Source organism: Janthinobacterium longum, from assembly GCF_051380735.1.
GTDB lineage: Bacteria > Pseudomonadota > Gammaproteobacteria > Burkholderiales > Burkholderiaceae_D > Janthinobacterium.
Genome location: NZ_JBNYXQ010000011.1, coordinates 1 through 114,133, shown reverse-complemented (window position 1 = coordinate 114,133; position 114,133 = coordinate 1). Strand labels below are relative to the sequence as shown.

Genomic DNA, 114,133 nt, shown 5'->3' with positions numbered 1-114,133 from the left:
GCGGCTGCGCCATCGTTATCAATCCCAACGATGGCGACGTGCGCTACAGCACGGATTCAGGCGGCAAAGCCGTTGAAGGCAACGGGCAGCTGAGCCGCGACGCACGCACGCTCGGCAGCGCGACGGTGCTCGATATCGGCAATCTGAACAATGCCGACGCCAGCATCGACATCCGCGTAGGCCCGGCGACCTCGCTGGTGATCGAAGCGGACAGCAATGTGCTGCCGCTGATCCAGAGCGAAGTGAGCGGCAGTACCCTGCGCATCTGGAGCGACGCCAATCTGCGCCGCAGCAGCGACATCCACATCATCTACACCACGCCGCACCTGACCAAGATCAGCACGGTCAGCGGCGGGCGCCTGGTGGCAAGCGGCTTCAACGGCGACGACCTCACTCTGGTGCAGCGAGGTTCGATGAAAATCGAATTGTCGGGCAAGGTGGCGCGCCTCGACATTGCCAACTACGGTTCGGGCAGCGTCAACGCGGCCGGGCTGTCAAGCGGCAACAGCGACGCCGTGCAGAACGGTTCGGGCCGCATCCACCTGGGCGCGCTGCGTGCCGAGCGTGTCAATCTGGCCGTCAACGGCTCGGGCAGCATCAGCGCCAGCGGCGCGGTGCAGCGCCTGGACGCCAATGTGAATGGCTCGGGCAAGCTCAACCTGGCGCCCCTGAGCAGCGACACTGCGTATTTGTCGACCAACGGCTCGGGCGATATCGATGCCACCGTCACCAGCGAAGTCAACGCCCGCTCCAGCGGCTCGGGCCGCATCACCGTGCATGGCGAACCAGCCAAACGCACCCTGTCAGGCTCGCGCGTGCGCGTGGTGCAATAAGTTTGCACGGCTGGTAGCGGCGGGGGCTTGCTATACTATCGGCCCCTGCCCGCTTTTCACCTCACCGCCATGCCGACTTCCATTCCCCTGGCATGCCGCCCTTCCTGCGGCGCCTGCTGCACCGCCCCGTCGATCACCAGTCCGATACCCGGCATGCCCAATGGCAAACCTGCCGGCGTGCGCTGCGTGCAGCTGGCCGACGATAACCTGTGCCGCATCTTTGGCCAGCCCGAGCGGCCGGCGTTTTGCGGCGGCTTGCAGCCCTCGGCAGAAATGTGCGGCGACAGCCGTGAATATGCGGTGCGGTGGCTGGGCGAGCTGGAGCGGCTGACGGCACCCTGAGATACCGTCTCGGCTGACAACTTCAGCTTTTAGGTGCTTCCTGCCCACCATTGACCATGCGGTTGTATTCAATCAACAGCGATACCAGCCCAAAAATACACAGCGCGATCACGCCGTCGCGCACGTCAGTCAGATCAAGCCCGCCATGGCGGAAATAGTGCATTACTTCAAGTACCGCCAGAAACGCCAGGCAACGCAGGCCATAGCGGCGTACGGTAATGCGCAGCAGCGTTGCCATGGAAAACTTTTCTGCCGTCATGATCTGTCTCCCTATTCAATATGACAACAGTATCAGGATTTATATCTCATTGGCAATCTCCTGAGCTTTGAGCGGCAGTCTTGAACAACACTTGACGAAAACTGCACGTTTACGTATATTCATGCACATTCCTGCACGATTAAGCACGTCATGACCGCCAACCTGCTACTCAAACAGCGCCACGCGCTGATCCAGCAACAATTGCAAGCCGATGGCCGGGTGCTGGCGCTGGACCTGGCGCGCCAGCTCGATGTGTCGGAAGACACGATACGGCGCGACCTGCGCGAGATGGCTGCTGCCGGCCTGTGCCAGCGCGTGTATGGCGGCGCTCTTCCGCTGCCACCCAATGGCGGCAGCCTCAGCCAGCGCCAGCACGAGTCGCCCGAAAGCAAGGCCCGCCTGGCGCAGGCGGCCGTGTCGCTGGTGCGCGCGGGTCAGGTGCTGTTTCTGGACGCCGGTTCGACCAACCTGGCAATTGCCACCGCGCTGCCGCCGTTGGCGTTGACCGTGATCACCAATGCACCGGCAATCGCCATGGCGCTGATGGAGCGGCCCGAGATCGAGCTGATCATGGCCGGCGGGCGGGTCGACCGGCGCGCCGGCGCCAGCCTGGGGCCGCAGGCGCTGCGCGCGGTCGAACGCATGCATCCCGATGTATGTTTCCTCGGCGCTTGCGGCGCCGACGCCGAGGCGGGCATCACCTCCTTCAACTATGACGAAGCCGAATTCAAGCGCAGCATCGCCGGCGCCAGCCGCGCGGTGGCGGTGGCCGTGACCAGCGACAAGCTGGGTACGGCCGCGCCGTTCGGCGTGCTGGCCACCGGCCTGCTGCAGCATCTGGTGCTCGAATCAAGCGCCGATGCGGCCCATGTCGCCGCCTTCGAACGCCAGGGCGTGCAGGTGCTGCGCGCCCGTGCCCGTTAATTTCATTTCACCACTTTTTTGAAAAGTTACGCCATGCACCTTACCGGTACCCTGCAACAACGCGCCACGCGCCTGGTCTTTTTCGCCGCCGGCCTCGGCATGGCGGCCTGGGCGCCGCTGGTGCCCTACGCCAAGGCCCGCCTTGGCCTCGATGAAGCCACTCTGGGGTTTTTATTGCTGTGCCTGGGCGCCGGTTCCCTGTGCGCGATGCCGTTTACGGGGGTGCTGGCTGGCCGCTTCGGCTGTCGCAGCGTGATCCTGTGGGCCGGCGCCGTGCTGATCGCCGTGCTGCCGGGGCTGGCGCTGGCCGCCACGCCGCTGCAGCTGGGCCTGGTGTTGCTGGCCTTCGGCGCCGCCGTGGGCACCATGGACGTGGCCATGAATATCCAGGCTGTGATCATTGAAAAAGCCAATGGCGGCGCGATGATGTCCGGCTTTCATGCGCTGTTCAGCGTGGGCGGCTTTGCCGGCGCCGGCTGCATGGCATGGCTGTTGTGGCTGGGCCTGACGCCGGCCTGGTCGTGCGTGGTGCTGATGGTAGTGCTGGGCGCGGTGCTCGGCGCCTCGCAAGGCCATTTGCTGCGCAGTGTCGCGCCCACGGGCGAAAAGACGCCGCTGTTCGTCATGCCGCACGGCGCCGTGATCCTGATCGGCCTGCTGTGCTTTATCGTGTTCCTGGCCGAAGGCGCCATCCTTGATTGGAGCGCCCTGTTCCTGACGACCACGCGCGGCGTGGAGGCCAGCCAGGGCGGGCTGGGCTACGCGGCGTTCGCCATCGCCATGACGCTTGGCCGCTTTACGGGTGACAAGGTGGTGGGCCGCTTCGGCGGCAAGCGGGTACTCGCTTTTGGCGGCCTGTGCGCGGCCGGCGGCTTCTTCCTGGCGGTGGCCGCGCCTGGCGCGCTGCTGGCGCTGCTGGGCTTCGTGCTGGTCGGCCTGGGCGCCGCCAATATCGTGCCCATCCTGTTTACGGCAGCCGGCAACCAAGCGGCAATGCCGGCCAGCCTGGCGGTGGCGGCGATTACCACCATCGGCTATGCCGGCATCCTGGCCGGGCCGGCGGTGATCGGCTTCGTGGCCCATGCCACCAGCCTCAATATCGCCTTTGCCATCCTCGGCGGCTCGCTGCTGCTGGTGGCGGCCAGTGCGCGCCTGGCTGCACCGGCAAAAGCGCCAGGCTGATTGCGTCCACACAAGTCGGGCGGTGGCAAAAAAACCACCGTCCGCGCCTGCCTCATTCAAGTCTGCACGCCGCTCTCGTGGTAAGCTTCGACCCCGCGCACCATCGCATAACAGCATGACGCCGCACGGCCTCCCTCCCCTTACTGCTTACCCACACTGACATTCACAATTCATGGATCTGATTCTTGCATTTAAAGCCATCATCATGGGGCTGGTTGAAGGTTTTACCGAATTCCTGCCTATTTCCTCCACCGGCCATCTGATTCTTGCAGGCAGCCTGCTCGATTTCACCAACGATGTGTCAAAAGACGTGATGGATGTGTTCGAGATCGCGATCCAGGCCGGCGCCATTTTGGCCGTGTGCTGGGAATACCGTGCGCGCATCGCGTCCGTGTTGTCTACCTTCGGCAGCAACGTCAAGTCGCGCAAGTTCGTGCTCAACGTGGCGATCGCCTTCTTGCCACTGGCTATTATCGGCCTGGCCATCGGCAAGATGATCAAGCATGCGCTGTTCAAGCCGGTGCCGGTGGCGCTGGCCTTTATTATCGGCGGCGTGATCATTTTGCTGGTCGAGCGCCGCGCGCGCCTGAACCCGGTCACCGTGCGCGTCAACTCGGTCGATGAAATGACGCCCTTGGACGCACTGAAAGTCGGCTGCGCGCAGGCCTTTGCACTGATTCCCGGCACCAGCCGCTCGGGCTCGACGATTATCGGCGGCATGCTGCTGGGCCTGTCACGCAAGACGGCCACCGAGTTCTCGTTCTTCCTGGCCATTCCCACCCTGCTGGCGGCCACTGCCTATTCGCTGTACAAGGCGCGCGACATTTTGTCGGCCACCGATTTGCCCCTGTTCACCCTGGGCACGCTGGCTGCGTTTGTCTCCGCCTTTTTGTGCGTGCGCTGGCTGCTGCGCTACATCAGTTCGCACGACTTCACATTCTTTGCCTGGTACCGTATCGTGTTTGGCCTGCTGGTGATCGCCAGTGCCCATTACGGCTGGGTTGTCTGGGCAGAATAAGGCACCATGAATCAAGACCTCAACGCGCAAGCCCTGCAGACGCTGCAAACTGTCTTTGGCTATCCGGCCTTCCGTGGCCAGCAGGCCGATATCGTCGACCATGTCAGCCACGGCGGCGATGCGCTGGTGCTGATGCCCACCGGCGGCGGCAAGTCGCTGTGCTACCAGATCCCGGCGCTGCTGCGCGATGGCGTGGGCGTGGTCATCTCGCCCCTGATCGCGCTGATGCAGGACCAGGTCGATGCGCTGGCCGAAGTCGGCGTACGCGCCGCCTTTTTGAATTCTACCCAGACCTACGAAGAAGCGAGCCGCATCGAGCGCCTGGTGCGCACCGGCCAGATCGACCTGGTCTACGTGGCGCCCGAGCGCCTGATGACGCAGCGCTGCCTGGACCTGTTCCAGGCATCGAAAATCGCCCTGTTCGCGATCGACGAAGCACATTGCGTGGCCCAGTGGGGTCATGATTTCCGCCCCGAATACATCAAGCTGTCGGTGCTGCACGAGCAGTTCCCGGACGTGCCTCGGATTGCGCTGACGGCCACCGCCGACCCGCAGACGCGCGCCGAAATCGCGCTGCGCCTGCAGCTCGACGATGCGCGCCAGTTCGTGTCCTCGTTCGACCGGCCGAACATCCGCTACCAGATCGTCGAAAAGGCCAATGGCCGCAAGCAGCTGCTCGACTTTATCAGCACTGAGCACGCGGGCGACTGCGGCATCGTGTATTGCCTGTCGCGTAAAAAAGTCGAAGAGACGGCCGAATTCCTGAACCAGAGCGGCATCCGCGCCCTGCCTTATCACGCCGGCATGGAGTACGCCAAACGCAGCGCCAACCAGGCGCGCTTCCTGCGCGAGGAAAATATCGTGATGGTGGCCACCATCGCCTTCGGCATGGGCATCGACAAGCCCGACGTGCGCTTCGTGGCCCACCTGGATCTGCCGAAAAGCATCGAGGGCTATTACCAGGAAACCGGGCGCGCAGGCCGCGATGGCATGGCCGCCAACGCCTGGATGGCGTATGGCTTGCAGGACGTGGTGCTGCAGCGGCGCATGATCGACGAATCGGAAGCCGACGAAACCTTCAAGCGCGTGCTGGGCGTGAAGCTCGACGCCATGCTGGGCCTGTGCGAAACCCTCAGTTGCCGCCGCATGCGCCTGCTCGAATACTTCGGCGAGCCGGCATCCCCATGCGGCAACTGCGACACCTGCCTGGTGCCGCCGATCTCATTCGACGGCACGGTGCCGGTGCAAAAACTGCTGTCGGCGATCTACCGGATGGACCAGCGCTTTGCCGGCGGCCACGTGATCGACGTGCTGCGCGGCATGGAGTCAGAACGCATCAAGACCTGGCACCACGATTCACTGTCTGTATTCGGCATCGGCGCGGACCTGGGCGAAGCGGAATGGAAATCGATTTTGCGCCAGGCCATCGCGCTGGGCTTAGTCGCCGTCGACCACGAACAATACAGCTCCTTGAAACTGACCGACGCCTCGCGGCCGGTGCTCAAGGGCGGCCAGAAAGTACAGCTGCGCCAGTACCAGAAACCGGTGAAAACCAGCAAGCGCAGTACCAGCGTGGCCAAGGGTTACGTGGAGATGGATCTCTCAAACAGCGAGCAGGCGATCTTCGACAAGCTGCGCTGGTGGCGCGTGGAAACGGCGCGCACCCACAATGTGCCGGCCTACGTGATCTTTGTCGACGCCACCCTGCGCGAAATCGCCAAGGCCAAGCCCACTTCGCTGGAACAGTTGCGTGGCGTGAGCGGCGTGGGCGAGAAAAAGCTGGCCTCGTATGGCGATGAAATCGTCGCCATGATCCTGGAAATGATCTGACGGCGCGGCGCGGCGATGGAAACCAAATGGCTGGAAGACTTTATCTCGCTCGCTGAAACGCATAATTTCAGCCGCTCCGCAGCCCTGCGCCACGTCACCCAGCCAGCCTTTTCGCGGCGCATCCAGTCGCTGGAAAACTGGCTCGGCATCGACCTGGTCGACCGCACTTCCTACCCCACGCGGCTGACGCCGGCCGGCGCCGTGTTCTACGAACAGGCGCTGGAAATGCTGGGCCAGATCAATGGCGTGCGGGCGCTGTTGCGCGGCAAGCGCGCCGCCACCCAGACCAGCGTCGACTTCGCCGTGCCGCACACGCTGTCGCTGACCTTTATGCCGAAATGGCTGACGGCGCTGGAACAAGGTTTTGCACCGATCAACAGCCGCCTGATGGCGCTCAACGTGCACGACGCGGTGCTGCAACTGGTCGACGGCGGCTGCGATTTGCTGCTGTGCTACCACCATCCGCGCCAGCCGGTGCAGCTCGACCCTGGCCGCTACGACATGCTGGTGATGGGCCGCGAAACCGTGCGCGCCTACGCCCGCTGCGGCACCGACAAAGTGCCCGATTTCGTGCTGCCGGGCAGCGCCGCCCACCCGGTGCCCTTTCTTTCCTACACCAGCAACGCCTACCTGGGGCGCATGGTCGAACTGCTGATGGCCGACGCGAAAACGCCCCTGTTCCTCGACACCTGCTACGAAACCGATATGGCCGAAGGCCTGAAAATGATGGCGCTGGAAGGGCGCGGCATTGCCTTTTTGCCGGAATCGGCAGTACTGCGCGACGTCAAGTACAAGCACCTGGCGCGCGCAGACGGCGGCGCCCCCGGCTGGGAAATCGAGCTGGAAATACGGCTGTACCGCGAACGCCCGAACGAGCAACGGCCAGGCAAACCGATGGTCGAAAGCCTGTGGCAGTACCTGGTGCAGCAACAGGAAAATACCTCGCGCAGCAGCCGCCGGCGCAAGCGTTCCATCCCTGAGTCCTGACGCGACAAACTATGCAATAAATGCATAAGCGGATGCATACAAAGCATTGGCCGGGGCTAAAGCCTATCGCCTACGATGCGGTTCCGCTGCGCGTAGCTGCTTTCCGGTTACGCCTCTCACGTATTCGTATTGTCCAGGAGCTTATCAAGCATGACCAGCAAGCACGCACTGCCTTCCTACCTCAACCCTGAAGACCTCGGCCCATGGGGCGTCTACCTCGAGCAGATCGATCGCGTTACTCCGTACCTGGGCAGCCTGTCGCGCTGGGTGGAAACGCTGAAGCGCCCGAAGCGCATCCTGACGGTCGACGTGCCGATCGAGCGCGATGACGGCAGCATCGCCCACTACGAAGGCTATCGCGTGCAGCACAATATGTCGCGCGGCCCCGGCAAGGGCGGCGTGCGCTTCCACCAGGACGTAACTTTATCGGAAGTGATGGCGCTGTCGGCCTGGATGACGGTCAAGAATGCGGCCGTCAACGTGCCCTACGGCGGTGCCAAGGGCGGCATCCGTGTCGACCCGAAGACGCTTTCGCGCAACGAACTGCAACGCCTGACGCGCCGCTACACCAGCGAAATCAGCATGATCATCGGCCCGAACAAGGATATCCCGGCGCCGGACGTCAATACCAATGAACAGGTAATGGCGTGGATGATGGATAGCTACTCCATGCTGAACGGCAATATGTCGACCGGCGTGGTGACCGGCAAGCCGATCTCGCTCGGTGGCAGCCTGGGCCGCCGCGATGCGACCGGCCGCGGCGTCTATGTCATCGGCTGCGACGCCGCCGCCCGCATCGGCGTGCCGATCGACGGCGCGAAGATCATCGTGCAAGGTTTCGGTAACGTCGGTGGCGTGGCCGCGCGCATGTTTGCCGAAGCCGGTTCGAAAATTGTCGCGGTACAGGACCACAAGACCACCGTGGTGCACAGCGGTGGCCTCGATATTCCACAACTGCTGGCGCACGTGGCCGAAACCGGCAGCGTCGAAGGCTATGCGGGCGCCGAAGCGTTCTTGCCGCGCGACGATTTCTGGGGCCTCGATTGCGACATCCTGATCCCGGCCGCGCTGGAACAGCAGATCACCGCCGAGCGCGCCCACGTCATCCGCGCAAAAATCATCCTGGAAGGCGCCAACGGCCCGACCATGCCGGCCGCCGACGACATCCTGAACGACAAGGGCGTGCTGATCGTGCCGGACGTACTGGCCAACGCCGGCGGCGTGACCGTCAGCTACTTCGAATGGTCGCAGAACTTCTCGAGCTTCTTCTGGACCGAAGAAGAAATCAACAGCCGCCTGACGCGCATCATGCGCGAAGCGTTCGACGCGGTCTGGCAAGTGTCGCAAGAGAAAAAAGTGTCGATGCGCACCGCGACCTTTATCCTGGCCTGCACGCGCGTGTTGCAGGCGCGCGAGGTACGTGGTTTGTATCCATAATCGCTGGCCGTTGTTTCATGCCTGAAAAAAATCCCGCTGCGCATTACTGTGCAGCGGGATTTTTCATGATGGAATGACCGCCAGATAGCAAGGCAAGACATGCAAAAACCGCCGCGTCCTGTTACTTTACCGTGCCACCTCAGGCATACTACTGGCACTAATATCTACAGGAATATTCATGAGCCGTATCTTAATCACAGGAAAAACTGGCCAGGTCGGCTACGAACTTGAACGCAGCTTGCAAGGACTGGGCGAAATCGTTGCGGTCGATCGTAGCCAGATGGATTTGAGCAATTTGCAGCAGGTGCGCGAGGTCATTCGCAGCGTCAAGCCTACGCTGATCGTCAATCCTGCCGCTTACACGGCCGTCGATCAGGCGGAGCGCGAGCCGGAACTGGCGCAACGGATCAACGGCGAAGCGCCTGGCGTGATGGCCGAAGAAGCCAAAAAGCTGGGTGCCACGCTGATTCACTACAGCACCGACTACGTGTTCGATGGCACGAAGGACGGTGCTTACCTGGAAACCGATCCCACCTGTCCGATCAATGTGTACGGCAGCAGCAAGCTGGCGGGCGAGCAGGCAATTCTTGCCTCCGGTGTAAAACACCTGATACTGCGTACCAGCTGGGTCTACAGCACGCACGGTAAAAATTTCCTGCTGACCATGCGCCGCCTGGCCCAGGAGCGCGACGCGCTCAATATTGTGTCAGATCAGTTCGGTGCACCGACCTGGAGCCGCACGATTGCCGACACTACGGCGCACATCATCGCGCAAAGCCTGGCCGCCGCCGATCAGCAGGCGTGGTGGGACCAGCATTCAGGGCTATACCATCTGACGGCGCAAGGAAAAACCACCTGGTTCGGTTTTGCCGAAGCGATCATGGCCCATGCATCAGTGGCGAAGAAGCCGAAACTGACACCGATACCGGCTTCGGCCTATCCCGTACCGGCACAACGCCCTGCCAATTCGGCGCTATCGTCACAGAAGCTGATCGATACCTTCTGCGGCTTGCCGAACTGGCGCGATGCATTGTTGCTGTGTCAGGACTGATCAGGCAGCATAGCCTTGCGGATTCTGATGCTGCCAGCGCCAGTGATCCGCGCACATATCGTCAATGTTTTTCTGCGCCGTCCAGCCCAGCAGTTCGCGCGCCTGGTCGGCCGACGCGTAGCAGCTGGCGATATCGCCAGGGCGGCGCGGCACGATCTGGTAAGGAACCGGGCGGCCGCTGGCCGCCTCAAACGCGCGCACGGTGTCGAGCACGCTGTAGCCATGACCCGTGCCCAGGTTGACGGTAAAGCCGCCTTCAAGCGAAAACAAACGGTTCAGGGCCGCCACATGGCCCGACGCCAGGTCGACCACATGGATGTAGTCGCGCACGCCGGTGCCATCCGGCGTCGGGTAGTCGTCGCCAAATACCGACAGCTTGTCGCGGCGGCCAACGGCCACTTGCGCAATGAACGGCATCAGGTTGTTCGGAATGCCAGCCGGATCTTCACCGATTAGTCCGCTGGCATGCGCGCCCACCGGATTGAAGTAGCGCAACACACCGACTTGCCACTGTGCATCGGCATGCACCAGGTCAGCCAGGATTTCTTCGACCATCAGCTTCGAGCGGCCATACGGATTGGTCACGGACAGGCGCGACGTTTCCAAAATCGGCAAGGCTTCCGGATCGCCATACACGGTAGCCGACGAGCTGAACACGAAGCGTTTCACATTGGCGGCAGCGAGCACTTCGAGCAGCGCTACCGTGCCGCTGACATTGTTATCCATGTACATCAATGGCTTGGCCACCGATTCGCCCACGGCTTTCAAGCCGGCGAAATGGATCACCGCATCGATGGCGTGTTCTTGCAGCACAGCGGCCATGGCGGCGCGGTCACGCACGTCGGCTTCATAAAACGGCACGCTCTTGCCGGCAATCTGTTCGACACGGCGTATCGCTTCGCGCGCGCTGTTGCACAGATTGTCCACGGCAACCACATCAAAACCTGCCACCAGCAATTCGACACAGGTATGCGAACCGATAAAACCGGATGCGCCGGTCACGAGAATCTTCTTGGCCATAATCTCATTCAATGCTAAAAAATCAAGCTTAGCGCAATTGGGCAGACTTGACCAGCAAGCCTGTTGCCGTGTGCAGTTTTATTTCTTGATGAAGACCAGGTCCCACACGCCATGGCCAAGCTTCAAACCGCGGTTTTCAAACTTGGTCAGCGGACGATAGGCCGGCTGCGGCGCATAGCCCTCGGCACTGTTTTGCAGTTGCGGCTCGGCGCTGAGCACTTCCAGCATCTGGACCGCGTAGTCTTCCCAGTCGGTGGCGCAATGCAGATAGCCGCCCGGCGCCAGGCGCTCGGTCAGTTGCCGCACGAATGGCGACTGGATCAGGCGGCGCTTGTTGTGGCGCGCCTTGTGCCATGGATCGGGGAAGAATACGTGAATACCGGCCAGCGAATTGGCGGGAATCATATGCGTCAGCACTTCCACGGCATCATGCTGCAGCAGGCGCAAATTGGTCAGCGACTCTTCACCGATCAGCTTGAGCAAGCTGCCCACGCCCGGCGTATGCACTTCAACGCCGATAAAGTCTTTGTCCGGCATCGCCTTGGCGATATGCGCGGTGGTAGCGCCCATGCCGAAGCCAATTTCCAGGATCACCGGCGCCTGGCGGCCGAATACCTGTGTGAAGTCCAGCGTCTGTTTGCCGAACGGCAGCAAAAACTGCGGCCCCAGCGTGTCGAGCGCGCGCGCCTGCGCCACCGAAAGGCGGCCTGCGCGAGTAACGAAACTGCGGATGCGGTGTTCGGTCGGATCGTACATCATTGGCCGCGCAGGGCCGTTTGCTGGGGTATCAGAAGACATGGGAATGAAAGAAAAGTGGCTGCGCCACGCGAACCCGCATGGCGGCGAAAAATGGAGCGGGTGAAGGGAATCGAACCCTCGTCGCAAGCTTGGGAAGCTCGACAAGGAACTCAACAACCATGAGGGCTTGCGGCCCGTTTCTGCTCCGCAAAGACAACATTATAGCAGCCATACAAACAGCCATCCATGCGGTCGATTTAGCGATTGTGGAGCGATCTTTCAGGGCACGATAGCATGAAAACCACGCAACAACATTCACTACGACGCGGCAAGATCGTCATGCCGACGTGATAAGCCGTGTTGCATGCCTGCTTACGCAGGGCCATTCAAGGATGCGGAGATGAAACCCTCGTTCGACAGCGCGTTGATGGCCCCACGTAGCAGGAAGTTATTCGTAAAGCACATCGTATACTGGCGTGCACCAGGCTTGATGGGCTGCAACATCTTTCCTTCCACCAGACGCTTGATCTGGTACGTGCGCTGAGCGGGTTTTAGCCCCGGCATCACTCTGGCAAGATCGCCAGATTTTGCAGTGCCGAGCTTTACCACCTCAAGCAAAATCGCCTGTTCCTCATGCGTTATCAATTGCCGCTGGACCGAATAGGCAAGCGCAGGGATCAGAATTTTCTCCTTCAAGAACGTGTAGTCGGTTAGCCGGTCTACTTTTTGCAGCTCATCCAGGATGCCTTGCAAAACATAGGTGCACCAGCGGTCCAGGCTTTCATCCGTGCCCTTGTCGGCGCAAGAAAGCATCGCATAGTAACGCTCGCGGTCGTTGCAGAAAACAGCGGTCGGGTTCAACACCCGTCCACCTGTCTTGACATTGAAGCCGTACTTGATCAAGAGGGCATAGGTCATCAAACGCACGACGCGCCCATTGCCATTGCTAAAAGGGTGTATCCAGCCAAAGCGATGATGTGCCAACGCAACCTTGATCAAGGCATATTTGGGAGCATCATCACGGTTGATGAACCCCATCAGCTCTTCCATATAACCCGGTACAAGAACAGGGTCTGGCGGCAAATGGTCTGACTTGGCAATGCGGACCGCTTCCGTTCGATAGGCTCCAGGCGTGCGATTGCCCTCCCTCTCCAGCTCAAGCACCGCCAGCGAGTGCAGTTCCCTGATGAAATGTTCCGAGACAGCAGAATTCGGCGTCACCACGTCCTCGATATACTGCATCGCCTTTTCGATGTTGGATATCTCGCGCACTTGGTCGCTATCGTTTGTGCCGCCTTCCACCGAAGTCTCGACGTAATCCGCAAGCGTCGTATGGTTGCCCTCGATTCGCGCAGACCCGAGACTTTCCAGCATGTGGAAAATATGCTTGAGCTGGAAGAAGGTTGACGCAGGGGTTGTGCCGCCAAGTTGCAAACGCCGCAAGTGTTCCAGTTCCGTTAGAACATCGACAAGTGGCGAATCGAACGAGGGATTTAAAAGCTTCAGGTCAAAGTGGTGGAAGTCTGGCATAGCAATGCCTGCTCTTCTTGAATGGCGTCGAGGACTAAGTGGAATTTTCAAGATAATATACTTAAAAATCATATGCTTACGAACGCTAACTGATTATCACATGTGTAATAACGCAAAATAACAAGTCAAGCCACCTCCGCTCCCACTGGCCACCGGGCTTGCAGTGCAGGTTTTTCATGTGCCGCCCGACGAAAACAACGCTGCACCTCTAAAAATTGCCAATAGAGCAATTGAAGTAATGGAGTTTACTACCTAAAGAGCAACAAATCGAGGCACTGAGTAACTCGTCTTAGCATCTTTTTGTGGCGCAATTTTTGCTCTGTGGAGCGGCGGAAGAAGGTTGGAACTATTTTTTATTGGAGCGGGTGAAGGGAATCGAACCCTCGTCGTAAGCTTGGGAAGCTTCTGCTCTACCATTGAGCTACACCCGCGAAGAGTGCATTTTACGCGCGATGGCAGACTCTTGGCAAACCGCTCTGGCGAGTACGTAACGAAGACAGCCGCAGCATATTTTGTTAACTTGCTACAACAAGCTACAGAAAACGGCGGAAAATGCTTTAGTATTGGGAAGGATTGCCTCTGAACTTGCCATCATCAAGCGTGCATGCAGACTAACACGCCGAATGTTGATACAATCGGGTACTTAGTTTCATAATTTATAGTGTTTTCCCCCTGTTAACTAAAAAAGGATATTTCCATGAAAAAATTTCTGATCGCTTCGGCAATCCTGGCTTTCGCTTCGGCACAAGCAATGGCTCAAACCACTGAGCCAGTTGGCGGCGCTCCAGTTCCAGCAGCAGCAGCTCCTGCAGCTGGCGCTACCGGCGCAGCAGCCGGCGGCACCGTTGCTGGCCTGAGCACCAGCGCCCTGATCGCTATCGGCGCAGCTGTTGCTGTTGTCGCTGGCGCAGCAAGCTCGGATTCGACCACCACCCACCACGGCACCACCACCCATCATTAATCCCTAGCTGCTCAGGCAGCGACAGGAAGGCCCCGCCAGAGGTTATCTCAAGCTGATGGCGATGGGTCCGATGTAGCGAGAGTCTGACATTTCACGATGACTTACTCTTAAAAGAGCCCCTTTCATCACGAAACGGGCTTTTTATTTTTCTGCTGGCAGTATCGGTACGAATAATCCGTACCGCATGCGTTTTGATACGCAACTGTAACAGCGCTGTACAGTGCAGGCACTGATCTCTTTGCAATAATAATTCGTAGTTATGTACGCCACACACCTAGCCCAAGCGCATTCTTCCTGATGAAGAATCAGTCATTTTACAAACGTATGGTTTTTGCCCTCCATGGCATTCGTGCAGCCCTCTCCCTGGAATCGAGTTTCCGCCTGCAGTGCCTTGCGGCACTGATTGTGTTAGCAGTGCTCGTCTACAGCAGACCGGCCTTTATCTGGTGGGCGCTGCTGCTGATGAACTGTGGCATGGTTCTGGCAGCTGAATTGTTCAATACTGCACTGGAACATCTGGTTGACCATCTGCATCCTGCGCTTCATCCCAGCATCAAAATTGCCAAGGATTGTGCGGCCGGTGCGGTACTGGTATTGAGCATTACAGCCTCGGCCGTGTTCGTTGCTTTTTTGATTGCACAAACTTCGATCTAAGCAAAAATAATCAGTGCTAAAATACCAAGCCATCTAATGTTGAAAGAAGTTTCTGCCATTCATCAAAACTGTAGAAAAGTGTAAGAAGAATAGCGCGACTACTACCGATTTTATTAAAATAATTGTACTTTAAAAATAATTCAGGAAAACTTTCAGCCAGATTTTTTGCTATGTGGCAACAGTTAGAAATTGCTGTTGTGAATCGCAAATAGTCTCGTCCGTCCGATAAAGTTGTTTTAAATTTTGAATTGATGCAAAAATGAATCATTCCCTCGTTCCTGTTGTTCTTTGTGGCGGTTCCGGCACACGGCTCTGGCCACTTTCACGCGACGCGTTTCCGAAACAATTTTTACGTTTGTCTGGTGATACCAGCATGTTGCAGCAAACCTTGCAGCGCCTTGAGGGTATTGATGCCTTGGCGCCAGCTTTGCTGGTCTGCAATGAATCGTCACGTTTTATCGTTGCCGAACAGTTGCGCGAAATAGGCATGGAAAACGCACGCATGGTGCTTGAGCCCATGCGCCGCAATACTGCCCCGGCGATTGCCACTGCGGCGTTGCAAGCCATGGAAAATGGCCAGGATCCGATTTTGCTCGTGCTTCCGTCAGATCATGTGATTCTCGACGCCCCGGCATTCCACCAGGCGATCAACCTGGCGCGCGAAGCGGCTGAACAAGGCAAGCTGCTCACTTTCGGCATTACACCTAGCGGCCCGGAAACAGGCTATGGCTATATCCGCGCCGAAGGCAAGGAAGCGGGCAAGGCACAGCGCATTGTTGAGTTCGTCGAAAAGCCAGCGTTGGCTTTGGCCGAGCAATATATTGCAAGTGGTGATTATTTCTGGAACAGCGGCATGTTCCTGTTTCGCGCCAGCAGATACCTGGAAGAACTTGAACGCTTCCAGCCTGCCGTCGTCGCTGCCTGCCGTGAGGCACTAGCCAAAGCAAAAACCGACCTCGATTTCATCCGCCTTGATCACGATGCCTACGCCGCCAGCCCTGATATTGCAGTCGACTATGCCGTGATGGAACGTACTGCCGATGCGGCAACCGTCGCCCTGGACGCCGGTTGGAATGATATCGGTTCATGGGCGGCCGTTTTCGATATCGCAAAAAAAGATGCCGATAACAACAGCGCCCAGGGCGATGTATTGCTGCAAGACTGCAACGATTGCCTGGTCCACAGCAATAGCCGCCTTGTTACTGCCATTGGCATGCGCAATACCGTCATCGTGGAAACCGCCGATGCAGTACTGGTGATGGATGCGTCGCAAGCACAACACACGAAGACACTGGTAGCACAGCTGGTCAAGCAGGATCGCCCTGAAGCTACCATGCACCGCGAAGTGTTCCGCCCATGGGGCTCGTATGACTCGATCGGCAACGGCGAGCGTTTCCAGGTCAAGCGCATTACCGTCAAGCCGGGCGCCAAGCTGTCGCTGCAAATGCACCATCACCGTGCTGAACACTGGATTGTTGTATCGGGTACCGCCCAGATTACCAATGGCGACAAAGAATATCTGCTGACGGAAAACCAGTCGACCTATATTCCGCTGGGCGTGGTGCATTCGCTGGCCAACCCGGGCAAGGTAGCGCTGGAACTGATTGAAATCCAGTCAGGCAGCTACCTGGGTGAAGACGACATCGTGCGGTTTGAAGATCGCTACGGCCGGGTTTAAGCAAGTATCAACTAGGGAGATGGCGGCGCCATCTCCCTTTGCAACTCACTCTGAAGTTTATAAGGTTTAGCAAGTCATCATGAAACCCATCGAAGGCATATTTGTAAAAGAGGTCAAGTGGTATTGCAGCAGCACGGCGGAAAAATACTTTCTGGCGATTGCCGACGCAATCGCTTTGTTTGTCGCGTTCTTGCTGGCAGGCATCTGGTCACTGGATGTTGTCGTGCTCAACGACTGGCATCTGGATGGTTCACGGCTGCTCAGCCATTTTCTGCTATCCCTTGTGACACTGGCCTTGTTCAAGCTGAAGGGCCATCATGCCAAACGACGACCATACGCCAATGAAATCAGACAGATCCTGCAGATAGTCATGGTGATGGGATTGATCGATGCGGCGCTTGCCTCGTTTGGTGGCTGGAATGACTCGCGTATCGCCCTGCTGCTGACCTGGCTGCTGGTGCCGTGCTGTGTGCTGCTGACGCGTGGTGTGGTCAAATACCTGTTGATGAAAGCAGGTGGCTGGATACGGCCGATGGTGATTATCGGCTGGGGTGACAACGCATTGCAAACCGCACGCGCTTTCAATGAAGAAGCGTTGATGGGCTATCGTTTGATCGCTTTCCTGATTCCTGAGGGCAAAGCGCCCTTCGAGCATCATTATGTGAATCGCGTGGGGGAGCCGGTGCCTTGTATTTCGTTAGGCGCCACCCCTGAACAAACCCTGAAAACCCTGGGCGATCCCCATGCTGTTGTTGCGCTGGAGCAGGGTGGGATCGATGCTTACCAAGGCATGATCCAGCAGGTGAGCCGCAGCGTGGCCAATATGCAGGTCGTACCGGCTGTGCGTGGCTTGCCGCTGTATGGCATGGAGGTCAATCACTTCTTCGCGCACGAAGTGTTGTTGCTGACCATGCGCAATAACCTGGCTCGGCCCGGCTTGCAACTGATCAAACGCTGTTTCGATCTGGTCACATCAATCGCTGTACTTATCGTTGGCTCTCCCATCCTGCTATGGATCGCCGCAAAGGTACTTGCGTCGGGCCGTCCTATTTTCTACGGTCACAAGCGCGTGGGCCAGAATGGCAAGCACTTTTTGTGCTACAAGTTCCGTACGATGGCTGTCAATTCCGATGTGCTGTTGAAAGAACTGCTGGAACGCGATCCGCAAGCGCGTGCCGAATGGGACCGCGATTTCAAACTGAAAAATGATCCACGTATTACGCCGATCGGTCATTTCCTGCGCAAGACCAGCCTCGATGAACTGCCGCAATTGTGGAATGTGCTCAAGGGCGAAATGAGCCTGGTTGGACCACGTCCTGTCGTTGACGCGGAACTCGAACGCTATGGCAATCAAGTCGACTTTTATCTGGAAGCAAAACCTGGCGTAACGGGTCTGTGGCAAGTTAGTGGCAGGAACGATGTCAGTTATGATACGCGCGTTTATCTTGATGCCTGGTATGTCAAAAACTGGTCGCTGTTCAACGACATTGTTATTCTGTTTAAAACAGTGAACGTTATTTTCAAAAAAGATGGCGCATATTGAAAGATTGCAGTAGGCAAAAAACGAATTTAATTATCGCAATTTAAGAGGATATTCAGGCGAAAACTTTCCGTTACCGGAAAGCTTGCGCTTCTCGATTGCGTTCAAGCAAGAAAAAGGATAACAGATGATTTTAGTTACTGGCGGCGCCGGCTTTATCGGTTCCAATTTTGTTCGCGACTGGCTGGCACTCAACGATGAACCAGTCATCACGCTTGACAAGCTGACCTACGCTGGCAATCTCAGCAACCTGGCCAGCCTGGAACACGATCCACGCCATATCTTCGTGCGCGGCGATATCGGCGACACCGCCCTGGTATCGCGCTTGCTGGCCGAACACCAGCCGCGTGCCGTCGTGCACTTTGCCGCAGAAAGTCACGTTGACCGCTCGATCCACAGCCCTGGCGAATTCATTTCGACCAACGTCAACGGTACCTTCAGCCTGCTTGAAGCCTCGCGCGCCTACTGGACAGCCCTGACGGGCGAAGCAAAGGAAGGGTTCCGTTTCCTGCACGTATCGACCGATGAAGTGTATGGCACGCTGGGACCACAGGATCCACCGTTCACCGAAACCACGCCGTATGCACCGAACAGCCCTTACTCGGCATCGAAGGCAGCATCGGACCACCTGGTGCGCGCGTACTTCCATACTTATGGCATGCCGGTACTCACCACCAACTGCTCGAACAACTACGGCTCTTTCCATTTCCCGGAAAAGCTGATTCCCCTTATCATCAGCAACGCCCGCGCCGGCAAACCGCTGCCGATCTACGGCGACGGCATGCAAGTGCGCGACTGGCTGTATGTGGGCGACCACTGCTCGGCCATCCGCCGCGTGCTGGAAGCTGGCCGCCTGGGCGAAGTCTATAACGTGGGCGGCTGGAACGAAATGGCCAACCTGGAAGTCGTGCACACGCTGTGCGACATCCTCGACACGCTCGATCCGAAAGCGTCGGGCAGCTACCGCGAACAGATCACCTATGTGCAGGACCGCCCCGGCCATGACCGCCGCTACGCCATTGATGCACGCAAGATCGAACGCGAACTGGGCTGGAAGCCAGCGGAAACGTTCCAGACCGGCATCTGCAAGACGGTGCAGTGGTACCTGGACAACCAGGCATGGGTGCGCGACGTGCAATCAGGCGACTACCTGAAATGGGTAGAAACCAACTACGCAGCACGCGACGCGGCAAAGGATGTAGTCTGATGAGCACACCTGTCGAACGCAAGGGTATTATTCTGGCCGGCGGCTCCGGCACGCGCCTGTACCCGGTCACCATGGCAGTATCGAAGCAGCTACTGCCGGTGTACGACAAGCCGATGATTTATTATCCACTGACGACCTTGATGCTGGCCGGCATGCGCGACATCCTGATCATCTCGACGCCGCAAGATACACCACGCTTTAAGGAACTACTCGGCGATGGCAGCCAGTGGGGCATCAAGCTGACCTATGCCGTGCAGCCGACACCGGACGGCCTTGCACAGGCATTTATCATTGGCAAAGAATTTGTCGGCGACGCGCCATCGGCGTTGATCCTCGGCGATAACATTTACTATGGTCATGACTTTGAAACGCAGTTGCGCGAAGCATCGGAGCGCACCATCGGCTCGACCGTGTTCGCCTATCATGTGCACGATCCGGAACGCTATGGCGTGGTCGACTTTGACGAGCAGCGCCGCGCTGTCAGCATAGAGGAAAAACCGCTCCAGCCAAAATCGAACTACGCCGTGACCGGCCTGTACTTCTATGACAATCAGGTTTGTGACATTGCTGCCGGCATCGCGCCTTCGCCACGCGGCGAACTCGAAATTACCGATGTCAACCGGGTCTACCTGGAGCGTGGCGAGCTAACGGTTGAACTGATGGGCCGCGGTATGGCCTGGCTGGACACGGGCACGCACGAGTCCTTGCTGGAAGCGGGACAATTCATCGCCACGATTGAAAACCGCCAGGGCCTGAAAGTGGCCTGCCCGGAAGAAATCGCTTATCGCAAAGGCTATATCGACGCCGCCAAGCTGGAACAGCTGGCCCAGCCATTAAAGAAAAACGCTTACGGTCAATACCTGCTGCGTCTGCTCGAAGAAAAAATATACTAAGGCCTGAACGGCTCATCCATATCATGCAAATTCAAACTACCGCCATTCCAGACGTACTGATCATCGAGCCGACCGTATTTGGCGATGACCGCGGCTTCTTCTACGAAAGCTTCAACCAGAAGCGTTTTGCCGAGCTGACCGGCGTGACGCGCGACTTCGTTCAGGACAATCACTCCAAGTCCGCCAAAGGCGTTTTGCGTGGCTTACACTACCAGATTCAGCAAGCCCAGGGAAAGCTGGTACGTGTTACCGCCGGAGAAGTGTTCGACGTTGCCGTCGACCTGCGCAAAAGTTCGCCAACGTTCGGCCACTGGGTCGGTGTGACCTTGTCGGCAGCGAACAAACGGCAGCTATGGATACCAGAAGGGTTTGCACATGGCTTCATGGTTACAAGCGACCATGCTGAGTTTCTGTACAAGACAACCGACTACTGGGCGCCGGAGTTTGAGCGTAGCATCCTGTGGAATGACCCGGCGATCGGCATCAACTGGCCGCTGGATCGAGAACCATTGCTGTCGGGCAAAGATAAGACCGGCACGTTACTGGCAAACGCCGACGTCTTCGCCTGATCGCCCCACCGTTAATGCTTAACCAACAAATTTATTATCCGCATATTAATGGACGGCAGCCTAGACGGGCTGGGTGAATGCCGCTCAACCTTTCTTTTCAAGCAAATACAATGTACGGTTACCAGCAACGAGGGACTGTTTCTTCTCGATGCTGTACTTTACAGAGAATAAGCGCTCAAAACTCTCAATCGACATCGTCGAATACAATTCTTTATTGATACCTGCAATTTCAGCAAAGCGCAGGTCTTGCGGCTCGATCCACTCCAGTATCAGAAAACGCGGCCGCAGTGAATGGAAAAAATCCAAGATCATCGGTAGGCCGGCGCGTTCAGAGACTAGCAAGTGATGCACTAGCCCCAACGCCATGATGCAATCGAACTTGCCCGCAGCTCGCACTAGAAAGCTATCCACCTCTTGGTTCATCCAGCCAACCGGCGGTGTGGGGCGCCCAATATCTAGCAGGATTGGTGAGATTGGGAGCACCGTGCCGCGCAATTGTTGATATAACCGTGATAATGCACCATGATCATAATCAGCGGCGACAACTGTATTTCCGACTTCGGCGGCAATTTTACTAAACTCGCCTGCGTTGCAGCCAAGATCAAGTACTGTGGAGATTTCGGGCCGCTCCAGCACAGTGCGTACGAAATCGGCCTTGGCAACGACATCGGTAGTATCGTAGTGATCCCGATCGGTCTCGTAATTTTCCCATTTGGTCGGTATTGCTGACGCAGCGGGCTTGAGCGCATTGATATGCCTTTCCAACCGCTTCAAGGTGCGCTGCAGGAGGAATTTAGCTAGCTCAGCCGGCCTAGATTTTGGCTTTTCCCGAACAGCAGCAGCGCGCACTTGACGCATCCCCCCGAAAAACATCGGTAGTGTTACGGCTTCCAATGCAGGCTGCACATAAGCACGCCAACCATGAATGACGCGTCGAACCTGCTCAGGTTGCAAGCCGTCGCGGTGCTGAACAAACATGGCCGACGTCTGCATGCCGGTGTGGCGATAAAGCAACAACGGGATCACAAAATGCCGGAAGAACTGAGCATACGCGATCCAAACACCGGAATCATCAATACGTTCAAATGAAAGGAGATCGCAAAATCTCGGCTTGCCATGTTCAAACAAAATATTCCAAGCTGATGCATCCTTAATTATCCAACCATTCTCCAGCGCTGACATAGCAACCTGCAATGTCATTTTTGCGGCGTCATACAGTTGCAACGCGGTAATTTCATGGGGATAACAGGGGAAGTCAAGCGCACGGTGCTCAAGCCAGCGAAATTCAGCCGAATCGATGGCAGAGTCACTCGGGCCTGCCACCCATTCAGACGCCGGAAACCAGCCATCTGCGACTCCCTTAAGATACCAAGATGACTTGATTAAAATTTCGACATCTTCAGCTTTTTTTGCGCTAACAGCACGAAAAATTCGCCCATCTTTTTTTGCGACAAAACCAGACGGATCACGCCAAGAGATTTTTTTTAGGTTTTCAATATTTGTAGCCATCAGGCGCACTCCAAGTTTCGTAATAAGTTGTACGCCGTAACGCATCAGACAATGCAGCTTGTGTGTCAAGTTTTCCGGATAAAAAATCCAGTGCCAATTTTTTGCTATGAACCGTACTGATACGATCTGGAAGGATGATAGGTTCACTAGCACCCACCTTCCAGACGATAAAAGGTACAGATGCAGGTTGCTTAGAATTAGTTCTTAACCAATGGTCAGAAGAAACAATAAGAAGAATATTTTGTTTATCCGACAGCAGCTGTAAATTTTTAACGATTCGCCCAACGACAATGTCAGCACCGATCAAATTTTGTTTATAAGCTGAGGTGTCATTTTCTACTGGCTCTTTTAATAGACGTTGCACATAAATATTCGGCAAATGCGGTAGATTAACATGAATAAAATCGAATGCGCTATGCTGGTTGGAAAGTGTTTTATCTAAACTTGACAATACATTTTCTGAAGCGCGATACATATAGTCAAAATTATACAAAACAGATTCCGGTAAAATTCTAATACTCCCTTTGATACTCTTGACCGCTGTCATCAAGGGTACACTGAAAAATGTGAGGCTATCAAACCACCTGCCGGCATTACCAGCATATGTAGTGCCACAAGATTGCAATAAAGAAAATATTTTACAATAAGGATGATAAAATCCCAATACAGTAGCAGAGCGGACCCCACCCGGCAATTGTGAAAATATCGAGCTCTCTAGTCCGAAACGTATAATTTTTTTTTGTTGATCCCAAAGGTCGAGTCTGTTCTGCGACTTTATAGTAATTCCGGATAATGCAGTACCTGTCAATAGTGCAGGAATAGAATATACTGTATCTTGACCAGGTGAAAACGCTTGATTTGCACTGATCGCACGCGCTGTCAACGCAGAAAAATTCGGCAATGCCCCAGACATGCCTGATCCAGATTTTAAGCTCAGCGTATAATCCATCTCGTCAAAAATAACCCAGACAACACGCCGTGCCACTGTGGGCGCGGCGGCTTCCGATTTTGGGTAAGGAGAGACCAATGCAGGCTGAAATATGAAATCGAGAGCAATGCAGCGATAAATTGCAAGAAAAACAAAAGCGTACCCTAAGGTCGACAAAAATCGTATCCATTGTGACAGCCTAGTACGACTCAAATGTAATACTCCAAAAACAAATATAAAGCCTCCGCCGAGCAGCACTATCTTTCCTAAAAACAATCTTTTCGCTGGTTCTAAAATAGCTGGCATTATGAGTGGTACGATCTTTACCCATGGGTAATCAGCTGCATCAAAAGCAGATTTGATCGCGACAATCGTCAAGGCAATGGCCCCAAAAAAAACTACTTTACGCTTTATCCCAGCACTAAAAAGAGAACTAGTCATCATCAAAATAACCGGAACTAAGCAAAAAACGGTAACTATAGATGGATAAACTACATAATCAAAAAACGATGGTACAAAATAAAGTGTCAACGGATTTAAAAATCCCATGAAATATGCTGACGCATAAAGTAGGGATAAACCTATTGCAATATTTAAACGAATCATTATTTTTTTATTTTCCTTGAAAAAAATTCTCGAATCATTTTAAATAATTGAAATGGACGAGAAATATAGAACATCACCGCACCAAATATAGTTATAAGTAATTGCAGAAGATAAGCACCGGTACCAGGGTCGACATAAGCAAAAGCGGTGCTAGGAAAAAGTAAAATAAAAGCGATAATACATATAGATTTGTTATTAATCATAATTTTTACTCTATTAAAATAACGTAGCGGAATTATAATTTAAAATTAATTAAATTAATGAAAAAATGACTTTTTCTTTACTTAAAATACTACAGACTTACTTCTATGCAGTTTATCATTATATACTTAACAAAGCGTTGATCAATCAACGTTTTTGACGCCTAGCGAAACGCTGAACTAATCAGTTTTTGGCACTGAAAGGCGTGTTGGTGTAGAGCTCAACAAGATTTCTCGGCCGGGTTCAGTTTTTGAAGCCTGCGATGGCCATAAACCGGGATTCCGGAGGCCATTTTTCACTGCTCTTCATGCTGCGGACGCAATTTGGGCATGCGTCCTGCCCAAGTACCTACGGGCAAGTACCAGGTTCGCCAGGCCAAACAGCGTAAACAACTGTGCGTTGTTCTTGGCCAGTCCGCGATAGCGGGTCTTACGATGTTTAAACCGGCACTTCACGACATGCAAGCAATGCTCGACTTTCGCGCGCACGCTGGCCTTTACTTGTTCAAGCTTTTCCTTGGCGCGACCCATAGGATTTTTCTTGAGCGCCTTGCGCAGGCTGGGACGCATCGCTGTGTGCGAATCGATTTCTTTGTCGGCATTCTCAGCTCGCTTGGCCACACCCTGGTAACCCGCATCGCCCAACACAACCGATTCGCCGCCATGCAGCAGCGCGTGCGCCTGAGCTACGTCGGACACGTTGTCAGCCGTGCCAACGACGGTGTGGATAAGGCCGGTTGCCATGTCCATACCAACGTGCGCTTTCATGCCAAAGTGCCAGTCATTTCCCTTCTTAGAATGGTGCATTTCCGGATCCCGTTCACCCTCTTTGTTTTTCGTCGTAAGCGATCCATAAACCCCAACCTTGCTCGCTAATCTTCTGGCCGGCATGATGGTGGCATTGAAGTCCATGCTTCACGAACCAGGCAAGGTCGTTCAGGTTCGCTTCGCGGGCTCCGGGATCGGGGTGAATGCGATACAGTTGACGAAGTTCATGGCGGCGAGCATAACGTAGTTGTCGGTCGCTTCGGGTGTGATGCCGGCCAACCATTTGTTGAGCTCGTCGGTGACATAGGCGAGCAGCGGTTTTTCCGGATGGGATTCGAGGTATTGCGTCATGGCGCGCTGGCGTTGTGCCAAGGCCAGGTCTTCACCAAACCGCACCGTGGCGACATAGCGTCCTAATTGCTTGTCCAGGTCAGCCTCGGTGATCAATGGCCAGCGTAACCCCGACTGCTTCATTGACTGGAAGCAGATGAACAGCAGATCAAGCACCACCTCGATTTTTGCCGGGGCGACACCCATGCGGTGGAGTGCGAGCGCCGAGCCGAACAGGTTTGGCTGCCGCTCGAACAATTCGTTGGCCAGTACCTCTTTTTGCTCGATGCCCATGGCGCTTACGACTTTGATGGCGTCGGCGAGCGTCGGCGATGAGATCCGGCTCATTGCAGCACGCCCATCGGTGTCACGCTCTGGCCGTGGTCGAGTGCGCTCACATTCCACGGCAGCAGCACCTCAACGTCTTCCACATTTTTCGCCGCCGGCAGCTCGTGCAGCACGCGTCGCAACCAAGTGTAAGGTTCCACCCCGTTCGCCTTGGCCGTCTCCAGTACCGAGTAGATGACGGCGCTGGCGTTGGCGCCGGCCACCGTGTCGCTGAACAGCCAGGCTTTGCGACCGACGACGAACGGGCGGATCGCGTTTTCGGCGCGGTTGTTGTCGATCGGCAGGTCGCCGCGCTCCGTGTAGCGCGTCAGGCGCGGCCAGCAGTTGTGCAGGTACGACAGCGCCGTGCCGAGCGCACTTTTCGGCGTCACACCCGGCAGCGTCTGGTCGACCCACGCCCGCAGCGCCGCCAGCGCAGGCACGCTATGGGTTTGCCGTGCCAGCAGGCGCGTCGCGTCATCGGCGTCCTTGTGGTCGCGCTCGATGCCGTACAGCTTGCCGATCAGCGCGACAGCCTCGTCGGCCAGCCCGCGCTTGCCCTTCGGCTGCACCTTGACGGCCTCGACGAACCGGCGACGCACGTGCGCCCAGCAAATGAGCTGCTCGATGCCATCGGTACGCATCAACTCGTTATAGCCGCTGTAGCCGTCGGTCATCACGTAACCCCGGTAGTCGTGCAGCAGGCGCAGCGGCACCTGCCCGCTGCGGCTCGCATCGTAGTCGAACACCACCACCGGCCGCCCCGGCGGCCCGCCCGTTTGCACCCACATATAGCTGTTCGAGGTCGGCGCCTTGCCCGCTTCCTTGAGCACCTGCACCACCGTTTCGTCGACGTGCAGGAACGGTCCCTCCAGCAGGGTGTCGCGCATCAGATTCAGCAATGGCTGCAGCACGCCGGCCGCGCCGATAACCCAGCGCGCCAGCGTCTGGCGCGGCACCGTCACACCGTGGCGGGCCAGCACGTATTCGAAGCGCGCCAGCAGCAGGCCGTCGATGAACTTGACCACCAGCAGCATGGCCAGCAGATCGGCGCTGGCGTTGCTCTTGGGCAGGGGTTGGGGCGGCAATGCCGCCGTCACCGGCGCGTGGGCACTGCCGGGGCAGCCGTATCGCTTGCGGATGTGGCGCAGCACGCGCACATGCATTGGCACCAGGTCGAGTTGCTCGCTGATCTCCTCGCCGATTTCCACCATCGGCGTGCCGCACGGGCAAGTACGTTCGGCGGCTGGCACATCGTGCACGATATCGACGCGTTTTAACTCGGCTGGTAACGGGCTGCGCTTGCCACGCCCCGGTTTGCTGTTCGATTTGGCATCATGCTTGGTATCCGGCGACAGCGGCGCCACATCCTGCGTTGCATCACTGCCAGCGGCCAACGCCTCGGCCTCGTCGAACAAGCGGCCTTGGGCTGACGACTGTTCCGAGCTGGCGCCGAACATGCGGTGGCGCGCCAGGACGAACTGTTCCAGCATGTGCTGCATGTGGTTCATCGCCTGCGTCTTGACGTCGTGGTGCGCGGCGATGACCGAGTGCAGCAACGCCGTCAGCGCTGCCGCATCGGTCGGCAACACGGCCGGCAGCACCAGTTCTGGCAGGCTGTAGCGCGGCGGCAGGTTGGACGGTTTGGCGGTGGTTGCAGGCATGCCGTAGTTTACCAAATTCCCCTATGAAACGGTACTGAAATGCAGGGTTTTATGGGGTGGTTTCTGCCACACATCGAAGCCTTCCAGCAGCCACTCGAACTGCTGCAGCGTGACCCCTTGCGTGGCGCCGTCGGCGTGGCGCGGCCACGCGAATTTCTCTGCTTCGAGCCGCTTGAGCCACAGACAGAAGCCGTTACGGTGCCAGTACAACACCTTGATCTTGTTGCGGTCGCGGTTGATGAACACGTACAGCGCGCTGCCGAACGGATCGAGGCCCAGCGCCTGCTCGACGAGCACCGACAGGCCGCCGATGGACTTTCGGAAGTCGACCGAGTCGCGGCATAAAAACACTTGGTCGATACGGCAGCCCGGGTGCATCAGCGCGCTCCGGCGTGGGCTTGGTCGAGGGCCAGCAGCCAGGCTGGCGACGGCAGCGCGGCCAGCTCCAGGCGCAGACCGGAACGCAGCACCAGGGTGCACGCACCGGTTGCGGCGCCAACTGCCGTATCAACCACGCGCAGGGCGACAAATTGGTTCGCCGCGCCATCGGCGTCGGTTACTGCGGCCTGCGTCAACTTGCGCCGCCAGTAGTACAGCGACGCCAGCGTCAGGCCATGCTGCCGTGCATATACGCTCGCCGCCATGCCTTCACGGCGGCAGGCCTCAATATGTGAGGTCCAGAATTCGGTGTCGCCTTCCATGCTTGCTCCCGTTTAAATTGAAACGGCAAGCATGCGGAAATCGGGATCACGCAACAAGGCTGTGGTTTATGGAGCGCTTAAGATCATGGCAGCAGTCGCGCCAGCAACAGTGTCAGCGTCGCCGCATCGACCTGGCCCTCCAGGCGCAGCTGGGCGTGGCCCACGCTGAGCACGATAACGCCAGGTACGGTGCTGGCGACCGGTGTACTTGCGGGTAAGGTGTCGAGCACTGTGACGGCCACCAGCTGGCTTGGCGCATTGCCACCGGCAAGCGCCCCGTCACCGAAACGCTTGCGCCAACTGAACAACTGATTGGTATTGATCTTGAGCTCACGGGCGATCAGCGAAACGGAGGCGCCATCGACCTGCGTACGTGCCACAGCGGCACGCTTGAATTCATCGCTGTGACGGCGATACGGCCCGCGTTCCGCCCTAGTTGGAACTGGTTGAATTATTGTGTCCGTAAATAAATTTTCGGACACAATCAACTTGTGTCCCAAATTCAATCATGGCATCGTGCGGTGCCCAAGGGTAGACGGCGGTGGGCCGACGCTTACAGCGAACTCGACGTCAGAAAAGCTGGTTTGTTTCTCATCTCAAGGCTGGAGGGGAAGGCGTAATTGTGCCATCTCAGAACGTAACGCGTAGGTTTCTTGCTGATTAAATCAGCATTTCCCTAGCATGTCAGAGACAACGGCAATGAAAAAACTAATTACGAATAATCTTTGCATCCTGAAACTCCGCCCAGCGACGTTCAACATATTCTGAAAATTCTCGATTGAAACGATCTACAGAAAACCGCTCGGCATTGCGCCGACAATCTTCCGGCGAAAATTTGTCTAGGTGGCATTCAAAATACCGAACTGCCTCACACAAGGAAGCGACTGTTTGCTCTTCAAAAAAAACACCGGTGGAGTGTTCACCGTCGGCGATAACCGTCTCGAGCGACCCACCTTTGCCGAATGCGATCACAGGTGTACCACATGCCTGAGCCTCAACCGGAGTAATACCAAAATCCTCCTCAGCTGCAAAAACAAAAGCACGTGCTTTTTGCATACTACTTTTCAGCACACTGAAAGGTTGATAGCCCATCATCTCTACATTCGGCCCGGCCTTGGCCCTGATTTTTTCCATTTCAGGGCCAGCACCTATTACAAGAAGTCGCTTATCCGGCATCGTGGAAAAGGCTTCTACAATCAAATCCATTTTTTTATAAGGCACTAACCGCGAAGCGGTAAGGTAAAAATCTTCCTTTTCATTAGTCTGTGCAAACGAATTAATATCTACTGGAGGATAGATAACATCACATCTACGCCCATACATTTTTTTTATCCGTCGAGCGATAAAATGAGAGTTTGCAACAAAATGGTCAACCCCATTTGCAGTCCGTGTGTCCCATATGCGCATTTTGTGTAACATCCATTTCGCGATCCAACCTTTCAGCCCCCTTTCTAAATTTGATTCGCGTAGATATTGATGTTGCAGATCCCATGCATAGCGTATTGGCGAATGTACATAACTAATATGCAATTGATCCGGCCCTGTCAAAATACCTTTGGCAACGGCATGGCTACTCGAAATGACGAGTTGGTACGGAGACATATCCAATTGTTCTACAGCTAACGGCATTAGCGGCAAATAGGAACGAAAAAATCTTTTTGCCATTGGCAAATTCTTGATAAATGTGGTTTGCAAATTACGCTTCCGCAAAAAATCCGTAACCTTAACAAAGTCGGGATCAGCATAAACTGCAAAAATATCGGCTTTAGGATAAAGTGAACAGAATTGCTCAACTACTTTTTCCGATCCAGCCAGAGTGGTGAACCACTCATGCATCAACGCAATTTTTCTCATTGGAAATTTAATTTAGACAATAGTAAAAAAATGAAAATTCTATCCTGTGAGCAAGGATAAAAAGAAATGAAAATACCTGAAAATATGCAAAACTTTCTTATTATCCAAAAAAATGATATTTTTCACAATGCCTTAATAGGCGCTGAACACTTCAAAAATAATACCGAACCAGAAAAATTATATCTATATTAACTTTAACACCTGATCGATTTTTCGAACCGTTTCATTCCAAGAGTATTTAGCTCCTTGAAGTAAGCCTTTTTCACGTAAATCGTCACGTAAAGTGGCGTTGGAACACAATTCGGCGATTCCGTCCGCGATCTGCGATACCGATAATGGATCAACTAAGATCGCCGCGTCACCTGCTATTTCTGGTAGACAAGTAGTTGTTGAAGTGAGGACCGGCGTACCACAGGCCATGGCTTCAATCAATGGAAGGCCAAAACCCTCATACAGTGAAGGGAATACCAGCGCAATTGCGCCACGATATAAACCGGGAAGATCTTCCTCGGCCACACGTCCAAGAAATACAACGCGGTGACTAACTTTAAACTGATCACAGAGTGCAAGCATGGCCGCATTTTCCTGGCCGGTAAATATCAAACGAATAGCCTGATCGGTTTGCGCCTGCGAGAATGCTTCTAATATACGTGGTTCATTTTTATGATCTTTACGATTACTGACGCATAAAAGATAAGAATATCCAGGCTGATATGGCTTAACATTAAAGTTATAACTAGAATCGACGCCATTTCCCACATTAACGATACACTCAAGATCAACATCGGCCCATTCCGAAATCCGCCTCCTTGAAAATTCAGAAACCGTCAAAATGCGAAAAGCTTTGCGACAGGCTCGCTTTAATATTATTTTATAATAAAGACGCTTAAAGAAACTACTATTTTCAGGCCTATCAATGTGATTCAGATCATGCACAGTAAAAATAAATTTACGGCAAAAGAAAAGAGGTGCATTAAATCCTGGGCTAAATAGACAATCACCTTTAATTGTTTTTAACAAGGAAAAGAACAGCAATCGTATTGGATCTAGTGCAGAGGTAGGCTTACCAGTCACCCTAACTGATTCCAGTTTGAAGTTCTGTTCAATCACACGGGCGAAACGGCCAATACCATGATCACCTATCCAGCGAGAATCAAAATAAATTTTCAAAATTTGAGTACCTCTAAAAAATAATGCATTGAAAATTCCATCAACGCTGACTTAGATACATTTTTTTGTACCAAAACCCTACTAGAATGAAGATATTCAGCAATATCAAGTCTGAGATTGCAGTCGCTCCTGCGATAAAATTAGTAATCAGCAAACCGATCAAAAACATAGCATAAAAAACTTTCTCAGCTTGGAAAAGTGGTGCACGTCTAAATACCGCAGAAACCGAAGCAATCAAACAAAACAATAAAAAAACACCAAAAAAACCAGAAAAAACCAGAGCCGTAAAGAGCAGGCTTTCAGGAATTGTCGAATAAACTCCATTGTCCATATGAATGGCAAGCTTTTCTATCTCGCTGCCGTACAATTCTAGGTTATATCCCACACCAAAGAACATATAATGATAAGAGCTGAAAATGAGTCGCAAACTAAGCATCCAGGTATTAAAGCGACCAGAGATATTACCATCCACACCACCTGACGAAAGAAACTCGAACATAAAGCTTATTTTTTGCCCCATCTGAGTTTGTGATGCGGCTAGCATTGCAATAATAAATACCGCGCCCAATGAAAATAATGGCCAAAGTCTTATAGCAAAAGGTTTTATAGAAATACTCTTGCTAGCGCCGGAAAAGCAATAGCCGCCCATGATTAATATTACAATTAACAGCCCTTCTCGACTAATCGACGAAACAATGTTTAACGAAATAAAAAACAAAGATAGTGCAAAGAAAAACTTGGATATTTTTTCTTGAAAATACAATGAGGAAACAGTTGCTAATTGCAATGCAACGTAGGTAGCCCAAACGCCATGGCTCAAACGACCAGTACTTTGTAGAGAAAAGCTAGTCAGGCTGAAGTATTTACCTGATAAGCCACCACTAATCTCATCGATATCAAACGCCAATTTTCCCGAAAAAATTTCGCTACCTCCGATGATAACGAAATACATATTAAGCGCCAGCGCTGCAGTGCCAACGCGCGCTATAAGAGGCATCCAGTCACGCCGCTCATCGAGATGGAAAATAATTGCGGGAACGCAAACGTATATGAGAAGTTTCAAAAGCCTCATAATGCTACCGGCATCGATACCACTCGAAAAAGAAGTTATCCAAGTCGAAATAGCTATCATTCCGATAAACGCGAGATACCAACGCTGCACAGCTGTACGAAACAACGAGTGGAAATCGAGAAAAAAAACACATACGAAAAGGAACGCAAGAACAATTTCATATGGATATATAACTATCTCGCTCGAAAATCCAATTTTAGGCATCAAAGGGGCGAATATCAATATGGTCATCGCCCCGGTACAAATAGTTTTTAATAGATTTTTCACTTGGAGCGCAATCCAAATAAGACACGTCGTATAATATCTTTGACTCCTACTCCCAATGTATTTTTTAATAATTTAAATATAAATACAGGCAACACTGCGATAACGACTGCAAAAAACTTGAAGAAAATATTGAAATCATTTTCTTTTATATATTTCGAAAACGTGAAAAAATCATAGGTGCGGTCAGCTCTTTTTGACATCAAAAACAGCAATGAGCGATGCCAAAATACGGCCTCCTGGGATATTCGAGCTTTTTCCAAGGATTTTCCACCGTACAATCGACCTGCTAAGCCAAGCATTTTATCCCAACCAAACATGACGTCAAACGGCACGGCATTCCAAGATGTTGAACTTACATCCTCAGCGCGATTTTTCACCAATGCTGCAGCTATCATCTGCACTGAGGTATCAGCAACTAGTTCGGCGACGACACCCACATGGGTAAAAAAAGTACACTCATATTTCTTACGGTCGACCTTTAACCAAGCTTCTGGAGCAATGATACAACCACCAATAAAACCAGCGGCCCAAATATATTTTTCGAAAAATTCAATGCCACTGATAAGTACGTTATTGTAAATTTCAATCCTTTTCTCTCGAATAATTCTACTGTAGTCGTTTGATATATATGAATAATTACAATATATATATGGTAAATTACTTTTCTCAAGTATAGGAAAAACCTCGCTTATAGCTTCCGGCGCCACCAAGTCGTCTTCACCCAACAACCAAACATACTTAGAAGAAGCCAGCTCGACCGATTTGGCGATATTCTCATCTATACCTAGATTTTTTTCATTTACAACATGAAAGATCAGCGGATAGCGTTGTTGGGCTGCTCGAATAACCTCAACATTAATTTCTGAGAGTGAATCATCGTAAAGATATACAGGCACAGAAAAATCAGTCGCTGCTGTGATAATCGAATCAAGGCAGCGCCTTAACAAATCAGGCCGTTTATATATTGGTATACCGATGCTTAAAATTGGTTTACTAGTTACATCATTAATTAAGTTACTCATCAGGAAATTTTCCTAGCGGGAATTCCGCCTACAGTTGTTCTATCAGGTACATTTTTTGTCACTATAGAATTGGCACCAATTACAGCACCATGGCCAATAGAAATGCCAGCCAGAATCACGACACCTTCTCCAATCCACACATCTTTACCAATTTTTATCTCCCCCTTTGAAAGCAAAGGCCGTTGCGCAGGCGAACGCATCTTAATCAAGCTCAACTCATCAGCCAACGAACCATGAGAGTGATCAGTAATTAAAACATTACTTCCGATCATTACACCATCATCTATGGTAACCTGCGAAATGGCAGCGATATGAACATTCCGACTAATCGAAACATTCTTGCCTATTTTGATGGTGGGCGAGAATTGTTGGTCGCCATAACGCATTATGGCATCAAGCCAAAGCATATCTTTAGCATAAAAATTTTCTCCTAAGCTTATTTTCTGCGCCCCACGTATGATAGAGCGGGGCCCGATATAAATATTTCTTAGATGCCATCTCTTTAAAATCAAACGGGTTCCTATTTCATTACGCAACCTATCCGCGAAAAATAAAAATAACGAATAAAAACCCTGCTCTGAAATATACCTTAAAACTTTTTTCATCGTGTTATTTTTTAACTAAATTTTATCGTTAATAAAAAAAGTAATTAATTTAAAGAATTATTTTATAAATATAATAATTACCAATTTAAATTCACTGAAAAATTAATTATTAAACCTTCTTTGGAGAAATAGCCATGTCTTGGAGATAGCCCTTGTCACCATCCAAAAATAACGCGCATTTCGATTATTCGCGCGCAAGATCGGAATTACCAGCCATCTAAAAAAAAGCTCGCCACTGTACTCAGCTCGCAAAACTGTCATTATTTTTTCAGAATCAAATTTTCCAAATTTTCCTATCGTATTTTTTCGCACTCCCCAAATCAAGCCGGGAATAAAACACCACAACATGCTGCGCCGGAAAAAATTTCCCAAGTCTGGAGTAGAAGCAAAAAAGTGATCAACGATGCGATTGAAATTTTTTGAAAAGACATCAAATACTGTATAACCTCCGCTGTTACCAGCCCTAGCGAAAATCAGCTCTTCGCGGCCGAGAAAGAAACGCTCACCATGTAATAGCAGGGAAAAGATCCATTCGAGCTGCGCCAGCGAAGTACCTGCAAAACGGCAATAGTCTGATGTAGCCACTTCACGGTATTTTTCCATATTCATGATCCAGGAAGAAATGAATGTCACATAAATATTTGAACGAACCGCCAATCCTTTATTAGTCACCTGAACGATTTCGGTTGATAATGGTTTTTTATCGATAAATCGGGTTAGGTCACCTTCCTCCCAGCGCGCTGGTAAATAAACCAGATCAGGATTTTCGGAAATCAAAAAATCAATTAATATTCTCAGTGTGCCGACCATCGGAAAGTCATCGTCGCCCATAACCCATACATATTTACCCAAAGCTAATTGACAACAGGAAATTATATTCAAATCCGAACCACAATTAGTGCCATGATGATGAATAGTAATTCCCGGAATATCAGCTAATTCCTGCAGATAAATAGCGGTCCCATCCGTTGATGCATTGTTACATACCAATATTTCCAGCTTTATACCTAAAATTTCTTGACTATCCCCATGAATCTGCTTCATCACGGACTCGACTAACAAGCGTAGGCAATCGACGCGATTAAAGGTAGGGATTGCGATGGTTAAAACCGGAGAAAATTTCATAATATCCCATTACACTTTATTATTAATAACTATTCAGATTTGATTTTTCTGAATCAGGTTTCCAGCAAGGGCATATTACATGTAAGCAGGCCATAGTTTGGCGTGACGTATCGAGGTAAAAGCCAATCACAAAGCAGTTTTGTGTACACAGTGAGTACTAAACAAGCCTGAGAATTTCTGTTTCATTTTTAACATGCGAATGGCACATGTCGAACTTCTTAATGTCCGCACACCGAGATCGTACACAAATAACTACACTGGATCGAAATACAGGCGCAAGCGTCTTAGCTGGTCGAAGGACGTCCGTTGTTTGACTCGGCCAGTTTGTGTAGGGCAGAAAGACTTCGCTCGGCCTCGCTGAGGTCAGCATGATAAGAGGGTTCTCCAGGCTGCAATATTGGCATCACCGAACCGGATGTTTTTTCAGCTTTCCACGCCGTATAGTTGGCTATTACCCAGTTTGCTAGCGACCACTTGCGTAGCGAGTTGGTTCTGAGCAAACCATCGTTGGCTATAGTTGCTTTTTTTGCAAATTCAATTACAGCGATTCCACCAGATTTCAAAAAGTAAAAAAATGCCTCCAGTTGTATAAACTAGTGCAGCAAGATCAGAATAGGCACATGTTTTCCATGACGAAATGGTTTAAAAAGGTTTATGGTTTTTTTTTGAAAAACTGATAATTATCAAATTTACGAAAAATTTATCCAATTAGACAGCATCAGTATTCGAGTCAGCGTGCCATTGAACTCTCTTGCTTCGAAATATTAAGGTTCCCCAAATCAACCCTCCAGTACAAATCAGTAGATAAGCGGCCATCATTGATGTAACACCATAGTTTTTACCAAAATAAAATGTTGATATACATATCGATATTCCTATTGCAAGCGATAACCACATAAAGGGTTCACGTTTATGAGACCGTAGGTAAATAGCTTCCGCAAACACGACGTGATTTACAATTGCTACCAACATCAGCAACGAAAATGGAAGCAAAGGCAGCATCCGATCAGCTAAATTACTTCCGAAATATGTGAGCGCATATTTCAATATAAAGGCGCCTAAACCACCAAAAACGACCACCAGCATGGATTGCTTAAGTATACGGGCAAACAACGTGTCGAGCTCAGTATAACGTTTTGATGCGATAAGGTTACCAAAGGTGGGCGCTTTCGTATTAATCCATGCAATAGCAATAGATGATATCGCAGATCCAATACTCAAGCTCATTCCCATTTGCCCGGCAGGCACAGCCCCTTGATAAGAAAATAGGACTGGAACAAATAACTGTAAAATAAGATAGCCGCTTAACCAACTGAGCGCAATTTTCCATTGAAACGGCCAGATTTCGTGCCTCCACGATATCGAACTGTTTACTTTGGAGTGCCACATGTCAGCAAAGAATGCATGATAAACCTTCCAAAACCACCAGAGAGCCACAACTACCGACATCATGTTCAGCATCGGTAAGGCAAGCAAGCCACCACCAAGGGTCAACGTAATCCATGCAAAGACGCTGCCAGCGATATTTTGAAGCATACGCATGCGTGCTACTTCAGCAATTCGACCACAACCCTCTAGTATGGAAAGTATAGGAAGAATGATGATATTTAGTGCAGCCATCACTGTCAAAAAAGCCCACGGGAGCTGCCAACTGATATTGCCGCCATGATCGCTATTGGAAAAAAATATCCAACCGGCTGGTAACACGGTAAGCAATATAAGCAAAGCAACCACGCCATACCATTTTAATACCAACTGTAATAATGAACGGACCCTTCCCTTTGCAAAGTCGTCACCATCCAGCGTGCCATCATCGCTCCAATACAATTTGATCATTTCATGACTTGCAAATTGCATCACCACGTAACTCATACCCAGTTCGAAAATTATCTGCAGAGCAATTACACTGGAAAAGGTGTAATAAAATCCCTGTTCCGGCAACGACAAGTTTTTCACTATGAACCATAATGTTGCAAGACCAGCCAAGCTGCTCCATCCGCGCCCAAGCAATGTATAAGCAACAGCGCGGTCAATACCCAAAAACGAAAATATTTTTTTCACAGAATCCTATGGTACTTTTATTTAATTTTGCATTACATAAAAATATCTATCTAATTTTTAATATTTTTCTCAGATATTTGCAATTCAAAACTTGCAATTGTTCTTTTAAAACCATCCTGAATTCCAAAAATAGGGTGCCAATTAAGTTTATTTGCCTTTTCAATAGAAGGACAAGTTCTATGAACAGGACTTTTCAGATACACCGAATCTGCCGCTCGATGTTCAAATACAACAGACAATTTTTTTTCAGGGAACAATTTCACCAAAGTCTCTGCAAGCTGTGCAATCGAGGTCTCAGCATCCGGATTTCCAACATTGTAAGCACTACCGCTTTTTCCCTTTAACATGACAGTAAAAAAACCCAGTGTCGCATCTGCGAGATAGCAAAATGGGCGTATCGCGCTGCCATCACTCTTCAGGTGGATATCGCGGTTATTGAGTATGTCAGCCACAAAGTCGGCAAATACACGGCCATCATCAAGTGCCATCCCTGGACCATATGTATGAAATGGCCGAACAATCGTTGTATGTAACCTATATTGTTTCGCCCAAGAGGCGCACATAGTTTCGCCGATACGTTTACTTTCAGCATAACAAGATCTTACTTCAATAGGATCAAGGTAACCAAAATCTGTTTCCTTTAACAACTGATCAAATATTACAGGTTGACCGTATACGTCACCGCTACTAAAAAATAGAAATCCATCCGCCTTGCTGTCTTTGGCATAATCCAAGAGATATGCAGTTCCCATTGAATTTGCTTTCAAAGTTCCAACCGGATCTGTGGCGTAAAATTTGGGACTAGCTTGACTTGCTGCATGAATTACATAGTCAGCACGTGGAAAATCAGGAGGTAACGGTAATGATATATCATGATGAAATAATTCCACACCATCCTGTAACAAATGTGCCAGTCTTAGCGTTGCCTTTTCAATATTACGAACAAGTCCGATTATGCGAATATTTCCAAGACGCCGATTCAATTCAGCTAAACACTCAACCATATATGCTGGCAAGAAACCTGCGGCACCTGAAACAACAACCGTTTTATTTTCAAACAGATTCCAAGGAAGGTCAGCGGATAAAATATTATTTACATCTTCTTTAATAATCTGATTCATTCTGTTTCTTCCAATGTTCTAACGATACGTCTTTTTTACTGTCTACTCTAGAAAAAAAATTTATGCGACAAAATTTTATTTCATTGGATTTAATTGCGGTTAAATTCTTAAATATCATTTCCATGAATGAATTTACGAATTTTCTCGGCTATCGAAATAGTGTCAATCCGGTGTTCTTTCAATAAATAATCCCAAGTACCACAGGTATCTGAAAAGCGATCCTCAACTCCAATTCGGCATATCGGCAATGGATTATCTCTCGAAATATTCTCGGCAATACAAGCCCCCAAGCCTCCAATAATGGAGTGCTCTTCGATTGTTACGATAAAAGCAACTCGCTCTGCAATTTCGTTCAACTGCTTAGAATTTAACGGTTTAATCGACGGCATGCTCCAGACTTCCGCATCCAATCCTTGATCTACTAGGTCAATTGCCGTCTTCACCATTGATCCTGTAGCCAGAATTGCTGTCTCACCTGATCCTTCACGCACTTTCAATATTTGACCAGCAGTCAAATCGAAAATGTTTGTATGAATATCTCCTCGATCACTTTTGCCCATACGGATATATACAGGCGAATGAAGCTTGAATGCAAGCTTCATTGTAGCCTCCATTTCAAACCGGTCTCCTGGCGACAATACAGACAAACCCGGTATCGCACGAGTGCAAGCTATATCCTCGGTAGATTGATGGCTAGTTCCCAGATGACTGTAGACCAGCCCAGCACCATCACCAATCAGAATCACCGGTAGGTTTTCATAGCAGATATCAATTTTGATCTGTTCCAATACACGTACCGGGACAAACGCTGCCAAACCATAGACGATCGGTTTGAAACCGGCCTTGGCTAAGCCGGCGGCAACGCCCACCATATTTTGCTCAGCAATGCCAGCATTGATGAACTGATCTGGCAACACTTTTCGGAAATCATCAAACAGGGCGTATCCATGATCGCCCGTCAACAACACGATCTTAGGATCGGCCTGCGCCGCATCCACAATGGCTTTTGAAAATGCTTCTCTCATTATTCTCGCTCCAACTCGGCCATTGCAGCACCGAAAGAATCTTCCGTCAACCGGGTGTAGTGCCAGATATTTTGATGCTCCATAAACGACACACCCTTACCTTTCACAGTACGCGCCACGATGGCCTTGGGTGTACCATTCTTATTCGCTTTTAGCTGTACCAACGCCTTTTCGATGGCGCCCTCATCATGACCGTCGATCGTCACGGCCTCAAAGCCAAAAGCGCTGAACTTGTTCTGCAGGCTGCCAAGCCTCATAACTTCAGTGGTCTTGCCCATTGCCTGGAAGCCATTTTCATCAACAATTACGACTAAATTGTCCAGTGACCAATGAGTTGCGAACAACATCGCCTCCCACATTGTGCCTTCATTCATTTCGCCGTCGCCAACGATCGCATAGCAATATTGATCGGTTTTCGCCAACTTTGCGGCCAACGCCATACCCACGCCTACCGACAAGCCATGGCCAAGTGAGCCAGACGTAACCTCACAGCCTGGCACATGTCCATCAGACAAACCTTTAAGACGGGTACCATCGCCGAAGTAATTATCAAGGTCGCTCTTTTGCACCCAGCCCTTCTCGTGCAAACAAGCGTATTGACCCATGACGCCATGACCTTTGCTCAGCACCAGATAATCGCGTGCTAAAGCGTGCGGATCGTTGCTAGGATAACGCAAGTGATTTCGGTATAGTACTGCCAGAATTTCAATGAGCGAAAACGCACAGCCAATATGTACGGTCGAGCCGGCATACGCCATTTCGATGACCGTGCGGCGCAACTTGCGCGGATTAAATTCAAACATTATGAATGCCTTGGTTGGTCGAGACTGACGGCTTACGATGAATTGTGCCTTCAATCAATGGATTTACGTATGGCCCACAACAAGCCGTTATATTCAAAAAATTCACCTTTATACGGCGCTTATTCGCATTCAATATACTAATAAGGTCAAATTTGAGGTTTGCGTGTAGCAATACCTCCATAGACCTCCAGCTAATCCTTTATGCACCGCTAGTAATGAAAATATGCTGCGCAAGTGCCCTCTGCCACCGTAAACGGATATGCGCTTCAAAATTAGTCAGATCTTTCACTATCAGCTGTAAACTCATGGTGCGGATTTTTTCACTCTTGATATGGCTTTTACATTTTAACTAGAAATTCACACCAAAAAATTCTTCGATCTTGCTGATCGAGAAGTCCATCATTTCTTTAGTCAGGCCAGGGAACACGCCGATCCACAGGGTATCGTTCATGATGCGGTCGGTATTGGTCAACTCGCCCGAAATGCGGAAATTACGACCGATCATGTACGGCTGGCGCGTCAAGTTACCGGCGAACAGCAGACGGGTGCCGATCTTGAACTGGTCCAGGAAGGTCAACAGGCTGACGCGGTCAACGTTCGCTTCCGGACGGATAGTAATCGGGAAACCGAACCAAGATGGATCCGAGTTCGGGGTCGTTTCCGGCAGGATCAGGAACTGTTCACAGTTTTTCAGGCCGTCTTTCATGTAGGCGAAGTTGTCCTTGCGAGCCTGGATGAAACCGGCAGCGCGATCAAGCTGCGCCACACCGCATGCTGCTTGCATGTCGGTGATCTTCAGGTTGTAGCCCAGATGGCTGTAGGTGTACTTGTGGTCATAACCTTCTGGCAGCGTGCCCAGCTTGCAGCAGAAACGCTTGCCGCAGGTATTGTCCTTGCCCGGTGCGCAATAGCAATCACGGCCCCAGTCGCGGAACGATTCGGCGATCACTTTCAGGTCAGGATTATTGGTGAACACTGCGCCGCCCTCACCCATCGTGATGTGGTGCGCAGGGTAGAAGCTCATTGTGCCGATATCGCCGAAGGTGCCGCACATCTGGCCGTTGTAGGTCGCGCCCAGTGCATCGCAGCAATCTTCGATCAGCCACAGATTGTACTTTTTGCACAGTGCAACGATGACTTCCAGGTTGAACGGGTTGCCCAAGGTGTGGGCCAACATGATGGCCTTGGTCTTGTCTGTGATCGCCGCTTCGATTTTCGAGGCATCGATATTGTAGGTACCCAATTCCACGTCGACAAACACCGGCACCGCACCGTAGCTGAGGATCGGATTAACGGTGGTCGGGAAGCCAGCAGCTACGCCGATGACTTCGTCACCTGGCTGAATTGCGCGCGCCCCCAGTTTCGGCGAGGTCAGCGCCATGAATGCCACCAGGTTGGCTGACGAACCGGAATTGACGGTCATCAGAAATTCCACGCCGATAAATTTGGCCAAGCGCTGTTCGAACTGGTCGTTGAAACGACCGGTGGTCAGCCAGGCGTCCAGCGACGCTTCGACCATCAATTCCATTTCAGGTGCGCCAACGACTTTGCCGGCAGGCGGGATCACCGTCACGCCAGGCTCAAAAGCTTTTGGTGTGCTGGCCAGTGCGCCGTATTGTTTTACCAAGGCTGCGATCTGGTCGCGGATTTGTTGTTGTGTCAGTTGTTCGCTCATGATGCAGCTTTCAGTTAAGTATTTTGATAAGTAGCAATTTGTGCCAGCGTGAATTCACGCATATCGGCACCCTGGTCACAGGCTTTATGCCATTCGACGATTTTGGCGATGGTCTGGCCGATATCCCAACGCGGATGCCAGCCCAGCTGGCCACGCGCCTTGGAACAATCGAGTTTCAGATAGGTTGCTTCGTGTGGATGGTTTTGACCATCGAGTTGCCATGACGCACCAGCGCCCCATTCCTGCGTCATGCGTTCGATAATCCATTCGACCGGTTTGGCATCGATGTCGTGCGGGCCAAAATTCCAGCCTTCGGCGTGCACAGGGCCTTCGGTGTACAGCTTTTCCGCCAGCGTCAGGTAGCCGCTCAGCGGTTCCAGCACGTGCTGCCAAGGTCGGATCGCGTGCGGATTGCGGATCATTACCGGCTCGCCGGCGCCGATAGCGCGCAACATATCCGGAATCAAACGGTCAAGTGCCCAATCGCCACCGCCGATAACGTTGCCGGCGCGGCCACTGCCCAAGGCAATACCATGCTCGGCATATTTCTCGGGATTGAAGAAGGAACTGCGATAGCCGGCCGTCACCAGTTCCGCACAACCCTTGCTGTTGCTATAGGGATCATACCCACCCATGGCCTCGTTTTCGCGGTATCCCCATGGCCATTCGCGGTTTTCGTAGCACTTGTCACTGGTAACGTTGACCACCGAGCGCACCCCTGGCGTTGCACGTACAGCTTCAAGCAGGTTGACCACGCCCATGACGTTGGTGGCATAGGTTTCCACAGGGTTGACATAGGAATAGCGCACCAAGGGCTGAGCCGCCATATGGATCACGATTTCAGGACTCGCCTCGGCCATGGCACGCTTGAGCGCCTCGCCATCGCGCACATCACTGATCATCGAACGCATGCCTTGCGACACGCCGGCCACTTCAAACAGACTCGGCGTGGTTGGCGCTTCCAGCGCATAACCGGTGACATCGGCGCCGAGCTGCTGCAACCACAGGCTCAACCAGCCGCCTTTGAAGCCGGTGTGACCAGTCAGGAAAACACGTTTTCCTTGCCAGAACGCCGCATTCATTAGTATGCCTTCCAGGGCGCGTTACCCGATTGCCACATTTCTTCCAACTGCACCTTATCGCGCAGAGTATCCATCGGCTGCCAGAAACCACGGTGGAAGAATGCATCGAGCTGGCCTTCGGCCGCGAGGCGCTCCAGCGGCTGTTTTTCCCAAGTGGTGCTGTCGTCAGCAATATAGTCGATGACTTTTGGCGACAACACGAAATAGCCGCCATTGATCCAAGCGCCATCACCTTGTGGTTTTTCTTGGAAGCTGTTGATTTTCTGTTCATCCAGGACCAATGCACCGAAACGGCCAGGCGGCTGCGTCGCAGTCAAGGTCGCGAGCTTGCCGTGAGCCTTGTGGAAAGCGATTGATTCGGTGATGTTGACATCACTTACGCCGTCGCCATATGTGAAACAAAAGGCTTCTTCTCCTTCCAGATATTGCTTTACGCGCTTCAAGCGTCCACCAGTCAGGGTTTCATCGCCGGTATCGACCAACGTAACTTTCCATGGCTCAGCATTGCGCGAATGCACTTCCATCTGGTTATTCTGCATATCGAAGGTAACGTCCGAGGTATGCAGGAAATAATTGGCGAAATATTCCTTAATGACATAACCTTTGTAACCGCAGCAAATGATGAAGTCGTTCACACCATGAGCGGAATAGCTTTTCATAATGTGCCAAAGAATCGGTTTTCCGCCTATTTCCACCATCGGCTTAGGCTTTGTCGCAGTTTCTTCACTTATGCGAGTACCTAAACCACCCGCCAAAATAACAGCCTTCATCTTTCCCCCGATAAATACGATAAACTATATCGATATATAAATATTATAATTAAACGACAAAATATTTTAAATTAAATTTAATTTAACGCATGCGCAAGGCTATAGATAATTCATCCCAGCGCTTGGCCATTGCTTTATTTTTTCTTGAACGAACATACATTTCACGGAACAATGCAATTAATATACCAAAAATCCCACCACCGAGAGTTCCAGAAATTAGCAAAACAAACCTCATTGGTTTTGATTTTCGTTCTGCCGGAATTGCTCTATCCAATTCCTGAATAGAAGTCGAATCTTTAGCTTCATCTATTTTCGCCAACTCAAATTGTTTTGCAACTAACTCAAAAATAGATTCATTATACTTAACATCACGAAGGACTCTAATATATTCTATACCCACTTCAGGAATCTCACCAGATGATGTCATTATTCCACCATCCTTCTTAAACTTCTCCCGTTTCAAATTGCCTAATTGACCATTTAAGGCTGAGATCTCATTCTGCAATTTCTGATATTCCGGATTATTAGATGTAGCAAAACTCCGCATTGCAGCTAACTGCACTTCCCTTGAAGCAATGTTCGCCTGCAACTGCGCCATACTCGCAATAATTTCTTTAACTTGACCATCTAACTGAATTACACCAGTATTTTGTTGCATTTTTTTCATTGCCATTTCAGCTTTTGCTAATTCATCTTTGGCAGAGCTTAATTTACCTTCGAAAAACAATCGACGTCGTGAAGCTTCGGTTATAGCTAAGCCACGTGTTAATTTTGCAAGTTCCTCGACATAAGTATTAGCCATATCGGCTGCAATTTTCGGATCTGAATCTTCAACCTGAATCGATATCAATCCAGTTTTAGCATTAACAATATTGGTTTTTTCACGTAACTTTTTTTCAGCGGAAGAGTAGGTATCGACCTCATAGCGATCCAATAACTTAAATTTATTTATCAGAGCATATGAAATCGTCCTACTCTCAAGCATTCCCACATAAATATCGTTTGGATTCTTCAAGCCTGCAAGAGCACCAGCGCCTGAACTCAAGCCACCAATTTGCCCCAACATTGCTGCTACGCCAAAACTCTGCTGTTGCTGAGGTGGGAGGATGACTGCTCTGCCGGTAAAAATTGGAGTCATAAGTACGCCTGCAAGCAGTGCGGCAGCACCAAAAAAGATAGCTGAACCAAATATAATTTTTTTTCGCCTTGCGAGAACGATTAAAAAATCAATTAAATGAATATCATCGTCAATTTTTTCATTATTGATGATTCCATTCTCATTCATATTATTATCTTTAATCATATCAACCATTATCCACCCTAACAATTTTCATTCGACGATGCAAACCCGAAGATTATTCCTTCAATACTTTCAACCCGGCGGCGCCCAAACCAAACTGATAGAATATGGAAGTCCACTCTTTCAAACTCTGCATAAAGGTACTGCGATCAATTTTTTCTGGCACTACCACTGTATCCCCAGGGTTTAGTGTGGTACTACCAACACCACTGAACCATCCTGAGCTCTGTGCACTTTTCGCCGTCCCGTCAGCACGAATTACATACATTTCAGATTTATCGGCTGTAACAGTAACGCCACCTGCTTGTTGGACATAGTCACTGACGGCGCGTTGTGGGTGATATACAAAAGCGTTTTGCTGGAATACCGAACCCAATACGTCAATAGTGCCAGGCCGTCGTGGTACAAAAATGCTGTCACCGTCCTGCAATGGTAAATCAGGCAGGTTTTTCACTTGGGTGTCAAGGCCTGGCAAATCGAGAACTATACGGCCTTCCGCTTTAACAGTGCGAAGCTTTTGCACAATGCGGCGCTGCTGCTCAGCTTCTGCGGCAAGTTTAGCGGCATTGACCTGATCAGCAGCAGAACTTATGCGCTGGGTAGCGTTCGATTCAAGGTCCCGCTCAAACCGATCAGCTACCTCATTTAACTTGATTTGTTGAGCGCGGCGTACGGATTCTCGATTCAGCTGTGTCGCATACAGATAGCCATTTTCATTGGGGCCGCCTACACGTGCCACGAGCTCTCTCAGAGTCTCGCCTTTTTTTAGCAGAAAAATCCCGCTCTGTTTGACTTCACCGCTGACACGCACATATTCATTCTGAATTTGTGCCTGTACCGGTACCGCACCCGGCGCGAATACACGCAGCACATCGGTAGGTTTCACAGAAACGCCAGCCAGCTGACTGCTGGTAACAGCACGGTCTGCGACCAGTTCAACTACTGTCTTGTATTGATTGTCGACATTTTTTTCAACAATGACTTGCTTGGTTTCCGCCGCCGAATCAAAGCCGCCTGCCCAAGTCAGTACATCGCTCAAATTGGCAGGGCCTTTCAATTCGAAAATAGCTGGCTGCTTGACGTTACCGGTCAAGGCAACCAGCGGGCCAACTTCCGGAATGTAGATCACGTCACCGTCGCGCAGCGTCATGTCGCTGCTCTTGTCGCCTTTGGCCAGCATGTCGTACATATCGAACGTGCTGATGGTTTGTGCACCGCGCTTGAGCTGAATATTGCGCATGCTACCTGTTGCATCCGGGCCACCCGAAGTGAACAAGGCATTCAGCAAGGTGCTCATGGCGCTCAAGGTGTAGGTGCCGGGGCGTACGGCGTGGCCAACGACATAAATCTGCACCGCACGAGTCTGGGCGATGCTGGCGGTCAGTTCAAAGTTATTATAGATTTTGCCAACGGCCTTTTTCAGGTAACCCTGCAGATCTTTGTATTGCACACCGCTGACTTTTACGGAGCCTACGCGTGGAATAAAGATGGCTCCGCTGCGGTCAACTGTGGCGCTGACATCAATATCAACCATACCCCATCCACGTACTTGCAGTTCGTCGCCTGTGCCAATGACGTAGTCCTGATTGACCTGCGCACTATCGAACGGCGCAAAAGTGGAAGGCACATCATTGAATAGATCCTTGCCGAAAATCTTCAGGTCCTTGCCCGTCACGCCAGCCACGTAGGTCTGGAACGGTCCAACTTCCAGTTCAACACGCTTGGCTGGCCTGCTGGCTACCGGATTCACCACTTGACGCGATTGCGCACGGCTGCGTATCGCTGGCAAACTGCGTGGGTCGGACGACTGCGCCATGTCGGGCGACTTCGCCATGTCGGATGACTGGTCCCTGTCGGATGACTGCGCCCTGTCGGACGACTGCGCCCTGTTGAAGAGATCGTTGGTGCTGAATTCTTGCGCGAAAGCGAACGTAGAGCTTGCTCCCAACAAGCAAGCAGAAACAATCATGTGTTTCACGAAAGGCTGGGGAAGGCGTAATTGCTTTTTCATGCTGGTCTTTGTCTGGAAAAATAATGTTGTGTCAGTGTGCGATGCAGATGCAGCGCCCGATTTTCAAATACCACTAATATTTGGTCTGCCAGGTCACGCTGACTTCCTTTGGACCCGGATTGATCAACAGCCCCGACTTGCTCTGGTCGCGCTGTGCATTCCACAACCAGGTGCCCATGGCATAGCCAATGAAACCGCCAGCGACGGTATCGGATACCCAATGCTTGCGTCCGACCACACGGCCAGCAGAACCAACTGCTGCCACCGCATATAACCATGGTGCATCATATTCCTTGGCAAATGGCGTTACAGCAGCGAAGTTGATGGTGGAATGGCCCGACGGGAAGGAGGCATCGGAACGCTTCTTGCCATCGCCGACACTGCTCCACGGACCGCGCTCTTCGCCAGGGCGCGCACGGCCAATCGCATATTTTCCAACCAGCGCCAGGCCGGTTGCGGCAGCCACTGACTGCATCGAGATCAAGCCGGTGTTCTGCATGCGGTCGTCACCAAGCGCAAAGGCGGCGCCAGCGGCACCGACCAATGCGAAGGGCATGGCCTTGCCCAGCTTGTCCCAGTTGCGGAACGAGGTGGAGTTCTGGTGCTTCTTGACGAAACGGTCAACCGGTTTGTCGCTGAGCGCAGAGGCCAGTACCACGCCACTGACTACCGCAGTGGCCTTCAGCCATTCAGGGGCGCTTGGCACTGCCGAGGACGATTGCTCCAAACGGGCACGCATGGCTGGCCACGGGCTGACAAATGGACGGTCTGGCGGGTTGACGGCAGGCAGGTTCTGCTCGTCGGGGCGCTCGGCAAAATTACCCAGGCCATCGTAGCTGTTCATATCGGCACGCGGGCGTTCGATCATGTCGTACAGGTCGCCAGGTGACGCCACCATCTGGCCTATGTCGCGTGTCCATGGCGAGATGGCAAAGCCGGCGTTGGCCTGGGTATCCATCGGTAGCATGCTGTTCAATGGCAGCGACAGGAAAATGCCGCGATCCTGGTACGGTTTGGACGGCGTGCCAGGCATGGTGATATCGTTGCCGTTGGTATGCGTGTACCAGGCACCGACTTCAATGCCGGACTGGAAGCGGCGCTTGAATTCCAGGCGCACGCCAGTGTCCTTGGCAAGGAAGCGACCGGCACGCGCGGTAACGGTCATATCGTGAGGCAAGCGGTAATGTAGCGAGCCCAGTGCGGTAACGGTCTTGTAGTCCCGCGTTGACAGAATGCCATCAAAGCCGCGCTGCTGCAGCGCGTCAACAGCCAGGTCGGCGGCCCAGCGTTTGTCTTTCGGCAGGTACAACACCTGGCCGCCAACGCCGCGGAACATGTCTTCGTACAAACCGGCTGACAAGCGGGTATACACACGCTCGGCCGGGTTGTCATATTTATTGAGCAGAATGCGGCTCAAGGTCAGGCGGTCGCCGCGCAGATATTCAGCAACATCGCTGCGCACGTGCGGCAAGTTGCTGTTCGATCGCTGCTTGACGTCTGAAACATTCTCCAGCAGCTGCAAACTGGCAGCACCATTCAAGTACAGGCCATCGCCCAGGCGCTGGTCATAATTGGCCACGGCGGAAATCGAGTACTTGAAGGCGCCGCTGGGGTCGTTGAAAAAGAAGCCCACTTTGGGGGCGATCTTGAAACGATTGCCTTCGCGGTCGATCGACTTGATCTGTACCATATCACCGTCGACACCAACACCGACGGCCAGCTTGCCATCGGTCTTGACGGCATTGGCAGCCGCAACCACTGATGGCACCGGCATGGCAGCAGCGGGTTCTGCTGGCGATGACGATGGCGATGGCACGGCGACAGGCGCGGCCACCATCAGCGGTGCAGCCACAACGGAAGGCTTGCTCGCTGCAGGCCGATCAAGGAATTCGTTCAGCCATGCCTGCTGCTTGTCCTGGATCACATCGCTCTTTTCCGGATAGCGCAGCAGCACTACGTCCAGGAAAGCCTTGCGATCGATCTTGCCGGCAAAATAGTCATTCAGCTTGGGCAGGTCGAAAAATTCGTAGGTGGCGATCGGCTGGTCGAGCTGGGTATACGTAATACGGATGGTCGTCGTGCCGGCCGGCGTAAATGCCACCGCCGTGCGCGCGGCGCGGCCTACTGCACGTCCCAGATTGGAAATGCGGCTGTTGGTCAGGGTCAGGGCCAGTGTATTGCCCTCTTGCTGCACGCGGATATTCTTGAAGTCCTGCTTGACCAGTGCGTTGACCAGATCGGCGCCATAGCCGGCATCGCTGCGCCATTCTTCCTTGCTCGGGCGTGGTGGCGGGTTCTTGTCATCGACAAAATAAGCTGGCTCAAAAATCTTGGGAATAAATTCGCGTTCGCCAAATGGAATACTGACAAAGGCATTCACGCTGAACTGGTCGCGGCTGCGGGCAGCCTGCAAGGCTAGCCAGCCCCATCGATATTCGATACCCACTGATGCGCCCTTGTTGCGGGCAGCAGCCCCAGTTGCGGCGGCAGAAAAATCTTTGGCATAGTTGGTGGCGTCATATTCCGCCACCATTGACCAGCGAGGGAGGCTGGTGGGCGTCCAGCGCGCGCCGGCAAATACACCATTCGGGCGACGGTGGGCATAGCCCAGACTCGCTTCGAAATTCTTGGTGGCGCCAAAGGTTTTGGTAGCAACAATGTACTGCCCTTTGAACAACTCCGTACCGAACAAATCGGTAGCGCCGACGGCCACTGAAGGCATCCAGTCGCCTTCCGCCCATAAGCGCAGCTTGCCATCGGCAACCTTGTCTTTATAGCGACCGTAACCTTTGCCATACTCCGGATCAGTAAGACTATTGCCAAATGCGGGAATTCCCGTAATCGACACATAACGCCCCGTCACCTGCAGAAACGGCAAGATGCTCGACGTTACCCACAACTGCCCATACGGGCTGTCATAGCTGTAGCCCATGCTGAAGGTACCATCGGTTTCCACCACGGCACTCGGCATATTGATATAGCCCGACTGGCCGCCATGGTTGGGGGTGGCCGCAATGGCTGATGGCGCGCCCAGGATCAGGCAGCCACACCACGTATATTTCACTGATTTTCTGAGTGCGCTTAACAAATCCGACTACCTAACATTACTGAAACTGGCATTCCCGGCAAGGTGTTCAGGGATGCACGCACCTGAGAGACTTGCAAGAAACAAGAAAAGGCCAACTGTGGGCACGAAGCTATGCCATACAACAGTTCGCCGCTAAAGAATAACGATGATTCGACAGCTACAATTTTCAGCGTCAAAAAACAATGCCGCGAGATTTTAACATTTTTTACTTGTATTAAAAACTTAACTTGCTCCACGTGTACCACACGAAGCCAGAATAAAAGGGCGATAGTATTTTCTTTATGCAACGTTTTACATCGGTGAGGATCACGCTTGCCATACGATTTAATGCAGCAATACCGTCAGCAGTGACCTTAGCACAGCGAAACTGCCACGACATCAGCGATTCTATCGGCCCGCGCCACTTCAGGGGTAGCGGGCACGGACTATAACGCAAACGCTGTTGTATCCGCGCACGTTAGCGCGCTCCAGCACTCAGCTTCAACGGCTCCAGCAGACGGTGACGAAAACGCCGCGAGATCAGCCACAAGCCCAGCGCCAGCCCCGTCATGGCCAGCTGGCCGGAGGCCAGCCACAGCACGGAACCGGACAACATTGGCGAAATAACACCGGCAACGATGGCGCCCATCAGGGTGGTGGCAAAGGCCTGGCATGAGGCGACCGTGCCGCGGATGTGCGGGAACAGGTCGAGCGCCAGCAGGGTGGCGCCCGGTCCGACCAGCGACATGCCGAAGGTGTAGAAAAACAGCGGCAGCACACTCCATGGCAGCGATGGCGGCAAAAACAGGTGGAACACCACGTTGACGCTGGCCGCGCACAGCAGAAAGGCAAAGCCGATGCCGATCTGGCGCACGAACGTCATTTTGCCGGCGATGCGGTTGGCGGCCATGGCGCCGAAAAAAATTCCGCTCACGCAAGGGATAAACAACCAGGCGAACTGTGACGGCCCCAGGCCAAGCTGGTGCGGCAGCATTTCCGGCGCGGCCGTGATAAACAGGAACAGCCCGCCAAAATTGAGGGCGACGATGCCGGCCTTGAGATGGAACAACGGCGAGCGCAGGATCTCGCTGTAGCTTCTGGCCAGAAAGCGCGGGTTGAAAGGCTGGCGCTTATCCAGCGGCAAGGTCTCGGGCAGGCGCCAGTAGCAAAAAGCCAGCAGGATCACCGTATAAAACGCCAGGAACAGGAAGATCGAGCGCCAGTCGAACCAGATCACGATCCAGCCGCCGAGGATGGGCGCGACGGCCGGCGCGATCGAAAAGATCATCGTCACCAGCGACAACAGCCGGGCGGCGGCCGCATCGGCATACAGGTCGCGGATAATCGCGCGGCTGATCACCACGCCAGCGCCGGCCGACACGCCCTGCAGCATGCGGAAGAACCACAGGTAATGCACGGTATGGGCCGAGGCGCAGCCCAGCGAACCGATGGCGAACATGGCCAGCGACACCAGGATCAGGTTGCGCCGGCCAAAGGCGTCAGACAAGGCCCCATGCCACAGCACCATGCCGGCAAAGGCCAGCATGTAAAACGTCAGCGACTGCTGTACTTCCAGCGGCGTCGCCTGCAAAGAATCCTGGATGGCGCCGAAGGCCGGCAGATAGGTATCGATCGACAAAGGGCCCAGCATCGACATGCCAGCCAATAATACGGCCAGCGCACCACGGCTCAGTGGCGCCATATGGCTGGGAACAGGGGGTGGCACGGGCGTGACGGGATCGGGCGGCAAATCGGCCGGTGGGATGGGGAGCATGGGGTCCAAAATGTATGCCACTAAGAAAGTAGGGGTGATGCGAGCGTGCACCCCAACGGCGAAAATGCTGGGGTCGGACCCGGCGGGTCCGACCCCGGTTTCTGCCTTGGGTTAAAACCAAGAATTGATCAGGTGTTTTTAGGTTTGGCTTCTTCGCGGCGGTTATAACCCGCAACCATATCAAAACGGAACAACCGGCATTCCAGCGCGCCATTGAAAAACGGCGTCTTGCGCGCTTCTTTCAAACGCAGCAGTTTCGGCAGGCCCAGGTCGGCCGTAAACAGGAACACCGTCCAGCCGGCGAAGCGCTGTTTCAGGGTGGTGCCCATGGCCGAGTAGAAGGACGTCGACAGTTCATCTTCGGGCAAGCTGCTGTCGCCGCGCACGCCGATACGTTCGCCATAAGGCGGGTTGGTCAGCATGATGCCGGCCACGTCGCTCGGCGGCTTGACTTCCTGCGCCTCGATCTGTTTCAGCGGGACGTCGAAACGCACGCCGGCGCAGCGCAGGTTGTGGCGCGTCATGGCGACCATGTCGCCCGAAATATCGCTGCCGAAAATGGTTGGCTCGGCCGGCAGCGGGTTGGCGGTGATGGCGTTGCGCAGGGCGTTCCACGGTGCCGGATCGAAGTCGTGGAAGTTTTCAAACGCGAAGCTGCGCGAGGCGCCCGGTGGTATGCCCTGCACCATCTGCGCCGCTTCGGCCAGGATGGTGCCCGAGCCGCACATCGGGTCGAACAGCACCATGCCCGGCTTCCAGCCCGACACGCGCAACAGGCCGGCGGCCAGGTTTTCGCGCAGCGGCGCGTCGCCCGTTTCTTCGCGCCAGCCGCGCTTGAACAGCGCTTCGCCAGACGTGTCCAGGTAGACCGTGAACGTATGCGCGTCGAGGAAACCCACGATGCGCATGTCCGGCGTCTTGGTGTTGACCGAAGGGCGCTCGTTGAACTGGTCGCGGAAGCGGTCGCAGATTGCATCCTTGATTTTGAGCGTGGTGAATTCCAGGCTGCGCAGCGGCGATTTCACGGCCGTGACGTCGACGCGTATCGTGTGGTGCACGCCGAACCAGTCTTCCCACGGCTGCGCCAGGGTCAAATCATAAATGTCGTTTTCCGTCTTGTAGCCGGCATGGGCCATGCGCATCAGCACGCGCGAGGCGATGCGCGAATGCAGGTTGATGCGATAGGAATCGACCAGGTCGCCCGAGCAGTGTACGCCGCCCGGCACCTGGTTGTGGACCTTCATGGTCGCACTATTTTGGGCGATCTCGCCCAGTTCTTCGGCCAGCGCCGCTTCCATGCCGCGCGGGCATGGGCAAAAATATGAAGCCATGGTGAGGATACCTTTTATCCGTTAAAAACAATTTTACTTAAAGCAAAGGAAATCTGGGGTCAGACCCGGCGGGACTCGGCGTCCCCGTCTGACCCCGGCACTAATTACTTTACTGACAGCGCGCGCTCGACAAAATCGAGGCGGTCCTGGCCCCAGTAGCCTTCGCCATCGACGATATACCAGGGCGAGCCGAACACGGAGGCGGCGGTGGCGGCCTCGGTATTGGCGTCGTATTCGGCCTGCACGCTGGCCGTCTCGGATGTTTTCAGCAACTGGCGGCCATCGAAACCGGCGTCCAGCGCGATCTGCACCAGGGTGTCTTCGTCGCCGATATTGCGCTCTTCAGCCCAGACGCCGCGCATGATGGCGTGCGCCAGGTTCAACGAAGCGTCGACGCCGTGCGCCAGGCGGGTGGCGATGATCAGTTTGGCCGACGCTTCCGGCGACACGGGAAAGAACTTCGGCTGCAGGGTCATTGGCACTTGCAAAAATTCCGACCAGCGCGCCAGTTCGGCCAGCCGGTAGGCCTGGCGCTGCGGCGCGCGCTTGGCCAGCGGCAGGCCACCCGAGACGCTGAAGACCTTGCCCAGGTCGAACGGGCGCACGTCGATCTGCGCACCGTGCTTTTTGGCGATTGCCATCACGCGCGCGTGGCCCAGGTAGGTCCATGGGGAATGGGGAGCAAAGAAATACTGGACTACCTTGTTCTGGCTTGCACTCATCATCGGCTCCCTTAGAAAGGCTTGACCACCACCAGCACCACCACCGCCAGCAGCAGCACCACCGGCACTTCGTTAAACCAGCGGAACCAGGTGTGGCTGCGCTGGTTGATGCCTTTTTCGAACTTGCGCAAAATCGCGCCGCAAGCATGGTGGTAGCCCAGCAGCAGCACCACCAGGGCCAGCTTGGCATGCATCCAGCCAGGCATCTTCATGCCGCCTTCGCCGCCGCCATATTGCATCCACAGCAGCGCCAGGCCCAGCACCATTGCCGGCAGCGCCAGGATCGACATGAAGCGGTAGAGTTTGCGTGCCATCAGCAGCAATCGCTCGGTAGCCACGGTTTCCGTTTCCATCGCCAGGTTGACGAAAATGCGCGGCAGGTAGAACAGGCCGGCGAACCACGAAGTGATGAAGACGATATGCAGTGCTTTAATCCAGAGCATGGTGTTCCCGATGTCAGAGGTCAAAAAAAGGTGTCTATTTGCGTACTTCGCCGTGGCCGAAGACCACGTATTTGAGCGACGTCAGGCCTTCCAGGCCCACCGGGCCGCGCGCGTGCAGCTTGTCGTTCGAAATGCCGATCTCGGCGCCCAGGCCATATTCAAAGCCGTCGGCAAAGCGGGTCGAGGCGTTGACCATTACCGACGCCGAATCGACCTCGCGCAAAAAACGCAGCGCGTCGCTGTAGTCTTCAGTGATGATGGCCTCGGTGTGCTTGGACGAATACTGGTTGATATGATCCATCGCCTCGTCGATGCCGTCGACCACCTTGACCGACAGGATGGCTGCCAGGTATTCGGTGCGCCAGTCTTCCTCGGTGGCGGCCACCAGGTGTGGATAACCTTGCAAGATCGCCAGCGCTTCCGGATCGGCGCGCAACTCCACCTGCTTGCTTGCATAGCGTTCGGCCAGTTGCGGCAGCACTTGTGGCGCAATGGCGCGCGCCACCAGCAGCGTTTCCATGGTGTTGCAGGTACCGTAGCGGTGGCACTTGGCGTTGAAGCCGATGTCCAGCGCCTTGGTCAGGTCGGCCTTGGCGTCGATATACACGTGGCAGATGCCGTCGAGGTGCTTGATCATCGGCACGGTGGCCTCTTCCATCAGGCGCGCGATCAGGCCCTTGCCGCCGCGCGGCACGATCACGTCGACATATTCAGGCATGGTGATCAGCGCGCCGACTGCGGCGCGGTCGGTGGTGTCGACCACCTGCACCGCATCCTGCGGCAAGCCGGCGCCGGCCAGGCCTTCGGCCACCAGTTTCGCCAGCGCGCGGTTGCAGTGTATCGCTTCCGAGCCGCCGCGCAGGATGGTTGCGTTGCCGCTCTTGATGCACAGGCCGGCCGCGTCGACCGTCACGTTCGGACGGGCTTCGTAGATAATGCCGATCACGCCCAGCGGCACGCGCATCTGGCCCACCTGGATGCCGGTGGGGCGGTATTTCATGTTCGAGATTTCACCGATCGGATCGGCCAGCGCGACGATCTGCGTCAAGCCTTCGACCATGGTGGCGATCGCCGCATCGGACAGGGTCAAACGGTCCAGCATGGCCGGCGCCAGGCCGGCAGCGGCGGCAGCGTTCAGGTCGCGCTGGTTGGCCGCGCGCAGCAGGTCGGCGTCGCGCACGATGGCGGCGGCGATCAGGGAGAGGGCGCGGTTGCGCGTGGCGCTGTCCGCGCGTGCCATGGCGCGCGAGGCGGCGCGGGCACGCGTGCCCACGTCTTGCATATACTGTTTGATATCCATGCTGTTATCCATAGTGGTTACGTAACCTTAGCCTCTGCAAATCGTCAAGGCCAGCTGCAGCAAGGCGTCCCAGGCATCGCCCGCGTGTGCCTTGGCGCGCAAGCCCTTGATCATCTTGTCGACCTGCGCAGCTTCCTGCAGCGCCTTTTCCAGTACCGGCAGCGACACGCGCCGCAGCGCCGGTTCCATCATGCGCTCGCGCGGGCCCCAGATGCGCATTTCCTTCATCAGCGCACCCAGCGGCCTGCCCTGCGCCATCCCGGCTTTCAGTTTCAACAGCGTGCGGATTTCTTCCGACACCGCCCACAACACCAGCGGCAGCGCCTCGCCCTCGCCTTTCAAGCCTTCCAGCATGCGTACCAGGCGCGCCGGGTCGCCCGCCAGCATGGCCTCGGACAGCTTGAACACATCGTAGCGGGCCACGTTCAGCACCGCATCCTGTACCTGTTCGTAAGTCAGCTTGCCCGCTTCGTGCAGCAGGCCAAGCTTCTGGATTTCCTGGTGCGCCGCCAGCAAATTGCCCTCCACCCGTTCGGCGATAAAGTCGATGCTGGCGCGCTCGGCGCTTTGGCCTTGCGCGGCCAGGCGCTGGCTGATCCAGGCCGGCAACTGCGCCCGCTCCACGTTCGGTATATCGATGTAGACGGCCGCCTGCTGCAGGCTGGCGACCCAGGCCGCCTTTTGCGTGGCCCAGTCCAGCTTGGGCAGGGTGATCAGGGTGAGGTTATCGGGGCTGAGGTTTTTCGCATAGCTTTGCAGCGCCGCGCCGCCATCCTTGCCCGGCTTGCCGGTGGGGATGCGCAGCTCGATCAGCTTTTTATCGCCGAACAGCGACAGCTCCTGGTTGGCCGCCAGCAGCTCGCCCCACTTGAAACTGCGCTCGACGCTCAGCACATCGCGCTCGGTATAGCCCTGCTTGCGCGCGGCGCGGCGAATCTTGTCGGCCGCCTCCAGCGCCAGCAGGTGTTCGTCGCTGCTGATCACATACAGCTGCGCCAGCGGCTTGGCCACATGGGCGTCGAGCGCGTCTATCCGCAATTGCATCAGCGCTTCCTTATTGCTGCACGGCAGGAGTGACCGGTGTGGCAGGCGCGACCGACATGGCCGGCAGCACCGGCTTGATGGCGGCCAGGCGACGCATGATCTGCTGCACCAGGTCGTTGCGCATGTCGCGGTACAGCTGCGCTTCTTCGGTTTCCTTGGCCAGTACCTGCGATTCGTTGAAGGTAATCGGACGGTTCAGCGCAATCGTGGTCAGGCCCAGCAACACGTTGCCGGCCTTGTCCACCACGCGGAACTGGATCGAGTAGCCAAGTTGATATTCGCGCACGCGGCCGTTACTGTTGAGCGACAGAATCGTCTTGGTGCGCGTCTTCTCCGGGTCGACCAGCACTTCCAGGGTGGCGTCGGCCGCCTCCCTGGTGTCGACGATTTGCGTGCTGCCGATGGCACGGATATAGCGCTTCAGGTCGATCGCCAGCGGCGACGAATCGGGCAAGGCGATGTTCATCGTCGCAAACGGCAGCATGAAACTGCCGTTCGAGCCGCGCAAGTGAAAGCCGCAGGCCGACAGGGCCAGCACCAGACACGCGGCGAACAGGACGCGCACGCGGACGCGGGTACGCGTCATCAAACCGGAAGAAGAAGTCGTCATAGCGTTACACCACAATGCTGATTAACTTGCCTGGCACGACGATGATTTTCTTCGGCGTGGTTTCGATGTACTTCTGCACGCTCTCGCAGGCCAGCGCCTGCGCCTCGATGCTGGCCTTGTCCGCGTCCTTGGCCACCGTGATCGAGCCGCGCAGCTTGCCGTTCACCTGTATCATCATTTCGATCTCGGACTGCACCAGCGCCTGCGGATCGACCTGCGGCCATTCGGCGTTGAGCAGGTCGCCATGCACGCCGGCGTAGCCCAGCTCCTGCCACAGGACATGGGTGATATGCGGCGCGACAGGGTTCAGCAGACGCAGGAAGATCGAATAACCTTCTGCGATCAGCGCCTTCGACTGGGCGCTGTCGTCGAGCTTGGCCGATTCCAGCGTGTTGAGCATCTTCATGCAGGCCGACACCACGGTGTTGTACTGGATGCGTTTCAGGTCGTAATCGGCCTGCTGCAGGATCTTGTGCAGTTCGCGGCGCAGGTTTTTCTGCGCGTCACCGGTGGCCGGCGCTGCGCCACCCGCCAGTGCGGATTGAATCGTCGCCGACTGCGCGTAGCCGAAATTCCATACACGGCGCAGGAAGCGGTTGGCGCCCTCGACGCCGCTGCCCGACCATTCCAGCGTCTGTTCCGGCGGCGAAGCGAACATGGTGAACAAACGGGCCGTATCGGCGCCGTACTGCTCAATCTGCGCTTGCGGATCGATGCCGTTGTTCTTCGACTTCGACATTTTTTCCGTGCCGCCGATTTCCACCGGTGCGCCATCGGCCACCAGGGTCGCTGCTTGCGGGCGGCCCTTGTCGTCCAGGCTCAAGCTGATGTCGGCCGGGTTGAACCAGGTCTTCTTGCCGGCCGCGTCTTCGCGGTAATAGGTTTCGTTCAGCACCATGCCCTGCGTCAGCAGGTTCACAAACGGCTCGTCGAACTTGACCAGGCCGAAGTCGCGCATGATCTTCGTCCAGAAGCGTGCATACAGCAGGTGCAACACGGCGTGTTCGATACCGCCGATATACTGGTCCATCGGCATCCAGTAGTCATTGCGCGCATCGACCATGGCGTCGTTCGAGCCTGGCGAGGTATAGCGCATGTAGTACCACGACGAATCGACAAAGGTATCCATGGTGTCGGTTTCGCGGCGTGCGGGCTTGCCGCACTGCGGGCAGTCGCACTGCAAAAACGCTTCATATTTGTTGAGCGGATTGCCGGTGCCGTCCGGCACGCAGTCTTCCGGCAGCACCACCGGCAGGTCTTTTTCCGGCACCGGCACCACGCCGCAATCGGCACAGTGAATCATCGGGATCGGCGTGCCCCAGTAGCGCTGGCGTGAAATGCCCCAGTCGCGCAGGCGGAAGGTGGTTTTCTTTTCGCCCAGGCCCAGCGCCTCCAGGTCGGCTGCCACCGCATCGACGGCAGCAGCAAAGTCCAGGCCGTCGTACTTGCCCGAGGCGATGCATACGCCTTCCTTGCTGCCGTACGATTCCTGCCATGCGCCGGTCGAAAACTCCTGGCCCTTGACGTCGATCACCTGTTTGATCGGCAGGTCATATTTTTTGGCAAAGCCGAAATCGCGTTCATCGTGCGCCGGCACGCCCATCACGGCGCCGTCGCCGTAGGTGAGCAGCACGTAATTGCCGACCCATACTTCGACTTGCGCGCCCGTCAACGGATGGGTGACGTAGAGGCCGGTCGGCATGCCTTTCTTCTCCATGGTGGCCATGTCCGCTTCGATCACGGAACCGAGCTTGCATTCGGCGTTGAAGGCAGCCAGCTCGGGGTTGCTTTGCGCGGCGTGGATCGCCAGCGGGTGCTCGGCGGCCACGGCGCAGAAGGTCACGCCCATGATGGTGTCGGCACGCGTGGTAAATACATACAGCTTGCCGTCGCCGATCAGCTGGCCGGCAGCATCCTTGATCTGGTGCGGGAAAGCGAAGCGCACGCCGGTCGACTTGCCGATCCAGTTGGTCTGCATGGTGCGCACGCGCTCGGGCCAGCCAGGCAGCTTGTCGTCGACGTACGCCAGCAATTCATCGGCGTAGTCGGTAATGCGCGCGTAATACATCGGAATTTCGCGCTTTTCGATCAGCGCGCCCGAGCGCCAGCCGCGGCCGTCGATCACCTGCTCGTTGGCCAGCACGGTCTGGTCGATCGGGTCCCAGTTCACGGTGCCGGTCTTCTGGTAGATGATGCCTTTTTCCAGCATCTTCAGGAACATCCACTGGTTCCATTTGTAGTATTCAGGCTTGCAGGCGGTCATTTCGCGCGACCAGTCGATCGCCAGGCCCATCGATTCCATCTGCTGCTTCATGTGCACGATGTTCGAATAGGTCCACTGCGCCGGCGGCACGTTATTGGCCATGGCCGCGTTTTCGGCCGGCATGCCGAACGCATCCCAGCCCATCGGCATCAGCACGTTGTAGCCGTTCATGCGCAGGTAGCGGTACATCACGTCATTGATCGTATAGTTGCGCACGTGGCCCATGTGCAGCTTGCCCGAAGGGTAAGGCAGCATCGAGCAAGCGTAGTACTTGCCTTTCGGGAAACGCGGGTCGTGTTCGACGGCCTTGTAGGCCTCGATAGCCTTCCAGTGCGATTGGGCGGCTTGTTCGACGTCGGCGGGACTATATTTATCTTGCATGATGTGCGACCAATTAGTGGATATGAACCGAGCATTATACTGGTTGTCGCCGCGCATATTTTTGCTGGCGCAGATTTATGGTGTGTAATATGCAGCAATCTTTCTTCTGACTTTACGCCAGCCATGTTCGTCTACCAGGAAACACCTCCCGTCGTCGCCCTGCGGCCCTGGCTGGACTGCGTCTGGACCTGCCGCGTGCAGGCTGGTGCCACGCCGCTGGCGCACCAGGTGTTGCCCGACAACTGCATCGACATCCTGTGCCAGGACCAGCAGGACGCCAGCTTTGCCGTCGGCATGATGACCGCGCCGATCCAGGTTGTCAGCCAGGGCCTGGTGCAGACGGTAGCGGCCCGCTTCAAGCCCGGTGCGGCGGCGCGCTTTTTCCAGCTGCCTTTGTGTGAGCTGAACGATGGACGCACCGACCTGCGGCAGCTGTGGGGCCGTGAACTGGCGGCGCACCTTGGCGATGCGCTGTGGACGCAGCCCTTGTCGGATGCGCAACGCATGCATATCCTGCAAGACTTTTTGCTGCTGCGCCTGCGCAAAAACCCTCTGCCTGCCGCCTCCGGCCTGGCGCTGCACGCGGTCGCGCTGATTGACAACGCCCGGGGTGGCCTGCGCATCGAGCAACTGGCGGCGCAGTTGAATGTGTCGCGCCAGCACCTGGCGCTACAGTTTCGCCAGCAGGTGGGCATCGGCCCCAAGCTGTTTGCCCGCATTAGCCGCTTTCGCGCCGTCAACAACGCGCTCAAGACACTTCCGGCGCAGGCCGACTGGGCCCAGGTGGCGCTACAATATGGTTATTTTGACCAGTCGCACCTGATCCATGATTTCCAGGACTTTGCGCACGCTTCGCCCGAAGCATGGCTGGCTCAGCGGCGATGATCTTCCATTTTTACAATCACGGCACCGGCGAACGTGGCATGCTGGCGCCATTCACTCAACATGACAGGAGCAACACATGATCAAGGGTTTGCGCACCGTGACCTACCCCGTTCCCGACCTGGCGAAAGGCAAAGCCTGGTACAGCCAGGCGTTCAACACCAAGCCGTATTTCGACCAGCCGTTCTACGTCGGTTTCAATATCGGCGGCTTCGAACTGGGCCTGCTGCCGGACGGCCAGCCAGGCACCCAGGGCAGCGTCACTTACTGGGGTGTCGAGGGCATCGAGCAGGAAGTCGAACGCCTGGTGGGCTTGGGCGCCACCGTCCACCATCCCTTGACAGACGTTGGCGACGGCATCCGCACGGTGGAGCTGCTGGACCCGTTCGGCAACCAGATCGGACTGATCGACAACCCGCATTTCGACATCGGCAAGGTAATCTAAGCGGCCTCGGCCTGGAGCCATGCACGGAACTGCTGCATGGCAATTTTTTCATGTGCCGCTTCGGGCGTGATCAAATAATAGGCACGCTGGCCGCGCAGTGGGCGCTCGCACACTACCTGCAATTCGCCGCGCGCCAGCTCTGTTTCAACCAGCATGCGCGGCAGCAGCGCCACGCCCTGGCCCTGCACGGCCGCCATGGCCAGCATGGAAAACAGTTCATAGCGCGCGCCATACCTTGCTTCTCCCTCTACCTGCATGGCGTCGTACCACTGGCGCCAGGCGCCCGGGCGCGTGCTTTGCTGTAACAAGGTCAGCTCGAGCAGATGCTGCGGTTGCCAGCTGCTGCGCGCAGCCAGCAGGCGCGGACTGGCGACGGGTACGATCTCTTCATGCATCAGCAAGGTGGCACGCGTGCCGGGCCAGCGCCCCAGCTGCTCTGGCGTGCCCGCATACAGCGCGCCGTCGTATTCCGTATCGGCAAACATGAACGGCTTTGTATAGGCATCGATATGCACCACGATCTCGGGCTGCTGCGCCGCCAGGCCGGCCAGGCGCGGCATCAGCCAGCGCGTGGCAAATGTCGGCACGGAAGCCAGTTGCAAGGCGCCGCCGCCCTGGCGTGCCATGGTATCTAACGTGTCGCGCTCCAGGCCATCGAGGCGGGCGGCGATCTGGCGCGCATAGGACGCGCCGGCGCTTGTGAGCACCACCCCATGGCGCGTACGCTGGAACAGTTGCACGCCGAGAAAACTTTCCAGCGATGCAATCTGCCGCGACACCGCGCTTTGCGTAAGCGACAGTTCGCGCGATGCATGGGTATAGCTTTGATGGCGCGCCGCTGCTTCAAAGCAATTGAGCGCTTGCAGCATGGGGATTTTGCGGGACATGGAGCGGCCTGGAGATTAAAAACCCCAGTATGCCGCAAGATATGCTTGCCACGCATATCTGGGTGCATAAAAATCGTTTGCGCAAGGCGAGACTAAAACCTACCATGAGTCCCATTCAATCTTGCGCCGGCCGTTACTCGCCTGGCGCTCACCTGCGAGGCCTGTGATGAGCAAAAACGTATTCGACTACCATTCCCCCCTGCTGCTGGACGAACAACTGACGGGCGAAGAACGCGCCGTGCTGGAAGCGGCGCGCGACTATTGCCAGGGCAGCCTGGCGCCGCGCGTGCTCGAATCGTTCCGCCATGGCCGCACCGACACCGCCATCTTCCGCGAGATGGGCGCACTGGGCCTGCTGGGCTCGACGATACCCGAACAATACGGCGGCGCCGGCCTGAACTATGTGTGCTACGGCCTGGCCGCGCGCGAGGTCGAACGCATCGATTCGGGCTACCGCTCGATGATGAGCGTGCAATCATCCTTGGTGATGGTGCCGATCAATGCCTTCGGCAACGAAGAAACCAAACAGAAGTACCTGCCGAAACTGGCCACGGGCGAACTCATCGGCTGCTTTGGCTTGACCGAGCCGGACCATGGCTCCGACCCGGGCAGCATGGTCACGCGCGCACGCAAGGTGCCGGGCGGCTACAGCCTGTCGGGCGCCAAGATGTGGATCACCAACAGCCCGATCGCCGATGTGTTCGTGGTCTGGGCCAAGGACGACGAGGGCGCGATCCGCGGTTTCGTGCTGGAAAAAGGCTGGAAAGGCCTGTCGGCGCCCGAGATTCACGGCAAGGTCGGCCTGCGCACCAGCATTACCGGCGAAATCGTGATGGACGAAGTGTTCTGCCCCGAAGAAAACGCGTTTCCCGACGTGCGCGGCCTGAAAGGCCCGTTCACCTGCCTCAACAGTGCCCGCTACGGCATCGCCTGGGGCGCGCTGGGCGCGGCCGAAGACTGCTACCTGAAAGCACGCCAGTACACCATGGACCGCAAGCAGTTCGGCCGCCCGCTGGCCGCCAACCAGCTGGTGCAAAAGAAATTGGCCGACATGCTGACCGAAATCACCATGGGCCTGCAAGGCTGCCTGCGCCTGGGCCGCATGAAGGACGAAGGTTCGGCTGCGGTGGAAATCACTTCGATCATGAAACGCAACAGCTGCGGCAAGGCACTCGATATCGCCCGCATGGCGCGCGACATGATGGGCGGCAATGGTATTTCCGACGAGTTCGGCGTGATCCGCCACCTGGTCAACCTGGAAGTGGTCAATACCTATGAAGGCACGCACGATGTGCACGCGCTGATTATCGGCCGCGCGATTACCGGCATCGCCGCCTTCAGCAACTGATGGACGCGATTGCTTCCACCTTGCGGCCGGCGCCGTTGACGGGCTTGCGCGTGCTGGACCTGTCGCGCGTGCTGGCCGGGCCGTGGGCCGGGCAACTGCTGGCCGATCTGGGCGCCGACGTGGTCAAGGTCGAGCAACCGGGCCGTGGCGACGATACCCGCTCGTGGGGTCCGCCCTACCTGAAAGACGAAGACGGGCACGATACGTTTGAAGCTGCTTACTTCCAGTGCGCCAACCGCAACAAACGCTCGCTGTGCATCGACCTGGCCGCGCCCGAAGGCCAGGCGCTGGTGCGCCAGCTGGCGCTGCAAGCCGATGTGCTGCTGGAAAACTTCAAGCTCGGTGGCCTGAAGCGCTACGGGCTCGATGCGGCCAGCCTGCTGGCGCTCAATCCGCGCCTGGTGTATTGCTCGATCACCGGCTTTGGCCAGGACGGGCCATATGCGGCGCGCGCCGGCTACGACTTTTTGATCCAGGGCATGGGCGGGCTGATGAGCATTACCGGCGTGCCCGATGGCGAGCCGGGCGGCGGTCCGCAAAAAGTGGGCGTCGCGCAAACCGATATCATGACGGGACTGTACGCCACCATCGCCGTGCAGGCGGCGCTGGCAGAACGGACGCGCTCCGGCCTGGGCCAGCATATCGACCTGGCCCTGCTCGACGTGCAGGTGGCGGCGCTGGGCAACCAGGCCGCCAACTATCTGTGCGGGGGAAAAGTGCCGCAGCGCATGGGCAATGCGCATCCGAATATCGTGCCCTACCAGGATTTCCCGACCGCCGATGGCGACATGATCCTGGCGATCGGCAACGACGGCCAGTTCGCGCGCTTCTGCACGATTGCCGGCCATCCGGAATGGGCGCAGGACGAACGTTTTGCCACCAATCCGCAGCGCGTGGCACACCGGGCGATATTGATCCCGCTGCTGCGCCAGGCGACTGTCATGCGCACCACCGACGAGTGGATCACGGCGTTCGAGCTGGCGGCCGTGCCGTGCGGCCCCGTCAACCGCATCGACCAGGTTTTTGCCGACCCGCAAGTGGTGGCGCGTGGCCTGAAAGTGGAGATGGCGCACCCGACGGCGGGCACCGTGGCGCTGGTGGCCAATCCGGTACGCTTGTCTGCCTCGCCGGTGCAATACCGCTTGCCGCCACCGTTGCTGGGGCAGCATACGGACGAGGTGCTGGGACAGTGGCTGGGATTGGATGAAGCAGAAATCACCGGCTTGCGCGAACGCAAGGTAGTGTAAAGCCGGGGTCAGACCCCCGTCACTGTTGGCGGTAACGCTTGCGTTGGCGGCATTGAGGGTCTGACCCCGGCAGTTGCCGGCAACTACTTCAACGTCAACTTCAACGCCGGCTTTTCGCCATAATCCTCGTAGCGCTCGTTGATGCCGGCCACGCAAAACGTGATTTCTTCCAGCAGATCCGGCGCTTGTGCCTTCATGCTTGCCGCATCCTGCACCACGATTTCCAGCACTTCGTTCGGTTTCAAACGAAATTTGCTCATGCCGTCTTCGTCGCGCAGATAGCTGAGGCAATCGACCCAGGCGTCCATGCTGTTGCCGTAAAACGCGGGAAAACCGAAGGCTGGCACGCATTGCGCGTGGAAGCTTGCCTCGTCGGTGATCTCTTTTCCATTCAGGATTGCAGTGGCCATGGTCTTCCTCAGTTCTTCAGCGACAGCACGTCCTGCATGTCATACAGGCCGGTCGGCTTGTCGGCCAGGAAACGCGCAGCGCGCAGGGCGCCGTGGGCGTAGGTGACGCGGCTGCTGGACTTGTGGCTGATCTCGATACGTTCGCCAATGCCGGCAAACAGCACTGTATGGTCGCCCACGATATCACCGCCGCGGATGGTGGCAAAGCCGATGGTCGACGGATCGCGTTCGCCCGTCACGCCTTCGCGGCCGTACACGGCGCATTCTTTCAAGTCGCGGCCCAGGGCGCCGGCTACCACTTCGCCCATTTGCAGGGCGGTACCCGACGGCGCGTCAACCTTGTGGCGGTGATGGGCTTCGATAATCTCGATATCGTAGCCTTCGGACAAGCTTTTCGCGGCCAGCTCCAGCAGTTTCATGGTGACGTTGACGCCCACGCTCATGTTCGGCGCGAACATGATGGCAGTCTTTTCGGCGGCGGCGGCAATCGCCGCCTTGCCCGCATCGTCAAAACCGGTGGTACCGATAATCATTTTGATACCGTGCTCGGCGCAATAGGCCAGGTGCTGCAACGTGGCTTCGGGACGGGTAAAGTCGATCAGGTAGTCGGCCTGGGCCAGGCCTTTGGCCAGGTCGGATTCGATCGCCACGCCGGCAGGCTTGCCGAGGAAAGCGGCGGCATCCTGGCCGATCGAGGGCGCACCGGCACGGTCGAGCGCACCGGCCAGCACGGCGTCGGGCGCATTGCCCACCGCTTCGATCAGGATATGGCCCATGCGGCCACTGGCGCCGGCGATTGCAATTTTCAGTTCAGTCATTTTAATATTTACAACAACTTATTTGGTGGGGGCAGGTGCAGGCTCGACCGGCGTCGCGGCTGGCGTCACCTCGGGCTTGGTCACCGGTATCATCGCCGGCGTATTGTCCGGGTTCGACGGCACGGCCGATGGCGCCACCGGCGAAGGCACGACGGCGGTGGGCGCTGCGGCTTTGGCCTGCTTGGCAAATAGCGACGGGCCGGCGATGCGGTCGATATATTCTTTTTCGGTCGGCAGGTTGCCGCCTTCAAAGCGCGCGACCTTGCCTTCCTTGTCAAAGTAGACGACCACGCGGCTGCTGGTGGTTTCGCCACTGCCGCGGGCCAGGCGGAATGGGTAATCCCAGCGGTCGGCGTGGAAGATATCGGCCAGCAGCGGGGTGCCCAGAATGAAACGGACCTGATCGCGCGTCATGCCTTCTTTCAGCTGCGACACCATCTCTTCGGAGACAAAGTTGCCTTGCTGAATGTCCGGCCGATACGGCGAGAAAAACCACATGAATTTCTGCAGCGGCGTGACCGTGGTGGTCTGCGCGCCTTGGTCGGGCACGACTTCCTTGCCTTCTTTCTGGGCGGCCGCCGGTTTTTCACCAAGGATGCCACGACTGGCACAGCCGGTCGCCATCAGCGCAACGCAAACCAGGCCTGCAACGACCGGTGCTCGGAATGAAATACGGTGACGCAAGGATGGCAATACAGCCGGTATGACGCGCATAAATGACCTCAATTTGATGAACAAAACGCCAGGAGTGACTGGTCCACCCAAAAATGCTTATTTTGGCACTCGCCGACAAAACGCTATATGATAAAGCACCTGACCCACATACGAGCAACAAACATGAGTAACAATCCTAGTGATCTCAAGGCAAGCGGCCTGAAAGCCACTCTGCCACGGCTGAAGATACTCGATATCTTCCAGAGTAGCCCGGTACGCCACCTGACGGCAGAAGACGTCTATAAAATTCTTCTGGCTGACAATATGGATGTTGGCCTGGCAACTGTCTACCGTGTCCTGACCCAGTTCGAACAAGCTGGCTTGCTTAACCGCAACCATTTTGAAACGGGCAAGGCCATTTTCGAGCTCAATGAAGGTTCGCACCACGATCACCTGGTGTGCCTCGATTGCGGCAGGGTCGAAGAATTCTTCGATGAATCGATCGAAACACGCCAGCAGAAAGTGGCCGAAGAGCGCGGCTTCAAGATCGCCGAACACGCGCTGGCCATCTACGGCAACTGCATCAAGCCGGCCTGCCCGCACCGCACTGCCTGAGCCCTGTCAGTGGTGGCTCAAGGCACTTGACAGCAGTTTTGCCGTAATATCGACAATCGGAATGACCCGCTCGTAGGCCATGCGGGTCGGCCCGATCACGCCCAGGGTTCCCACGATCTTGCCGTTAACTTCATAAGGCGCCGTCACCACGCTCATTTCGTCCATCGGCACCAGGTTCGACTCGCCGCCGATAAAAATCTGCACGCCGGTCGCCTTGCTCGATACATCGAGCAATTGCATCAGCCCTGTCTTCTGCTCGAACATGTCGAATAGCTGGCGCAGCGAACTCATGTTCGATGACAGATCGCGCACGCTGAGCAGGTTGCGCTCGCCCGAAATCACCATGTCGTCGCTATGGTCGGCCATGACTTCGCTGCCCGCTTCGACCGCCACCTGCATCAGGCTGCCCATGTCGTCGCGCAACTGGCGCAGCTCGCCCTGCAGGCGCACGCGCACGGCGTCGAATGACAGGCCGCCATAATTCTGGTTGATATAGTTGGCCGACTGGATTAACTGCGACGGCGTGTAGTCTGCTTCCGTCAGCAGCAGCCGGTTCTGCACGTCGCCGCCCGGGCCGACGATCACCAGCAGGATGCGTTTTTCGGACAGGCGCAAAAATTCGATCTGCTGGAATACCGATTCGCGCCGGGGACTGAGTACCACGCCGGCGAACTGAGACAGCGAAGACAGCATCTGCGCCGCGTTGGCGATGGTTTTTTGCGGCTGCTGGGTCTGCAGGCTCAGGCGCGAGTCGACCATATGCTCGTCGAGCTGCCGGACCGTCAGCAGGGTGTCGACAAAGATGCGGTAGCCGCGCGGCGTGGGGATGCGGCCGGCCGAGGTATGCGGGCTAGACACATAACCCTGCTCTTCCAGGTCGGCCATGATGTTGCGGATGGTGGCCGGCGACAGGTCGAGGCCGGAAATTTTCGACAAGGCGCGCGAACCGACCGGCAGGCCGTCGGCGATATATCGCTCGACCAGGGCTTTCAGCAGGGTTTGGGCACGTAGTTCGAGTTGCATGGTGTTTTCAGTTATACAAGTGTGCTGGCGGCCGCACGCGCATGGGTACGCAACCACAGCAGCGCATGACAGCGTCGCATTACAGCGTTCATTATGCACGTTCGCCCGCGCAACGGCGATCAATCTTCCAGTTGCGCCTGCAGCCAAAGCAGCAATTCATCAAAGTTGGCACAGATGGCGTCCGGCTGCACGCCGGCCGCCAGATGGGCGTCGCTACCGCGCCGGTTCATCCAGACGGCCCGCATGCCCGCATCCTGCGCCCCCGTCACATCGAAATACAGATCGTCGCCCACATACACGGCTTCGTGCGGCGCCACGCCCAGAGCCTCGCAGCCAGCCAGGAAAATCGAGGCGTCGGGCTTGGCCACGCCAAACTCGCTGGCGGCGATCGAGACCTTGAAATGCTGTGCCAGGCCGATAATTTCAAGGTCGGCGTTGCCATTCGAGATCGAGCCCACCAGCAGCCGCTGTTGCATCCAGGCCAGGCCAGGCAGCACATCGTCATACGGCGTGACGCGGTTGCGGGCGGCCAGGAACTGCATGACGGCTTCATCGACCAGGGCCGGGTCTTCGCCGGCTGCAGCAAACGCCGTCAGCAGGCCGGCGCGGCGCAATTCGATCAGGTTGCCGTGCAAATGCGGTTGTTGATTCAGCATGTCGAGCCGGTGCCGCCGCAGCGCCTCGATGGAAAACTGCTGCGCCACCCGCGGCGCGTGGCGCGCCAGCCAGTCGTGCAGCAGGGTTTCGGCGGCGGCGATCACGGGCGCAATCGGCCACAGGGTATCGTCGAGATCGAACAGGATGGCCTTGGGCGGAACAACGGCAGGGACAGCGGTAGTGGTCATGGCGGCAATCATCAGCAGAGCAAAGCATAGGTACAGGCACAGGCACAGGCAAGCCCTATTGTCGCATTGTTCGCAAGGCGCGGCGTGCCAGCCGGCCCCGCATATGTGAACGAATCAGGGCGAGCGCGGGAAAAATTGTTACAGGGTGATACAAGGCAGGATCAATCGCCTTGCCAGATAGACTAAAATAGGCGCCATTCCAATGCGGCGCCAGCGTCCGTGTTGCGCTACCCCACCTGATTCGTTTTGGAGAATGTATGAAAAATGTATACCTGCGCTCGATGCTGGCGGCGGCATGCGCTGCCACACTGGCAGCCTGCGGCGGCAGCGGCGGCAATCTGTTTTTGAGCGGCTCGGTGGTCGGCCTGGCCAAGACCGGCCTGATTCTGCAAAATGGCGGCGAAGACCTGGCAGTCACCTCCGGTGCCTCCAGCTTTGTGTTCGTCAACCTGATCAAGTCCGAGGACCGCTACGATATCAAGATCAAGCAGCAGCCAAAGGGCGCCACTTGCACGGTCAACAACGGTAGCGGCAAGGCCAACAGCTTTTCGGTATCGACCACCGTGGTCAGCTGCATTACCGACACATATGCCCTGAGCGGCGCGATCACCGGATTGAGCGCCGACGGCCTGACGCTGGTCAACGGCATCAGCGGCAGCATCAGCCCACTGAAAGGCGCGACGACCTTTACCTTCCCCGCGGTCGCCGACGGTTCCACCTATAACCTTTCGATTTCAAGCAATCCGGCTGGCTTGATTTGCAGATTCCAGGGCTCGATCAGCCCCGACGGCCACGATATCGTGGGCGTCATGGGCTCCGGTCCCGTCAGCTCGCTGGCACTCAACTGCGCACCGAATTAAGCCGTGCGATCCGTGAACACCATTTTGGAGAAATACATGAAGTCATCCTGCCTGCGCCCTCTCGCCGCGCTGTTGCTCACCGTCGGCCTGGCGGCCTGCGGCGGCAAGGCCTCATACGATGTATCGGGCACCATTTCGGGCCTCAGCAATGCCGGCCTGGTGCTGGCCAACGGCAGCGACACCGTCTCGCCGGCCGTCGGCGCCACGACGTTTACTTTTCCCAAGCGCATAGACTACGGCACCAACTACACCATCACGGTGAAAACGCCGCCGGCCCACATGAATTGCAGCGTATCGGGCGGCACCGGCTCGGCAGGGCTGTATGTCAGCATTCAAGCCGCTGTCAGCTGCCAGCAAAATGCCTATACGGTCGGCGGCACCATCACAGGCCAGACGGTTGACGGCCTGGTACTGGGCAATGGCAGCACCGCCACGCCGCTGACGGTAGCCAAGGCAACGGCCACCTTTGTCATGCCGGATCTGGTGGCAGACGGCAATTCCTACGGTATCAGTGTACTGGCAAATCCGACAGGACAAACTTGCTCGGTGGCTACCAATCCGTCGACCGGCTTGTCGACTGGCGTAGGCATCATGGGCGAGGCAAAGGTCGAGAGCGTCAGTATCGTTTGCACCACGAACCCCTGAGCATCAGTTTACAACTTGGATATCACCAATTCATATATTTGATATTTGAAAGATAAATTGGCGTTATATGTGGCGATGCAGCATACTGCATCTGTCTCCTCCAACTCTTCCAAGAATTGGATTTAGCCCGCTTTCACCAGCGGGCTTTTTTTTGTCCAGAAATCAGGCAGGCTTGCTTGGCTCAGCGCTGAACATCTGCACGATGCTGGAAAAATCCTGGCCGCCATGGCCGGCCTGCGCATGCAACTGGTACAACTGGCGCACCAGACCACCCAAGGGCGTGGCAGCATTGACCGACAGGCTCGCTTGCTGGGCCAGCCCCAGGTCTTTCAGCATCAGCGCCGTGCCGAAGCCGCCGCTGTAATTGCGTGACGCGGGCGCCGTTTCCATCACGCCAGGCCATGGGTTGTACACTTCCAGGGTCCAGTTGCGGCCCGAACTCTTGGCCATGATGTCGGACAGCACGGCTGGATCGAGCCCGTGCGCCACGCCCAGGTTCAGGGCTTCAGCCGTGCCCGCCATCAGGATACCCAGCAGCATGTTGTTGCAAATCTTCGCCACCTGGCCGGCGCCCGCCGCGCCCGCATGGAAGATATTCTTGCCCATCTTTTCCAGCAGTGGCCGCGCGCGCTGCAAGGCATCGAGCTCGCCACCGACGATAAAGGTCAGCGTGCCGGCCTGCGCACCAGCCGTGCCGCCGGAGACAGGCGCGTCAAGCATGGCGAAACCGCGCGCGCTGGCCGCCTGCGCCACCTGGCGCGCCACCTCGGCGGCGATCGTGCTGCAGTCGATCAGCAAGGCGCCCGGCTTGGCCGAATCGAGCACGCCACCGTCGGCCAGGTACAGCTCCTGCACATGCTTGTTGGCCGGCAGCATGGTAATGACGGCATCGGCCGCCTGCACCGCCGCGCTGGCCGATTGCGCCGCCGTGGCGCCCGCCTCGACCAGTGCGGCGACCGCTTGCGGCGCCAGATCGAATACCGATACATGAAAGCCGGCCGCAACCAGGTTGCGCGCCATCGGCGCGCCCATATTGCCCAAGCCGATAAATGCGATATGTTGCATGGTGTCTCCTCTTGTTTTATGTCTGTTTTATGCCAGGTCGACCAGCGGGTGCTGTGACCAAGGCGCCTGGAAATATTCGTTCAGGTAGCGCTCATCGAGTTCGTTCAGGCTGGCGGGCTGCCATTGCGGCGCATTGTCCTTGTCGATCAACAAGGCGCGCACGCCTTCGGCAAAATCAGGATGGGCGCAGCACTGCACCGCCACCACCAGTTCCAGTTGAAATACCTGCGCCAGGCTCAAATGACGCGTGCGCTCGCGCATGGCCCACACCAGGGCGGCCGAACTCGGCGCGCCTCTGGCCAGCGAATGAGCCGCCTTTTGCAACCAGGCGGACTGGCCATCATAGGCGGCAATCGCCGCCACCACTTCCGGCAAGGTCGGCGCCTGCGTCAGAGCGGCGATGGCATCGAAATTGGCGCGCACTGGTGACTCGGGCAACAGCGCGACGGCAGATGCCAGGGCGCGCAGCAAGCGGTCGAGCTGCTGGTGATTCGCTTGCGCTTCAGGCTGCCACTGTGCCAGCGCCAGCGCATCGAGCACCATGGCACGCGCCTCCTGCTGCATGAAATAATCGCCCAGGCCAACGAACAGCGCGTCGGCCGCATTCATCGGTGCGCCCGTCAGCCCCAGGAACAGGCCGCTCCGCCCCGGCATGCGGCCCAGGAACCAACTGCCGCCCACGTCGGGGAACAGGCCGATGGTAATTTCCGGCATGGCGATGCGCGTGCTTTCCGTCACCACACGGTGACTGGCACCCGCCATCAGGCCCAAGCCGCCGCCCATGACGATGCCGCCGCCCCACACCAGCAGCGGTTTCGCGTAGGTATGGATACGATAGTCGAGCCGGTACTCTTCGGCAAAGAAGGCCAGCGCCTGGGGATTGGGCACCACGCCAGGCTGGCCCACCACGGCCGTACGCAGGCTGCGCACGTCGCCACCGGCGCAAAACGCCTTGTCGGTCGACGACTGCAGCACCACGCAGGCAATGCTGGCGTCATCCGCCCAGGCGACCAAGGCGCCATCGATGGCCCGTATCATCTCCAGCGTCAAGGCATGCAAGGACTTCGGTGCGTCGAGCGTGATGATGCCCAGCTTCATGCCACCGGGGCAGGCGCGCTCATCAATCTTGACGGTATCAACCAAGGTGGAGTCATTCATTGCGCCACTCCGCCGTGCGTTTCTCCAGGAAAGCCTGCACGCCCTCTTTCTGGTCCTGCGTCTCGAACAGGCCCAGGAACAGGGTGCGTTCGTCCGGCAGCGACTGCGTCAAAGGCTTGCCGCGCGCGCCCTGGATCAGCGACTTGGAGGCTGCCACGCTGCCTGGACTCTGCCGCGCCACCCTGGCGGCCAGCGCCAGCGCGGTGGACAAAGCCTGGCCGGTCGGCACGACTTCCTCGACCAGGCCGATCGACAAGGCCCTGGCAGCATCAACCCGTTCGCCACATAAAATCATGCGCTTGGCCCAGCCTTCGCCGACCAGCCACGGCAAGAGCTGCGTGCCGCCCGCACACGGCAACAGGCCGACCGACGCTTCCGGCAAGGCCATTTGCGCATGCTCTTCGGCAATGCGGATATCGCAGGCCAGCGCGCATTCGAGCCCGCCACCCATCGCATAGCCGTTGATGGCAGCGATACTGACGCCACGAAATGCCGACAAGGCTTCGAATGCCTCGCCAAACGCGGCCGCCATATTGAAAGCCATGTCCTTGTCGCCGTCGGCAAACAGCTTCAGATCGGCGCCGGCCGAAAAAAACTTGGCGCCGCCGCCGGTGATCACCAGCGCGTAGACAGAGTTGTCCGCGTTCAGGTCGGCCACCAGCTCCTTGAGCGCGCCCAGGCTGGCCAGGGTCCAGGTATGGGCCGGCGGATTGTCCAGGGTGATTTGCACCGTATGGTCATGGCGTTCGACTATTAAATTGCTGTAGATTTTGCTCATCGTAAGTTCTCCGTGGCGCCGTCTTTCAGGATCGCTCGCGCGATAATCAGGCGCATGATTTCATTGGTCCCTTCCAGTATCTGGTGTACCCGTGTGTCGCGCACATGGCGCTCGAGTGGATACTCGCGTATATAGCCGTAGCCGCCGTGCAATTGCAACGCTTCGTTGCACACATTGAAACCGATATCGGTGGCAAAGCGCTTGGCCATGGCGCAGTAGGCGGAGGCATCAGGACTTTGCCGGTCCAGCTTCCAGGCGGCCAGGCGCACCATCTGGCGCGCTGCCACCAGTTCGGTCAGCATGTCGGCCAGCTTGAATTGCAGCGCCTGGAACTGGGCCAGCTCGCGGCCGAACTGCTTGCGCTCCTGCATGTAAGCTTGCGCGCGCGTCAGGGCAGCCTGCGCCGTGCCCACCGAGCACACGGCAATATTGATGCGCCCGCCATCGATGCCCTTCATGGCAATGCTGAAACCTTCGCCCTCCACGCCCAGCAGGTTGGCCGCCGGCACGCGCACCTGGTCAAAACTGATAATGCGCGTGGGCTGGCTGTTCCAGCCCATTTTTTCTTCCTTCTTGCCGTAACTGATGCCAGGCAGGTCAGCCGGCACGGCAAACGCGGAAATACCGCCTGCGCCTTCGCCACCGGTTCTTGCCATGACGATCAGCATCTGCGTCTGGCCGGCGCCGGAAATAAAGGCTTTCGCGCCGTCCAGCACATAATGGTCGCCATCCCTGACCGCCCTGGTGCGCAGGGAGGCCGCGTCGGACCCCGACTGCGGCTCCGTCAGGCAATAGCTGGCCAGCTTCTGGCCCGCCGCCAGCGCCGGCACCCACTCGTCGCACAAGGCTTCCTGCCCCCAGTGCGACAGCATCCAGGTGGCCATATTGTGGATCGTGATATACGCCGTGGTCGAGGTGCAGCCGCCGGCCAGCTCCTCGAAGACGATGGCTGCATCCTGGCGCGAGAGGCCCAGGCCGCCCCAGCGCTGCGGCGTGTACAGGCCGCAAAAGCCCATTTCGCCGGCCCTGGCGATGGTCTCGACGGGGAAAATCGATGCTGCATCCCAGTGCGCTGCGTGCGGCGCCAGTTCGCCGGCGGCAAACGCGCGCGCGGCGTCCTGGAACTCGCGCTGCTCGTCGCTCAGTTCAAAGTCCATGGAGCGCTCCTTACTTGAGGCTGATGGTGGTATTGACCTTGCCCACCGAGGCCGAGTCCGTGAACCAGCGCTGGGTAATCGTCTGCGTCTGCGTGTAGAACAGCACCACCTGCTTGCCGAACGGGCCCAGGTCGCCCAGCTTGGAGCCGCGCGAACCGGTAAAGCTGAACAGCGGCACCGGCACGGGAATCGGCACATTGATGCCCACTTGCCCGACGTCGATTTCTTCCTGGAAGTAGCGCGCCGCCGCGCCGCTCTGGGTAAACAGCGCCGTGCCATTGCCGTTCGGGTTGCTGTTGACCAGTTCGATCGCTTCGTCGAGGGTGTCGACTTCCACCACGATCAGCACCGGGCCAAAGATTTCCTGGTCATACACGACCATGCCCGGCTTTACGCCGGACAAAATGGTCGGCCCCACGAAGTTACCGTTCGGATAGCCATCAACCTTGACGTCGCGCCCGTCCAGGGTCAATGTGGCGCCCTCTTCGACGCCTTTGGCGATCAGGCCGAAAACGCGCTCTTTTGCCGCGCACGAGATCACGGGGCCGAGGTCAGGATTATCCTTGCCGGCGCCGACCGTCAGGGTCCGCGCCTTGGCGGACAATTCAGGCAGCCAGTCGCGCGCTTCGCCCACCAGCACCGCAACGGACGCCGCCATGCAGCGCTGGCCGGCCGCACCGAAGCCGGCGCCCAGCAACTGGTTCAGGGTTTGCTCCTTGTTGGCGTCCGGCAGCACCACCGCGTGGTTCTTGGCGCCCATCATGCACTGCGCGCGCTTGCCGGCCAGGCTGGCGCGCTGGTACACATGGGTGCCGACCTTGCTGGAACCGACAAACGAAATCGCCTTGATGTCGCGGTGGTCGCACAGGGCGTTGACCACGTCCTCGCCGCCATGGATCACGTTCAGCACGCCAGCCGGGATGCCCGCCTGCAAGGCCAGGCGCACCAGTTTTTCCGTCACCAGCGGGTCCTGCTCGGACGGTTTCAGCACGAACGTATTGCCGCAGGCGATCGCCATCGGAAACATCCACAGCGGGATCATGGCGGGAAAGTTGAATGGCGTGATGCCGGCGCACACGCCGAGCGGCTGCAGCACGCTGTAGGTATCGACGCCGCCGGCCACATTCTGCGCATACTCGCCCATCTGCAGAGTACCGATATTGGCCGCGTGCTCCACCACTTCCAGGCCACGGAACACATCGCCTTCCGCGTCGAGCAGGGTCTTGCCCTGTTCCATGGTGAGGGTGGCGGCCAGGTCGGCCATGTTCTCGCGGATCAGTTGCTGCAGCTTCAAAAAGATGCGGGCGCGCGCGCCGATCGGTGTCTTGCGCCAGGTCTTGAAGGCGCGCTGGGCCGAGGCGATGGCAGCGTTGACTTCGTCCGGCGTGGCGAACGGCACGCGGGCCAGCACTTCCTGGGTAGCCGGGTTGACGACATCGCGCCAGACGGTGGTTTTTGACTCCACCCACTCGCCGTTGATGAGTAGTGGGACGGTTGGAACGGCAGTTTGATTGGTCACGCGGTCTCCTGGATTTTATGAAATAAGGTATTTGCATTATTCGCACAATGGCGGCGCCGTACAAGGCGTGAAAATGCGAGCATCTGCCAAGCCAGGTCTGTTAATCTGCGAAGATTGCAAATTTGCAGACTCCACAGGAGAACAAAACATGGCCAAGGTATTCATGGGCGTGCGCCTGCAGCGCCTGCGCGAGGAACGGCGCATGACACAGGCGGCACTAGCCAAGGCGCTGGGCATCTCGCCCAGCTATCTGAACCAGATGGAGCGCAACCAGCGCCCGCTGACGGTGCCGATTTTGTTGCGCATCGGCACCGTGCTGGGGGTCGATCCGCAGATATTTTCCGAGCATGACAGCGCCAGCCTGGTGGCCGACGTGCGCGATGTGTTCGGCGAATTGCCGGACGCGCCACCGACCTCGATGGTGGAACTGAAAATGCTGGTCGAGAACATGCCGGACCTGGCGCGCGCTATCTTGCTGTTGCAGCGGCGCTACCGCGTGATGGCGGAACGGGCCGATACCCTGGCCGCACGCCTGGACGATGGTAGCCGTGGCGACAGCACGCTGGCCATGGCGCCGTCGACCGATGAAGAAGTGCGCGAATACCTGAACCGGCACCAGAACTATATCGATGAGCTGGACCTGGCCGCCGAAGCGGTGGCCGGTGAACTCGATGGGCAGCTGCGCCCGCACGATGCGCTGCAGGCGCGCTTGCTGGAACGGCACGGCATCCGAGTGCAGTTGTCCGACGGCGACGCCGGCATGGTACGCAAGCACCGCTACGATGCGCAGCAAAAAATCCTGTGGCTGCCCGCTACCCTGACCGGTGGCCAGCGCGCGTTCCAGATGGCGGCGCAAATCAGCCTGCTCGAATATAGTAGCCTGATCGATGCGCTGGTGCTGGCGGCGCAGTTCTCAGGCGCCAGCGCGCAGAGCAGCGCGCGGCTGGCGTTGTCGAATTATTTTGCCGGCGCCCTGCTGATGCCCTACCAGCGCTTTTTGCAGGCGGCCGAAAGCCGTGCCTACGATATCGAGCGCCTCGCGCACCAGTTCGGCGTGGGCTTCGAGGCCGTCTGCCACCGCCTCAGTACCTTGCAGCGCCCGCAGGCGGCGGGCCTGCCGTTTTTCTTTGTGCGCGTCGACCGCGCCGGCAATGTCTCGAAGCGCCAGTCGGCCACCGATTTTCACTTTTCAAGGGTCGGCGGCACCTGCCCGCTGTGGATCGTCTACGACGCCTTCAGCCATCCGGGCCAGGTACTGACGCAAGTGGCCAGCATGCCCGACGGCTGCACGTATTTATGGATCGCGCGCCAGGTCAGCACCGGCGCGCCGGGTTTCAGGGCGCCCGGCAAGACCTTTGCGGTGGCGCTGGGCTGCGATATCTCGCAGGCGCACCGGCTGATTTATTCCAAGGGTCTCGACCTGCACGACCCGCAGGGCGCCACGCCGATCGGCACCGGCTGCAAGGTGTGCGAGCGGCAAAGCTGCCCGCAGCGGGCGTTTCCGTCGCTGCTGGCGCCCAGGCCCGCGCCATCGGCCTGACTATTTGGCCAGGCGCGCGCGCAATGCGTCAAACTGGGCGCAAAAGTCAAGCCGCCAGGCTGCGCGGGTGCGCTCGTCTATCCATGCCGCATCGAGGCCATTCAACATGAAACCGCGCATGTCGTCGATGCCGAAGCCGAACTCGCGCATCATCAGCCAGGCGCCGGTCGGCGTCACATGGTGCAGGGTCGGGTCGTCCGTATTCGGATGCAGTCTCAAGCCCAGCTGCGCCATCGCGCGGATCGGATGGTCGAGTGCCCAGCGCTCCGGGGCCAGCGTGCGCAGGTAGTAGGAATTGGTCGGCACCACGGTAAATACCAGTCCCCGCTCGGCGTAGCGGCGCGCCAGTTCCGGGTTGTCGACGATGGTGTAGCCATGGTCGATGCGGTCCACCCGCAAGCGATCGACGGCAGTGGCCACGTTCATCCACGGCATGCCGAATTCCCCAGCATGCGCGGTGCACCTGAAGCCGGCCTCGCGCGCGGCGCGGTAGGCTTGCAGGAACAGTTCGGGCGGACGCTCGTTTTCGCGGTAGTCGATGCCGATGCCGATCACTTCCGGCGCGCGATACGCTTTCATCCACTCCACCATCTGCACGGCTTCTTCGGGCGATGCTTCACGGTCGATGCTGGGGATCAGGCGGCCGATCACGCCAAAATCGCGTTCGGCGTCGCGGATCGCCGCCACGATGGCGTCCTGCGCCGCCTCATAGCGGATGCCCGACACGCGCACGGTGCCGGTCGGGTTCCAGAAAAACTCCGCGTAGCGCACGCCGTGGCCGTGCGCGTCTTCCAGGTATTCATACGTGAGGCAATACAGGTCGGCCGGCACCACAATCAGGTGCGCGTCAAGCGCACGCAGCACGCGCAGCACGCCCACCGGTTTCTCGCCACGCGTATAGAAGGCATCGATTTCCTCGGGCGTGACCACGTTATTCGTCTTGGCGGCCAGGTTGCGGAAGGTGGCCTGGCGCACGGTGCCGAACAAATGGCAATGCAGCTCCACCTTCGGGATGGCGCGGACAAACTGTTCGATGCTCAAAGCTGTAGAGGACATAAATCGTTTCGTGTAGAAGTGGGGTCAGGCCAGGATGCCGCACAAGCGTTGCATCAGCAGTTCAATCGCGGCCGGGCCGTCGGCCAGGTGCGCCACCTGGGTGTTGACGGGGGCGCGGCGCGGCACGCGGAACTCGCACACCGTCATGCCGCGCGTCAGCTCGCCACGCAATTCGATGGCGACATGGGCCGGCAGAAACTGGAACAAGTGCGGCGCTTCGAGGTACAGCGCCACCACCGGGTCGTACATCGGCATCGGCACGGAACCGTCGCTGCTGCGAATGCGCACATACGCCTCCAGGTAGCCGGCCAGCATGGTCGCGCGCGCAGTGCCGAGCGCGCGCAGGCGTTCGACTTCCACCTTGGTCACCAGCAGCTGGCGGCACAAATTTAAACCGAACATGCGCAGCGCGATGCCGGACCGGAACACCTGGTCAGCCGCCTCAGGATCGGCATAGATATTGAATTCAGCCGCCGCCGTATGGTTGCCCTGGTCGGTCGAGCCGCCCATCAGGATGATCTCGACGATCTTGCCGGCGATATCGGGTGCTTTTGCCAGCGCGGTGGCGATATTGGTCATCGGCGCAATCGCGATCAGGGTGATCTCGCCAGGGTGGGCGCGCACGGCGGCGATCAAGGCGTCGACCGCATGGCCTGCCGCATCGCTGGCAGCACTTGCGGGCAGTATCTCGCCGGTGGTCGGCATGCCGCTGTCGCCAAGGATGCGCTGCGCCGTTTCGATGGCGCCGGCCAGCGGCTGTTCGCAACCGCGGTAGATCGGCACTTGCAGGCCGTCATGCGCCTTGATGCGCAGCGCGTTGTCAAAGGTGATGTCGACCGGCGCATTGCCGCTCACGGTGCTCACGCCCAGCCAGTCGATGTCGGGATTGCTGCCCAATAGCAGCATGGTCAGCCAGTCGTCGAAGCCGGGGTCGGTGTCGAGCCAGATTTTTTTCACAGGTGTTTGCATGACGCGGTTCCTCACTCGGCCAGGCACAGCGCGCTGTCCGGCGGCAGCACGAACGACACGGCCGTGCCTTCGCGCCAGGCGGCGCCACCGGCTGCACAGATGCCCTTGACGGGGCCGAGCGGGGTTTGCAGCAGGTATTCGACGGTGTCGCCCAAAAAGCCGCGCGCCAGCACGGTGCCCGGATACTGGCCGGCGGCGTCACCGGCAGCGCCCACGCGCACCCGGTCAGGACGCCAGCCCAGCACCCTGGTGCCCGCTGCCACCGGCGCCGTATACGGCAGCTGGTTGCTGCCATGGTGCAGCGCGCCGTCGCGGTAGTCGAACAGGTTTTCAAAGCCCATGAAGTTGGCGACAAAGCGCGTCGACGGCGTGTTGAACACGGCTTCCGGCGCGGCCAGCTGCTCGATGCGGCCGCCGTTCATGACGACGATGCGGTCGGACAGCGCCAATGCTTCTTCCTGGTCGTGCGTGACGTACAGCATGGTGATGCCCAGTTCGCGCTGGATGCGGCGCAGCTCGGCGCGCATCTGCACGCGCAGCTTGGCGTCCAGGTTCGACAGCGGTTCGTCGAGCAGCAGCAGGGCCGGTTCGACCACGATGGCGCGTGCCAGCGCCACGCGCTGCTGCTGGCCACCCGACATCTGCGCCGGCAAACGGGTTTCAAAACCGTTCAACCCAACGGCGGCGATCACGGCTTCCACCCTGGTTTTCAGCTGCGCTTGGGTGACCTTGCGCAGGCGCAAACCAAAAGCGATATTGTCATGCACGTTCAGGTGCGGGAACAGCGCATACGACTGGAACACCATGCCGATATTGCGTTTGTTGGGCGCCAGCTTGCCGATCTCGCGCCCGTCCAGCACGATGCGGCCCGACTGCAACGGCATCAGGCCGGCGATCGCACGCATGGTGGTGGTCTTGCCGCAGCCGCTGGGGCCCAGCAGTGAAATCAGTTCGCCCTGCTCAACCTGCAGGTCCAGGTCTTTGACAGACGTTGTGTTCTTCGCGTAGCCGAGGTTCAGCTTGTGCAGTTCCAGATAACTCATGATGGTGTGCCTTACATGTATTTTGAAATGCCCAGGACCTTCTCGGTCACCATCACGAACGCCATGGTGAACAGCACCAGCAGGGTCGACAAGGCGGCGATCGAAGGATCGAAACTGTTTTCCATATGGCCCAGCATCTCGATCGGCAGGGTGCTGATACCGGGGCCGGTGAGGAACAGCGACACCGGCACCTGGTTGAACGAGGTGACAAAAGCAAGGAAGAAGGCGGCGATCACGGCGTTGCGGATATTCGGCAGCACGATCATGAAAAACGCGCGCAGGCGCGAGGCGCCCAGGGTGATGGCGGCGTCTTCGATATCGACCCGCAGGTTGACCAGGCTGGCATACACCACGCGCACCGAATACGGGATCAACAGCGCAATATGGCCGATCAAGAGGCCCGCATACACGGGCGCGTTAATCGTCAATACCAAGTGGTGCAGCAGGCCCAGGCCGACCAGGATGGCCGGAATGATCAAAGGAGAAGTGAGCACCTGGCGTATCACGCCGATGCCGGGCGGCGGCATGCGCGAAAACGCATACGCGACCGGGATGCCCAGCGCCAGCGCAATCACGGTGGATATCAGGCCAATCTCCAGGCTGGTCTGGAAGGCACGGCGGAACTCGGGCGCGGCCCACACTTCCAGGATCCAGCGCAGCGAGTACGATTCCGGCGGAAACGCCAGTGTTTCGCCGCCCGAAAAACCGGCCAGCAGCACGATGGCGAATGGCCCCAGCAAAAACAGCAACACCAGCCACAGCACCACGCGGGAAAAACAGCTTTCTTTCATACTGAACTCCGACTCGAAGAAATACGTTTAAGGCCGGCGTTGACAGCCAGGGTCATGGCGACCAGGATCACAGCGATCACATTGGCCGCGCCGAAATCGCTCTCCACGCTGACCTTCTGATACAGCAGGGTTTCCAGCATCAGCACCTTGGTGCCGCCGAGCAGGGCCGGCGTCACGTAGGCGGTCACGCAGCCCGTAAATACCAGCGTGCCGCCGACCACCAGGCCTTCCTGCGTCAGCGGCAGAGTAACCTTGCAAAACACCTGCCAAGGATTGGCGCCCAGGGTCGCCGCAGCCGGCTCCACATCGCGCGGCAGGTTTTCCAGCGCTCCGGCCAGCGACATCAGCATCAAGGGCAGCAGCAACTGCAGCAGGCCGACGAAGACGGCAAATTCGCTGAACAGCAAACGCAGCGGCTCGTCGGTGAAACCCATGTTGATCAGCGCCGCGTTGACGGCGCCGTTGCGGCCCAGCAGCACGATCCAGGCATAGGTGCGGGCGATCGGCGAGACCATCAGCGGCAAAATCATCATGCCGACCACCAGCCCGCGCCACTTCGGCGACACGCGCGCCACGGCCTGCGCGGCCGGGTAGCCGAGGATGATAGCGGCCAGGGTCACCATGGCGGCGATGCGCAGGGTGCGCCAGAAGATGGTGCGGTTGAATTCTTGCGAGAAGAAGTCGACGAAGCGGTCGACGCCCCACTGCATGCCGTCGCCGACGCGGAAGGCGTCGACCAGCAGCGCCAGTACCGGCAGCAGGAAGCAGACGACGATAAAAATCAGCGCCGGCAGCACCAGCAGCAGGCCGGTGCGTTTTTTCGGATCAGCAAACTTCACTTGCTCATGGCCTTGTTCCACTGCTCCATCCAGCTGGACCGCTGCTTGAGGACGACGGACGGCTTGACGAATTTCAACGAATTGATCTGGTCCTGGCCATAGGTATTGAACTGCGCGGCGGCCACCGACAGGCGCACCTCCTTGTTCGTTGGCGAGTCGACCAGGTTGGTCGCCAGCTGGGTCTGCACTTCCTTGGACAGCCAGAAATCCATCAGCTGATAAGCCAGGTCCGCGTTCTTCGAGCCGGCGACAATGCCCATCACGTTCATGCCGGCCGCCTGGCCTTCGGCCGGGATGCTCCATTTCAGCGGCAGGCCCGTCTTGAGCATTTGCGACCAGGTAAAGCGCGCCACCGGGGCGGCCCAGATTTCATCCTGGGCAAACAGCGCGGCCAGCTGGGCGCTGTTTTTCGAGAACGTCACCACATTGCCTTTCAGGCCGACGATTTTCGCAAAGCCGGTCGCATAGTCATCGGTCTTGCCGCCCCAGGCCGCATCGGCCATGCGCAGCATCAGCGGGCCTTGCGTGGTGCTGACGTCAGGCAAGGCCACGCGGCCCTTCAGTTCGGGGCGCCACAGGTCCTTCCAGGACGTCAGCGGGGCGATCTTGTCGGTGCGGTACACCAGGCCCACCGAGTACAGCGTATAGCCGACGGCGAAATTGCCACCGATCGGGTTTTTCGCCGCGTCGTACAGCTGGCCGTAATTCTTCAGTTTTGCATAATCCATCGGCTGGATCACGCCCTTCTGTGCAGCTTCCAGCATGCCGGAGTCCGACAGCAACACCAGGTCGATCGCCGGGTTGTTGCGGTGGACCACCAGCTTGGCGATGCGGTCGGCATTGTTCCCCGTTTCCACCTTGATGTCGCAACCGCATTTGGCCTTGAACGGCTCGTACACATATTTCATGAACAAGGGCTGGGCAATCGGATAGGCCGAAATGACCAGCTCGCGTTTTTCCGCGTGGGCGGCATTGGCCAGCAAACCAAGGCCGAGGGCCAGCAAGAGGGACTTTTTCAAGATGCTTCCTTTCAGGGACGGCGCTGGCGGGCAGCGCCGTAAAGGTGAGACAGAGGTCAGAAATAATGGCGCATACCAAGGATCAGCACGCTTTGCGTCTTGCCGGACGAGGCGCCGAAGCCGAACACCCGTGCGAACGTCGCGTCGCCAGCCGCCTTCTGGTAGCTCCAGGTGATGGCCACGTCGGTGCGCCTGGACAAGAAGTAATCGGCCTGGAAGTTCACCTGATGCCACTTCGGCGTCTTGTTGATCACGTCGTATTTGCCGGTGGTATAGAAATACGAGGCGCCCAGGTTCAACGCTTCCGTCAGCTTGTGGTTCAGGTTCAGGTCCACGTTCTGCAAGGTCAGATTGCTCTGGTCCATATAGTGATAGCGCACGTTGGTGTACAACGCGCCGAACTTGGTCTTGCCCACATTATAGAAGCCGCCCGTGCCGGCGATGGCCTGGCTGTCCACGCCCACGCCTTTGACCGCGCTCTTGTTAAAGATCAGCAAGGAGCTGCCATAGTCGTTGCCGATGGCGCCGTTCGGTGACTCGGCCGCGTTCGGATGGTCGAGCTTTGAATACGCCAGCGCCCAGCTGAAAGCGTCGGCCTTGTACTGCGCACCGGCGCTGTAGACGCGGTTACGGCTGGAACTTTCCGGATTTTCGCTGAAGCCGTACAGGCCGGTGAAGGCAAAGTTGCTGATGGTCGGGCTGACATACTTGACGGCGTTTTGCACGCGCAGGTTGTTGTAGCCATTGTCGTTGTCGCCGATATGCACGCCGTTACTGGCGATCACCACCGGGCCCAGCAAATCCTTGATGGCTTCGTACTGGCGGCCCAGGGTCAGGGTACCCTTGTCGTTGCTGGACAAGCCGACATACGACTGGCGCCCGAACAATCGTCCGCTTTGCGCGGCCGTGCCCGTCATCACGTTAAAACCATTTTCCAGCACGAACAGCGCCTTGTTGCCATCACCCAGGTCTTCCTGGCCGCGAAAGCCGATGCGCGGATTCTGGTTGGTGCCGCTCAGCGCATGCGTCAGGTTACGGCCATTTTCATCCGAGGTGTAACCGATGCCGGCCGAGAGCAGGCCATACACCTGCACGCTGCTTTGCGCCTGCGCCACGCCCTGCGCCGCCAGCAAGCCACCCACCACCATCGTTCCCGTCATCCATTTGTTCATCGCCGCCGCCCTGTTCAAGTTATCCGCTGAATTGTTGTTCTGAATTTCTTATTTTGATGTCCGTTTGCAGGAATTATTGCCTCCATAGCAAGAGAAGACCAGTTCAGAATATGGTAAATTGCGGGATAAGAAAATTTGTTTATTTTTATAAATCCATTACTTTTTTTGATAAACAAATCCATGCATGAGCTGAACAAGAAAATTTCCTTACGTCATTTACAAGCTTTTGCCACGCTAGCCCGTGTAAACAGCTTCAGCAAGGCTGCACAGGAATTGTGCGTGACCCAGCCGGCGCTGAGCGCCTCGATCAAGCTGCTGGAAAATCAGCTGGGCAACAAGTTGTTTAACCGCACAACCCACCAGCTGGAACTGACGCGCGAAGGCAGGCTGGCGCTCGATTACACCATCCATTTATTGAATACGGCCAGCAATACCTTTGCCGATATCCAGCGCGCCATCGGCAGCGGACGGCACCGCATCCGCATCGGTGCGATCCCGTCGGCGATGGCGATGACGGCGGTGGTAGTGGCACGCTACACCGAAGAGCATGGCGATGAAGTGGAAATCATGTTGTCCGACATGCCCAACGACGGCTTGCTGCAGGCGCTGCATTCGGGCCAGCTCGACTTTTGTGTCGGCATCGAAGTGCCGGGTGCGGTCTCGCTGGAAACGGTCGGCCTGTTCGAGGACGAGCTGGTGCTGGTGACGGCGCGCAGCCATGCGCTGTCGGCGCTGCAGGAGGTGCGCTGGGATCAGTTGTCGGGACAGGAAATTGTGGTGTTCACCAAAGGCAGCATCTGGGAGTTCGCCTCGAGCGCGCTGCGCCAGCATGGCTTGCACCCGTCGTCCCTGTACCAGATGGTGCACAGCGAGTCCCTGTATGGCGTGGTGCGCGCCGGCATCGCCGTGGGCGTCATGCCCAGCTTGTACACGACGTTTCTCAACGACGACGACCTGCACGTGGCGCCACTGCGCCAGCCCACCTGCAAACGCAAGATCGCGCTGATGCGGCGCAATGAAATCAGCCGCAACCACCATGTCGATCACTGCTTTCTGGCGTTGAAACAGGATCTGAAGCAGGTCGATCAGTGGTTTTGATCAGACCGGCGCTTTCAGCAAATTCGCCAGCGCAACGTATTGCTCCAGCCCCACGGTTTCCGGACGCTTGGTGGGATCAATACCGGCGGCGACAATCTGCTGTTCCGTAAACATCCCGGCCAGGCAGTTGCGTATCACCTTGCGGCGCTGCGAAAACGCCTTCATGACCACCGCTTCCAGGGTTTCCTGGTCGCAGGGCAGACGTTGTTCAACGGGAATCATGCGCACGATGGCGGACTCGACCTTCGGCGGCGGATCGAAGGCCGTCGGCGGCACGATAAACAGCAGCGACATTTTGTAACGCCATTGCAGCATCACCGACAGGCGGCCATAGGCCTTGCTGCCCGGCTCGGCCACCATACGCTCGACCACTTCCTTTTGCAGCATGAAATGCTGATCCAGCACCAGCGGCGCGAAGTCCGCCAGGTGGAACAGCAGCGGGCTGGAGATGTTGTACGGCAAGTTGCCGACGATGCGCAGCTTCTGGCCGGCGGGCACGGGGATCTGCGCGAAATCGAATTTCAGCGCGTCACCCGAATGGATCGTCAGCTTGGCAGGATTGAAGGTTTTTTCCAGGCGCACGATCAGGTCGCGGTCCAGTTCCACCACATGCATCTGCTTCAGGTGGCGCAGCAGCTGCTCCGTCATCGCACCCAGGCCCGGGCCGATTTCGACCATGGCGTCGTCCGGCTGCGGCGCGATGGCGGCCGTGATGTCGTCGAGGACGAAGCGGTCATGCAGGAAATTCTGGCCAAAGCGTTTGCGGGCAACGTGTTTCATATGCGGTTTTCTATAGATGCGATCAAGCGGGGTGGTACGAAAAGTAAAGTCAGCTGGCACTGGCCAGCAGCATCTCGCGCGCCGTGCGCAAGGCTTGCTGCATGCTGGAGCAGTCGGCCAGGCCCAGGCCCTGCGCGGCCACGTCCAGCGCCGTGCCATGGTCGACCGAGGTACGGATCAGTGGCAGGCCCAGGGTGACGTTGATGCCGCGGCCAAAGGTGGCGTATTTCAATACCGGCAAACCCTGGTCGTGGTACATGGCCAGCACGCAATCGGCATCGTCCAGGTATTTTTGCTGGAACAGGGTATCGGCCGGATACGGGCCTCGCGCATCGATGCCGCGCGCTTGCGCTGCGGCAATCGCGGGGGCGATCACATCGATCTCCTCGCGCCCCAGGTAGCCACCTTCGCCCGCATGCGGGTTCAGGCCGGTGACCAGGATGCGCGGCGCGGCGATGCCGAATTTGTTGCGCAGGTCGGCATCGATGATGTCGAGCGTGGTCGCCAGGCCGTCCAGCGTGATGGCGGCCGGCACGTCTTTTAACGGCAGGTGCGTGGTGGCCAGCGCCACGCGCAGCACAGGCTGGCCGTGGCCAGGGTCGCCGGCCAGCATCATCACCACCTGCCGGGTGGCCGTCTTGCCAGCCAGGTATTCGGTGTGGCCGGTAAAGGCGATGCCGGCGTCATTGATCGTGCTTTTTTGCAAGGGCGCCGTCACCATGGCGCCAAACCAGCCGGCGTCGATGCCTTCGACGGCCGCATCGAGCGTGTCGAGCACGGCGCGGCCATTGTTCTTGTCGAGCACGCCGGGAATAACGTTATTGACGGTGGGAATATCGATCACCGCCAGGCGGCCGCTGCCGAAGTTCGGCAGGCCGCTGTTGCGCACCGCCTGCAGCGACAGCGCCGCCAGGCGGATCTCGGGGTCGATCAGGCTGGCGGTCAGTGCCAGGTAGGCCGCGTCGCCGAGCAGGATGCAGTTCGCTTCATGACGCATGGCCCAGGCCGCGCGGATCGATATCTCGGGGCCGACGCCGGCCGGTTCGCCACAGGTGATGGCGATGGCCGGGCGCGCTGGTGTGACTGTAGCCATTACTGGTCGTCAGGACGGAATTCGACGTAAGCACGGTCGCGCACTTCGCGCGCCCAGCTTTCCGTCGCTTCTTCCAGCTTGCGCTCGCGCAGGGCGTTACGGGCAGCGTTGCGTTGCTTCTCTTTCGAGACGTCATCGCTCTTGCGTTCCAGCACTTCGATCAGGTGGAAACCGAAGCTCGACTCGATCGGCTGGCTCACTTCGCCAGGTTTCAGGGCATTCATTGCCGTTTCAAATTCGGGCACGGTGTCGCCGGGATACAGCCAGCCCAGGTCGCCGCCCTTGGCCGCCGAACCATCGTTGGAAAACAAACGGGCCAGGTCTTCAAACTTGGCGGCCTTGTTGTCGAGGCGTTCTTTCAGCTCCAGCAGCTTGCGCTTGGCTTCTGCGGCCGACATGGTTGGCGTGACTTTCAGCAAGATATGGCGCGCATGCGTCTGCTGCACGGCGGCCACTGCCTGCGCTTCGGCCGCGCTGCGGCGGTCCACCAGCTTCAGGATATGGAAACCGGTGTTGCTTTTGATAATAGGCGTGATCTGGCCCGGTTTCAGCTTGAGCAGCTGCTCGGTAAACAGTGGCGGCAGGCGGTCGCTATTGCGCCAGCCGATCTCGCCGCCGCTCAGCGCATCGCTGGCGTCGGAATAGGTGGCGGCCATCTTGGCGAAATCGGCGCCGGTACGCAACTGGCGGCTCACTTCCTCGGCGCGTGCGCGGCGGGCGGCGATCTGTTCGGGCGTGGAATTTTCCGGAATGCGCACCAATATCTGCGACAGGTTCAGTTCGGCCTGTTCGCTGGCAGCGGCTTTTTCGGCAGCAAGGAAGTTGTCCACTTCGGAGTCCGAAATCTGGATCTTGGCGTCGACTTCATGTTCGCGCAGGCGCTGCATGATGATTTCGTCGCGGATTTCCTCGCGGAAGGTGGCAAATGGCGTGCCTTCCTTTTCCATCTGGTTGCGCAAGTCCTGGATGCTCATCTTCTGCTGTTCGGCAATGCGGCCGATGGCGCGGTCCAGCGTCTGGTCATCGACGCGCACGCCCATTTCCTTGGCCAGCTGCATCTGTGCGCGCTCGACGATCATGCGCTCCAGCAACTGGCGGCGCAGGTCGGCAGGGTCGGGCAAGGGCACGTTCTGCGCCTTCATGCGCTGTTCCACACTCTTGATGCGCGCTGCGACTTCATTGCGGGTGATCACATCGTCATTGACGACGACGGCGATCGAATCGATGGCCTTGCCGCTGCTGGACGCTGGCGGGGTAAAACCCTTGACCGGTGCGGGCTTGGTGGCGGCAGGCGCGGCAGCAGGCGCGGCCTGTTGCGCCCAGACACTACTGGTCGTGGCGCCGGACAGGGCGCACAACAGGACCGCGGCAATTTTGAGTTGGTGCATACTGGCATTACGCATAATGTGTAGAGCGCTCATGAGTTCAAGTGAATAAAAAAACCGGTTTGCGCCAGCGCCGGGAACGCCGGCGGCAGCAGCAGCGCCCATCTTAACGGATAGGCGGGTTCAATGCCTGATAGCCAGGGATCGTTTTTGTAAATGTTTCCAGGCCATTCGCGCCCAGGCCCAGGCCGTTCGACAGGCCCGTCAGTTCCAGCTGGAAAAAGATCGGCGTCGAGGTTTTCTGGGCCGAGGTCACGAAGCGCTGCGCGCCCATGCGGAACACCCAGCAGTCGCCCTTGTATTCCAGGCCGACCAGGCCTTCAAGCAAACGGCGGTCGAGCAGCGAGTAGCTGACCCGGCCCACGCCATACAGGCGCTCGCTCAGTGGCCACTGGCCCGACACGTCGGCATTGCGGAAACTGCCGCTCTGGAAACGGCTGCCGACATTCAGCACTTTTTTGGGACCTGGCTGGTATTGTACCGAATAGGTCGAACTGACCAGATGGCTGTCAGTCGGGTTGTACTGTACCAGGCTGTCGACGGTCCAGGTTTCCGACACGCGGCCGGTAGCGCCCAGCAGGATGTCCGAACGCGCCTGGTTGACCGGCGTGGTCGACGTCAGTTGCACGCGCTGGTCGGCAAAATAGAAACGCTGGCCGAACGTCAGGCGCAGGCGCTCGGCACCATCGGCTTGCAGGAAGCGCGAGACGACGGCTGCCGTCACCTGGTTGGCGTCGCCGATGCGGTCGCTGCCGACAAAACGGTTTTCCGTGAAGAGCTGCGTCAGGTTGAACGTCGCGTCAGCGGTATCGAAATTGGGAAACTGCGACTGGTCGCGGTAAGGCGTGTAGACATAGAACAGCCGCGGCTCGAAGGTCTGCGTGCCGCCTTTGGCGCCGAACAGGTTGCTGTCGCGCTCGAACACCAGGCCGCTATCGACCGAAATGGTGGGAATCGCGCGCGAAAACGAGGTATTCGGAAACGACGCCCTGGTGGTGGCGTTGTTGTCGAGCTGATAGGCGCTGGCGTTCAGCATCAGCTTGGGCGTAATGAAGTAACCGGGGCGCACGATCGGAAAACTCACCTGCGGCACCACGACCACACGGTTGCCCTGTACCAGCGTCGGGTGCACGAAGCGCGTCACTTCGCTGTCGAGCGTCCAGTCGAAACCACCCCATACATCATATTTGCCGGCATGGAAATTAATCGACGGCAAACGGTCATATGGACGCGTCACGAACAAGCTGGGATCGGTTGCGGCAGCCGGGTCTTGCAGCACCTGGTAATTCTGTACGCGCGCCGTCAGGCTCCAGTCTTCGGTGCGGTAGTCGGTGCGCAACTCGCGCAGCAACTGGCGCTCGGTGGCGCCGGCCACGTTTTTCGAAAAGTCGCTCGGATAATTATTGTCCGACGCTTCGCGCACATCCCAGCCATAGGTCCAGCCCACAGCCAGCGCCTGCTCGTGGCGCGACTTGATCATATAGCGATCGGTCTTGGTCTGCTTGTCGTTCGGCAGGTACTCGATGGCGGTCTCGCCGCTGTACAGGCCGGCATCCGTCTCGCCCAGGTAACGCCCGACGGCGCCCAGCTGGATGCCGCGCCGCTGTATGTATTTCGGATACAAGGTCAGGTCGCGGTTCGGTGCGATATTGAGGTAGTACGGCATCAGCAGTTCAAAGCCGTTTTTCGAGTTGAAGCCCGGCGTCGGCGCCAGCCAGCCCGAGCGGCGCGCGCCCGACAGCGAGAACGAGATGCCAGGCGTGCCGAGGATAGGCACGTCCTTGAAATAAATGATGGTCTTGCTGCCGGTACCCACGTCGCGCCCGGTATCGAGATTCAGGGTGCTCGATTTCAGGTACCAGTCGGGGTTCGGGCCTTCGCAGGTACTGTAGGTACCGTCGATGATAGTCGCTTCTTCCTGGCTGATGAAGTCGACCCGCTCGGCCTTGCCGCGCCCGCCGCCGACTTCGAAGCGATACGTGGGATTGAGCAGAAAACCCTTGCCGGTCTCCATATTCAGCTTCATCACGTCGCCCGTATAATAGTCGCCGAAACGCCACATCTTGATGCGACCGTCCGCATCAAACTCATCTTCAACTTGTTTGTAACAAGCTGTATCAGCCGTCATTTTGGTAGCCGCTCCCCGCTCGATCACCACATTCTGGTTCAGATTGAGCTCGCGTTCCGGTCGGCCGCTCATGCTGTCGGCCGTCATGACGGTGGGCGCATCCGGATCTTCCACATGGACAGGATGAGGCGCGTTCTCCACATGCGGGCGGGGCGCTTTCTGGGCGTGGGCAGGCACCGCGGTGGCGGTGACGATCGCGCTGATGGCAAAAGCCCAGCGCTGTGAAGAGGGGGAGGCCGAAAACCAGCTCATGAATTCGAAGGGGCAAGCACCATTGACAGGCGATTTTTTGATTTGAATCCCTTATTATATGGGAATCCGCACGATCAACCCGATTCCACAGGCCGCTTAATGTCATTCTCTTCCAATTCCACCACCGCGCCGGCACCGGCCGACGCTCGCCTGACCCTGTTGAAAGCCTGGTTGACCACGCTGAACCTCGTCGCCGCCGATTCGGCCCGCCCTGCTTCCAGCGATGCGAGCTTCCGCCGCTACTACCGGCTTGACGTCTTGCCAGGCGCCGCCAACGTGCACGGCAGTACTCTGATCGCCATGGATGCGCCACCCGAGCGCGAAAACGTGCCCGCTTTCGTCAAGGTAGCCAGTCTGCTGAAAAACGCCGGCGTGTCAGTGCCCGAGATCGTCGCGCAAGATATCGACAACGGCTTCCTGCTGCTGTCGGACCTGGGCACCACCACCTATCTCGATGCGCTGAACCACGATAACGCGGCCGTGCTGTACGCCGAAGCGCTGGAGTCGCTGATGAAAATCCAGCAGGCCAGCGAGCCGGGCGTGTTGGCCGAATTCGACCGCGCCTTTATTTTGCGCGAAATGAATCTGTTCCCGGAATGGTTTATCGGCAAGCACCTGGGCGCCACCCTGACCGATGTGCAGGAAACCCAGCTGAACAAGGTGTTCGAGGCCATCACGGCGAATATCTTGTCGCAGCAACAAGTCTTCATGCACCGCGACTACCATTCGCGCAACCTGATGCATGTCAACGACGGTTCCCTGCCCAATCCCGGCATCCTCGACTTCCAGGACGCCGTGTACGGCCCCATCACCTACGATATCGCCTCGCTGCTGCGAGACGCGTATATACAGTGGGATGAAGAACTGGTGCTCGACTGGGTGATACGCTACTGGCAGCGCGCCAAGCAGCTGGGCCTGCCCGTCAATCCCGATATCGATGCGTTTTACCGCGACTTCGAATTCACGGCGCTGCAGCGCCACCTGAAAATTCTGGGCCTGTTCGCGCGCCTGAACTACCGCGACGGCAAGTCGCTGTACATGGGCGACCTGCCCACCGTGCTCGACTATGTGCGCAAGACCGCCAACCGCTATACGGAACTCAAACCGCTGGTACGGCTGCTCGATGCTTTAGAGAATAAAACGCCGCAAGTCGGCTACACCTTCTGATCAGAAAAGATTCCATGAAAGCCATGATTTTCGCCGCAGGCCGCGGTGAACGGATGCGTCCGCTCACCGATACCTGCCCCAAACCGCTGCTGAAAGTGCGTGGCCGTCCGCTGATAGTCTGGCATGTGCTGAACCTGGTGCGCGCCGGCATCACCGAGATCGTCATCAACCATTCCCACCTGGGCCATTTAATCGAGGAAACCCTGGGCGACGGCAGCCAGTACGGCGCGCGCATCGCGTATTCACCAGAGAGCACGCCGCTGGAAACGGCCGGCGGCATCGCCCAGGCCCGTCATCTGCTGGGCGAGGAGCCGTTCCTGGCCATTTCCGGCGATATCTATTGCCCGTATTTCGATTTCAGCCAGGTGCTTGATGTGCTGGCCGACAAGGACGTTCTGGGCACGCCTTACCCGCAAGACCAGCGCGATATCGCCTGGGCCTATCTGGTGCCGAATCCCGACTTCCATCCGGATGGCGACTTCGGCCTGACCCTGTATTCGCTCAACAACACGGGCCAGCCGAAATGGACGTTTGCCAATATCGGCGTGTACCGGCCTGAAATGTTTGACGGCATCGCGCCCGGCAGCCATGCGGGGCTGGGCGATTTGCTGCGCAAGTACGCCGAGCTGGGCCGCATCGGCGGCGAAGTTTATCCTGGCGAGTGGACCAATGTCGGCACGCCGGCCCAGCTCGACGCCCTGAACGGTGTCAAGGCGGGAGCAAGCGCAGCATGATGGCCAACCATGCAGCGCGCCGCGCGGCCGTGATGGCGCAGATGGCGCCAGGCAGCGTGGCCATCCTCGCTACCGCGCCCGAGGTGCCGCGCAACAGCGATTGCGACTATCCGTATCGCCACGACAGCGCGTTTTATTACCTGAGCGGTTTTACGGAGCCACACAGCGTGCTGGCGCTGGTGGCCGCCAGCAGCACTGCGCCGGCACGCGCCATATTGTTTTGCCGCGAAAAAAATGCCGAGCGCGAAATCTGGGACGGCTTTCGCCACGGCCCGGAAGCGGCGCGCGCCGCCTTCGGCTTCGATGCCGCGTTTGCCATCGAGGAACTGGACGTGGAAATGGCGCGCCTGCTGACTGACGCGCCGGCGATTTACTACCCGATGGGCAGCAGCCTCGATGTGCAAGTCAAGCTGTGGCGCCATACGGTACGACAAAAGGCCCGCAGTGGCGTCACGCCACCGGCAAGCGCGCATGACATTACCGCCATGCTCGACGCCATGCGCCTGCTGAAAGACCCGGAAGAACAGAACGTGATGCGGCGCGCTGCCACGATTTCCAGCGCAGCCCACGTGCGCGCCATGCGCGCCACCCGCCCCGGTCTCCATGAATATGCGATCGAAGCGGAACTGCTGTACGAGTTTCGCCGCAGCGGCGCGCAGTTTCCCGCCTATACGCCGATCGTGGCCGGTGGCGCCAATGCCTGCATCCTGCACTACAGCGCCAACGACGCGGTGCTGAACGATGGCGAACTGCTGCTGGTCGATGCTGGCTGCGAACTTGATGGCTATGCCTCGGACATCACGCGCACCTGGCCCGTCAACGGGCGCTTTTCTGCACCGCAGCGCGAACTGTATGAACTGGTGCTGGCGGCGCAGCAGGCTTCACTTGACATGGTGCGCCCCGGCCTGCAGCAAAGCCTGATCCACGAAGCGGCACTGCAGGTGCTGGCGCAAGGCATGCTGGACCTGAGGCTGCTGGACCGGCAACAGTGCGGCGGGGTGCAGGATGTCATCGCCGACAAGGCCTATATGGCTTTCTACATGCACGGCACCAGCCACTGGCTGGGAATGGACGTGCACGATGTGGGCGCCTACCGCGATACCCAGGCCGAGGGCAAGCCGTGGCGGCTGCTGGAAGCGGGCATGGTGCTGACAGTCGAACCGGGCATCTATGTGCGCCCCACGCCCGGCGTGCCGGAGCACTTCTGGAACACCGGTATCCGCATCGAGGATGATGTGCTGGTCACGCCGCAGGGCCATGAAAGCTTCAGCACGGCGCCGAAAAGCGTGGCTGAAATCGAACAACTGATGTCACAGGATTGAATCTGCCACATGCCCATATCGCCTTCGTTTGATCTTGCCATCTGCGGCGCCGGCCCGGTCGGCATGGCGCTGGCCGCCCTGCTGGTGCGGCGCGGCGCGAACGCTATCAAACCGGCCGGCATCGCCCTGCTCGACGCCAGGTCGATCGAGCAGGCCAGGCGCGACCCGCGCACTATCGCCCTGTCTTACGGCAGCCGCCAGATCCTCGAAGAAGCAGGCGCCTGGCCGGTGGCAGCCACGCCGATCCATGAAATTCATGTGTCGCGGCGCGGGCGCTTCGGGCGCAGCCTGATGGACCGCGCAGAACATGGCGTCGATGCGCTCGGCTATGTGGCCCGCTATGGCGACGTGGTAGCAGTGCTGGCCGACGAATGCGCGCGATTGGGGCTGACCACCTTGCGCCCGGCGCTGGTCACCGGCAGCATGGAAGACGCCGACGGCGTGACCGTGCCGCTGGAACAGGACGGCGTGGTGACCGATCTGCGTGCACGCTTGCTGGTGCAGGCCGAAGGCGGCCTGTTTGGCCAGCAGGCCGATCGCGCCGTCAGCCGCGACTATGGCCAGAGCGCCATCATCGCCTGGGTCAAGGTCAATGCGCCGATCGCGCACCGCGCCTACGAACGATTTACCGACGACGGTCCGCTGGCGCTGCTGCCGCAGGACGACGGCTATGCGCTGGTGTGGTGCGTACCACCAACGCGCGCGGAACAACTGCTGTCGCAGGGCGACAGCGCTTTCCTGGCGTGCCTGGGCGAGGCCTTTGGCGGACGGCTGGGACATTTCACGCACGCAACGGCGCGCCTGGCCTATCCGCTGGGCCTCAATGCGCAAGCGGCCGGCACTGCGCGCAGCGTGGCCATCGGCAATGCGGCGCAAACCCTGCATCCGGTGGCGGGCCAGGGCCTGAACCTGGGCCTGCGCGACGCCGCCGTACTGGCCCGCGTGCTGGCCCAGGACAGCAGTCCCGCAGGCTTGATCCAGTATGCAAACCTGCGCCAGTTTGATCGCAACGCCACAGTACGCGTGACCGACACCATGGCGCGCATCTTTACCGGATCGTCACCAGCGCAAAGCGCGCTGGGTCTGTCGCTGGGGCTATTGGATATCGTCAGCCCGGCGCGCAAAGGCCTGGCGCAACTGATGATGTACGGCCGCCGTTAATGCGGCGGCCGTCCGCAGTTACTCCACCGCCTTGAGCATATCCTCGATGACCTTTTTCGCGTCACCAAACACCATCATCGTATTGGCCTGGTAGAAAAGATCATTGTCCAGGCCCGCATAGCCGGAGGCCATCGAGCGCTTGTTGACGATAATGCTCTTGGCTTTGTACGCTTCCAGGATAGGCATGCCGGCGATCGGCGACTTCGGATCTTTCGCCGCCGGGTTGACGACGTCGTTCGCGCCCAGCACCAGCACCACGTCGGTCTGGCCGAATTCGCCGTTGATGTCTTCCATCTCGAACACCTGGTCGTACGGCACTTCGGCTTCGGCCAGCAGCACGTTCATATGGCCAGGCATGCGTCCGGCCACGGGATGGATCGCATACTTGACGGTGACGCCCTTGTGGGTCAGCTTTTCCACCAGCTCTTTCAATGAATGCTGGGCGCGCGCCACGGCCAGGCCGTAGCCGGGCACGATGATCACGGTTTCCGCATTGCCCATGATAAAGGCGGCGTCGTCGGCCGAACCCGATTTCACGGGCCGCTGTTCCTGTGCGCCGGCTGCGCCTGCAGCCGGCGCATCGCCACCGAAGCCGCCCAGGATCACATTGAAAAACGAGCGGTTCATGGCCTTGCACATGATGTACGACAGGATCGCGCCGGAGGAACCCACCAGGGAACCGGCGATAATCAGCATCGAGTTATTCAGCGAAAAGCCGATGCCGGCCGCCGCCCAGCCCGAGTAGCTGTTCAGCATCGACACCACCACCGGCATGTCGGCGCCGCCGATCGGAATGATGATCAGCACGCCCAGCGCAAAGGCGATGATGGCCATTATCACGAACGGCGTCCAGGCCGGTTGTACCCCATCGGCAAAGCAGAACATCAGGCCCAGGCCGACCATCACCAGCGCCAGCACCAGGTTCAGCAGGTGCTGGCCCTTGAAGCTGACCGGCGCGCCCTGGAACAGGCGGAACTTGTATTTGCCCGACAGCTTGCCAAACGCGATTACCGAACCGGAAAACGTGATGGCGCCGACAAAGGTGCCGATAAACAGTTCGAAGCGGTTACCGATCGGCAGCGCCTGGCCTTGTTCGGCGATATTGAAGGCCCATGGTTCCGACACCGCCGCCACTGCGATGCAAACGGCCGCGAGACCAATCAGCGAATGCATGGCCGCCACCAGTTCCGGCATCTTGGTCATTTCCACGGTTTTCGCGAGATAAGCGCCGATCGCGCCGCCCGTCACGATACCGATAATGACCAGGCTCAAGCCCATGCCGCCAGTCTGCTGTTCCTTCAGTTTCAAAATCAATGCCACGGTGGTGACGGCGGCGATCGCCATGCCGGAAATTCCGAAGGCATTGCCGCGGCGCGCCGTGGCTGGCGACGACAGTCCCTTCAGGGCCTGGATAAAGCACACCGAGGCGATCAGGTACATCATCGTCACCAGATTCATGGTGACGAAGCTCATGGCGTGATTCATTATTTGTCCCCTTGCTTGTCCGCCGGCCTGGCCTTCGGTTCTTTTTTACGGAACATTTCCAGCATGCGCTGGGTGACCATGAAACCGCCGAACACATTGACCGCCGCCAGCGCCACGGCCAGGGTGCCGGCCGCCTGCGCCAGCGGACCTTGCGTCAGGCCGGCAGCGAGCATGGCGCCGACGATGATGATGGCGGAAATGGCGTTGGTGACGGCCATCAGCGGCGTATGCAGCGCCGGCGTGACGGTCCAGACCACGTGGTAGCCCACGTAAATGGCCAGCACGAAGATGATTAGGTTGGTGATGGTGTGACTGATATCCATGATGCCGCTCTCCTGATGTCGATGGTTATTTTCTGACGCATTTGCGTAACTTATTTACGTAACACTTCGCCGCCAGTGCACACCAGGCTGGCCTTGATGATCTCGTCCTCGCGGTCGATCAGCAGGAGATCGTCCTTGTCGATGATGAGCTTCAGGAAATCGAGCACGTTGCGCGCATACAGGGCCGAGGCGTCGGCCGCCACCAGGGTCGCCAGGTTCGGCTCGCCGACGATATACACGCCATGTTTCACCACCGTCTTGCCCAGCTCGGACAGCGGGCAGTTGCCGCCCTGCTCCACCGCCAGATCGACGATTACGGAACCGGGCTTCATGGCCTTCACCGTCTCTTCGGAAATGAGCACCGGCGCGGCGCGGCCAGGTATCAGCGCGGTGGTGATAATGATGTCGGCCAGTTTCGCCCGTTCATGCACCAGTTCGGCCTGGCGCCGCATCCAGTCGGCCGGCATGGCGCGTGCGTAGCCGCCCGAACCCTTGGCAATTTCCTTTTCCTCGTCGGTCAGGAAAGGCACATCGAGGAACTTGGCGCCCAGCGACTCGACCTGCTCCTTGACGGGCGGGCGCACGTCGGACGCTTCGATCACGGCGCCCAGGCGCTTCGCGGTGGCAATCGCCTGCAGGCCGGCCACGCCCACGCCCATGATCAGCACGCGCGCCGCCTTGACGGTGCCGGCCGCCGTCATCAGCATCGGCATGAAACGCTGGTAGGTATTGGCCGCCACCAGCACCGCCTTGTAGCCGGCGATATTGGCTTGCGAGGACAGCACGTCCATCGACTGCGCACGCGTGATGCGCGGCACGGCTTCGAGCGCAAAGGCCGACAGGCCCACCGTCGCCATGGCGGCGATATTGTCGGCATCAAACGGATTGAGCATGCCGATCAGCACCGTGCCGGCAGCCATCAGGGAGCGTTCGGCGGCGTCGGGGGCACGCACTTTCAGCACGATGGCGCAGCCATAGGCTTCCTGGGCGCTGCCGATCTGCGCGCCGGCGGCGGCGTAGGCCTCGTCGGGAATCGAGGCCTGCAGGCCGGCCCCCGCCTGCACGACGATCTGGTGCTTCGCCGCCAGCTTCTTGACGGTCTCGGGCGTGGCCGCGACCCGGGTCTCGCCGGGCCGCGTTTCGGCCGGTATGCCTATCCTCATGATGCCTCCAGAAATTATTAAACTGATTAGAATCTAACACGTAAACTACGGCCGCAAACATTTGTGAAGCAGCAACTTATAGGGGTGCGACACGCATTTCTGCAGCGCCGCCGCCTGCCGTGCAGCCCGGCCTGCCGCGAGAGCTTGTGACAATTTCGCCACATCAATGCGTGCGTGCGCGCTTGTTTTGACCACGCAGAGCGCCTATATTGACGGGCGCACCGGCTGTCTTGCCGTCAACTTCGCCCATGCTAGTGCGCACCCCCGGCACGATGTCAGTGCCTCCCCCTGTTATTTGCAAAAACGTTGTCTTTTATCAATATGTCCGCACAAAGCTGGCCGGGTTCAAACCGTGTGCGCAGAACAAGATAAAATGTCGGCTCTTTCAAGGATGGATCATGCCGAGAATCTGGAAACCCTCTGTCACCGTTGCCGCCATCGTCGAGCGCGAAGGCCTCTTTTTACTGATTGAAGAAGAGACCAGCGAGGGCATCAAGATCAATCAACCAGCCGGCCACCTCGACCCTTTCGAGTCGCTGGAGCAGGCGGTGATCCGCGAAACGCTGGAAGAAGCGGCCTATGATTTCATCCCCACCGGCCTGGTCGGCATGTACATGTCGCGCTACCGCTCGGTGCGCACGGGCGAAGATGTCACGTATTTGCGCTTCACCTTTTGTGGCACCGCCGGCGCCGAGCATGACCGCCCGCTCGACGAAGGCATTCTGCGCACCATGTGGCTGACGCGCGACGAACTGGCGGCCTGCCAGGACCGCCACCGCAGCCCGCTGGTGTTGCAATGCGTCGACGAATACCTGGAAGGCCGGCGCGCGCCGCTGGCACTGCTGCACACGCATGCGTCTGTATTCAACAGCGCATAGCGATTATTCAAGTACATTGGAAAGCAAGATGAGCAAGAAGAAAGTCGTAATCGGCATGTCCGGCGGGGTCGATTCCTCGGTCGCCGCATGGATGCTGAAGGAACAAGGCTATGAAGTGATCGGCCTGTTCATGAAAAACTGGGAAGACGACGACGATTCGGAATACTGCTCGACGCGCCAGGACTGGATCGACGCGGCCAGCGTGGCCGACGTGATCGGGGTCGATATCGAGGCCGTCAATTTTGCCGCCGAATACAAGGACCGCGTGTTTGCCGACTTCCTGCGCGAATACCAGGCCGGCCGCACGCCGAACCCGGACGTGCTGTGCAACGCCGAAATCAAGTTCAAGGCCTTTCTTGACCATGCGATGACGCTCGGTGCCGACCTGATCGCCACCGGCCACTATGCGCGCGTGCGCCAGGCGCCGCTTGATGCCGGCCGCTACGAGCTGCTCAAAGCCGTCGACGCCAGCAAGGATCAGAGTTATTTCCTGCACCGCTTGAACCAGGCGCAGTTGTCCAGGACCCTGTTCCCGCTCGGTGAAATCCCGAAGACGGAAGTGCGCAAGATCGCCGAAAAACTGGCGCTGCCAAACGCGCAGAAAAAAGATTCGACCGGCATCTGCTTTATCGGCGAACGCCCGTTCCGCGAATTTTTGAACCGCTACCTGTCATACAAGCCGGGCCCGATGAAAACGGCCGACGGCAAGACCGTGGGCGAACACGTGGGCCTGAGCTTTTATACCCTGGGCCAGCGCAAGGGCATCGGCATCGGCGGCGTGAAGTCGTACCAGAACGCCGACGGCAGCAGCGACGCCTGGTATGTGGCGCGCAAGGATATCGCCAACAATACCCTGTACGTGGTGCAGGGCCATGATCACCCGTGGCTGCTGTCGCCGGCCTTGCACGCCGACCAGGCCAGCTGGATCGCCGGCAGCGCGCCGCAGGCAGGCGCCTTGTCGGCAAAAACCCGCTACCGCCAGGCCGATGTGGCCTGCCAGCTGCTGCCTGACGGCAATGAACTGTTCGGCCTGGCCTTCGACCAGGCCCAATGGGCGGTCACGCCAGGGCAGTCGGCGGTGCTGTATGATGGCGATGTCTGCCTGGGCGGCGGGATTATTGCCGGCGCCACGGGACTGCCTTGATCAACGTTTGAAAGGATACGCCGATGCGCATGATAGCCCGCCTCACCACCGCATGGAGCACGCTGCCGGTATTCATGCAGGCCAGCTTGCTGCTGGGCGCCACCGCGTATTTCCTGCTACAGATCGGTCATTCGTTTGGCCAGGCGCTGTATTACCTGACTCATTAAGTGCTTGACGCCTGCGCAGCAGCGGCCAGGGCCTGCTGCTTGCGCACCATGGCAATCACCGTATTGCGCACGGTTTTCAGCACCGTGTCGGCCATGAAGGGCTTGACGATAAAGCCGGACACGCCCATTGCATGGGCTTTTTGCAGCGAGGCGGCGTCGATGCCGCCCGAGACCATGAAGATCAGCGTTTTCGGAAACTGCTCGCGGATGGTCTGCACCACGTCGCTGCCGTCTTCCACTTGTTCGCGTGCGATGCAGACGAAATGCGGGCGGTGCTTGACCAGCAGCGCCAGGCCCAGCGCGCTGGTATGGCCCTGGCCGCATACATCGTAGCCGCCATCGGTCAGGACCGTGTTGAGCAGGCCGCGCGCCACGGCGCTGCTGTCGATCAGGACTGCCTTTAACATCATGATAACTTCCCTTGCTTGATTGTTGCCTGGCCTGCGATTACTTCTCCCATGCCAGCATATTCCACGTCACGCCCAGTTTCACATCCGTCTTGAGTTCGACGAGCTTTCTTGAAAGATACAGTATTTCGCGCTCTTTCCGCAGGCTTTCGCCGAGCGCCCCGGGCAATATGCCGGCGCCGGCCATCACGGCGTCGATATTGCCGTAGGCGCGCAACAGTCTGGCACCGGTTTTCAGGCCGATTTTCGACACGCCCGGAATCGAATCGGTGACATCGCCCATCAGCGCCAGCAGGTCGGGCAGCAGTTCGGGCGGCACGCCGAATTTCTTTTCGACCCAGGCATGGTCGTGCCAGGCGCACTTGAAGTGGTCCCACACCAGAGCGCCATGCGCGATCAGGCCGTGCAAGTCCTTGTCGGTGGTGGCGATCACGGCCGCGCCACGGCCTTCATTGAGCCAGCGCATGACGGCCGTGCCGATCACATCGTCCGCTTCCACTTCAGGAATACTGACCACGTGCAGGCCGAAGCTGGCCAGGGTGGCGTAAAAGCCGGGCAAGGCATCACGCAGCACTTGCGGCATCGGCTGGCGCCCTTCGCGGTAACCCGCATACAGGGCGTGGCGCCAGGTCGGGCCGCCATAGTCGAAAGCCGGCAGGATATGCGTCGGCTCGTGGTCGTTGATCAGGGTGCGGAACGACGACAGCGCATGGCGCAGCGCGATCTCCGCCTTCAGGTCGGAATCGGGTTCAGGGCTGGCTTCGTAGACGCGGCGTACGATATTCAAGCCGTCGATAGCGAGGAGTCGGGCCATGCGGTAGGTTGATGCGGGTTGAATCGATCATTTTACCGTAGCGTGGCCCGGGGGCAGCGATTACTTGGCGTAGTCGTACGGTCCACCGCGCTCCAGGGCCCGTTGATACGCCGGCCGTGCATGAATGCGCTGCAAAAACGCCGTCAGTTTCGGCAGGCGCGCGTCCAGGCCTGCGCGCGAAGCGGCCGCTTCCAGCGGAAAGCTCATCTGGATGTCGGCGGCGGAAAACTCATTGCCGGCAAACCATTTGTTCTTCTCCAGTTCCGCTTCCATATACGCCAGCTGGCTGTCGATATTGGGCTGCACGAAGGTGGTTTTCACTTTTTGTGCAATGCCGCGCGCGATCGGTTTGGCAAAGAAGGGCATCGGACTTGATTCGACCTTGTCGAACACCAGCTTCATCAGCAGCGGCGACATGGCCGAGCCTTCCGCAAAGTGCAGCCAGTAGGTGTAGCGCAGCTTTTCCGGCGAACCGGCAGCCGGCACCAGGCGGCCATTGCCGTAGCGCTCGACCAGGTATTCAATGATGGCGCCCGATTCGGCGACGGTGTTGGCGCCGTCGGTGAGCACGGGCGACTTGCCGAGCGGGTGCACGGTCTTCAGGGCGGCCGGCGCCAGCATGGTCTTCGGGTCGCGCTGGTAGCGCTTGACTTCATATTCCAGCCCCAGTTCCTCAAGCAGCCACAGCACGCGCTGCGAGCGCGAATTATTGAGATGGTGGACAACGATCATGGTATTCCCGTCAGCGATAAAGTGACTGCCAGTATAACGTGCGCGCCCGGGTGGGCCGCGCACGCGGGTAGAAGCAAAAAAGATTGCGCACGATCAATATTTCAATTGACAACATCTTGCAGATCCATCATCTTGCTTATTCTTTAATTGCAAGGACCATCCGCGTGGATATCGACAACCAACCAGCAAACATCAAGCGTGAAGCGATAACCTTCAGCGCCACCGGCAGCGAATACTTTCGCATCTGGATCGTCAACCTGCTGCTGAGCATCGTCACCCTGGGCATTTATTCGGCCTGGGCCAAGGTGCGCCGCAACCGCTACTTCTATTCGAGCACCCACCTGGCGGGCAGCAGCTTCGAATACCATGGCAATGCGATTGCCATTCTCAAGGGCCGTATCGCCGCCGTGGTGCTGATCGCCGTCTACAACATCGCCCTCAAAATCTCGCCCATCATCGGCCTGATCATGTTCGCGCTGATGGCCGCCATCCTGCCCTGGCTGGTCTGGAAAAGCCTGCAGTTCAAGCTGTACAACACCAGTTATCGCGGCATCCGCTTCGGTTTTGGCGGCAGCGCCAAACAGGCATATCTGTACTTCCTGCTGCTGCCGATCCTGAACGTCTTCACCCTGGGCCTGCTGACGCCGTTCCTGCACCAGCGCATGAAGCGCTTCCAGCACACGGAAAGCCGCTTTGGCAATACCCACTTCAGCTTCGACGCCAGCGTCGGCAGTTTCTACAAGACCTACCTGCTGTACTTCGCCATCTTCATCGGCGGCCTGGTGGTACTGTTAGTGCTCGGTATCGGCAGCACGATCGCCTCGTTTGCCACCAACGCCAGCGATCCAAGCAAGCTCGGCAACCTGATGCTGGCCGTCGGCGCCATCTACCTGTGGATGTTCCTGGTGCTGCCGCTGTTCCTGACCATGATCCAAAACCTGATCTGGAACCATACGCGCCTGCAGCAGCATCAGTTCCAGTCGCAACTGACCTGGGGCCGCACCACCTTCATCATGCTGACCAACCTGCTGGGCATCGTCATCACGCTGGGCCTGTTTACGCCATTCGCCCAGGTACGCTGGATGAAATACCACCTGGAAGCGACCTCGCTGCTGGCGCACGGCAGCCTGGACGAATTTGTCGCCGCCACCGGCGAACAGGTGTCAGCCACCGGCGAAGGCATGGTCGACCTGCTGGACTTCGACCTGTCGATGTGAGGCGATGAGCGCACCCATCCCCGCGCGCTACTTCGACGGCCAGACTTCGCGCCTGTACCACGTCACGCTCAGCGTGGACGCGGACCAGGCGGTGCTGGCCGGCGATATCGAGCGGCGCTGCCCGCTGGCGCAGCTGCATGTCTCCGAGCGCACCAGCCACGCCGTGCGCAAGGTCAGCTTTCCCGACGGCGCCTACCTGGAAATCGCCGACCAGGCAGCCTTCAACGACCTGCTGCACACCAGCGGCCACCGCGACAGCCTGGTGGTTCGGCTGCAGCAAAGCTGGCGCGCCACGCTGCTGGCCTTGCTCGCTACCGTGCTGGCGCTGTTCCTGTGCTACCAGTATCTGCTGCCGCTGGGGGCCAAGGGCCTGGCGTATGCGCTGCCGCCAGCGGTCGAGCGCCAGCTGGGCCAGGGCGTGCTGGACATGCTGGACCGCCATGTATTCAGGCCGAGCAAGCTGGCGCAAGCGCGCCAGGACGGCTTGCGCGCGCAGTTTGCCCGGCTGGGCACGCCGGACGGCAGCCGGCTTGAACACCATATCGTTTTCCGCAAAAGCAAGATCGGCCCGAACGCCTTTGCCCTGCCCTCGGGCGATATCGTGCTGACCGACGAAATGGTCGAACTGATGCCCGACGACCAGGCCATCATGGGCGTGCTGGCGCATGAACTGGGTCACTTGCAGCGGCGCCACCTGACGCGCCGCATTATCCAGACCTCGGCCGTCGGCGCCGGCGCGGCGCTGCTGTTCGGCGACGTCTCGACAGTGGTGGCGACCCTGCCGCCGCTGCTGCTGGACCTGAAATACTCGCGCGACGTCGAACGCGAGGCAGACGATTATGCAATCGCCATGCTGCGCCATAACGGCATCGCGCTGGAACACCTGGCGCAGGTGTTCGTGGCACTGGGCAAGCTCGATCACGGCACACCATATCTGTCCAGCCATCCGGCCAGCGCAGAGCGCGTGGCCCGTATTCGCGCGGCGCAGTAAGTGCAACGCCGGCCGTGGCAGCAAGCACCGCCACGGCCTTTTCAAATCACCGGTACACTCTGCGGCTAGAACGATCTTACCGGAGTGTCCATGCCCCTTGTTTCCATCCGCTACCTGACCCTGATTGCGACGGCAGCCATCTTTGTGCTCTCCCTGTTTTACTACGACCATTACTGGTTGCCATTGCTGGCCGGCGCGCTGACCTTGCTGGGCATCAGCGACCTGCTGCAAACGAAGCACGCGCTGCGCCGCAATTACCCCATCCTCGCGCATTTCCGCTATACCTTCGAAAGCGTGCGTCCCGAGATCCGCCAGTATTTCCTCGAGAGCGACAGCGAGGCGACGCCGTTTTCGCGCAACCAGCGCAGCATCGTCTACCAGCGGGCCAAGCAGGAAACCGACAAGCGCCCGTTCGGCACCCAGCTTGACGTGTACCAAGCCGGCTATGAATGGATCAACCATTCGATCGCGCCGGCCACCGTCACCGGCCATGACTTCCGCATCGAGATCGGCAACCATCCCGATTGTCCGCGCGCACGGCCGTACTCGGCCAGCGTGTTCAATATCTCGGCCATGAGCTTTGGCGCATTGTCGGCCAACGCCATCCTGGCGCTGAACGGCGGCGCGCGCAAAGGCAATTTCATGCACGATACGGGCGAAGGCAGCATCAGCCCTCACCACCGCGCCAATGGCGGCGACCTGGTATGGGAAATCGGCTCGGGCTACTTCGGCTGCCGCAATCCGGACGGCACGTTTTCGGAAGAGCGCTTTGTCGCCAACGCCAGCTCGGAACAGGTCAAGATGATCGAGCTGAAAATGTCGCAGGGCGCCAAGCCCGGCCACGGCGGCGTGCTGCCAGGGCCGAAAGTGACGATTGAAATTGCCGTCACGCGCGGCGTGGCGGTGGGCGAAGACTGCGTCTCGCCAGCTGCCCACAGCGCCTTTTCCACGCCGATCGAGATGCTGCATTTTATCGAGCGCCTTCGCAATCTGTCGGGCGGCAAGCCGACCGGCTTCAAGCTGGCGATCGGCCACCCGTGGGAGTTTTTCGGCATCGTGAAAGCCATGCTGGCAACCGGCATCACACCCGACTTTATCGTGGTCGACGGCAGCGAAGGCGGCACCGGTGCCGCGCCGCTGGAATTTACCGACCATGTCGGCACGCCGCTGCAGGAAGCGCTGGTGCTGGTGCATAACACCCTGGTCGGCGCCAACCTGCGCGAGAAGATCAAGATCGGCTGCTCGGGCAAGATCATCACCGCCTTCGATATCGCGCGCCTGCTGGCGCTGGGCGCCGACTGGTGCAATTCGGCGCGCGGCTTCATGTTTGCGCTGGGCTGCATCCAGTCGCAAAGCTGCCATACCGACCGCTGCCCGACCGGGGTGGCCACCCAGGACCCGCAGCGCCAGCGCGCGCTGGTGGTGCCCGACAAGATCGAACGGGTGGCCCACTTCCACCAGAACACCCTGAAGGCACTGGCCGAGCTGATCGCCGCCGCCGGCCTGGACCATCCGCAGGAACTGCGCCCGCACCACCTGGTGCGGCGTATTTCGCCGAACCAGGTGCGCCTGGCCTCGGCCCTGCTGCCGTTTCTGGAGCCAGGCCAGCTGCTGGACCCGGACCAGTTGCCGAAGCTGCCACCGGTGTTCGGCCTGTACTGGCCCAAGGCACAGGCAGAGTCGTTCAAATCACTCGATTAATACCAATTGATAAGCGGAGAAATGGCAATGGAGCAGGGATTGCGCGAAAAAACAGGACAGCTGTTCATGGTGGGCTTTGACGCCCTGGAAGCGAATGACCATATCAAGACGCTGATCCGGCAACACCGGGTGGGCGGCGTGATCCTGTTTCGCCGCAATGTGCACACGCCCGAACAGGTATCGAGGCTGTGCCGCGAACTGCAGGACATCAATGCAGAAGTATCCGATATTCCCCTCCTGATCTCGATCGACCAGGAAGGCGGCATGGTGATGCGCATCGAACAGGGCGTGACGCCGATTCCGGCCGCGATGGCCTTCCAGGCGGCCGGCTCGCTCAATGATTGCGAGCGCCTGAACCAGGTCAGCGGCGACGAAATGCGCCAGGTCGGCATCAATATGCTGCTCGCGCCGGTGCTCGACGTGAACAACAACCGCAGCAACCCGGTGATCGGCGTACGCGCCTATGGCGAAGACGCCGCCACCGTGATCGACTACGGCATGGCCGCCATGCGCGGCCAGCAGTCGACCGGCATGGCCGTCACCGCCAAGCATTTTCCCGGCCATGGCGACACGGCCACCGACACGCATTACGCGATGGCAAAGGTAGCCCATGACAAGGCGCGCCTGCACGCGGTGGAACTGGCGCCGTTCCGCGCCGCGATCGCCTCTGGTGTCGACGCCATCATGACGGCGCACGTGGTCTTCCCGGCCTTCGAGCTTGATACCAGCGTGCCGGCCACCCTGTCGAAAAGCGTGCTGACCGATCTACTGCGCGGCGAAATGAAATACGACGGCGTGGTGATTTCCGACTGCCTGGAAATGGCGGCAATTGCCGATGGCGTGGGCATCAGCGGCGGCGCCGTCGCCACCCTGCAGGCGGGCGCCGACATCGTGCTGATTTCGCACCGCCAAGCGCAGCAGCAAGCCGCCATCGAGGCGGTGGTGGCGGCGGTGGAAAGCGGCGCCATCTCGATGGCGCGCATCGATGAAGCGCTGGCACGGGTGCTGGCGCTCAAGCGCGTACATGCCGTGCAGGACTGGCGTGAACGCGCAGTCGTGCCGCCTTCGCTGATGCAGCCCGACGCCATGGCGCTGGCGCGGCGTGTGCAGCAGGCGGCGCTGCAGGTACAGGGATCTTATCGCCCGCTCGACGCCAGCTTGCCCGTGACCCTGATTACGGTGGAAGTGCGGGCGCGCAGCGAGATCGACGAAGTGGCGCTGGGCCGCAACCAGGAAGCGCGCAGCTCGATGCTGCCGGCGCTGCTGGCTGCCGGTTTCGACGTGCAGGAATATGCCTTGTCGGCCCAGGCCGAAACCGGCGAAGTGGACGCCGCCATTGCCTTTGCGCAAGGCGCGCGGCAGATCGTGCTGCAGACCTATAACGCCCTGTTTGTCGAAGGCCAGCGCCGCCTGGTGGGCGCCCTGCCGCACGACAGGCTATGGCTGGTGGCAGGCCGCCTGCCGTACGACCTGGATCTGGCGCCGCAAGCGCAAGGCCGCCTGGCGGCGTTTGGCTGCCGCCCGGCCGCTTTGGTGCCGGTGGTGGACAAGCTGGTGGGCTAGGACGTCGAGGCCAATGCGACGCCCCCTGAAAGGCGCTCGTTAATTGCACGCCACATGCTGTCGGGCGCCTGCTTGAGCAGTTCCGGCCATGTCTGTCTGGCCTTGATGGCGACGCTTTTCGCCACCTGCACGATACGGCCACGACGCATCACCCTTGCCTTTGCCAGTAACGCATCGAGGTCATCCCAGGTAAATGCACGCACCGTCTTGTCGATGGCCCGATTGATCGCATAATCTTGTTCAGATACTCCTTCGAAGAATGCCGTGATGCATACTGGGTCATACAAGGGCGCCAGTTCCGGGTGGATGCCATCCGGATAGCGAAAGGCCCAGTTCTTCAGGTGCGCATCGGTATTGCCCATCAGGATGAACGTCACGAAGCGGTTGACGAATTCCTGCACGTCCTGTGCAGGCCGTACTGACAACTGGTCGATGATGCGCAGCATGTCCGAGTAATCCTTCTCAAACCCCTTGCCATATTTATGCTTCGGGTCATACCCCAGCACCTGGGCGAATTCTTCCATGTGTATGCGTTGGCCGGCCGGGCCGCGGTCAAACCGCTGCACCGCGAGAATGTCCTCAAAGGGAACGGCTTCCGGCAGCTCCGCATCGGCGCGCGAAATCACCGATGCCTGGGCACAATCGAGGCCCACCGCCTTGCAAAGCTGGAAGCCCATGAACTCGTTGGCCACCAGGTCGGGATGACGCGTCGTGGGCAGCTTGAGGATGGTCGAGCCGGCAGCGCCGTGGCGTTTGACGACATAACGGCGTCCTTCGAGTACCGCCGAAAACTTGGTGATGACGCCTGGCAGCGCCGACGCATCTTCGACAGGGAATTCAACGAAGCCCGGCTCGAGGACGTCCAGGCCCAGTGCCGTGTGCCAGTGGCGCACCACATCCGGTATCGCCTCATCGGTGGGAACCGGTTCAACTTCAATCGCCCCCATCAAGTCATGGCCGGCAGCAGCCAATAGCTCGAACTCGTCGTCCGCGCTACATCCACGTTGCGCGGCCAGCCGGTCGCGATTATGGCCCTCCGGCAGCAAGTTCTGAAAGTAAGCGGGCCATTTGCCGTCGCTACGCGACAGGCGTATATCGCGCGGTGCAGTCAGTATCTGTTTCGTGGCGGCCTCGCCACCCCCCACATAAGCTAACGACAAGGTTTGCCTGCCGGCATGATTGACATAATCGTCGTTGAACGATACCCGCAGGATGTCACCGTACTGTGACAGATAGCCTATAAGATTCCTGGTCCCCGAAGGCGAGTGCAGAAACATTCGCAAGTAGCGAATCGATGTGCTCATTGCTTTCCTTTGGATGGCACAGGTTTTTTGGACGGTGCAGCAGGCTGCAGCAGTTCGTCAACCAGCGAGGGCGGCGCACCGATGCCCGATGGTTGACCGAGGAAGCGGCCGCCTGACCGAACAAAATCCTCCAGGTCCGGCCGAAGCGACTTCGGCACCAGCATCAAGTCCATGCCGAGCGTGCGCGCAAGCACCAGCAGTGTCGAAAGGCGCGGGTCAATCTTGCGGGCCTCCGTGCGCTGAACCGTCATTCGGCTTACGCCCGCGTGTTGTGCCAGCATCTGGTGGGTGAGACCGGCAGCTGTCCGTGCGTTTTGAAGTTCGTCCAGAATATTGCTCATGATAGTACTCATTTCTTTTAAATTGAGTACAAAGATTAGCATATCAATGAGAAAAACCACCAAAAAAGATTAGTATAATACTCAATTATTCAGATAAGAGTACGATACTACTTATATTTCAAGAAGTGCGTCCAGACTTGAATCACGCCCATGCAGGCATAAAAAAACCCGCAAATGCGGGTTTTTCAGGAGCCAGGTGGCCAGCGCTAACATGAATATCAACAGTATCGCCGTTTGTGCTCCTCCTTGCGCTGCATCGAGCCCATAGTGGCGCCAGCGCTGGCATCGATCAAGGTTTAACGCTGCACCTGCATCATGATCACGCGCTTCTTGCTGTCGCTACTGCCGGCCGGCGTATCCGTTGGTGGCGCAGGCGTATCGCAGGAGCCACAGGAACCACAGCCGCTGCCGCAGCCCGGCGCAACCTTGAAGAACCTGGCCATCTTTTCTTCATTCAGGCCGCAGCGCACCAGGCCACGCACGATGGCGCGGCGGGCGCCGGCCGGCAGGTAGCGGGTCGAAAAGTGCAGCAGCGCCGCGGCGACGATCAGGGCGACGATCAGGGTTTGCCACATACAAGTCTCCTCAGGCGCCCAGCAACAGGGCAACGCGGTAAGTGATGAACGAGGCGCCGTAGGCCAGCGCAAACATATAGCCGGCCATCAGCAACGGATAGCGCCAGCCGCCCGTTTCGCGCTTGACGACCGACAGGGTCGACAGGCATTGCGGCGCGAATACATACCAGGCCAGCAGCGACAGGGCGGTGGCCATCGACCATGAATGGGCGATCAGCGGCTCCAGCGTCGAGGCCAGCGCGTCGCCGCTTTGCGACAGCGCGTAGACGGTGCCCAGGGCGCCGACGGCCACTTCACGCGCGGCCATGCCCGGCACCAGCGCAATGCAGATCTGCCAGTTGAAGCCGATCGGCGCGAAGATCACTTCCAGGCCGCGGCCAAGGATGCCGGCCAGGCTGTAGTAGATAGGCGGATGGATCGCGTTGTCCGGCGGGCCGGGGAAGGTGCTGAGGAACCACAGGATAATCATCAGGGTCAGGATGATGGTACCGACGCGCGTCAGGAAGATCTTGGCCCGTTCCCACAGGCTGACGGTCAGGTTGCGCAGGTGCGGCCAGTGATAGCTGGGCAGTTCCAGCAGCAAGGCCTGCTTCGCCTTGCTGCCCATGCTGCGCTTCATCACCCAGGCCACGGCCATGGCCGAGATAATGCCGGCAAAATACAGCGTAAACAGCACCAGGCCCTGCAGGCTGAGCACGCCCCATACCTGTTGCTCGGGAATAAAGGCGGCGATGATCAAGGCATACACGGGCAGGCGCGCGGAGCATGTCATCAACGGCGCGATCATGATGGTGACCAGGCGGTCGCGCGGATTCTGGATGGTGCGCGCCGCCATCACGCCGGGAATCGCGCAGGCAAAGCTCGACAGCAGCGGAATAAAGGCGCGACCGGACAAGCCCACGCCACCCATCAGGCGGTCGAGCAGGAAGGCCGCGCGCGGCAGGTAGCCGCAATCTTCCAGGCTCAGGATAAAGAAGAACAGGATCAGAATTTGCGGCAGGAACACCAGCACGCTGCCGACGCCGCCGATCACGCCTTCGACCAGCAGGCTTTTCAGGTGGCCATCAGGCATGTTCGCCGTCAGCAAGGCGCCCAGATGCTCGACGCCGCTGGTAATCATTTCCATCGGCGTGGCGGCCCAGGTAAACACCGCCTGGAAGATCAGGAACATCAGCACGGCCAGGATGATCGGGCCGAACACGGGGTGCAGCACCACGTTGTCGATTTTTTCGGTCAGGTTGCCACTGTCGGCGGCGTCGTTGCTGACGGCGGCCAGGATGCGGCGCACTTCGCGCTGAGTCTCTTCCACCGACACGCTGTCGATATTTGACAAGGGCTGCGGATCGGCCGGCGGCAGCGGCAGCATGGCGTCGATGGCGGCCAGCAGCGCCTTTTCACCGTCGTGCTGCACGGCGATGGTCTCGACCACGGGCATGCCCAGTTCTTGCGACAGTTTGACGGTGTCGATCAGCATGCCGCGCTTCCTGGCCACGTCGGTCATGTTCAGCGACAGCAGCATCGGCAGGCCCAGGCGCTTGACTTCCAGCACCAGGCGCAGATTGAGGCGCAAATTGGTGGCGTCGACCACGCAGATGATGGCGTCCGGCCGCGGGTCGCCGGGGCGCAGGCCGCCAACCACGTCGCGCGTGATCGCTTCATCGGGGGTGGTGGGCGACAGGCTGTAGGCGCCCGGCAAGTCGAGCACGCGCACCGGTATACCGGCCGGCGAGGTGAAATGGCCTTCCTTGCGCTCGATGGTGACACCGGCGTAGTTCGCCACTTTCTGGCGCGAACCGGTCAAGCGGTTGAACAGGGCGGTCTTGCCGCAGTTCGGATTACCCAGCAGGGCGATTTGTGGCTGGTGCGTCGGCTTGTGCAAGCCAGCACCGGTGATGTTTTCTACGGCACCCATGGTTGTTCCGGTCAGGTCAGCGGTTGAATCGTGATCAGCGCCGCCTCAAAGCGGCGCAGTGCGAACGTGGCATTGCCTACGCGGATGGCGAGCGGATCGCCGCCGGGCAGGCCGCGCTTGAGCATGCGGATCCGTTCGCCGGGCACGAATCCCAGCTCCATCAAGCGGCGCGCAAGGTCGACGCCGTCTTCCATCTGGTCCGCCGGCAAGGGCGTGATATGCAACACCGTACCGCTCTGGCCAACCGCCAGCGCATCGAGCGTCATCAAATTTGGAACTAGAGTCATGAGCAAATCCGTTCAAGTAGTAAGGCATTCCACGACTGTGTTGTGAAATGCCGACAACCGGGCCTGAAAAAGAGCGGCAGGCGCCGACCGTCCGAGACAATACCAGCATTATAAGCACGAATGCGAATTGTTTTTATTTAGCCCCACGGATGGCCCTGGATCAGACCGCCATACCCTGCCACCGGCTTGCAGCCAGCATGCCGACGCCATCGCCGCGATCAAGACGGCGCATCAAATCGCTTGCAAAGTGCGCGTCTTTGCGCGACAATTGAAACGTAATGATAATGATTCTCATTAAAATGATGGCAACAGTATCAGATGAGACCGGTTTTTCTTCTTGTGTTTCCTGTGACTTTATCCAGAAGGTGCATCAATGATTGTATGTGTCTGCAACAACATATCTGATCGTGAAATTCGTCAAGCCGTCGACCTGGGCCTGTCCACCATGGCTGAACTGCGCCGTGACCTGGGCGTGGCCACCTGCTGCGGCAAATGCCATACCTGTGCGCGGGAAGTGCTGAGCACCCACCTCGATGCAACCATGGGCGCCACTGCAGCCTTGCGTGAAACGGTGATCTCGCGCACAGAGGTCGCCGCCTTCAGCAATTAAAAAAGAAAGCGATGAATACCATGACGATGATGCCCCCGCCCATTACGGTGCAGGCTGTGGAACAATTTGCCGGCTTCGAGAAGAAGCGCAGCAAGTTCGTACCGCTGACGCTCATCCTCGTGCTGCATGTAGCCGCTTTCTATGCCATCCAGAGTGGCTTGCTCAGCCGCGTGGTCACTGCCGCCATGCCCACCATCACCACTGTCAGCATCGTTGCACCACCGGCGCCGCCGAAGCCGCCGACACCATCGATTCCGAAGACGGTAGAACTGAGCGCCCCGGCGCCGCAAGCCTTGATTCCGCCGCTGCCGCTGATTGCCGTGGCGCCAACCGAGCCGACCATCACGCCGCCGCAGCCGAGCCGCGCCGAAGCGGCGCCGCCAGCCACCAGCGCGCCGGCAGCGCCATCGACACCGGCCCCGTCGCCACCGGCGCCTGCACCAGCCACGCCGCGTACCGTCAGCAGCGTCGAATACGTCAAGGCACCGCAACTGATCTACCCCAACATGTCACGTCGCCTGGGTGAAAGCGGCACCGTGGTGCTGCGCATCCTGATCAATGAGAAAGGCCTGCCCGAGCAGATCGTCGTGCAGAAATCGACCGGCTACAGCAACCTCGATGAAGCAGGCCGCCAGGCCGCCATGCGCGCCCTGTTCAAGCCGATGATCGAAAACGGCAAACCGGTGCCGGTGTATGTACTGGTGCCGCTGACCTTCCAGCTGAGCTAGCCTGCGCGGCCCGCGCGCCGCCACCAGCCACGCCGTTTTTTAGTCAAGCGATTTGCTTGTTGAGTCTGCCAGCCTACATCCCCGGGCCAGGCAGACTTTTTTTTGGGGTCAGACCCTCAATGCCGCTAACGCAAAGGTCATTGCTAACGGGCGAGGAGGTCTTATATCTTGAAAATTGTGTAAATTACGATTCACGGACACGTCAGCCTGCAGGGTCTGTGGGAGCAAATCCCGAGGGTCAGCCTACGGCGGCGTGTCCGATTCTATTAGCCCGAACAGTTGTCAGGGGGAGAACCCCGGAT

At 57.8% G+C, this 114,133-nt stretch carries 105 protein-coding genes, 1 tRNA gene and 2 pseudogenes (1 of these 108 cut by a window edge); 38 read left to right on the top strand and 70 right to left on the bottom strand.

Annotated elements, in window-relative coordinates; translation table 11 throughout:
* Together ACQ4WM_RS22075 and ACQ4WM_RS22070 are read left to right on the top strand one after the other, a co-directional pair.
* Positions 1-833 carry the 3' portion of a GIN domain-containing protein gene (locus ACQ4WM_RS22075; protein ID WP_436548797.1) on the top strand. The gene continues 40 nt to the left of window position 1, outside the view, so only the last 833 of its 873 coding nucleotides appear in the window; its start codon lies off the left edge, out of view; its stop codon occupies positions 831-833.
* Positions 834-902: 69 nt separating this feature from the next.
* Entirely contained in the window at positions 903-1,175 is a 273-nt protein-coding gene (locus ACQ4WM_RS22070; RefSeq protein ID WP_436548796.1) for a YkgJ family cysteine cluster protein, read from the top strand.
* A 22-nt stretch (positions 1,176-1,197) separates the two neighbouring features.
* On the opposite strand, the gene ACQ4WM_RS22065 is transcribed toward ACQ4WM_RS22070, so the two are convergent.
* The gene (locus ACQ4WM_RS22065; RefSeq protein WP_436548795.1) at positions 1,198-1,434 is read right to left on the bottom strand and encodes a hypothetical protein; all 237 of its coding nucleotides are present in this window, start codon (positions 1,432-1,434) and stop codon (positions 1,198-1,200) included.
* A gap of 150 nt (positions 1,435-1,584) precedes the next feature.
* On the opposite strand from ACQ4WM_RS22065, the gene ACQ4WM_RS22060 reads away from it, so the two are divergent.
* From ACQ4WM_RS22060 to rfbD, 7 genes are all read left to right on the top strand, one after another.
* Entirely contained in the window at positions 1,585-2,358 is a 774-nt protein-coding gene (locus ACQ4WM_RS22060) for a DeoR/GlpR family DNA-binding transcription regulator (protein ID WP_436548794.1), read from the top strand.
* 33 nt (positions 2,359-2,391) lie between these two features.
* Complete coding sequence (locus ACQ4WM_RS22055; RefSeq protein WP_436548793.1) at positions 2,392-3,540, top strand: MFS transporter; 1,149 nt, start codon at positions 2,392-2,394, stop codon at positions 3,538-3,540.
* Between the two features lie 172 nt (positions 3,541-3,712).
* Positions 3,713-4,558, top strand: a complete 846-nt coding sequence (locus ACQ4WM_RS22050; RefSeq protein WP_436548792.1) for an undecaprenyl-diphosphate phosphatase — start codon at positions 3,713-3,715, stop codon at positions 4,556-4,558.
* A 6-nt stretch (positions 4,559-4,564) separates the two neighbouring features.
* A complete protein-coding gene (gene recQ / locus ACQ4WM_RS22045) occupies positions 4,565-6,388 on the top strand; it encodes a DNA helicase RecQ (protein ID WP_436548791.1) in 1,824 nt (607 codons plus the stop codon).
* A gap of 15 nt (positions 6,389-6,403) precedes the next feature.
* The gene (locus ACQ4WM_RS22040; RefSeq protein ID WP_436548790.1) at positions 6,404-7,375 is read left to right on the top strand and encodes a LysR family transcriptional regulator; all 972 of its coding nucleotides are present in this window, start codon (positions 6,404-6,406) and stop codon (positions 7,373-7,375) included.
* 150 nt (positions 7,376-7,525) lie between these two features.
* Entirely contained in the window at positions 7,526-8,812 is a 1,287-nt protein-coding gene (locus ACQ4WM_RS22035; protein WP_436548789.1) for a Glu/Leu/Phe/Val family dehydrogenase, read from the top strand.
* A gap of 178 nt (positions 8,813-8,990) precedes the next feature.
* Positions 8,991-9,863 (top strand): dTDP-4-dehydrorhamnose reductase, encoded by an 873-nt coding sequence (gene rfbD, locus ACQ4WM_RS22030; RefSeq protein WP_436548788.1) that lies wholly within the window; start codon positions 8,991-8,993, stop codon positions 9,861-9,863.
* Here the strand turns inward: rfbD and galE are convergent, their stop codons facing one another.
* The 4 genes from galE to ACQ4WM_RS22010 all read right to left on the bottom strand — a co-directional run bounded on the left by galE (position 9,864) and on the right by ACQ4WM_RS22010 (position 13,582).
* Positions 9,864-10,883, bottom strand: a complete 1,020-nt coding sequence (gene galE, locus ACQ4WM_RS22025; protein WP_436548787.1) for a UDP-glucose 4-epimerase GalE — start codon at positions 10,881-10,883, stop codon at positions 9,864-9,866. It abuts the gene before it with no gap.
* A 78-nt stretch (positions 10,884-10,961) separates the two neighbouring features.
* A complete protein-coding gene (gene trmB / locus ACQ4WM_RS22020; protein ID WP_436548786.1) occupies positions 10,962-11,642 on the bottom strand; it encodes a tRNA (guanosine(46)-N7)-methyltransferase TrmB in 681 nt (226 codons plus the stop codon).
* A 351-nt stretch (positions 11,643-11,993) separates the two neighbouring features.
* Positions 11,994-13,151, bottom strand: a complete 1,158-nt coding sequence (locus ACQ4WM_RS22015; protein ID WP_436548785.1) for a Fic family protein — start codon at positions 13,149-13,151, stop codon at positions 11,994-11,996.
* Positions 13,152-13,508: 357 nt separating this feature from the next.
* Positions 13,509-13,582, bottom strand: a tRNA-Gly gene (locus ACQ4WM_RS22010).
* Between the two features lie 266 nt (positions 13,583-13,848).
* Here ACQ4WM_RS22010 and ACQ4WM_RS22005 point away from each other — a divergent pair.
* The 7 genes from ACQ4WM_RS22005 (at position 13,849) to rfbC (ending at position 20,653) form a co-directional block, all read left to right on the top strand.
* On the top strand, positions 13,849-14,112 hold the full coding sequence (locus tag ACQ4WM_RS22005; protein ID WP_436548784.1) for a hypothetical protein: 264 nt from the start codon (positions 13,849-13,851) through the stop codon (positions 14,110-14,112).
* Positions 14,113-14,409: 297 nt separating this feature from the next.
* Positions 14,410-14,766 (top strand): diacylglycerol kinase, encoded by a 357-nt coding sequence (locus ACQ4WM_RS22000; RefSeq protein WP_436548783.1) that lies wholly within the window; start codon positions 14,410-14,412, stop codon positions 14,764-14,766.
* 259 nt (positions 14,767-15,025) lie between these two features.
* Positions 15,026-16,444, top strand: coding sequence for a mannose-1-phosphate guanylyltransferase/mannose-6-phosphate isomerase (locus ACQ4WM_RS21995; RefSeq protein WP_436548782.1), 1,419 nt, complete (start codon positions 15,026-15,028; stop codon positions 16,442-16,444).
* A gap of 79 nt (positions 16,445-16,523) precedes the next feature.
* Complete coding sequence (wbaP, locus tag ACQ4WM_RS21990; protein ID WP_436548781.1) at positions 16,524-17,987, top strand: undecaprenyl-phosphate galactose phosphotransferase WbaP; 1,464 nt, start codon at positions 16,524-16,526, stop codon at positions 17,985-17,987.
* 124 nt (positions 17,988-18,111) lie between these two features.
* The gene (gene rfbB / locus ACQ4WM_RS21985; RefSeq protein WP_436548780.1) at positions 18,112-19,191 is read left to right on the top strand and encodes a dTDP-glucose 4,6-dehydratase; all 1,080 of its coding nucleotides are present in this window, start codon (positions 18,112-18,114) and stop codon (positions 19,189-19,191) included.
* Positions 19,191-20,084, top strand: coding sequence for a glucose-1-phosphate thymidylyltransferase RfbA (gene rfbA, locus ACQ4WM_RS21980; protein ID WP_436548779.1), 894 nt, complete (start codon positions 19,191-19,193; stop codon positions 20,082-20,084). The genes rfbB and rfbA overlap by 1 nt, the downstream gene beginning before the upstream one ends.
* Positions 20,085-20,107: 23 nt before the next feature.
* The gene (gene rfbC, locus ACQ4WM_RS21975; protein ID WP_436548778.1) at positions 20,108-20,653 is read left to right on the top strand and encodes a dTDP-4-dehydrorhamnose 3,5-epimerase; all 546 of its coding nucleotides are present in this window, start codon (positions 20,108-20,110) and stop codon (positions 20,651-20,653) included.
* 84 nt (positions 20,654-20,737) lie between these two features.
* Here the strand turns inward: rfbC and ACQ4WM_RS21970 are convergent, their stop codons facing one another.
* From ACQ4WM_RS21970 to leuS, 32 genes and pseudogenes are all read right to left on the bottom strand, one after another.
* Positions 20,738-22,162, bottom strand: a complete 1,425-nt coding sequence (locus tag ACQ4WM_RS21970) for a class I SAM-dependent methyltransferase (protein ID WP_436548777.1) — start codon at positions 22,160-22,162, stop codon at positions 20,738-20,740.
* Positions 22,146-23,696 (bottom strand): hypothetical protein, encoded by a 1,551-nt coding sequence (locus tag ACQ4WM_RS21965; protein WP_436548776.1) that lies wholly within the window; start codon positions 23,694-23,696, stop codon positions 22,146-22,148. The genes ACQ4WM_RS21970 and ACQ4WM_RS21965 overlap by 17 nt, the downstream gene beginning before the upstream one ends.
* A gap of 506 nt (positions 23,697-24,202) precedes the next feature.
* Positions 24,203-24,739: pseudogene (locus tag ACQ4WM_RS21960) on the bottom strand (IS5 family transposase); the annotation flags it as partial.
* Positions 24,740-24,832: 93 nt separating this feature from the next.
* Entirely contained in the window at positions 24,833-25,342 is a 510-nt protein-coding gene (locus ACQ4WM_RS21955) for a hypothetical protein (RefSeq protein ID WP_436548775.1), read from the bottom strand.
* Positions 25,339-26,985, bottom strand: coding sequence for an IS66 family transposase (tnpC, locus tag ACQ4WM_RS21950; protein ID WP_436548774.1), 1,647 nt, complete (start codon positions 26,983-26,985; stop codon positions 25,339-25,341). The genes ACQ4WM_RS21955 and tnpC overlap by 4 nt, the downstream gene beginning before the upstream one ends.
* A 21-nt stretch (positions 26,986-27,006) precedes the next feature.
* Positions 27,007-27,363, bottom strand: coding sequence for an IS66 family insertion sequence element accessory protein TnpB (gene tnpB / locus ACQ4WM_RS21945; RefSeq protein WP_436548773.1), 357 nt, complete (start codon positions 27,361-27,363; stop codon positions 27,007-27,009).
* Positions 27,363-27,686: an IS66 family insertion sequence element accessory protein TnpA gene (gene tnpA / locus ACQ4WM_RS21940; protein WP_436548772.1), complete on the bottom strand. Its 324-nt coding sequence runs from the start codon at positions 27,684-27,686 to the stop codon at positions 27,363-27,365. The genes tnpB and tnpA overlap by 1 nt, the downstream gene beginning before the upstream one ends.
* Before the next feature lie 83 nt (positions 27,687-27,769).
* On the bottom strand, positions 27,770-28,168 hold the full coding sequence (locus ACQ4WM_RS21935) for a transposase (RefSeq protein WP_436548833.1): 399 nt from the start codon (positions 28,166-28,168) through the stop codon (positions 27,770-27,772).
* Positions 28,169-28,439: 271 nt separating this feature from the next.
* Positions 28,440-29,534 (bottom strand): annotated as a pseudogene (locus tag ACQ4WM_RS21930) (glycosyltransferase family 4 protein); the annotation flags it as partial.
* A 189-nt stretch (positions 29,535-29,723) separates the two neighbouring features.
* Positions 29,724-30,710, bottom strand: a complete 987-nt coding sequence (locus ACQ4WM_RS21925) for a glycosyltransferase family 4 protein (RefSeq protein ID WP_436548771.1) — start codon at positions 30,708-30,710, stop codon at positions 29,724-29,726.
* 40 nt (positions 30,711-30,750) lie between these two features.
* Complete coding sequence (locus ACQ4WM_RS21920; protein WP_436548770.1) at positions 30,751-32,049, bottom strand: hypothetical protein; 1,299 nt, start codon at positions 32,047-32,049, stop codon at positions 30,751-30,753.
* Positions 32,046-33,071: a glycosyltransferase family 2 protein gene (locus tag ACQ4WM_RS21915; RefSeq protein ID WP_436548769.1), complete on the bottom strand. Its 1,026-nt coding sequence runs from the start codon at positions 33,069-33,071 to the stop codon at positions 32,046-32,048. The genes ACQ4WM_RS21920 and ACQ4WM_RS21915 overlap by 4 nt, the downstream gene beginning before the upstream one ends.
* Positions 33,071-33,676, bottom strand: a complete 606-nt coding sequence (locus tag ACQ4WM_RS21910; RefSeq protein WP_436548768.1) for an acyltransferase — start codon at positions 33,674-33,676, stop codon at positions 33,071-33,073. The genes ACQ4WM_RS21915 and ACQ4WM_RS21910 overlap by 1 nt, the downstream gene beginning before the upstream one ends.
* 102 nt (positions 33,677-33,778) lie before the next feature.
* The gene (locus ACQ4WM_RS21905) at positions 33,779-34,801 is read right to left on the bottom strand and encodes a glycosyltransferase family 2 protein (protein WP_436548767.1); all 1,023 of its coding nucleotides are present in this window, start codon (positions 34,799-34,801) and stop codon (positions 33,779-33,781) included.
* Positions 34,802-35,509: 708 nt separating this feature from the next.
* On the bottom strand, positions 35,510-36,862 hold the full coding sequence (locus tag ACQ4WM_RS21900) for a polysaccharide biosynthesis protein (protein WP_436548766.1): 1,353 nt from the start codon (positions 36,860-36,862) through the stop codon (positions 35,510-35,512).
* A 50-nt stretch (positions 36,863-36,912) separates the two neighbouring features.
* A complete protein-coding gene (locus tag ACQ4WM_RS21895) occupies positions 36,913-37,983 on the bottom strand; it encodes an NAD-dependent epimerase/dehydratase family protein (RefSeq protein WP_436548765.1) in 1,071 nt (356 codons plus the stop codon).
* Positions 37,984-38,090: 107 nt separating this feature from the next.
* Positions 38,091-39,008, bottom strand: a complete 918-nt coding sequence (locus ACQ4WM_RS21890; protein ID WP_436548764.1) for a transketolase family protein — start codon at positions 39,006-39,008, stop codon at positions 38,091-38,093.
* The gene (locus ACQ4WM_RS21885) at positions 39,008-39,811 is read right to left on the bottom strand and encodes a transketolase (RefSeq protein WP_436548763.1); all 804 of its coding nucleotides are present in this window, start codon (positions 39,809-39,811) and stop codon (positions 39,008-39,010) included. Before ACQ4WM_RS21885 ends, ACQ4WM_RS21890 begins: the two co-directional genes overlap by 1 nt.
* 349 nt (positions 39,812-40,160) lie before the next feature.
* Positions 40,161-41,486 carry a lipopolysaccharide biosynthesis protein RfbH gene (rfbH, locus tag ACQ4WM_RS21880; protein ID WP_436548762.1) on the bottom strand — a complete coding sequence of 442 codons (1,326 nt, stop codon included), beginning with the start codon at positions 41,484-41,486 and terminating at the stop codon, positions 40,161-40,163.
* A 14-nt stretch (positions 41,487-41,500) separates the two neighbouring features.
* Positions 41,501-42,568, bottom strand: a complete 1,068-nt coding sequence (gene rfbG, locus ACQ4WM_RS21875) for a CDP-glucose 4,6-dehydratase (protein ID WP_436548761.1) — start codon at positions 42,566-42,568, stop codon at positions 41,501-41,503.
* Positions 42,568-43,338, bottom strand: coding sequence for a glucose-1-phosphate cytidylyltransferase (gene rfbF, locus ACQ4WM_RS21870; protein WP_436548760.1), 771 nt, complete (start codon positions 43,336-43,338; stop codon positions 42,568-42,570). The genes rfbG and rfbF overlap by 1 nt, the downstream gene beginning before the upstream one ends.
* 82 nt (positions 43,339-43,420) lie before the next feature.
* Complete coding sequence (locus ACQ4WM_RS21865; protein ID WP_436548759.1) at positions 43,421-44,650, bottom strand: GumC family protein; 1,230 nt, start codon at positions 44,648-44,650, stop codon at positions 43,421-43,423.
* 43 nt (positions 44,651-44,693) lie between these two features.
* Positions 44,694-46,649 (bottom strand): SLBB domain-containing protein, encoded by a 1,956-nt coding sequence (locus ACQ4WM_RS21860; RefSeq protein ID WP_436548758.1) that lies wholly within the window; start codon positions 46,647-46,649, stop codon positions 44,694-44,696.
* A gap of 73 nt (positions 46,650-46,722) precedes the next feature.
* Positions 46,723-49,713 (bottom strand): YjbH domain-containing protein, encoded by a 2,991-nt coding sequence (locus ACQ4WM_RS21855; protein ID WP_436548757.1) that lies wholly within the window; start codon positions 49,711-49,713, stop codon positions 46,723-46,725.
* 481 nt (positions 49,714-50,194) lie between these two features.
* On the bottom strand, positions 50,195-51,490 hold the full coding sequence (locus ACQ4WM_RS21850; RefSeq protein WP_436548756.1) for a multidrug effflux MFS transporter: 1,296 nt from the start codon (positions 51,488-51,490) through the stop codon (positions 50,195-50,197).
* Positions 51,491-51,618: 128 nt separating this feature from the next.
* Positions 51,619-52,821 carry a THUMP domain-containing class I SAM-dependent RNA methyltransferase gene (locus ACQ4WM_RS21845; RefSeq protein WP_436548755.1) on the bottom strand — a complete coding sequence of 401 codons (1,203 nt, stop codon included), beginning with the start codon at positions 52,819-52,821 and terminating at the stop codon, positions 51,619-51,621.
* A 104-nt stretch (positions 52,822-52,925) separates the two neighbouring features.
* Positions 52,926-53,543, bottom strand: a complete 618-nt coding sequence (locus ACQ4WM_RS21840; protein ID WP_436548832.1) for a 2-hydroxychromene-2-carboxylate isomerase — start codon at positions 53,541-53,543, stop codon at positions 52,926-52,928.
* 11 nt (positions 53,544-53,554) lie between these two features.
* Positions 53,555-53,986 (bottom strand): CopD family protein, encoded by a 432-nt coding sequence (locus ACQ4WM_RS21835; RefSeq protein ID WP_436548754.1) that lies wholly within the window; start codon positions 53,984-53,986, stop codon positions 53,555-53,557.
* 34 nt (positions 53,987-54,020) lie between these two features.
* Positions 54,021-55,286, bottom strand: coding sequence for a glutamate-5-semialdehyde dehydrogenase (locus ACQ4WM_RS21830; RefSeq protein ID WP_436548753.1), 1,266 nt, complete (start codon positions 55,284-55,286; stop codon positions 54,021-54,023).
* Positions 55,287-55,313: 27 nt separating this feature from the next.
* On the bottom strand, positions 55,314-56,330 hold the full coding sequence (gene holA, locus ACQ4WM_RS21825) for a DNA polymerase III subunit delta (protein WP_436548752.1): 1,017 nt from the start codon (positions 56,328-56,330) through the stop codon (positions 55,314-55,316).
* Positions 56,331-56,340: 10 nt separating this feature from the next.
* Complete coding sequence (locus ACQ4WM_RS21820) at positions 56,341-56,940, bottom strand: LPS-assembly lipoprotein LptE (RefSeq protein WP_436548751.1); 600 nt, start codon at positions 56,938-56,940, stop codon at positions 56,341-56,343.
* A gap of 4 nt (positions 56,941-56,944) precedes the next feature.
* Positions 56,945-59,584 carry a leucine--tRNA ligase gene (gene leuS / locus ACQ4WM_RS21815; protein ID WP_436548750.1) on the bottom strand — a complete coding sequence of 880 codons (2,640 nt, stop codon included), beginning with the start codon at positions 59,582-59,584 and terminating at the stop codon, positions 56,945-56,947.
* 123 nt (positions 59,585-59,707) lie between these two features.
* Here leuS and ACQ4WM_RS21810 point away from each other — a divergent pair, with 123 nt between their 5' ends.
* Positions 59,708-60,469 carry a DUF6597 domain-containing transcriptional factor gene (locus ACQ4WM_RS21810; RefSeq protein ID WP_436548749.1) on the top strand — a complete coding sequence of 254 codons (762 nt, stop codon included), beginning with the start codon at positions 59,708-59,710 and terminating at the stop codon, positions 60,467-60,469.
* Between the two features lie 76 nt (positions 60,470-60,545).
* The gene (locus ACQ4WM_RS21805) at positions 60,546-60,911 is read left to right on the top strand and encodes a VOC family protein (protein ID WP_436548748.1); all 366 of its coding nucleotides are present in this window, start codon (positions 60,546-60,548) and stop codon (positions 60,909-60,911) included.
* Here ACQ4WM_RS21805 and ACQ4WM_RS21800 read toward each other — a convergent pair.
* Positions 60,908-61,798: a LysR substrate-binding domain-containing protein gene (locus tag ACQ4WM_RS21800; RefSeq protein WP_436548747.1), complete on the bottom strand. Its 891-nt coding sequence runs from the start codon at positions 61,796-61,798 to the stop codon at positions 60,908-60,910. The two genes, ACQ4WM_RS21805 and ACQ4WM_RS21800, sit on opposite strands and share 4 nt — an antisense overlap.
* A 166-nt stretch (positions 61,799-61,964) precedes the next feature.
* On the opposite strand from ACQ4WM_RS21800, the gene ACQ4WM_RS21795 reads away from it, so the two are divergent.
* Both ACQ4WM_RS21795 and ACQ4WM_RS21790 read left to right on the top strand, forming a co-directional pair.
* A complete protein-coding gene (locus tag ACQ4WM_RS21795; RefSeq protein ID WP_436548746.1) occupies positions 61,965-63,146 on the top strand; it encodes an acyl-CoA dehydrogenase in 1,182 nt (393 codons plus the stop codon).
* The gene (locus ACQ4WM_RS21790; RefSeq protein WP_436548745.1) at positions 63,146-64,393 is read left to right on the top strand and encodes a CaiB/BaiF CoA transferase family protein; all 1,248 of its coding nucleotides are present in this window, start codon (positions 63,146-63,148) and stop codon (positions 64,391-64,393) included. The genes ACQ4WM_RS21795 and ACQ4WM_RS21790 overlap by 1 nt, the downstream gene beginning before the upstream one ends.
* Positions 64,394-64,476: 83 nt before the next feature.
* On the opposite strand, the gene ACQ4WM_RS21785 is transcribed toward ACQ4WM_RS21790, so the two are convergent.
* The 3 genes from ACQ4WM_RS21785 to ACQ4WM_RS21775 are packed head-to-tail and all read right to left on the bottom strand — an operon-like array spanning position 64,477 to position 66,335.
* Positions 64,477-64,803: a barstar family protein gene (locus ACQ4WM_RS21785; RefSeq protein WP_436548744.1), complete on the bottom strand. Its 327-nt coding sequence runs from the start codon at positions 64,801-64,803 to the stop codon at positions 64,477-64,479.
* An 8-nt stretch (positions 64,804-64,811) separates the two neighbouring features.
* Positions 64,812-65,621 (bottom strand): 4-hydroxy-tetrahydrodipicolinate reductase, encoded by an 810-nt coding sequence (gene dapB, locus ACQ4WM_RS21780; RefSeq protein WP_436548743.1) that lies wholly within the window; start codon positions 65,619-65,621, stop codon positions 64,812-64,814.
* A gap of 18 nt (positions 65,622-65,639) precedes the next feature.
* On the bottom strand, positions 65,640-66,335 hold the full coding sequence (locus tag ACQ4WM_RS21775; protein ID WP_436548742.1) for an outer membrane protein assembly factor BamE: 696 nt from the start codon (positions 66,333-66,335) through the stop codon (positions 65,640-65,642).
* A gap of 123 nt (positions 66,336-66,458) precedes the next feature.
* Here ACQ4WM_RS21775 and fur point away from each other — a divergent pair, with 123 nt between their 5' ends.
* Positions 66,459-66,890 (top strand): ferric iron uptake transcriptional regulator, encoded by a 432-nt coding sequence (gene fur / locus ACQ4WM_RS21770; RefSeq protein WP_436548741.1) that lies wholly within the window; start codon positions 66,459-66,461, stop codon positions 66,888-66,890.
* A gap of 6 nt (positions 66,891-66,896) precedes the next feature.
* Here fur and hrcA read toward each other — a convergent pair whose 3' ends face one another.
* Both hrcA and ACQ4WM_RS21760 read right to left on the bottom strand, forming a co-directional pair.
* Complete coding sequence (hrcA, locus tag ACQ4WM_RS21765; protein ID WP_436548740.1) at positions 66,897-67,913, bottom strand: heat-inducible transcriptional repressor HrcA; 1,017 nt, start codon at positions 67,911-67,913, stop codon at positions 66,897-66,899.
* Positions 67,914-68,032: 119 nt separating this feature from the next.
* Positions 68,033-68,758, bottom strand: a complete 726-nt coding sequence (locus tag ACQ4WM_RS21760) for an HAD family hydrolase (RefSeq protein WP_436548739.1) — start codon at positions 68,756-68,758, stop codon at positions 68,033-68,035.
* Positions 68,759-69,015: 257 nt separating this feature from the next.
* On the opposite strand from ACQ4WM_RS21760, the gene ACQ4WM_RS21755 reads away from it, so the two are divergent.
* Both ACQ4WM_RS21755 and ACQ4WM_RS21750 read left to right on the top strand, forming a co-directional pair.
* Complete coding sequence (locus ACQ4WM_RS21755) at positions 69,016-69,618, top strand: hypothetical protein (RefSeq protein WP_436548738.1); 603 nt, start codon at positions 69,016-69,018, stop codon at positions 69,616-69,618.
* A gap of 36 nt (positions 69,619-69,654) precedes the next feature.
* A complete protein-coding gene (locus tag ACQ4WM_RS21750; protein WP_436548737.1) occupies positions 69,655-70,263 on the top strand; it encodes a hypothetical protein in 609 nt (202 codons plus the stop codon).
* A gap of 162 nt (positions 70,264-70,425) precedes the next feature.
* Here ACQ4WM_RS21750 and mmsB read toward each other — a convergent pair whose 3' ends face one another.
* The 5 genes from mmsB to ACQ4WM_RS21725 are packed head-to-tail and all read right to left on the bottom strand — an operon-like array spanning position 70,426 to position 75,940.
* On the bottom strand, positions 70,426-71,328 hold the full coding sequence (mmsB, locus tag ACQ4WM_RS21745) for a 3-hydroxyisobutyrate dehydrogenase (RefSeq protein ID WP_436548736.1): 903 nt from the start codon (positions 71,326-71,328) through the stop codon (positions 70,426-70,428).
* Positions 71,329-71,355: 27 nt separating this feature from the next.
* Positions 71,356-72,486, bottom strand: a complete 1,131-nt coding sequence (locus ACQ4WM_RS21740) for an enoyl-CoA hydratase/isomerase family protein (RefSeq protein ID WP_436548735.1) — start codon at positions 72,484-72,486, stop codon at positions 71,356-71,358.
* Positions 72,479-73,264, bottom strand: a complete 786-nt coding sequence (locus ACQ4WM_RS21735) for an enoyl-CoA hydratase (protein ID WP_436548734.1) — start codon at positions 73,262-73,264, stop codon at positions 72,479-72,481. The genes ACQ4WM_RS21740 and ACQ4WM_RS21735 overlap by 8 nt, the downstream gene beginning before the upstream one ends.
* Positions 73,261-74,421, bottom strand: a complete 1,161-nt coding sequence (locus ACQ4WM_RS21730; RefSeq protein WP_436548733.1) for an acyl-CoA dehydrogenase family protein — start codon at positions 74,419-74,421, stop codon at positions 73,261-73,263. Before ACQ4WM_RS21730 ends, ACQ4WM_RS21735 begins: the two co-directional genes overlap by 4 nt.
* 10 nt (positions 74,422-74,431) lie before the next feature.
* Positions 74,432-75,940 carry a CoA-acylating methylmalonate-semialdehyde dehydrogenase gene (locus ACQ4WM_RS21725; RefSeq protein WP_436548732.1) on the bottom strand — a complete coding sequence of 503 codons (1,509 nt, stop codon included), beginning with the start codon at positions 75,938-75,940 and terminating at the stop codon, positions 74,432-74,434.
* A gap of 148 nt (positions 75,941-76,088) precedes the next feature.
* On the opposite strand from ACQ4WM_RS21725, the gene ACQ4WM_RS21720 reads away from it, so the two are divergent.
* Positions 76,089-77,480: a short-chain fatty acyl-CoA regulator family protein gene (locus tag ACQ4WM_RS21720; RefSeq protein WP_436548731.1), complete on the top strand. Its 1,392-nt coding sequence runs from the start codon at positions 76,089-76,091 to the stop codon at positions 77,478-77,480.
* On the opposite strand, the gene ACQ4WM_RS21715 is transcribed toward ACQ4WM_RS21720, so the two are convergent.
* From ACQ4WM_RS21715 to ACQ4WM_RS21685, 7 genes are read right to left on the bottom strand one after another with little or no spacing between them, the layout of a single operon-like run.
* Entirely contained in the window at positions 77,481-78,536 is a 1,056-nt protein-coding gene (locus ACQ4WM_RS21715; RefSeq protein WP_436548730.1) for an adenosine deaminase family protein, read from the bottom strand.
* A gap of 24 nt (positions 78,537-78,560) precedes the next feature.
* The gene (locus ACQ4WM_RS21710) at positions 78,561-79,505 is read right to left on the bottom strand and encodes a nucleoside hydrolase (protein ID WP_436548729.1); all 945 of its coding nucleotides are present in this window, start codon (positions 79,503-79,505) and stop codon (positions 78,561-78,563) included.
* Positions 79,506-79,516: 11 nt separating this feature from the next.
* Positions 79,517-80,548, bottom strand: coding sequence for an ABC transporter ATP-binding protein (locus ACQ4WM_RS21705; protein ID WP_436548728.1), 1,032 nt, complete (start codon positions 80,546-80,548; stop codon positions 79,517-79,519).
* An 11-nt stretch (positions 80,549-80,559) separates the two neighbouring features.
* Positions 80,560-81,339 (bottom strand): ABC transporter permease, encoded by a 780-nt coding sequence (locus ACQ4WM_RS21700; RefSeq protein WP_436548727.1) that lies wholly within the window; start codon positions 81,337-81,339, stop codon positions 80,560-80,562.
* Positions 81,336-82,199: an ABC transporter permease gene (locus tag ACQ4WM_RS21695; protein ID WP_436548726.1), complete on the bottom strand. Its 864-nt coding sequence runs from the start codon at positions 82,197-82,199 to the stop codon at positions 81,336-81,338. Before ACQ4WM_RS21695 ends, ACQ4WM_RS21700 begins: the two co-directional genes overlap by 4 nt.
* Positions 82,175-83,197: an ABC transporter substrate-binding protein gene (locus ACQ4WM_RS21690; protein WP_436548725.1), complete on the bottom strand. Its 1,023-nt coding sequence runs from the start codon at positions 83,195-83,197 to the stop codon at positions 82,175-82,177. Before ACQ4WM_RS21690 ends, ACQ4WM_RS21695 begins: the two co-directional genes overlap by 25 nt.
* A gap of 56 nt (positions 83,198-83,253) precedes the next feature.
* Positions 83,254-84,369, bottom strand: a complete 1,116-nt coding sequence (locus ACQ4WM_RS21685; RefSeq protein WP_436548724.1) for a porin — start codon at positions 84,367-84,369, stop codon at positions 83,254-83,256.
* A gap of 180 nt (positions 84,370-84,549) precedes the next feature.
* Here ACQ4WM_RS21685 and ACQ4WM_RS21680 point away from each other — a divergent pair, with 180 nt between their 5' ends.
* Complete coding sequence (locus ACQ4WM_RS21680) at positions 84,550-85,467, top strand: LysR family transcriptional regulator (protein ID WP_436548723.1); 918 nt, start codon at positions 84,550-84,552, stop codon at positions 85,465-85,467.
* Here the strand turns inward: ACQ4WM_RS21680 and rsmA are convergent, their stop codons facing one another.
* The 4 genes from rsmA to ACQ4WM_RS21660 form a co-directional block, all read right to left on the bottom strand.
* On the bottom strand, positions 85,468-86,247 hold the full coding sequence (gene rsmA / locus ACQ4WM_RS21675; RefSeq protein ID WP_436548722.1) for a 16S rRNA (adenine(1518)-N(6)/adenine(1519)-N(6))-dimethyltransferase RsmA: 780 nt from the start codon (positions 86,245-86,247) through the stop codon (positions 85,468-85,470).
* A gap of 49 nt (positions 86,248-86,296) precedes the next feature.
* Complete coding sequence (gene pdxA / locus ACQ4WM_RS21670) at positions 86,297-87,340, bottom strand: 4-hydroxythreonine-4-phosphate dehydrogenase PdxA (protein WP_436548721.1); 1,044 nt, start codon at positions 87,338-87,340, stop codon at positions 86,297-86,299.
* Positions 87,340-88,728 (bottom strand): peptidylprolyl isomerase, encoded by a 1,389-nt coding sequence (locus ACQ4WM_RS21665; RefSeq protein WP_436548720.1) that lies wholly within the window; start codon positions 88,726-88,728, stop codon positions 87,340-87,342. Before ACQ4WM_RS21665 ends, pdxA begins: the two co-directional genes overlap by 1 nt.
* A 103-nt stretch (positions 88,729-88,831) precedes the next feature.
* A complete protein-coding gene (locus ACQ4WM_RS21660) occupies positions 88,832-91,105 on the bottom strand; it encodes an LPS-assembly protein LptD (RefSeq protein WP_436548719.1) in 2,274 nt (757 codons plus the stop codon).
* Positions 91,106-91,204: 99 nt separating this feature from the next.
* On the opposite strand from ACQ4WM_RS21660, the gene ACQ4WM_RS21655 reads away from it, so the two are divergent.
* The 4 genes from ACQ4WM_RS21655 to ACQ4WM_RS21640 are packed head-to-tail and all read left to right on the top strand — an operon-like array spanning position 91,205 to position 95,489.
* Positions 91,205-92,272 (top strand): aminoglycoside phosphotransferase family protein, encoded by a 1,068-nt coding sequence (locus tag ACQ4WM_RS21655; protein WP_436548718.1) that lies wholly within the window; start codon positions 91,205-91,207, stop codon positions 92,270-92,272.
* A gap of 14 nt (positions 92,273-92,286) precedes the next feature.
* Positions 92,287-93,006: an N-acetylmuramate alpha-1-phosphate uridylyltransferase MurU gene (gene murU / locus ACQ4WM_RS21650; protein WP_436548717.1), complete on the top strand. Its 720-nt coding sequence runs from the start codon at positions 92,287-92,289 to the stop codon at positions 93,004-93,006.
* Complete coding sequence (locus ACQ4WM_RS21645) at positions 93,006-94,328, top strand: aminopeptidase P N-terminal domain-containing protein (protein ID WP_436548831.1); 1,323 nt, start codon at positions 93,006-93,008, stop codon at positions 94,326-94,328. Before murU ends, ACQ4WM_RS21645 begins: the two co-directional genes overlap by 1 nt.
* Before the next feature lie 9 nt (positions 94,329-94,337).
* Entirely contained in the window at positions 94,338-95,489 is a 1,152-nt protein-coding gene (locus ACQ4WM_RS21640) for an FAD-dependent monooxygenase (RefSeq protein WP_436548716.1), read from the top strand.
* Between the two features lie 18 nt (positions 95,490-95,507).
* On the opposite strand, the gene ACQ4WM_RS21635 is transcribed toward ACQ4WM_RS21640, so the two are convergent.
* From ACQ4WM_RS21635 to ACQ4WM_RS21625, 3 genes are read right to left on the bottom strand one after another with little or no spacing between them, the layout of a single operon-like run.
* Positions 95,508-96,962: an NAD(P)(+) transhydrogenase (Re/Si-specific) subunit beta gene (locus tag ACQ4WM_RS21635; RefSeq protein ID WP_436548715.1), complete on the bottom strand. Its 1,455-nt coding sequence runs from the start codon at positions 96,960-96,962 to the stop codon at positions 95,508-95,510.
* Between the two features lie 11 nt (positions 96,963-96,973).
* Complete coding sequence (locus ACQ4WM_RS21630) at positions 96,974-97,297, bottom strand: NAD(P) transhydrogenase subunit alpha part 2 (RefSeq protein WP_312438119.1); 324 nt, start codon at positions 97,295-97,297, stop codon at positions 96,974-96,976.
* 50 nt (positions 97,298-97,347) lie between these two features.
* Positions 97,348-98,460, bottom strand: coding sequence for a Re/Si-specific NAD(P)(+) transhydrogenase subunit alpha (locus ACQ4WM_RS21625; RefSeq protein ID WP_436548714.1), 1,113 nt, complete (start codon positions 98,458-98,460; stop codon positions 97,348-97,350).
* Positions 98,461-98,858: 398 nt separating this feature from the next.
* On the opposite strand from ACQ4WM_RS21625, the gene ACQ4WM_RS21620 reads away from it, so the two are divergent.
* Genes ACQ4WM_RS21620 through ACQ4WM_RS21610 form a run of 3 tightly spaced genes read left to right on the top strand, consistent with a single transcriptional unit; the run spans position 98,859 to position 100,649 of the window.
* Positions 98,859-99,338, top strand: coding sequence for an NUDIX hydrolase (locus tag ACQ4WM_RS21620; RefSeq protein WP_436548713.1), 480 nt, complete (start codon positions 98,859-98,861; stop codon positions 99,336-99,338).
* A 28-nt stretch (positions 99,339-99,366) separates the two neighbouring features.
* Complete coding sequence (mnmA, locus tag ACQ4WM_RS21615) at positions 99,367-100,482, top strand: tRNA 2-thiouridine(34) synthase MnmA (protein WP_436548712.1); 1,116 nt, start codon at positions 99,367-99,369, stop codon at positions 100,480-100,482.
* Positions 100,483-100,505: 23 nt separating this feature from the next.
* Positions 100,506-100,649, top strand: coding sequence for a hypothetical protein (locus ACQ4WM_RS21610; protein ID WP_436548711.1), 144 nt, complete (start codon positions 100,506-100,508; stop codon positions 100,647-100,649).
* Here ACQ4WM_RS21610 and ACQ4WM_RS21605 read toward each other — a convergent pair.
* From ACQ4WM_RS21605 to ACQ4WM_RS21595, 3 genes are read right to left on the bottom strand one after another with little or no spacing between them, the layout of a single operon-like run.
* Positions 100,646-101,056, bottom strand: a complete 411-nt coding sequence (locus ACQ4WM_RS21605; RefSeq protein ID WP_436548830.1) for a response regulator — start codon at positions 101,054-101,056, stop codon at positions 100,646-100,648. The two genes, ACQ4WM_RS21610 and ACQ4WM_RS21605, sit on opposite strands and share 4 nt — an antisense overlap.
* A 40-nt stretch (positions 101,057-101,096) precedes the next feature.
* Entirely contained in the window at positions 101,097-101,870 is a 774-nt protein-coding gene (locus ACQ4WM_RS21600; protein ID WP_436548710.1) for a 5'-3' exonuclease, read from the bottom strand.
* 60 nt (positions 101,871-101,930) lie between these two features.
* Positions 101,931-102,602, bottom strand: coding sequence for a glutathione S-transferase (locus ACQ4WM_RS21595; protein ID WP_436548709.1), 672 nt, complete (start codon positions 102,600-102,602; stop codon positions 101,931-101,933).
* Between the two features lie 164 nt (positions 102,603-102,766).
* Here ACQ4WM_RS21595 and ACQ4WM_RS21590 point away from each other — a divergent pair, with 164 nt between their 5' ends.
* From ACQ4WM_RS21590 to nagZ, 4 genes are all read left to right on the top strand, one after another.
* Positions 102,767-103,819, top strand: coding sequence for a YjgN family protein (locus tag ACQ4WM_RS21590; RefSeq protein ID WP_436548708.1), 1,053 nt, complete (start codon positions 102,767-102,769; stop codon positions 103,817-103,819).
* A gap of 4 nt (positions 103,820-103,823) precedes the next feature.
* Complete coding sequence (locus ACQ4WM_RS21585; protein WP_436548707.1) at positions 103,824-104,810, top strand: M48 family metallopeptidase; 987 nt, start codon at positions 103,824-103,826, stop codon at positions 104,808-104,810.
* A gap of 90 nt (positions 104,811-104,900) precedes the next feature.
* Positions 104,901-106,511 carry an FMN-binding glutamate synthase family protein gene (locus ACQ4WM_RS21580; RefSeq protein WP_436548706.1) on the top strand — a complete coding sequence of 537 codons (1,611 nt, stop codon included), beginning with the start codon at positions 104,901-104,903 and terminating at the stop codon, positions 106,509-106,511.
* Between the two features lie 27 nt (positions 106,512-106,538).
* Positions 106,539-108,074: a beta-N-acetylhexosaminidase gene (gene nagZ / locus ACQ4WM_RS21575; RefSeq protein WP_436548705.1), complete on the top strand. Its 1,536-nt coding sequence runs from the start codon at positions 106,539-106,541 to the stop codon at positions 108,072-108,074.
* Here nagZ and ACQ4WM_RS21570 read toward each other — a convergent pair.
* The 5 genes from ACQ4WM_RS21570 to ACQ4WM_RS21550 all read right to left on the bottom strand — a co-directional run bounded on the left by ACQ4WM_RS21570 (position 108,071) and on the right by ACQ4WM_RS21550 (position 112,493).
* Positions 108,071-109,378 (bottom strand): type II toxin-antitoxin system HipA family toxin, encoded by a 1,308-nt coding sequence (locus tag ACQ4WM_RS21570; RefSeq protein ID WP_436548704.1) that lies wholly within the window; start codon positions 109,376-109,378, stop codon positions 108,071-108,073. The two genes, nagZ and ACQ4WM_RS21570, sit on opposite strands and share 4 nt — an antisense overlap.
* Complete coding sequence (locus ACQ4WM_RS21565; RefSeq protein WP_436548703.1) at positions 109,375-109,719, bottom strand: helix-turn-helix domain-containing protein; 345 nt, start codon at positions 109,717-109,719, stop codon at positions 109,375-109,377. Before ACQ4WM_RS21565 ends, ACQ4WM_RS21570 begins: the two co-directional genes overlap by 4 nt.
* Positions 109,720-110,015: 296 nt before the next feature.
* The gene (locus ACQ4WM_RS21560) at positions 110,016-110,294 is read right to left on the bottom strand and encodes a DUF6587 family protein (protein ID WP_436548702.1); all 279 of its coding nucleotides are present in this window, start codon (positions 110,292-110,294) and stop codon (positions 110,016-110,018) included.
* Positions 110,295-110,304: 10 nt separating this feature from the next.
* Positions 110,305-112,206, bottom strand: a complete 1,902-nt coding sequence (gene feoB, locus ACQ4WM_RS21555; protein ID WP_436548701.1) for a ferrous iron transporter B — start codon at positions 112,204-112,206, stop codon at positions 110,305-110,307.
* An 11-nt stretch (positions 112,207-112,217) separates the two neighbouring features.
* Positions 112,218-112,493: a FeoA family protein gene (locus ACQ4WM_RS21550; protein WP_065307047.1), complete on the bottom strand. Its 276-nt coding sequence runs from the start codon at positions 112,491-112,493 to the stop codon at positions 112,218-112,220.
* Between the two features lie 373 nt (positions 112,494-112,866).
* On the opposite strand from ACQ4WM_RS21550, the gene ACQ4WM_RS21545 reads away from it, so the two are divergent.
* Together ACQ4WM_RS21545 and ACQ4WM_RS21540 are read left to right on the top strand one after the other, a co-directional pair.
* The gene (locus ACQ4WM_RS21545) at positions 112,867-113,103 is read left to right on the top strand and encodes a (2Fe-2S)-binding protein (protein WP_436548700.1); all 237 of its coding nucleotides are present in this window, start codon (positions 112,867-112,869) and stop codon (positions 113,101-113,103) included.
* 20 nt (positions 113,104-113,123) lie between these two features.
* Positions 113,124-113,831, top strand: coding sequence for an energy transducer TonB (locus ACQ4WM_RS21540; protein ID WP_436548699.1), 708 nt, complete (start codon positions 113,124-113,126; stop codon positions 113,829-113,831).
* Positions 113,832-114,133: the final 302 nt, after the last annotated feature.

What these genes read in the sequence shown, in the direction of transcription:
- ACQ4WM_RS22070 (WP_436548796.1), top strand. Translation starts at nt 903, where the DNA reads ATGCCGACTTCCATTCCCCTGGCATGCCGCCCTTCCTGCGGCGCCTGC.
- ACQ4WM_RS22065 (WP_436548795.1), bottom strand. Translation starts at nt 1,434, where the DNA reads ATGACGGCAGAAAAGTTTTCCATGGCAACGCTGCTGCGCATTACCGTA.
- ACQ4WM_RS22060 (WP_436548794.1), top strand. Translation starts at nt 1,585, where the DNA reads ATGACCGCCAACCTGCTACTCAAACAGCGCCACGCGCTGATCCAGCAA.
- ACQ4WM_RS22055 (WP_436548793.1), top strand. Translation starts at nt 2,392, where the DNA reads ATGCACCTTACCGGTACCCTGCAACAACGCGCCACGCGCCTGGTCTTT.
- ACQ4WM_RS22050 (WP_436548792.1), top strand. Translation starts at nt 3,713, where the DNA reads ATGGATCTGATTCTTGCATTTAAAGCCATCATCATGGGGCTGGTTGAA.
- recQ (WP_436548791.1), top strand. Translation starts at nt 4,565, where the DNA reads ATGAATCAAGACCTCAACGCGCAAGCCCTGCAGACGCTGCAAACTGTC.
- ACQ4WM_RS22040 (WP_436548790.1), top strand. Translation starts at nt 6,404, where the DNA reads ATGGAAACCAAATGGCTGGAAGACTTTATCTCGCTCGCTGAAACGCAT.
- ACQ4WM_RS22035 (WP_436548789.1), top strand. Translation starts at nt 7,526, where the DNA reads ATGACCAGCAAGCACGCACTGCCTTCCTACCTCAACCCTGAAGACCTC.
- rfbD (WP_436548788.1), top strand. Translation starts at nt 8,991, where the DNA reads ATGAGCCGTATCTTAATCACAGGAAAAACTGGCCAGGTCGGCTACGAA.
- galE (WP_436548787.1), bottom strand. Translation starts at nt 10,883, where the DNA reads ATGGCCAAGAAGATTCTCGTGACCGGCGCATCCGGTTTTATCGGTTCG.
- trmB (WP_436548786.1), bottom strand. Translation starts at nt 11,642, where the DNA reads ATGATGTACGATCCGACCGAACACCGCATCCGCAGTTTCGTTACTCGC.
- ACQ4WM_RS22015 (WP_436548785.1), bottom strand. Translation starts at nt 13,151, where the DNA reads ATGCCAGACTTCCACCACTTTGACCTGAAGCTTTTAAATCCCTCGTTC.
- ACQ4WM_RS22005 (WP_436548784.1), top strand. Translation starts at nt 13,849, where the DNA reads ATGAAAAAATTTCTGATCGCTTCGGCAATCCTGGCTTTCGCTTCGGCA.
- ACQ4WM_RS22000 (WP_436548783.1), top strand. Translation starts at nt 14,410, where the DNA reads ATGAAGAATCAGTCATTTTACAAACGTATGGTTTTTGCCCTCCATGGC.
- ACQ4WM_RS21995 (WP_436548782.1), top strand. Translation starts at nt 15,026, where the DNA reads ATGAATCATTCCCTCGTTCCTGTTGTTCTTTGTGGCGGTTCCGGCACA.
- wbaP (WP_436548781.1), top strand. Translation starts at nt 16,524, where the DNA reads ATGAAACCCATCGAAGGCATATTTGTAAAAGAGGTCAAGTGGTATTGC.
- rfbB (WP_436548780.1), top strand. Translation starts at nt 18,112, where the DNA reads ATGATTTTAGTTACTGGCGGCGCCGGCTTTATCGGTTCCAATTTTGTT.
- rfbA (WP_436548779.1), top strand. Translation starts at nt 19,191, where the DNA reads ATGAGCACACCTGTCGAACGCAAGGGTATTATTCTGGCCGGCGGCTCC.
- rfbC (WP_436548778.1), top strand. Translation starts at nt 20,108, where the DNA reads ATGCAAATTCAAACTACCGCCATTCCAGACGTACTGATCATCGAGCCG.
- ACQ4WM_RS21970 (WP_436548777.1), bottom strand. Translation starts at nt 22,162, where the DNA reads ATGGCTACAAATATTGAAAACCTAAAAAAAATCTCTTGGCGTGATCCG.
- ACQ4WM_RS21965 (WP_436548776.1), bottom strand. Translation starts at nt 23,696, where the DNA reads ATGATTCGTTTAAATATTGCAATAGGTTTATCCCTACTTTATGCGTCA.
- ACQ4WM_RS21955 (WP_436548775.1), bottom strand. Translation starts at nt 25,342, where the DNA reads ATGAGCCGGATCTCATCGCCGACGCTCGCCGACGCCATCAAAGTCGTA.
- tnpC (WP_436548774.1), bottom strand. Translation starts at nt 26,985, where the DNA reads ATGCCTGCAACCACCGCCAAACCGTCCAACCTGCCGCCGCGCTACAGC.
- tnpB (WP_436548773.1), bottom strand. Translation starts at nt 27,363, where the DNA reads ATGCACCCGGGCTGCCGTATCGACCAAGTGTTTTTATGCCGCGACTCG.
- tnpA (WP_436548772.1), bottom strand. Translation starts at nt 27,686, where the DNA reads ATGGAAGGCGACACCGAATTCTGGACCTCACATATTGAGGCCTGCCGC.
- ACQ4WM_RS21915 (WP_436548769.1), bottom strand. Translation starts at nt 33,071, where the DNA reads ATGAGTAACTTAATTAATGATGTAACTAGTAAACCAATTTTAAGCATC.
- ACQ4WM_RS21910 (WP_436548768.1), bottom strand. Translation starts at nt 33,676, where the DNA reads ATGAAAAAAGTTTTAAGGTATATTTCAGAGCAGGGTTTTTATTCGTTA.
- ACQ4WM_RS21905 (WP_436548767.1), bottom strand. Translation starts at nt 34,801, where the DNA reads ATGAAATTTTCTCCGGTTTTAACCATCGCAATCCCTACCTTTAATCGC.
- ACQ4WM_RS21895 (WP_436548765.1), bottom strand. Translation starts at nt 37,983, where the DNA reads ATGAATCAGATTATTAAAGAAGATGTAAATAATATTTTATCCGCTGAC.
- ACQ4WM_RS21890 (WP_436548764.1), bottom strand. Translation starts at nt 39,008, where the DNA reads ATGAGAGAAGCATTTTCAAAAGCCATTGTGGATGCGGCGCAGGCCGAT.
- ACQ4WM_RS21885 (WP_436548763.1), bottom strand. Translation starts at nt 39,811, where the DNA reads ATGTTTGAATTTAATCCGCGCAAGTTGCGCCGCACGGTCATCGAAATG.
- rfbH (WP_436548762.1), bottom strand. Translation starts at nt 41,486, where the DNA reads ATGAGCGAACAACTGACACAACAACAAATCCGCGACCAGATCGCAGCC.
- rfbG (WP_436548761.1), bottom strand. Translation starts at nt 42,568, where the DNA reads ATGAATGCGGCGTTCTGGCAAGGAAAACGTGTTTTCCTGACTGGTCAC.
- rfbF (WP_436548760.1), bottom strand. Translation starts at nt 43,338, where the DNA reads ATGAAGGCTGTTATTTTGGCGGGTGGTTTAGGTACTCGCATAAGTGAA.
- ACQ4WM_RS21865 (WP_436548759.1), bottom strand. Translation starts at nt 44,650, where the DNA reads ATGGTTGATATGATTAAAGATAATAATATGAATGAGAATGGAATCATC.
- ACQ4WM_RS21860 (WP_436548758.1), bottom strand. Translation starts at nt 46,649, where the DNA reads ATGAAAAAGCAATTACGCCTTCCCCAGCCTTTCGTGAAACACATGATT.
- ACQ4WM_RS21850 (WP_436548756.1), bottom strand. Translation starts at nt 51,490, where the DNA reads ATGCTCCCCATCCCACCGGCCGATTTGCCGCCCGATCCCGTCACGCCC.
- ACQ4WM_RS21845 (WP_436548755.1), bottom strand. Translation starts at nt 52,821, where the DNA reads ATGGCTTCATATTTTTGCCCATGCCCGCGCGGCATGGAAGCGGCGCTG.
- ACQ4WM_RS21840 (WP_436548832.1), bottom strand. Translation starts at nt 53,543, where the DNA reads ATGAGTGCAAGCCAGAACAAGGTAGTCCAGTATTTCTTTGCTCCCCAT.
- ACQ4WM_RS21835 (WP_436548754.1), bottom strand. Translation starts at nt 53,986, where the DNA reads ATGCTCTGGATTAAAGCACTGCATATCGTCTTCATCACTTCGTGGTTC.
- ACQ4WM_RS21830 (WP_436548753.1), bottom strand. Translation starts at nt 55,286, where the DNA reads ATGGATATCAAACAGTATATGCAAGACGTGGGCACGCGTGCCCGCGCC.
- holA (WP_436548752.1), bottom strand. Translation starts at nt 56,330, where the DNA reads ATGCAATTGCGGATAGACGCGCTCGACGCCCATGTGGCCAAGCCGCTG.
- ACQ4WM_RS21820 (WP_436548751.1), bottom strand. Translation starts at nt 56,940, where the DNA reads ATGACGACTTCTTCTTCCGGTTTGATGACGCGTACCCGCGTCCGCGTG.
- leuS (WP_436548750.1), bottom strand. Translation starts at nt 59,584, where the DNA reads ATGCAAGATAAATATAGTCCCGCCGACGTCGAACAAGCCGCCCAATCG.
- ACQ4WM_RS21810 (WP_436548749.1), top strand. Translation starts at nt 59,708, where the DNA reads ATGTTCGTCTACCAGGAAACACCTCCCGTCGTCGCCCTGCGGCCCTGG.
- ACQ4WM_RS21805 (WP_436548748.1), top strand. Translation starts at nt 60,546, where the DNA reads ATGATCAAGGGTTTGCGCACCGTGACCTACCCCGTTCCCGACCTGGCG.
- ACQ4WM_RS21800 (WP_436548747.1), bottom strand. Translation starts at nt 61,798, where the DNA reads ATGTCCCGCAAAATCCCCATGCTGCAAGCGCTCAATTGCTTTGAAGCA.
- ACQ4WM_RS21795 (WP_436548746.1), top strand. Translation starts at nt 61,965, where the DNA reads ATGAGCAAAAACGTATTCGACTACCATTCCCCCCTGCTGCTGGACGAA.
- ACQ4WM_RS21790 (WP_436548745.1), top strand. Translation starts at nt 63,146, where the DNA reads ATGGACGCGATTGCTTCCACCTTGCGGCCGGCGCCGTTGACGGGCTTG.
- ACQ4WM_RS21785 (WP_436548744.1), bottom strand. Translation starts at nt 64,803, where the DNA reads ATGGCCACTGCAATCCTGAATGGAAAAGAGATCACCGACGAGGCAAGC.
- dapB (WP_436548743.1), bottom strand. Translation starts at nt 65,621, where the DNA reads ATGACTGAACTGAAAATTGCAATCGCCGGCGCCAGTGGCCGCATGGGC.
- ACQ4WM_RS21775 (WP_436548742.1), bottom strand. Translation starts at nt 66,335, where the DNA reads ATGCGCGTCATACCGGCTGTATTGCCATCCTTGCGTCACCGTATTTCA.
- fur (WP_436548741.1), top strand. Translation starts at nt 66,459, where the DNA reads ATGAGTAACAATCCTAGTGATCTCAAGGCAAGCGGCCTGAAAGCCACT.
- hrcA (WP_436548740.1), bottom strand. Translation starts at nt 67,913, where the DNA reads ATGCAACTCGAACTACGTGCCCAAACCCTGCTGAAAGCCCTGGTCGAG.
- ACQ4WM_RS21760 (WP_436548739.1), bottom strand. Translation starts at nt 68,758, where the DNA reads ATGACCACTACCGCTGTCCCTGCCGTTGTTCCGCCCAAGGCCATCCTG.
- ACQ4WM_RS21755 (WP_436548738.1), top strand. Translation starts at nt 69,016, where the DNA reads ATGAAAAATGTATACCTGCGCTCGATGCTGGCGGCGGCATGCGCTGCC.
- ACQ4WM_RS21750 (WP_436548737.1), top strand. Translation starts at nt 69,655, where the DNA reads ATGAAGTCATCCTGCCTGCGCCCTCTCGCCGCGCTGTTGCTCACCGTC.
- mmsB (WP_436548736.1), bottom strand. Translation starts at nt 71,328, where the DNA reads ATGCAACATATCGCATTTATCGGCTTGGGCAATATGGGCGCGCCGATG.
- ACQ4WM_RS21740 (WP_436548735.1), bottom strand. Translation starts at nt 72,486, where the DNA reads ATGAATGACTCCACCTTGGTTGATACCGTCAAGATTGATGAGCGCGCC.
- ACQ4WM_RS21735 (WP_436548734.1), bottom strand. Translation starts at nt 73,264, where the DNA reads ATGAGCAAAATCTACAGCAATTTAATAGTCGAACGCCATGACCATACG.
- ACQ4WM_RS21730 (WP_436548733.1), bottom strand. Translation starts at nt 74,421, where the DNA reads ATGGACTTTGAACTGAGCGACGAGCAGCGCGAGTTCCAGGACGCCGCG.
- ACQ4WM_RS21720 (WP_436548731.1), top strand. Translation starts at nt 76,089, where the DNA reads ATGGCCAAGGTATTCATGGGCGTGCGCCTGCAGCGCCTGCGCGAGGAA.
- ACQ4WM_RS21715 (WP_436548730.1), bottom strand. Translation starts at nt 78,536, where the DNA reads ATGTCCTCTACAGCTTTGAGCATCGAACAGTTTGTCCGCGCCATCCCG.
- ACQ4WM_RS21710 (WP_436548729.1), bottom strand. Translation starts at nt 79,505, where the DNA reads ATGCAAACACCTGTGAAAAAAATCTGGCTCGACACCGACCCCGGCTTC.
- ACQ4WM_RS21705 (WP_436548728.1), bottom strand. Translation starts at nt 80,548, where the DNA reads ATGAGTTATCTGGAACTGCACAAGCTGAACCTCGGCTACGCGAAGAAC.
- ACQ4WM_RS21700 (WP_436548727.1), bottom strand. Translation starts at nt 81,339, where the DNA reads ATGAAAGAAAGCTGTTTTTCCCGCGTGGTGCTGTGGCTGGTGTTGCTG.
- ACQ4WM_RS21685 (WP_436548724.1), bottom strand. Translation starts at nt 84,369, where the DNA reads ATGAACAAATGGATGACGGGAACGATGGTGGTGGGTGGCTTGCTGGCG.
- ACQ4WM_RS21680 (WP_436548723.1), top strand. Translation starts at nt 84,550, where the DNA reads ATGCATGAGCTGAACAAGAAAATTTCCTTACGTCATTTACAAGCTTTT.
- rsmA (WP_436548722.1), bottom strand. Translation starts at nt 86,247, where the DNA reads ATGAAACACGTTGCCCGCAAACGCTTTGGCCAGAATTTCCTGCATGAC.
- pdxA (WP_436548721.1), bottom strand. Translation starts at nt 87,340, where the DNA reads ATGGCTACAGTCACACCAGCGCGCCCGGCCATCGCCATCACCTGTGGC.
- ACQ4WM_RS21665 (WP_436548720.1), bottom strand. Translation starts at nt 88,728, where the DNA reads ATGCACCAACTCAAAATTGCCGCGGTCCTGTTGTGCGCCCTGTCCGGC.
- ACQ4WM_RS21660 (WP_436548719.1), bottom strand. Translation starts at nt 91,105, where the DNA reads ATGAGCTGGTTTTCGGCCTCCCCCTCTTCACAGCGCTGGGCTTTTGCC.
- ACQ4WM_RS21655 (WP_436548718.1), top strand. Translation starts at nt 91,205, where the DNA reads ATGTCATTCTCTTCCAATTCCACCACCGCGCCGGCACCGGCCGACGCT.
- murU (WP_436548717.1), top strand. Translation starts at nt 92,287, where the DNA reads ATGAAAGCCATGATTTTCGCCGCAGGCCGCGGTGAACGGATGCGTCCG.
- ACQ4WM_RS21645 (WP_436548831.1), top strand. Translation starts at nt 93,006, where the DNA reads ATGGCCAACCATGCAGCGCGCCGCGCGGCCGTGATGGCGCAGATGGCG.
- ACQ4WM_RS21640 (WP_436548716.1), top strand. Translation starts at nt 94,338, where the DNA reads ATGCCCATATCGCCTTCGTTTGATCTTGCCATCTGCGGCGCCGGCCCG.
- ACQ4WM_RS21635 (WP_436548715.1), bottom strand. Translation starts at nt 96,962, where the DNA reads ATGAGCTTCGTCACCATGAATCTGGTGACGATGATGTACCTGATCGCC.
- ACQ4WM_RS21630 (WP_312438119.1), bottom strand. Translation starts at nt 97,297, where the DNA reads ATGGATATCAGTCACACCATCACCAACCTAATCATCTTCGTGCTGGCC.
- ACQ4WM_RS21625 (WP_436548714.1), bottom strand. Translation starts at nt 98,460, where the DNA reads ATGAGGATAGGCATACCGGCCGAAACGCGGCCCGGCGAGACCCGGGTC.
- ACQ4WM_RS21620 (WP_436548713.1), top strand. Translation starts at nt 98,859, where the DNA reads ATGCCGAGAATCTGGAAACCCTCTGTCACCGTTGCCGCCATCGTCGAG.
- mnmA (WP_436548712.1), top strand. Translation starts at nt 99,367, where the DNA reads ATGAGCAAGAAGAAAGTCGTAATCGGCATGTCCGGCGGGGTCGATTCC.
- ACQ4WM_RS21610 (WP_436548711.1), top strand. Translation starts at nt 100,506, where the DNA reads ATGCGCATGATAGCCCGCCTCACCACCGCATGGAGCACGCTGCCGGTA.
- ACQ4WM_RS21605 (WP_436548830.1), bottom strand. Translation starts at nt 101,056, where the DNA reads ATGTTAAAGGCAGTCCTGATCGACAGCAGCGCCGTGGCGCGCGGCCTG.
- ACQ4WM_RS21600 (WP_436548710.1), bottom strand. Translation starts at nt 101,870, where the DNA reads ATGGCCCGACTCCTCGCTATCGACGGCTTGAATATCGTACGCCGCGTC.
- ACQ4WM_RS21595 (WP_436548709.1), bottom strand. Translation starts at nt 102,602, where the DNA reads ATGATCGTTGTCCACCATCTCAATAATTCGCGCTCGCAGCGCGTGCTG.
- ACQ4WM_RS21585 (WP_436548707.1), top strand. Translation starts at nt 103,824, where the DNA reads ATGAGCGCACCCATCCCCGCGCGCTACTTCGACGGCCAGACTTCGCGC.
- ACQ4WM_RS21580 (WP_436548706.1), top strand. Translation starts at nt 104,901, where the DNA reads ATGCCCCTTGTTTCCATCCGCTACCTGACCCTGATTGCGACGGCAGCC.
- nagZ (WP_436548705.1), top strand. Translation starts at nt 106,539, where the DNA reads ATGGAGCAGGGATTGCGCGAAAAAACAGGACAGCTGTTCATGGTGGGC.
- ACQ4WM_RS21570 (WP_436548704.1), bottom strand. Translation starts at nt 109,378, where the DNA reads ATGAGCACATCGATTCGCTACTTGCGAATGTTTCTGCACTCGCCTTCG.
- ACQ4WM_RS21565 (WP_436548703.1), bottom strand. Translation starts at nt 109,719, where the DNA reads ATGAGCAATATTCTGGACGAACTTCAAAACGCACGGACAGCTGCCGGT.
- ACQ4WM_RS21560 (WP_436548702.1), bottom strand. Translation starts at nt 110,294, where the DNA reads ATGTGGCAAACCCTGATCGTCGCCCTGATCGTCGCCGCGGCGCTGCTG.
- feoB (WP_436548701.1), bottom strand. Translation starts at nt 112,206, where the DNA reads ATGGGTGCCGTAGAAAACATCACCGGTGCTGGCTTGCACAAGCCGACG.
- ACQ4WM_RS21550 (WP_065307047.1), bottom strand. Translation starts at nt 112,493, where the DNA reads ATGACTCTAGTTCCAAATTTGATGACGCTCGATGCGCTGGCGGTTGGC.
- ACQ4WM_RS21545 (WP_436548700.1), top strand. Translation starts at nt 112,867, where the DNA reads ATGATTGTATGTGTCTGCAACAACATATCTGATCGTGAAATTCGTCAA.
- ACQ4WM_RS21540 (WP_436548699.1), top strand. Translation starts at nt 113,124, where the DNA reads ATGACGATGATGCCCCCGCCCATTACGGTGCAGGCTGTGGAACAATTT.